Origin of the sequence: Alteromonas sp. Mac1 (assembly GCF_001562125.1) — a bacterium.
GTDB lineage: Bacteria > Pseudomonadota > Gammaproteobacteria > Enterobacterales > Alteromonadaceae > Alteromonas > Alteromonas stellipolaris.
On sequence record NZ_CP013932.1, the window covers coordinates 2,170,142 to 2,285,484 of the forward strand.

Sequence of the window (115,343 nt, forward strand, 5' to 3'; positions counted from 1 at the left end):
GTGAAGTAACCAATTAACGCCAACGTACCCACCAATAAGGTAGAAAGCATTAGTGAGCCTGTCGCGTAATTCTTTGACTCACTTAATTCGCCACTGCCCTGCAGTTTGCCAATGATAGCCGACGTGCCAATGCCTAACCCAATATTTAAACTAATAACGGTGAAGGTGACAGGAAAGGTAAAACTAATGGCAGCCAGAGGTTCTGTACCTAACAAACTGACAAAGAAGGTATCGATTAACCCGAAGCTCATCATCATGACCATGCCCAATATCATAGGTATTGTCATGCGTTTTAGGGTAGCAGGGATATCACCGTTTAAAAGATTCGCGGCTCGGCTCGGGGACTCGTCTGTTTTCACAAACCCTCTCAATAGTTGATTGGTAGAAATAACTGGCGCTAATAAATAAGTGGCTATCGTAAATAACTAAACTTGCCTTACAACAAGAAGCTGACGCTAGTCTATGTGAGACTGACTACATTGGCTATGTTAAATCGACCAAGGTAAGTTTGAGCTAGGTCAAGTGTCGGTTGTCACAACTAATCATCTTATAAAATTAATACTAATGACTAATTTACACGTTTTAAGTGTACATTGGCGAAGATGTCGCTGAACACGCTTTTTTAATAGCTAACGCTTGAAGGCTTATCAACTTAGTTTATGAAATAAGCCAATTTAGTGTAATGACAATTTCATTACGGCTAGATTGCGCTTTTAAGACAGTCTATCGGTCGATTAACACTAAGTTGCCGTAGAAGCTACACCACACAAAATGTAAAATTTATGTAAACCTTTCATTTCTTACTGTTATATCGTTGAAAAAGTAACTGATAGTCGACGAATTAACACACAAGATATTTTTTGTCCAACAGATCTATTAAGATCTTAACTAGAGATCTAGCATAAACAAGTAAATCATTGATATAATTCTGTTTTTAGTAAAAACAGGTTAGTGGAGCTTACGATCATGACCACGATGATCTTACCAATTTATCCTCAAGTTAATAACTATCAACATAGTTATCCACAGAATTAGTGGATAAGTAGCTCTACCCCAGCAATTACGCCCTATGCTGGGTAACCCCTTCCTAATTATGTAAGTGAAGACTAACCTTGAGATACTAAGCCGTAGGTTACATATTTATTAAACACTGTACACAATACCAGTATACAAAACATTTTTTATTCTATTTTATTATATAGGTTTCGTATTTTGCTACTCCAAAAAACGAGTCGCTGTTCGTTAATATTCACTCCTTCGATAATACAGTTAAATACGGCGATACGAATACTCGCTCAGTAATTAAGCATCACTTTCTTGGTTTTGGTGCAAATTTGAGCACAAAACCCCTGAAAAGCTATTTTTTGACCACTTAGCATAAAAAATTGATTAAGGTTGTTGACAGAAACCCAGATGCTCTTTAATATTCCGCCCCGTTGAAAAGCAGGTCCCCTTTAGCTCAGTTGGTTAGAGCGACGGACTGTTAATCCGCAGGTCCCCCGTTCGAATCGGGGAAGGGGAGCCAACTTTTCATCGACAACTTTAAGTGCAATTCCCCCTTAGCTCAGTTGGTTAGAGCGACGGACTGTTAATCCGCAGGTCCCCCGTTCGAATCGGGGAGGGGGAGCCACTTGGTTGGCTCATTACCGCTTTATACTCCTTCTATTATCTCATACGTTTTTTTCTTCCCGAAATAGCTTATATATTCATTAAATAACCCTAATTCAATCAAGTTGTTAATCTGCGCCTAAAAAGCGATAATAGACAAATTATTCCTGTTTCAATTTCGAGTACGGCCATTATGCCGAGACTCAACTAATTCCTCGTAGGAATTGCGATTTTCATGACTGAATTTTTATTACTATTAATTGGTACCGTATTAGTTAATAACTTCGTGCTGGTGAAGTTTCTTGGCTTATGCCCTTTTATGGGTGTGTCGAGCAAACTCGAAACCGCCATGGGCATGTCTATGGCCACCACGTTTGTGTTAACGCTAGCCTCGGCCACAAGCTACTTAGTAGAGACTTATCTACTTGCGCCCTTAGGTATTGGCTACTTACGAACATTGGCGTTTATTTTAGTGATTGCTGTTGTGGTTCAGTTCACCGAGATGGTGGTGCATAAAACCAGCCCTACCCTTTACCGCTTATTAGGTATTTTCCTTCCTCTTATTACCACCAATTGCGCTGTGCTTGGTGTTGCTTTGCTGAACCTTACCGAGCAGCATAACTTCATGGAAAGCCTTATTTATGGCTTTGGGGCGGCTGTGGGGTTTTCCTTAGTGCTTGTTCTATTTGCGGCCATGCGAGAACGTTTAGCTGCTGCCGATGTGCCTGTTTCATTTAAAGGGGCATCGATTGCAATGATAACGGCGGGTCTTATGTCATTGGCATTTATGGGCTTTAGCGGTTTGGTGAAAGTATAATGACCATGACATACGCCATCATCGCATTAGGCGCGCTTGCGCTTCTCTTCGGTTTAATTTTAGGTTATGCCAGTATTCGATTTAAGGTGGAAGGCGACCCATTGGTTGATCAAATCGATGAAATATTGCCCCAAACTCAATGTGGACAATGTGGCTACCCTGGTTGCAAACCCTATGCAGAAGCCATTGCTAATGGTGATGAAATTAATAAATGCCCCCCAGGTGGTGAGTCGACCATAAAAAAACTTGCCGATTTGATGGGGGTAGAGCCAAAACCTCTCGATGCGGCTCACGGCGAAGAAGATACGAAAAAAGTCGCCTTCATTCGAGAAGACGAATGTATTGGTTGTACCAAGTGTATTCAAGCATGCCCCGTTGACGCCATATTAGGTGCAGCAAAGCATATGCATACAGTGATTGTCGAAGAATGTACGGGCTGCGATTTATGTGTAGATCCCTGCCCAGTAGACTGTATCGATATGGTGCCTGTTACACCAACCACAGCAACATGGAAGTGGGATTTTTCCTCATCACCTAAAGGTGACATTCCAATTAAAATGGTGTCGTAAGCGTTGAACTACCCAGATTTTGATAACATTATTGAACGCCTAAATTCAGGGAAACTCTTTTCGTTCCCAGGCGGCGTGCACCCTGATGATAAAAAGAGACTGTCGAACAAGGCCGCTATTGTGCAGCCAACAATGCCAGATCTGCTTACATTGCCCATACGTCAACATGTAGGTTCAGAAGGTATATGCTGCGTTAATGTAGGTGACTATGTTTATAAAGGCCAAGCGCTATCTAATGCTACAACACCCTATGCTGTGCCAGTGCATGCGCCCACCTCGGGGCATATCGTTGCTATAGCACCTCACGTGGTTGCTCATCCTAGTGGTCTTACGGAAATGTGCGTTAGCATTAAGCCCGATGATAAAGATACGTGGGGCGAGCTATCACCTTTAGCTGATTATACTGCGGTAGATAAAAATACGATTGTAGATGCCATCTGCCAAGCCGGCATTTCTGGCATGGGAGGCGCAGGCTTTCCTACCCATATTAAAACCGCCACCAGTAAGCCCGTTGAGTTTTTAGTGCTAAACGGCGTTGAGTGCGAACCTTACATTACTGCAGATGATCGCCTTATGCGCGAACACGCGTGGCAGATTCGCCAAGGCTTAGACATTTTAGCGCATATCATTGAGCCTAAAGCGATTGTTATTGCTGTTGAAGATAACAAGCCAGAAGCAATTCAAGCACTTAACATTGCCTGCCAAGATAAAGACGCCTATCGGGTAGTGCCCATTGAAACAAAATACCCTGCTGGCGGTGAGAAACAATTAATTCAAGTTATCACAGGCCGCGAAGTACCCCGTAATGGTCTACCGGCAGACATTGGCGTCATGATGTTTAACGTTGGGACCTGCTTTGCCATTGCCGACGCTATTTTACACGGCAAGCCACTTATTGAACGTATTGTCACAGTAACCGGCGATGCCGTTGCTAAGCCTGCCAATTTTCGTACGTTACTTGGCACACCGGTAAAGCACTTGCTCGACGAAGCTAATTACCAAGTTAAAAAGCAAACGTCTCCAAAAGTGATTATGGGTGGCCCCATGATGGGCTTTGCCTTAGCAGATGCCACCATACCCGTGGTAAAAACCACAAACTGCTTGTTAGTACCTAGTAAAAAAGAATTAGTAGACGATAACGCCGAACGCCCGTGTATTCGTTGTAGTGCGTGTGCTGACGCATGCCCTGCCTCGTTGTTACCACAACAAATGTTTTGGCACGCGAAAGCGAAAGAGTACGACAAAGCTGAAGAGTATGACCTTTTCGACTGTATTGAATGCGGCGCGTGCGCTTATGTATGCCCTAGCGAAATACCTTTGGTGCATTATTATCGCCAAGCTAAATCAGAAATTCGATTACAACGAGACGAAAAGAACAAAGCAGAAAAAGCGAAACAACGTTTTGAAGCACGAAATGAGCGCCTAGAACGAGAAAAAGAAGAGCGTGAAGCGAAACACCGCCGCGCTAAAGAAGCACGACTCGCCGCGAAGAGTAATGCTAATAGCGGATCTACATCGACGGCTCCTTCCACAGAGCAAAATAGCTCTAAAGATAAAGTCGCGGCTGCATTAGCCCGAGCCAAAGCGAAAAAAGCCGCCCTCCAGAGCGCTAATTCTGACGAAACAAGCGTGGCTGACGCAAAACCTGCATCCCCAAGTACCACAGCTAGCGCAGGTACTTCCGCAAGCTCACCTGCTGATGATAAAAAAGCCCAGGTAGCCGCCGCCATAGCACGAGCTAAGGCGAAAAAGGCTCAGAAGCTTAGCGAATCAACAGCTGATGCACCTAAAGCTGATGCAGATTTGCCTGAATCTCAAACGACAGCGCATGTAGAACAACACGCCCCTGAACGCCCAATTGACACCAAAAGCGAAAATACAAATACGCCTGCCGACGATAAGAAAGCACAAGTTGCCGCTGCTATAGCGCGAGCAAAAGCGAAAAAAGCAGCTCGTCAACTACAAGGTGAAAGCAGCGCCGAAGTAGTTGCAAACGAATCACCACTAAGTCAGCCAAAAGAAGACGGTTCTGACACAGCTTCATCAACGCAGTCGCAAGATGAGAAAAAAGCCCGGGTAGCCGCAGCAATTGCTAAAGCAAAAGCTAAAAAAGCAGAATTACAAAAACAGCAGAAGCGTGGCGATTTAGAAACACCTAAAATAGCCTCAACAGATGCTGAAGCTACTATTGAGCCCAAGGCTGACCTTATCAATACACAAAGCGAAAAGCCGCTTGATAAGCCAAGCAGTAGCGCTGACAGGGTTGAAAAAGAAGCAAACAGCGAAGCCACTACCAACGCTGATGACAAGAAAGCCCGAATAGCCGCGGCGGTAGCTAAGGCAAAAGCGAAAAAGCGTTTAGCTGAATCTCAGAAAACACAAGCAGACGATGTGGCCACTGCTAATCAAAATGTTGAGGCTGAGCAACAAAAGGTAACAGAGAACGCAGAGCCATCTGCACCTACCCACGAGGCCAAGCAAAGCGCTCCACAGTCAGTAACATCTGAAGAGGCAAACAGTCCTGCCCTTGAGAAAAAGCGCCGTATTGCCGCAGCGGTCGCTAAGGCTAAAGCTAAAAAAGCAGCTGCAGAAAGTGAGAACAATCAATCATGAAGTTAACCTTATCTAGTTCTCCCTATCAAAGAGTGAAGCGCGATACTGGCCAAGTTATGCGCTTAGTCATTTACGCCATGGTGCCAGGAATTATTGCCCAAACCGTATTTTTTGGATGGGGTACACTCATTCAAGCCTTTTTAGCAGTGGCCAGTGCACTGGTTTTTGAAGGGGTTATTTTATGGTTACGTAAACGCCCTATCGAGCGTACGTTAACCGACTACTCTGCCATACTAACCGGCCTGCTAATTGCCATCAGCATTCCCCCAACCCTGCCATGGTGGATGACAATTACAGGCGTATTTTTCGCCATTGCGGTCGCCAAACAAGTGTACGGAGGTTTAGGGTTTAACATTTTCAATCCAGCGATGATTGGTTATGTAGTGCTATTAATCTCATTCCCTGCGGCCATGAGTTTATGGTTGCCACCCCAGCACCTAGCAAGCTTAACACCTAGCTTTTTAGACTCTGCAGCACTTATATTTACCGACTTTTCTACCACCGGCTACGATGTTACCCAGTTGCGTACTGTGGCTGGCGGGGTTGCAGACGGAGTAACAATGGCCACACCGCTCGACACGTTGAAGACTGATTTAACCTTGGGCATTACTTACTCAGAATCATTGCTTAGACCTATTTTTTCCACTGGGCTATTTCAATCTGCCGGTGCAGGCTGGGGATGGGTAAGCTTAAGTTATCTACTTGGCGGCCTGTGGCTTGTGCGATTAAAAGTGATTAGCTGGCACATTCCAGGCAGCATGCTGGCGTCTGTAGCGGCGTTTTCATTATTGCTATATATGGTTGATGCCGATCATTATGCATCGCCGCTTTTTCATTTAATTAATGGCGCAGTGATAGTAGGTGCATTCTTTATTGCCACCGACCCGGTATCAGCTTCTACCACCCCCAAAGGGCGTATTATCTATGGCGCAGCCATTGGCTTTTGGGTGGTTATCATTCGAGTTTTTGGCGGTTACCCAGACGCCATTGCTTTTGCAGTCATTATTATGAACATGGTAGTGCCGCTGATTGATTACTATACCCGCCCCCGCACATACGGGCATCAGGTTACCAAAAAAGCAAGGCGAGTAGAGTAAATGGTAAAAGAGACGCTAATAAAAAATGGTTTGATGTTAAGCGCGTTTGCGATAGTAGGTACTGCGCTCATCGCCCTTACCTACAACGGTACGGCCGATCGCATTGCACAGCAACAAAAGCAAAAATTGCTTAGCATATTAAATGAAGTGGTGCCGCATGAGTTACATGACAATGAGCTCTATGCCGATTGCACTTCAGTAGTAAGTTCGAATTTAGGTACGCAAGAGCCTCATACGGCCTATCGTGCACGGATAAACGGCGAACCGGCAGCCTTAGCCATTGAAGCTACAGCACCAGACGGTTATAGCGGTGATATTGCGCTAGTCATTGGCGTAGATACGCAAATGAATGTGCTAGGTGTTCGCGTGTTGGAACACAAAGAAACCCCAGGGTTGGGTGATAAAATTGAATTGGCAATCAGCGACTGGATAACCTCATTCACCGGAAAACACTTCTCGGTAAGTGCCCTACCAGTATGGCAAGTGAAGAAAGACGGCGGCGAGTTCGATCAATTCACTGGCGCTACAATAACGCCACGAGCAGTAGTGAGTGCTGTGAAAAATGCACTCCTGTATGTGCAAGACAATCAACAAACCTTATTTTCTGCCCCTAACTTGTGCGGTATTGAAAATGACCTATTACCAACTAATGAGGTGTTAAGCGAATGACAGATTATCGCGACCTTACCCTCCAAGGTATTTGGAAGAACAACCCTGCGCTAGTTCAACTTCTCGGCCTATGCCCGTTGCTAGCGGTTACTGCCACCTTCATCAATGGATTAGGATTAGGCTTAGCCACTACCCTTGTATTAATTGGCAGCAACGTCACCGTTTCATTGGTGCGAAATATCGTTCGTAACGAAATTCGAATTCCCGTATTTGTTATGATTATTGCCGCCTTCGTGACGATAGTACAGCTGCTCATGAACGCCTTTACCTACGAGTTATACCTTGCGTTGGGTATCTTCATCCCGTTAATTGTTACCAACTGCGCCATCATCGGTAGAGCGGAAGCCTTTGCCTCTAAAAACAGTGCTGGCGCATCAGCCTACGATGGCCTAGTGATGGGCTTAGGATTCACCTTCGTACTTGTAGTGCTTGGTGGTATGCGCGAAATTTTAGGGAATGGAACTTTGTTCGTGGGTGCCGACAGACTATTTGGAAGCATTGCGAGTAATTGGACACTCACCTTATTTGAAACCGACTCCCCTTTCTTATTGGCCATATTGCCACCCGGTGCGTTTTTAGGCATGGGACTTCTAATTGCCTTTAAGAACATGATTGATGCTCGAATTGCTGCCCGGGAGACCACAGTAAAAGAAAAGGCCACTCGCGCACGGGTTACCGCTGAAGCATAACGAAATCTAAGTGGCTAGTAGCTAGCGGCTAGTGAAAAAGAAAATCACCAAGCCCGAGTGGAAAAAGAATAAGCGAAGTAAACATGAATAATACAAAAAGACGTGAAATCTTAACCCGACTTCGGGATGCTAACCCTCACCCTACCACTGAGCTTAACTTCTCCACGCCCTTTGAGTTGTTGGTCGCGGTCACCTTGTCAGCGCAATCAACCGATGTAGGCGTAAACAAAGCCACAGATAAATTATTTCCAATTGCGAATACCGCACAGGCTATATCTGCGCTTGGTGAAGATGGGCTAAAAGAATATATAAAAACCATTGGCTTGTTCAACTCCAAAGCCAAAAACGTGCATCGATTAAGCGAAATCTTAGTTGAAAAGTACGATGGCGAAGTACCCGAAAGCCGCGAAGCCTTAGAAGCCCTCCCTGGCGTTGGCCGTAAAACAGCTAACGTAGTACTTAATACCGCATTTGGCTGGCCTACGATTGCTGTAGACACCCATATTTACCGCGTAAGCAACCGCACTAAACTTGCTATGGGTAAAGATGTGGTTGCGGTTGAGCAAAAACTCGAAAAAGTGATCCCAAAAGAATTTAAAGTCGATGTACATCACTGGCTCATTTTACATGGTCGCTATACCTGTGTTGCCCGAAAACCTAAATGTGGTAGCTGTATCATTGAAGACTTGTGTGAGTTTAAGGATAAAACTGATTAGCTACACCACTGATTGATTATTTATATTACTTACGCTCTAGTACACTTCTCCTCTAGCTCAGAAAATTTGGAAATTTTGGACGAAATTGACGTGATTATACTTACAAACTTTCCATACTGGAAAGCTATGCTTTGCCAATATTGAAAGTGTGTATTATATTACTTTCCACATTGGAAAGTTAATAAGAGAACATCGCGATATGAAAGATAATGAAAAAAACGTTTCGATAAACGAAATTAAGTCATCGTTAAAGGCTATCGAAAAAACAGAACAAGACACAATCAAGACGCTAAGAATGCCAATTTGGCTAAACATTTTTATATCCGGTTCATATGGTATGGGAGTGTTTTCCTGGGCTTCTACCCGACACGACAATCTGTGGATGTTGGGTGTTATTATTTCTTCTGTAGTTTTCTTTTTTGCTGTTGCAATTTACATGTACAGCAAGCGGCTTGTCGGTATAAAGCCGAAAGTATTACCGACTCACAAGTCAGAACTCAAATTTGGTTTCACTATAGCTATCTTTTTTGGCTTGGTTGTGGTGCTCTCCAGAGAGCTCTCTATACGTGAATTATGGTGGGTAGCTTATCTTGGCGGAGCTATTGGCTCGATTTCTCTCGGCTATTTGCTTTATTTTTTCCCTACAGGTAATTATCGAGCAGGTAAAAGCAACCATGTATAAGGCAGAGTTTGATCATGTTATCCATGCGCCAAATCGATTGCAGATTTGTTCGATTCTCAGTATCACGGCAGAGATAGAGTTTAAGGTTTTGAGGGAAGAATTAGATCTCAGCGAATCTGCACTTTCTAAACATTTAAAAACGTTAGTCCAAGCAAATTATGTCTGCTTGAGTAAACGAACTGATTTCGGAAGACAACGCACATGGTTATCTCTCACAAAAGAAGGGCAACGAGCCTATTTAAATCATGTAAGTGCCCTGAAGGCCATCGTTAAAGGCCTATAACGTTGCATGGCGCAGTATTAATAAGGGTATTTAAACCAATGGCATCGCTTAAACTACATTGTTTTCATCACAAACACTCATGGGTTTTGTGGTTTGATATTTCGCTTTTTATTGGAACTATGTTTCTGGTGAGAAATATTTATTTTTCACAATTCAATTTTATAGCGAACGGCCTTTTGTGGTCTTTCTCGACACTGATAGTTGCCATGCTTTTAATGAAACTTAGAGGAATTACCTGGCGAGATATTGGTCTGCACAAAACCGAAAGTTTCAAAAAATCCTTGATAGCAACGATCTTTATTTTTGTGTTTACGGTTATTTCTATTCTGACATTTCAGTTACTTAAAGACAGCTTGGGTTTAAACCTATCACCTGATCACTCTCACCAACAGGCAAGCTCAAAATTTGGTGATCTGTCTGGTAACTGGGGCTTGTTTATTATGATTCTTCCATTCATCTGGCTTCAGTCGATGTTAGAAGAGTTATTAGACCGCGGTTTTTTAATCAACTGGTTCGAAAAAGCATTATCAAGTACCTGGTTTGCAACCGCAACTGCCGTCTTACTTCAAGCACTTATTTTTGGATTTAGACACTCATATGATCTATCAGAGCGCTCCATCACTGTTGGTTTGATTGGTATTGCCATGGGAGTAGGCTATGTATGTTTTGGTAGAAACTTATGGCCTTTAATAGTTGCACATTGCATGTTAAATACCATGTCGATGTTAGATCGGGTTTAAAGGTATTAGATTAAATACGCTCTCGAAGCCAAGAGTCTTGTAGTGTCTATTTCGGTAGAGGCTGACCTTCATGCCTTAACATAGAAACATGATCTGTTTTCACTATCATTTGGCTGGCCTACCATCGCTGTAGACACCCATATTTACCGCGTAAGCAACCGCACTAAACTTGCTATGGGTAAAACCGTTGAGAAAGTGGAAGAGAAGCTACTAAAAGTAGTGCCAGCAGAATTTAAAGTGGATGTGCATCACTGGCTAATCCTGCACGGACGTTACACCTGCATTGCCCGCAAACCTCGTTGTGGAAGCTGCATTATTGAAGACTTGTGTGAATTTAAAGATAAAACTGAATATGCTGAGTAACTTAAACAAGGGGCTTAACCTGCTAGCGGCAGCTAACTAAGAGCTAGCTGCCGCCCTGCGAAGCGTTACTTGCCAAAAGCGTCTATCGCAATACTACCCGCCTGTTAGAAAATTCTCCGTCCGAATAGTGTTACTAGTCAACGCATTAGATTCCAATTAAACTCCTATCTAAAAGCAAAAGTCTGCACATCGTTGTAAGCCAATATAGAAATCATTAGGAATTATTTATCATCGTTTTATTGATTACTGCTGTTATTGTAGGATTGATGATTATTTTATCGACTAAGCGGCGTCGTATGCTATTGAGTCGATTAATCTTTGATTTTGTTAATCGTACAGAAGCTAAGTTAGCAAGATTGTATTGTGGCAGTCGCTCAATTGATGGGCTTGAGGTGTTCTATCATAGCAATACAAAACATTTCTCTAATGATAAGCCTGTACTGGTGCTCTTACACGGTTTCAGTGCTGATAAGTATGTGTGGAATCGTTTTGCCAAAAGATTCTCTTCTCAATATCACCTAGTTATTCCTGACCTTAAAGGCCATGGCCAAACTGCTTACCACCCCGATGATGATTATTCTGTTCCCAGCCAATGCCAGATGTTATTGGCACTATTAGATCAATTAAACATTAAGAACTTCAGCATAGTGGGTAATTCTATGGGCGGAATGATGGCGGCTAAACTATTTGATGAAATGCCTAAGCGAATTGAAAAAGCAGTATTGATCGACCCAGCAGGCGCTAAGTCACCATTTGCTCAGAATATGATAGACAATAAATTTAACCCTTTTGAACATGAAGTTGAACAGGATTTTTTTGAATTCTATGATTTAATCATGGCTAAACCACCATTTATCCCAAAGTTTATTTTGCGCGCACTCGCATGGGAATATATTAATAAGCGAGCGCAATATACCCACATGTTCCATCAATTTTTCAACTTGCGGGATTTTTACTCTCGTGATTACCAATTCGATTATCCTGAGTCGATGCTGATATGGGGGCTTAACGATAAGCTGTTACCGGTAGACGATTTTACCCACTGGAAATTGATGCTCAATTCAAACACACTTATTTATGAAGATCTTGGCCATATGCCTATGGTGGAAGATGTTAAACGTGTATCTAAAGATATTTTAAGCTTTTTAAATAAACATTAAATAAGCAATAAAAAGGTTAGTAAAAGATAGCTTATTTGCAACGAATGCCTAGCCAAGTTAACGGCATTTAAAAAGTAAAAAGCCCTAATACTAAAACAGTATGTAGGGCTTTGATTTTTAGGTTTTACTTCTAAAGAAAACTAATCTCTAGTCTTCTTTCTTTTCACTGTTCGTGTCGTCTTTGTACTTATCAAACCACGCTAAAATATATCCAACTTTACGTGCTAAGTTAGAAGGTTTAGCTGCGATACCATGATAAGCCCCTTGAATACGCACCAGCGCGCTATCTACACCTTGTAAGCGTAATGCACCATAATATTGTTCGCTTTCAGACATAGGAGTACGTACATCTAATTCACCGGTGAGCACCATGGTAGGCGTTGTTACATTGCCCACTAATGATAACGGCGAACGGTTCCAATATTGCTCGTAATCGTTCCAAGGTAAGTCTGTAAACCAATACTTGCTCATATACGCATAGATATCAGATGTACCAATCATACTTGTCCAGTTTATAACGGGTTTCGCCACTACAGAGGCTTTGAAACGGTCGGTCTTTCCGATGATCCAAGAGGTCAGCGTCCCCCCGCCAGAACCGCCAGTAACAAATAAGTTAGACTCATCCACATAACCTTTGGCAATAGCGGCATCCACCATATCCATAAGGTCGTCATAATCTTGTGATGGATAATTTTTATCAATTAAATTAGCGAACTCTTCACCTTGAGAAGTAGACCCACGAGGGTTGCCATATAAAACAACATAACCAGCAGCAGCCATTAATTGTATTTCTGTTGAGTAACTGGGGCCATACGCAGTGTGAGGCCCGCCATGTATTTCTAAAATTAGCGGGTATTTTTTCTTAGGGTCAAAGTTAGGAGGGGTAACCAACCAAGCTTGTAAGTCTCTATTATCTACACTGCTTTTTAGTTCCAACAATTCTGGTTTATTCACTGTTATGTGATCAAACACATCACCATTTAAATCAGTCAGTTGTTTAACCTTCCCTTTACTGGTCACTATTGCAAGATCAGCAGGGCGATCGCCCATTGAAGCGGTATAAACAACACTGCCTTTAGGAGTTACATCGTAATCGCCCGATGTGTACGGCCTACCTAAACTAGTGCCACCTAAATCACTTGTTTTCGTTGAAATTTTACCTGACAAACTAACATAGGCGACACTTTTCTTACCCATATCATCATAGCTAAAATATACCCCTTTACCGTTGTCAGCCCACTTAATTGCACCGACAGAGCGGTCTAGCTCACTAGTCAGGTTTTCGATGCCCGTGCCATCTGAATTCATTACATATAAATGGCTTAGCTGATTTGATTTTCCATTATCTTCATTACCAACAAAGGCAATTTTATTACCGTTAGGGCTTAAATGAGGGCTTCGTTCAGGGCCACTCATATCAGTTAATTTAGTCACCTTTGACGTTTTTACATCAATGCTAAACAGATCGCTATTAAGCATATCGAAATCAGCTTCGTCGCTGGTGTTAGCAGAGATAACGATCTGTTGACCATTGTCAGACCATGCAATGGTACCGGCGTGGTCATGTTCCCCAGAAGTAATTTGTCTTGGCGTTCCGCCAATGGTTGGCACAACATATATTTGCATGTTGCCGGGGCGTTTCATTCCCACGCCGTCTCGTTGGAAATTGGTTTGGTCGATATACTGTGGGGTTTCTGCCCACTTAGCGCCTTTAGGCTTAAAATCTAAATTAAATAACGGTTTGGCTTTAGTGGGTGTAAACATAGCAAAAGCTAAATATTTACCGTCTGGTGAAAAACTCATACCGCTCGGGCGCATTGCGACATCGGTTACGCGAGTTGTGCTATTTGATGCTAAATCTTTTAGATAAACTTGAACCTTACCTTCTTTACTTGAAAGGTAAGCCATTTTAGCGCCATCAGGTGAAAACACAGGATTAAAGTGGTTTTTACTGTCAGAAAGAATAGGCAGATGAGCACTTCCATCTAAGGCTATTGTCCACAGATTCCGTCGCATTGAATCTGTCATAATATCCATGCTACGACGCTCGTACACAACATGTTTGCCATCAGGTGTTACCACTGGGTTTGCAGCATACTCAAGATTAAATACGTCTTTTAAAGACAAAGTATTACTTGCTGATTCGTCTGCCAAAACCGAATGGGTAGTTAATAATGTGCTTATGACTAGTGTTAACGCCGACTTGCTTAAACATCTCTTATTCATGGCTCGTTTGCTCTAATTGTTTTAATTCGATAAATAGAATGACTATTGAAGGTCTAACATAGCTTATATAACAGTAGAAATACCTTACCTTTGATGTAAAAAGTAGTATTTATAGGTTGAATTTCATATTCTGGTCGCGCTCAGGGTTTTCTTCTTTTAGCTAAGAGACTGTAGCTGTAAACGGCAACATCTTCTACGCGAGCAAATTCGCATTACTTTACGGCCTAAACCGTTAAAACTAGAAAAGAGCGCTTAAATAATAAAAAACAATTTTGGGGTACGTTGCAGTTACTATAAGAATTCGGCCCAAATAACAGTATTAATGGAGAACACATGCATCAACTTAGACGCCTCACTTTTACCGCTATTGTAGCTTTTTTTAGTTTTCCGCTACTGGCAGCTTCTAATGTGATAACAAACGAACAAAAACAAACTGCGAACGACCTTATAGAAACTGCGCTGAAAAGTGACTTAGGTATGGACATCGTGACATCGCTGACCACAGAAATAGGCCCTCGATTGGGAGGCTCTGAAGCTGAGAAACGCGCGAGAGACTGGGGGGTAAAGTTAGGCGAACGTTTGGGGTTCGACAACGTCAGTATCGAACCATTTACGATGCCTTTTTGGGATAGAGGGCATCTACACATATCGCTAACCTCGCCTTACCAGCAGGACTTATACGGTACTGCTTTAGGTGGTGGCGCTCCATCAAAAGAGAGTATTGATGCCGATGTAGTATATTTTAGAGATATTCACGCATTATCAGATGTTAAGGATGGCAGCCTTAGCGGAAAAATTGCTTTTGTCGATGGCGACAAAATGGTTAAAAGCCAAACCGGCGCAGGTTATGGCCAAGCCAATCAACGTCGAAGAATTGGCTGGCAACATGCGCAGCGTGGTGGCGCTAGCGCATTGGTGGTTCGCTCTGTCGGTTCAGACTCACATCGATTCCCGCACTCAGGGATGATGAGTAAAGACGGTGACAAATGGGCAGATATTCCAGTTATCGCTATCTCAAATCCTGACGCTGATCACCTTCGCCGCTTACATGGTTTAAGCAAGCCTATAAGTCTTTCACTGCATTCAGAATCAAAATGGAAAGGCGAAGTGAAAAGCGGAAATGTTGTTCTCGATTTAGTGGGAAGTGAGAAGCCTGAAGAAATCGTACTTATTGGTGGCCATCTAGACAGCTGGGATTTAGGCACTGGCGCAGTTGACGATGGCGCAGGCGTTGCTATCACTACCGCAGCTGCCGCGTTGATTGCTAATTTACCGACTCGCCCCAAGCGTACTATACGGGTAGTAATGTTTGGAGCAGAAGAAGTGGGACTACTTGGTGCATTCGCCTATGCAAAACAACATGATGCGAACCTACAAAACCATGTTTTGGCAACCGAATCTGACTTTGGTGCGCAAACTATTTGGCAACTAGTATCGAACGTCAACCCAGAAGCTACCTTGCTGATGGATGAAGTAGGAAAAATATTGTCCCCTCTTGGCATAGTGAGAGGAGGATCAGATGTTCCCGGCGGTGGTCCTGACATCATTCCCTTGGCTAAAAAAGGTGTACCGACCATTCGATTAAACCAAAATGGACAGGATTACTTCGATTTACATCATACGCCTGATGATACGCTTGATAAGATTGATCCCGATGAATTAGCGCAAAATATTGCCGCTTATGCAGCAAGTATATATTTAATTGCTGATTCAGATGTGGCATTAAAGCCTTAGGGTGGCATAAGCGGGCTAGGACTGAGTTAGTACAACTGAGCAACTCTCCTACCCGCTTATTATCCTCCTTCATACAAAGAGAATATGAGAAATGATTCTCTCCAATGACTTGAAGCTTCAATCACGGAATCAGGTTAAATTTCGCGCTTTAACGCTCGCCAAGCTTGTTCAATAACCGTTCCCGTCTACCCTCGTAAACGTCATAGCCATCGTAATCCGAAGAAGCTAGCGCTAATGCCTTATTCACCTGCTCCAGTGCTTTTTCAAACTGGCCTGACTGCTCATAGCCATAGGCAAGACCATTGTATGCATCCGGCGCATTGGGATAACGTTCAATACCGTACTGAAATAGCTTTATAGCTTCATCGAAATCTTGTTCTGACACGAAGTGATAACCTAATTCTCTTATTACCCATTCCGCCGCTTCGATTTTCTCGCCTCGTTGCTGTGATACCACTTCGTAATACTTTTCAATCGAGCTCAAATCACCATCATAGTCTTTCGGGCGCATATACTCTGAGTAAAATAAACTGTAATACGCTTTAAAGCTTGCTGCATTGGTCACAAGGTTATGAGGTACGTCATTGAATACATCGTTATGCCACCGTAGTCCCTCCGGCTTGTTTTTACGGATATCTGAAATCATCGCATCGTAATAAGGGCGCATGGGCGCACCTTCGTTGCCAATAGCGGTATAAAGGTAATGATCGAGCTTTTTATTATTCTTTATGAACTCAACCGTAGTCTTTGCCGTTGCACCATGTGCCCACCATACTGCAGCACTGTAAGTTAAGGCAGCATTGAACAATTCAGGCGCTTGCTGCATTGCATACAATGAGAAAGCGCCTGCAGCCGATGCACCTGCAATAACTCGAAAATCATGCACCCGATATTTACTTTCCACCATCGGCATCAATTCTGAAGTGATAAATTGTAAAAACTTAGCACCTCCGCCGCCATAACCCACGGGACCATTGGGGTCTTTATTTACGTTAGGGTATAAATCCCGAAGACGGTCGGTGTTTTCGATTGCCACCACAATAACTTCTGGCGCCGCCCGCTGAGATTGCAAACTTTCAAGAACCGCATTCAACATGACGAGCGTAGTAGCGCCATCAAGACGGTAAATAATAGGGTATTTTTTATCTGGGTTTTCAGCATAGCTTTTAGGGAGTTGAACAACCACAGTGCGCTCTTCTAATAATACCTTCGATGTTAGCTTTTCGGTAATTAGGGTGTAACTGGAGCTTTGTGTTTCATCTTCTACAGAAGCATCTTGCCCATAGGAGATTGGGCTGATTGATAGTAGAAAAAAACATAGTACCTTTATTCGCTGCAGCGCCATGAAAGTTAAGTCCTTTTAATGCGTTATGATAAATTGTGCTATTTAATTACGTTACCACAAAATCAACGGGGTCGGAAAAGGAGGCGAACAAGGATGTGGAAAAAGGTGCCATAGGAAGACAGAAATGAGAGCCGATCCCCCCAGGCGAGCGACTTTTCATTTGAGCGGGCTGGACGCTTGAGCCACTTGCAAATAAGTGATTAATCATTAATCTATCTATTAAGTGAACAAAACAGTGAGTGTTGAGCATGAGACCTGAATTAATCTTTTTACTGCCCTTGGCCTTGATGATAGCCGCTTTTTTTTACGCTCAGCATCACCGTAAAGCTTCAAAGAAACCTTGACAAGGTTCACTGTGATGGTGAAATGCGTAATTTTTACTGAGTTTAACGCCTAATACGATAAAGCTTGGCTCTCCACGCTTGGCGGTTTAAATAGCTGGCACTGAAACTAAAAGCGAAGTCATATTATTTACAGAGGCTAAGCGTTTCCACTGAGCTCTTATTTAGAGCCCTTATTAAGAACTCTTACAAAAAGCCTTTTCACTAAGCGCCTAGCCAGAGCGCGGATGCTTCGATTTAGCTTTGTGTTGATACATACGTTTATCTGCCAACGATATACATTCTGAAGGCACCTTAGTCTCAAGGCTTGTTGCAATCCCAAAGCTAACGCCCGCATCACTCCATTGCTTGCTAAGCTCCATTGAAACATTCGATACTATTGATAAGGCGCTATCAGCCACGTTTCGGGTTTCTCTGGTCGAATCGGCTTGCAATACCCCTACAAACTCATCGCCTCCTGAGCGGAAGATATCTCCCAAAAAGTAAAACGATTGTTGCAATAGGCTCGCAGCCTTAATAATAAGTTTGTCGCCTTCATCATGACCGTGTTTATCGTTAATGGCCTTTAAACCATCTAAATCGATGAAAATAATAACGTAGTAGTCATCTAAGGCTTCAATGCATTCTGTTAGAGAAAATCTGTTACCAAGCTGAGTCATTGAGTCTATGCGCGATAAGTACTGGTTTCGATTGAACTCCTTTTGCTTTAATTTAAACCACTCAGTTAAGCTCAACAAAATACATAAGCAATCTAGCGACAATGCAAATATAACAACAGATTCGGGGTACGCTAGCTCACCGAAATACTGGCTGTGAGCAGCAATGTAGTAGCCAAGTGATGCACTGTAGAGTAGATTGCCTGCCAAAAAATATTTCGCGCGGAAATCTTGCTGTCTAATCATGCTCACACCCACCGCTATGGTCACCACTATCCAGAACATAGCCAATAAGTGAGATAGTAAATATGCGATAGAAAATGGCATAAACCACATGCCAACGCCTAATACAACGCTTACTAGACTCAAAGTCTTAAGAAATTTGAACAATTTTTTGTGGTCGGTTTTGCACTCAAATAAATCTGAGACAAACTGAGCAGCACAGGCAATAGCGAAAGGAAAAAGTAGCATTCCCCAATAACTGGTATTGAATGGGAAATGTACGATATCACCAAGCATTCCAGAAGCTGCCATCCAGCCAATAGCATGAATACCCAAATAACCTGCACAGGTTAATGCTACTCTTTTCCTCGTCCCAGAATAGATGAGCAAGGCCAGCAAGGACAAAATGAACATGGTGGTAATGCCAGCTATGGAAATACCGTTATTAAATTTTTGGAAACGATAAAACTCTGTACTGTCTAACACAGTAATGGAAACTGGCGTAGGAAACTGCTTGGCCTTAATAAACAGCCATAATTCTACTCGCTCATTTGCCATAACGGTTTGCACCGTCACGGCTTGAAAATGAAGCACCGGAGGCGTGCTGTCATCAAGAAGTTGAGAGAAGACTTGAGTGCTAAGTTCAGGCTGAACAGGCGACGAATATGAAGCTAAACCAACATCAATGAAGTTGGCATTAACGACAACAAAGTACTGCCCTTTTTGCGAAATATCTAAGACTACTTTGGTGAAGTAACTTCCCGACTTCCCGCCCAGTGATGGCACAACCGGGGCGTATTCATAAGCCTCTTTTAAAATTGCGAGCTTATTTTTTGATTCGAGATTTGATGTATCAAAAGAGTAATCTAATTCGTGCCACACATTAGCATCAGCGATTATACGCTTATCATCAACGACTGATATAGGTTCCTGACCAAATGCGGGGACTACCACCAGTATGAGGAGAAAATAAAAAACACCCAAATGAAAGTAAGAAAGCAAAATCGAACCTTGTCTGCAGGTAAAAGGGCAACAAAACTGTTACTTGTCCTATATCAAGCATAAACCTGCTTGCTCAGAATACATAATATAAAAGAGGAAATTTACTTTTTATACGCAATATTCTGTAAGGCAATAGCGACACACGAGCTCTTAACGCAGTATTAATTTTGCTTCAGCCTACTTATTAGCTAAGCATAAATACTTTCAACCGTAGTATTAAGCAACCAACGTAAAAATACTTTAGTATCTCTGTTGTTGTGAAATTGAACTGACTTTTGACACTCTTTATCGGTAAAAACAACGTTGAAGTTATTTACTGAGATTGTCGAAATAGGAGGAAGTGTACGGAGCGAAGCGCCGTTAATAGTATGAGACATATAATTTTTCTTTGTATAATAATATTGCTAGTTTTTTATTCGTTTTAAAATTCCTTTCAAAATTCTGTTCTTATCAAACCAAAAATAAATAAAAATATTAGTACTGCACAATTAAAAAAGGCTAAGTAGAAACTTAGCCTTTTGTCGTTGTATTTTAAAGTTCTACTTAAAGAACAACAACGTTTGCAGCTTGAAGGCCTTTTTGACCTTGTTCTACGCTGAAGCTAACTGCTTGGCCTTCAGAAAGAGTTTTGAAGCCGTCAGAAGCGATTGAACGGAAATGTACGAATACGTCTTTACCGCCACCGTCTTGAGTAAGAAAACCAAAACCTTTATCTTCGTTGAACCATTTAACTGTGCCGTTTACTGTATCAGACATGTTTGTAACCTTATATATTTGAAGTAATTGGTGAAATTCACCGGATAGCAATAGATTTAACTTACTAGTAACGCAAATGTATATCTATTAAAACTTCGATAAAACTGAAGAATAAAAGGGTACAACGCAGTAGTAGAAAAAGCTTTTAATTATCTAAAGCGGGCGTAATGTACATCTTTCAGTCAGGTAAGTCTACCGATATCGCTATTTATTTCACTTACCGTGCAACATATTGCTGTACAACTTTCATTACAATTGGCCACATACCGTAACCCTCGTGCCCTCCCCCCGCATATACCTTCAATTCGCGGCGCAAGCTCGGCTTAAAACTTACTTACGTATGTTGATAAGATCGTCAAGTTATTTACTACATCAACCTCGCCGCCTTAAAATAGACAATATTGGAATGTGGGGCTTTTAACTATCCTTTTTTGCTAGCGGTTTAACGATAGGCGCTTGCAGCCATTGTATTTGCGCCATAGTGTCTCATTCCTTTCACATACCCATAGTAAACTGATATATATGATGTCCTTAGAAGGACGGGGAGAATCGAATGAGAATGCTACACACCATGCTTCGTGTTGAGGATCTTGATGCGTCTTTGCACTTCTACACTAATTTGATGGGCATGAAGCTGCTAAGAAAGTCTGAAAACCAAGCTTATGAATACACGCTCGCTTTCGTGGGTTATGGTGAAGAAACTAACACTACCGTACTTGAACTCACTTATAACTGGGGCGACAACACCTATGAAAAAGGCACGGCTTACGGCCACATCGCCATCGAAGTAGACGATATTTATCAGTTCTGCGAAAACCTAGAGCAAAATGGCTGTGATGTATACCGCAAGCCAGGCCCCGTAAAGGGCGGCTCTACTGTCATTGCTTTTGTTCGCGATCCAGATGGCTATGCCATCGAACTTATTCAAACAAAACAATAAGTCTCTATTTTAAAATACAGCGGCCCTATTAATAAGGATATTGCCCTATCATGCTAAAAATTCGTCACGCTCTACTTACTTTCTCGCTTTCTATCTCGATTTTTGCAAGCCCAGTACTATTGGCGAAAGACTTCGATGTTATTGCTCATAGGGGCGCGTCAGGTTATCTGCCTGAGCACACATTAGAAGCCGCCACGCTTGCTTTTGCCATGAACCCTGACTTTATTGAGCAAGATGCGGTTATTACTAAAGATGGGATTGCTGTGGTCTTGCACGACATACACTTAGAAACAGTAACCAATGTAGAGCAAGTATTTCCAGAGCGTGCACGTAAAGATGGTCGCTTTTACGCCTTAGACTTCACGTTAGCTGAGCTTCGCACTCTGCAAGTACACGAACGAGCGAACAGCAAGGGTGAACAAGTTTTTACAAAACGCTATACAGGGAATACGGCAAATTTTACCGTGGCAACCTTAGAAGAACACTACGAGCTTATTACTCAGCTTAATCGAGAGTTCAATACCAATGTAGGGGTTTATACGGAAGTAAAATCACCAGCGTGGCATAACGAACAAGGAGTAGACGCTAGCCAGATTGTGATTGCATCACTAACACGATTTAATCTTGCCAATAAAGACGCCAACAGTTACTTGCAGTGTTTCGACTTCGATGAAATAAAGCGCATTAGAAAAGACCTAAACTATGCGGGAAAAGTGGTCATGCTAATAGGTGAAAACAGTTGGGGAGAATCAACCACAGACTACGATTGGATCAAAAGTGAAGCAGGCATGAAAGAAGTGGCAAACTATGCCGACGGTTTAGGCCCCTGGTTAGGTCAACTACTAGACCCACAAGCGATGGAAGCAGGTAAATTAGTACCCGCATCCTGGGTTGAGTATGCCCATTCAGAAGGTTTCATTATTCATCCCTACACGTTCCGTCAAGATGCCCTTCCGCCAGGCATGACAGCAGAACAGCTTCTTTCTACCCTTAAACACGTGGTGAACGTAGACGGCGTATTTACCGACCATGTGCCGCCGGTAAAAGCCTGGCTTGAAGCACAAGGCGAATAGCAACAACAAATATATTATTCACTTCACGAAAAAGCGGCCATTAAGCCGCTTTTTCAAATTTGTTTATATTTTTTACTTAGATTTTAGATAACCCTAAGATTTAGATAACCGCACTACTACCCTTCTATTTTGCGCTCGCGACTCTCGGGTATCGTTATTTGCTATATGGCGCTTCTCACCGTGCCCCGTCAGTTGAATTCTGTCATCGGGCACGCCTATGGTAGTTAAGTAGCTTTTTACTTCATTGGCTCGGCGTATAGATAATTGTTCGTTGTTCCATCGCCCGCCATAGCTATCGGTATAGCCATCAAGCAATACTAACTCTAAGTCGCTATCTTCTTTTAGGTATTCCCCAATCATTGTTAGGCGCTTTTGAGAATACTTAGTCAGTTCGGTACTGTTTTTCTGATACGACAACACCGTATAGGCAATATCGTCGAAGTTGTAAGGCAATAAGTTAGACACACACTTAACGAAGTCTCGATACACCTTCGAGAAATTACTGGCGTTTAATGCAACACTCACTTTATCGTATTCGTTATACCAGTCTTGATAATAAATGGTAGGCCAGAAGCCTTTTTCGAGTTCACTTAGCATAGTCCATGCAGCGTCTTGCGGAAGGTCACCGTTATATTGCGTGCGCAATGTCATATCGGCGATGGTTTTAGGCGCTACACCCGGCATCCACTTTGGCGGTACAGAATAAACAGCAGCTACATCGAAGCGGTTAGGCAATAAATGCATGTCTAGCTCAAATTCCATATTAAGCCGTTTAGAAGCCACGCTTGTAAACATGGCATCGCCGTAACCGGGTAAAGGATGGTTCAATGTACATTGCAAACGCGATGCATCAACCACTTCCCAGTTAGACGTTTCTACCGTAGCAGAATACTGACGCATAGCACCGCTTGCGACCGTAGTAAAAAACAACGGAATAAGTAAACCGAATTTACGCTTCACAACTATACCCACTCAACTGATAAACCATACCTAACGAAAAGGCGCTTACAGAATATATCGTCCTTAGTGTAGAAAAGTTTAGCCTTCTATACCATTAATACCATCAATTATGCCCTCATTTCAGGTTTCTAACGCCCCACATTGAAATTCAGGCTGGATACCGTGGGTTATCCTTGCCATAATCCCAGCACTTTTTGTAGCATTTCTATGTTGATACAGCTTTGTTACGTAACCAAAGAACCTGCTAAGAGAAACTATGTCTGAGTTGCACCACTCCCTTCCTCATCGTTTTAGGGGCTACTTCCCTGTTGTTATCGACGTTGAAACCGCCGGTTTTAATGCTGGGACCGATGCCTTACTTGAAATTGCTGCCGTAACGGTAAAAATGGAAGAAGATGGTCTGATTTATCCCGACCAAACTTTTCATTACCATGTCGATCCTTTTGAAGGCGCGAACTTAGAGCCTGCAGCGCTAGAGTTTAACGGCATTGACCCTCACTGTGCCCTGCGCGGTGCCATAGAAGAAAGTGAAGCAATGAAGTCGTTGTGCAAAGGTATTCGTAAAGCGCAAAAAGATGCGGATTGCCAGCGCTCGGTGATTGTGGCGCATAACGCCACCTTCGACCAAAGTTTCGTCAACGCGGCTATCGCTCGTTGTAATATCAAACGCACGCCTTTTCACCCCTTTGTGTCTTTTGATACCACCAGCCTTGCTGGTTTAACGTTAGGCCAAACTGTTTTGGTTAAAGCCTGCCGTGCGGCAGGTATTGAGTTTGATCAAAAAGAAGCCCACAGCGCATTATATGATGCGCAAAAAACCACGGAACTGTTTTGCTTTATGGTAAATCGTTACAAAACATTGGGCGGCTGGCCCTTAGCTGGTGAACCTATCAGCCCTGATGAGCCTTGCTGATAAGCAACGTCTGAAATACTGCCTTGGCTGCAATCGCTTCAAATTAAAATTTATTCAGTAGAAATAAAAAACAGCGCCGAATGGCGCTGTTTTAGTATTAGGTAGACGTATTTGCATAAAGCCTGTTTAACAAGCCTGAGTGCTTACTTTTAAGGCTTTTGTAGATACTTTCGGCCTATTATAACTTTTCAGCCTCTGCTGCAAGGTACTTAGCTACGCCCTCTGGTGAAGCGTCCATACCCGCTTTACCTTGTGTCCAACCCGCTGGGCAAACTTCGCCATGATCCTGATGGAATGCAAGTGCATCGACCATACGAAGCATTTCGTCTACATTACGGCCTAGCGGAAGGTCGTTAATTACTTGATGACGTACTAGGCCTTCTTCATCAATCAGGAAAGAACCTCTAAATGCCACGCCATCTTCTGGATGCTCTACATCATACGCCTGACAAATTTCATGTTTCACGTCGGCCACTAACGTATATTGAACTGGACCAATGCCACCTTCGTTTACAGGCGTATTTCGCCATGCGTTATGAGAAAACTGTGAATCGATAGAAACCCCAATCACTTCTACGCCGCGTTTTTTAAATTCTTCAAAACGCTTATCAAAAGCAATAAGTTCAGATGGGCAAACAAAGGTAAAATCTAGCGGGTAGAAAAAAAGTACCGCTTTTTTGCCTTTGATGGTTTCAGATAGTGAAAATGAATCAACTATTTCACCTGAACCTAATACTGCAGCAGCGGTAAAATCCGGCGCTGGACGGCCAACTAATACACTCATGAATATCTCCAATTTATATAAAAACTAAATAATAAGTAAAACGTCTTTTCACTGGGCGTTTTCTAACTCTCTTTATTGGTACTTTATCTTAGATAACAAGCGGTAACGCACTCTACTTCTGCTAATTTTTCAAGATTTATTCACTCATCGTACCAACGGCCACCCTTTTTGATGATTTCTTGAGTGTGAATACGACTAAATCTCACTTGCATTAGAATGAAATAGCAATTATTATCATTTACAGACTTATTTGGAGTGTTTTATGTTTGTATGTATGTGTTACGGCGTTACCGATAAAAGCATACGCGCCGCAGTACAAGGTAATGGCGTAGGTAACATGCGTGAATTGCGTGAACATATGGAACTTGGTTCCCAGTGTGGCAAGTGCATCCAAATGGCACAACAGATTATCGATCAAACCATCATCGATGATTCTATGTTTAAAAACGTAGGCTAGCCCTTTCTTTTTTCCTAGGTATTTTCCTAGTTTCTATTTTTTAGGTCTTATTTTTTAGATTCTATCCAAAATTTATCTGACCTTCTATTTCAATCAACTTTTGTGTCGTTAATCAACACTGTATTCCAATCCTAAATAATAGAATGCGCCATTAATTCCCCCAGGCGATGTTGGCGGATATAAAGCCCCCACTTCCCCACTAAATGGATTGCTATCAGGTTTTGTATCAAATAAGTTTTGCACACCTAGCGTAACTCGCCACGCTGGTGAAAAAAACCATGCTACTTGCGCATCTGCCGTTAGCGTGTCGCTTCCAAAAATATCCATTCCCGCTGAAGCATCTAAATGGTCTTCGTAGTATTTGCCGTAGTAGTTTGCCCGCCACGTAAAATTAAAGTCACCAATGTACTGTTCAAGCGTCAAACTGCCTCTGTGTGCTGGCAAGTTATCTTCTAGCATTCTAATACGCTGTGTTGTCAGGTTTGGCATTAAGGTTATCTCACCATCAACCATGGTGGGATACAAGGTCACCCGCTCTACTTGTGTGTCTGTCCAATTGTAAGCTAACAACAATGTCTGCTTCCAATCTTGTACCATGAAGTCGTAGTGAACCACTAAATCGACCCCTTGGGTTTGGGTATCAAAGTCATTGGTGAAAAATTTTGCGGCATTGTAGTTCGCCGCATCGTCGCGGCCGTTCGCACTAAGCACTTGGATGTCTGCCTCACTAAGCGGTATTGCTGACGTGGTACTGATCCTGTCCATTAAACGGATATTAAAATAGTCGAGGGTTGCGAAAAAGGTATCACTTACGTGCATCACCGCACCTAAACTAAAGTTAACCGACTCTTCTGGAGTGAGCGGTGTTGCACCTAGCTGTTGTGATATCAAATCAGTGGGCGGCAGTGTGGCTTGGTCTTCTAGTCCATTCGCGCTATAAGCCGTGGTGACATTAATCACATTACTTTGACCAACCGTCGGCGCTTTAAAGCCAGTATTGATAGAGCCTCGAAGGGCAAATAAGTCATTAACCTTATATCGCGTACTTAGCTTACCATCAAAGGTAGAGCCAAAATCAGTAAAGTGTTCAACGCGGGTGGCTACACCAAACTGCCATGCTTCACTTAAAAAAAACTCCAAATCTATGTACACCGCCCAATTACTTCTGCTCCAGTGCCCTGCAGATTGAGGCTGGTAACCAGGAAATCCGTTCGAGCCAATGCTGAACCCTTGCGATGCCCCCGTTGTGGAGTCGAAAGCAAGCGAGCCTGCGGCATAAGAGGCATCATCACCGGCTTTTTGAAAGTAAGTTTCTCTGCGCCATTCTGCGCCCATAGCAATACTAATTGGCTCTTCAAATACGGATTGAATTAGCTTTGCGAAATCAAGATTAAACGTACGCTCTACTTGGCTAACTGAGCCTGGAGAAAAAGAAAGTGGCGAGTCTGGCCCGAGGGAAGGATTAACGGTGCCAGACAAACGGTAAGCGATATCTGAGTAGCCAACACTGGCGCTTAAATCCATCGCCCAGCCATTGTCTAATTCCGTTTTGACGCCAGCAAATACAGAGGCATCAGTAATTGTGCCACCAAATTGTGGGGTAAACCCACCAGGAAACCACTCGTTAAAGGCAAAGCAGTTCGCACCAAGTGCCGTGGTGTTATCGGCAATACGCAAATAATCGGGGTTATCCAATACATTAGTATCATCAAGGAAAATGGTGGGGCAGCTAATCCCCTGCCCTATACCGTCTAAATCCCCAACCAATAAGCGACTTTCGCTCGTTTCTTCGTTTGTTTCAGAAAAAACACCTTCTCGGGTTTGTGGGTTACGAAAGTAAAAACCGCCACTTATTTCACGATGGGCATAAGTTGCTAACGCGTAACCTTCGTAGTTAGGCGAAATATCCCACCCAGCATTTACCGACATTTTCATGTCTTCATTAACGTCTAACGCGCCCCATATTTGCGCAGGGCTGCTTATAAACGTATTACCCGCATCAATGAGGCCTTGTGCATCATCACGCTGAACAGAGCGTGATGTGCCTTGTTGCTGTCGATATTCTACCGTGGCGTTCAAGAAGCCGTTTTCACCTAAACGAAAGCCTTTATTAGCCTGTATCTGAAATAACTCACCATCACCTTCAGAATAGGTACCCGTTTTAAGTGCGACGCTGCCCCCTGAATCACTATCATCAAGTACGAAGTTAATCACGCCAGCAATTGCATCTGAACCGTATTGTGCCGCAGCACCATCTCGTAAAACTTCAATTTGTTTTAATGCATAAGCAGGGATAACCGAAATATCCGGCCCCTGTGCGCCATCAGATAAGCCACCGCCAAGAAAAGTAATGACTGCCGAGCGATGTCTGCGTTTACCGTTGACGAGCAGTAATGTGTGATCTGACGCCATACCTCGTAAATTAGCAGGTCGCACTAAACTGGTAGCATCATTAATTGGCTGGTCGTTTACGTTTAAAGAAGGCACCATGGTGCTTAGCATCGACAAGGCATCGCTGTTGCCTTGTGAACGTAACGATTCTGAGCCAATAATATCGAGTGGCACGGGCGATTCGACCACACTACGAGGAGAACTTCTGGTACCCACTACAGCAATACGCTCAAGTGCATTACTCGTGTCTTCTTCTTGAACCTTCTCTTCACCCTCGTCTTTTCTATTTTGAGCAACTACATCACTGCGAGAACGAATACTGACTTGCCCAGCACTGTCGGTCACCACGGCAAGCTCGGTGCCATCAAGCAATTTTGATAAGGCTTCGTTAAGGGTGAAGTTACCCTCTAAAGAATTGGTTTTAACCGTTTGCGCTAAGTCGAAAGGAAATAAGAGTGTGGTATTAGCTTGCTTTGCTAGTTCTGTTAGCGCGTCGTCGGCATCTTGGGCTGGAATTGAAAACTGAAAGGCCGTTTGATTAGACTGCTTTATTGGGCTTGGCGCATTTTCTTGTTTGCTACGTTGACCAGCTTGAGACTCGGGCTCTTGCGCGTATGCGCCCTGAATGGGACCAGCACAAACGGCTAACACAAAGCAAATACTTGCCTTGCGCACACTGTTATAGCTGCGCACTACTGCACGATAAAAATTGGCCGAACGCAAATGATGCAAGATGAGAAATCGTACTTATTATCTGTTTTATTATATTGTCACAATAGTTAAGCTTATGCCAAGAAATGCAAGTGCATTGCTTTTATAAGACAAGCATTAACCTTAAAGCATTGCTTTTGACCATCAATCGTGAGTTATCTACGAGTTAGCACTTTGATGGCTCTATAGTGGTCCTACTCTAGGCTTAAACTAGCCTCGGGAAACCGATAACTGAATACTGGTATCAGATACTTTCTCGTATTCAATATTAAAACTGTTTTTAAGGGCCGCTAGCAAGCCATCGATATCACCCACCTTAAAGTAGCCAGCAACACGGCGGCTTTTAAGTGACTCGTCAGAAATCTGGAAATGTACTTGCGTATATCTGCCAATTTCAGCAAGCACGGCTTCTAAGCGCTCACCTTTAAACACAATCATGCCTTGCTGCCATGCTAAGTCATCATCGATATCATTTTGCGATAAACTTTCACGGGCATCAACATCGCCTTTAACTGTGGCTTTTTCACCCGCAAACATAAGCAGGCCTTCACCTTCAACGGGTGCTTTGGAAAACAATGATTGGTTACTACTGAATGCACTGAATCTGTCTTTAACTAATACCTTTCCGTCGGTTACCACTAACTCAAAGGCATTATCGTCAACATATTGCATGTTAAACGCAGTACCCACCGCTGTAACCGTATTATTTCCCGCGGTTACGGTGAAAGGTCGGGTGGTATCGTGCGCGACTTCAAAATGCGCCTCGCCTTTTAGCAAGACAATGTTTCGCACATCGTTAGAAAAATCGACGGTTACCCGTGAATTTGTGTTTAATAGTAATGTGGAACCATCAGAAAGCACGAGGTTTCTTTGCTCACCAATACCCGTTTCAATTTTTTCAGACATGTGAGCCACTACATTTGGCTCTTCAAGCCAAACACGGTCAACCACAACACCTACCGCAATAGCCATCACTAAAAACGCGGCGGCTACGCTCATGCGAGCTTGAGTGACTATGCCCTCACGGCGGTTATTGCGATTGTGGGCTCTGGTTTCGGTTTTGTTCTGATGACGAGGAAACAAGCCACTTAACTCGTTAAGTACTGACATGTCATCCCACAAGCTTGCGGCCTCCATAAGCGCCTTGCGATGATTTGGGCTTTCGGCAAGCCACGCATCTAGCTGTGTTTTTTCGTCTTCGCTAAGTTCACGATCGAGACGGCTTATCCATAAGCAGGCTTGCTCTTGGATATCTTCTTTGCTGGAAAACTGACGAATATTGTTCATGTTAACTACGGCTTATGTCCTGAGTCGCATTACGAGATGTGCGCACGGGGGCGTCATCTTTAGATAGCTCGGCTAAATATTTCGAGCACAACATTAATCCTTTAGCGACATGCTTTTCTACCGTACTCTCGCTTAAACCAACGAGTTCTGCGATGTCTTTTTGGCGCATGCCATATACTTTTTTAAGTAAAAATACCCGCTTAACATCCGCAGACAACGTATCTGTCGCTCGGCAAAAGTGGATGAAGCGTTCCTTACTTTCTACATTTTTTTCTAGGCTATAACCCACCAGTTCGTGGGGTAAAATGTCCATGTCATCAATAGGCTGATTATTTTTATTTTCGGCTCTGGCAACATGGTTTAATGCTAAGTTACGTGCTGTTTTCAGCATGTATGTGCGTTCAAAGCGAATCTCTTGATTCATCTCAGCTTCATAACTTTTTATGAATGCTTCTTGAACGATGTCTTCTATATCGTCGGCACCCACAATAGTACTCACCGCACGCATTAGCTTTGCGCGATATTTTAAGAAGGATTCGGTGACTGTCGACTTTCTGGTCATATTAAAATTTTGCAGGTGTTTCAAATTGCTTACAGTTATTGAACCATCATGCCAATTAATTGGTCTTCTTGCACGATGAAATCTTATATTTTTAGCATTTAGAGAAATAAAAGGAGGCGAACGCCTCCTTTTACCTGGTTTCCGTTTTTAGAAAGTGTATACACCTCTCAGGTAATAGAAACCGCCATTGATACCGATGGGAGACGTAGTCGGATACAATGAACCTGCAATACCTGCATATTGTGTGTTTTCATCTGGGTACTCATCAAACGCGTTTTTCGCACCCACTGTTACGGTCAGCTCTTCTGTGAAGTTATAAGCCATTTCCAAATCAATCGTGATTTCAGACCCTACTTTATCGATAGGTAGTGCTGAATCTAGATGATCTTCATAGATGCTACCGAAATAGTTTAGGCGAGCTAGGAAGCGCCAGTCACCATTCGTATGGTTAGCTGTTGCACTGTAGCGTACTGCCGGAAGGTTATCTTCCAACATGCGGATGCGTTCAGCTGAAATATTATCAGATGCTCTATCTACTTCGGTGGACGTCCAGTTGTACGCGAGCGAGAACTTAGTTTCGCCTTCAAACATGTCCATACTGTAGTTTGCTACAACATCCAGACCTTCAGTAGTCGTATCGAAGTCATTAGTGAAGAAGCTAATTTCGCTGAAGCTAGATGCATCGCTAATACCTTGATCGAGCAAAATCGCAATATCTTCATCAGTAAGCGCAATACCAGAAGCAGTACTGATTCGGTCAGTCAATTCGATGTTGTAGTAATCAGCTGTAATGAACAAACCGTTATCAAAGTCTGCTACCACACCAAACGTGATACTTTCAGATTCTTCCGGAGTAAGCTGCTCACCACCTTTAAGTTGTGATACAGGATCGGTAGGAGGAAGCGTAGCACGGTCAATAAGCTTGCCATCAGTACCAAACGCAGTTGTTACGTTACGAACGTTACTTTGACCCAGCGTAGGTGCTTTGAAGCCTGTTGAGAAAGCACCACGGAATGCGATGTTTTCAAGTGCTTGCCAGCGGAATGCTACTTTACCTTTAGTAGTATCACCAAAGTCTGAGTAATCTTCGTAACGAATAGCACCGGCTAACATGAAGGTTTCAGTGATGTACGCTTCTGCATCTACGTAGAACGCGATGTTATGACGCGACACTAGACCTTGGCTGTTTGCCGCTAAACCAGGGAAACCATTTGAACCAATGCCAAAGCCTTGTGAGGCTAGTGGACCAATCTCGTAAGATGCGGTATCACCTGCAAAACTCTCGTAGCTTTCATGACGGTATTGGAAACCACTTGCTACAAATAACGGCTCATATAAGCCAATTTCGAAAGGTTTAGTGAAATCTACGTCAAGGGTTTGCTCTGACTGCGTGTAACGACCAGGGCTAAACTCGAAGGGTGTATCGGGACCCAATGAAGGGTTAATAGTGTTGCTGATAACAAAATCAACTTCGTTTTCACCCAAGTTCAAGCTTACATCGTAAGTGATGTCGTTCGCTAACTCGCCACGGGTTCCAAATACCAATGACATATCGGTGACCGTTCCACCGAAACGCGGTGTGAAACCACCTGGTAAAATTTCGTTGAACGCGAAGCAATCAGGGTTATTAGCCACTTCATTGATGTAACGTTCATTAGTTAACACGTTGTCACCAGGCATAATGTCGGTAGGACAGTTGCCTGACAAATCATCAGTTAAATCACCTACCAACAAAGAGCCATCATCAGCCGCGTAAACACCGCCACGAGTGTGCGGGTTACGGTAGTAGAAACCACCTTCTACTTCACGCTCAGCGAAGTTACCGAACATATAGGCTTCTGCGGTATCGCTTAGCTCTAATCCTAAGTTAGCGAATAGTTTGTAGTCGTGCTTAATTTCAGGAGAACCCCAGATTTGCGCAGGGTCGGCAACAAAGGTATTACCACCAGCCACTAGGCCTGCCGCATCATCGCGCTGAACACTGCGAGAAGTATCATCGGCAGTTCGGTATTCTGCAGAAAGGTTAATGAAACCTTTGTCAGATAAAGGCATACCAATATTACCAGACAACTGAATCATGTCGCCGTCACCTTCGTAATACGAGCCGTAGCGTGCTTCAAATGAACCGCCTTCCGACGCATCGTTTAATACGAAGTTAATAACACCGGCAATAGCATCTGAACCATACTGCGCCGCAGCACCGTCACGTAATACTTCAATTTGTTTCAAAGCCGCTGCTGGAATAACCGAGATATCAGGGCCTTGTGCACCATCAGACAAGCCACCACCTAGGAATGTGATTACAGCAGAACGGTGACGTCGCTTACCGTTTACTAGCACTAGGGTGTGATCTGATGCCATACCACGAAGATTAGCAGGGCGAACTAGGGTAGATGCATCATTAATAGGCTGGTCGTTAACGTTAAACGACGGAACTACCGTTTGCATCATAGAGACAACATCGGTGGCACCCTGATTTTTAAATTCTTCATCAGAGATGATATCGATAGGTACTGCAGACTCAGCGACAGAACGTGGTGCTGCGCGTGAACCTACAATAGCGATTTGTTCATAATCTTCTGCGCTCGCTTCTGCAGCATCGGCCGCTTCTTGGGCATGTACTGGCGCGATGGCCATAACAGAAAATGCCGCTGACGCAGCAAGTACGCCTCGAACGTGTTTGGTCAATAAAGACAAAGATGTATTCATAGTGGTTTCCCGGGATTTTCCCCCTGTCACCTCTACGCTTTAATGAACGTAATAAGTGCAGCGAGTGATAGTTATTTTGTACCTTTAACACTGACCATATACTTGTCAGCACCCGTTTTTTATAAGATGTAAACTCCTATAAAACAAACGTTTTTGCACAAAATAATTATTTATTTTCAGACCATAGAGGATTTTGTTTTCTGGTCTGTCTATTAGTATTTACGGGAATTGAAAGTGGTGTAATTTTGCGGGTTTTTAATCAAAAAAGCCGGCTAATTGCCGGCTTTCTAATCTTATTCTTCAGTCTTGTGTTTTTCTGCCGTTTCTTTAATTAACGGCTGCAATTCGTTTTGCTGAAACATTTCCATAATGATATCACAACCACCTACTAACTCGCCGTCTACCCATAATTGTGGGAAAGTTGGCCAGTTCGCATACTTTGGTAATTCAGCGCGAATATCTGGGTTTTGCAAAATGTCTACATATGCGAACGGTTCACCACAGCCCATTAGTGCTTGTGATGCTTGTGAAGAAAAACCACAACTTGGCAGTTTAGGAGAACCCTTCATATATAAAAGAATAGGGTTTTCTTCAATTTGTTGCTTAATTCTGTCTACGGTGGATTGTGTTTCAGTGTTATCCATCAGGTCCTCTCAGCGGAAAAGTTATTCCCTATAAGTGGGAATGAGCGTGTAGAATTCAAGGGTAATATTATCATAGTTTCTTGCGGGGGTTTATACTCACCGCACCTGAAAAAGGTATTTATATGACCTGTGATGCTCACACCAATTGTGGATGACAATAATCTCATATAGCCTAGTCGTATTGGTAAGATGAAAGTGATCTTATATCTTACGCTGATATTACTTACTATCAGTACCCCAGTTTCTATCGTTTGCGAAGTGGCTATACGCATCATCATCTCGCTTTCACGATAAGGGGATTTGAAAGGCAATTATTATAACTAGACAAGAATTTAGAATTTTCATAAATTTGTCATTGAGTTATACAAATTTGCCCCTACATCTACAGCATGCTTTTGCTATTATAAAATAAGCATCTTAGATAAAGTATTTATACAGGCTCGTTGAACAGGCATTGCGAGCTAAAATTAACGTTGTTTAAAAACATTAAACCAACACGGAGACCGATATGGCTTTTGAATTACCAGCATTACCATACGAAAAAAATGCACTTGAACCGCATATTTCTTCTGAAACGCTGGACTATCACTACGGCAAGCATCACGCTACTTACGTTACTAAATTAAATGGTTTAGTTGAAGGTACTGATTTGGAAAGCAAAAGCCTAGAAGAGATCATCAAGTCTTCTGAAGGCGGTGTTTTCAACAATGCAGCACAAGTTTGGAACCACACGTTCTACTGGAACTGCTTAAGCCCAAATGGCGGCGGCGAACCTACTGGTGCACTTGCTGATGCAATTAATGCAAAATGGGGCTCATTCGCTGATTTCCAAGCTGCATTCAATGACAAAGCAGTGAACAACTTTGGCTCTAGCTGGACGTGGTTAGTTAAAGCTGCTGACGGCTCTCTAGACATCGTAAATACAAGTAACGCTGAAACACCAATTTCTGGTGACGAGCTTACGCCTGTATTGACTGTTGACCTTTGGGAACACGCTTACTACATTGATTACCGTAACGTGCGTCCTAAGTACCTAGAAAACTTCTGGGCACTTGCTAACTGGGAATTTGCTAGCGCGAACTTCGCGTAATCATTTTCAGATAAATTTTAAAAACCCGCTGATGCGGGTTTTTTTATGCCTATCATTAAATAATATACAGACTTTTAAGTAATACTAATGGGTGTATTTGACTCTATTTAAACGAAAAAATTCCATTTTTCGTTAGACCAAACATTTCACGTCTATACAAAAGTTTACTATGATTTTTGTTTCCTATTTCTAAATACCGACTAAGCTGAAATTACGGGCAACCGTTTTTTTAAGAGGTATTTATGGGTATTTTCGAACATTACCAAAACCGATACGAAGAACGAAAGCAGGAAGAGTTTACCATTGAGGAGTTTCTTGAGATTTGCAAGGACGATGCAGCAGCTTACGCAAATGCGGCTGAACGATTGCTAAGTGCCATTGGCGAGCCTCAAATGATAGACACCGCGACGGACCCCGCACTAAGTCGCATATTTTCAAACCGCGTTATATCTCGCTACCCCGCGTTTGATGAATTTTATGGTATGGAAGAAGCTATTGAGCAAATAGTCTCTTACCTAAAACATGCCGCACAGGGGTTAGAAGAGAAGAAACAAATTCTCTATTTATTGGGCCCAGTAGGGGGCGGTAAATCGTCGTTAGCTGAACGTTTAAAAGAACTAATGCAACATGTGCCGATTTATACCATTAAAGGCTCTCCGGTAAATGACCATCCTTTCTGCTTATTCGACGCCAAAGAAGATGGCCATCTACTTGAGCAAGAATATGGCATCCCAAAACGCTACCTAAAAACCATTATGTCCCCGTGGGCGCGCAAGCGTTTGCATGAATACAATGGTGACATTACAAAATTCAAAGTAGTGCGTGTTTACCCTTCTGTGCTCGATCAAGTGGGTATTGCGAAAACTGAGCCTGGCGATGAGAATAACCAAGATATTTCAGCCTTGGTAGGTAAGGTAGATATTCGCCGGTTAGAGCAATACGCACAAAACGACCCAGATGCCTACAGCTACTCAGGTTCACTGTGTAAAGCGAATCAGGGCTTAATGGAGTTCGTAGAAATGTTTAAGGCACCTATTAAAGTGCTACATCCGCTGCTTACTGCCACCCAAGAAGGCAATTATAACCCTACCGAAGGTTTTTCAGCGTTGCCTTTTGATGGCCTGATTTTAGCCCACTCAAATGAATCAGAGTGGCAAACCTTTAGAAACAACAAGAATAACGAAGCCTTCTTAGATCGAGTTTATATTGTAAAAGTACCTTACTGCTTACGAGTAAGCGAAGAGATACATATTTACCGCAAACTGCTAGATAGCAGTGAACTTAAAGGGGCACCGTGCGCGCCAGATACCCTTGAATGCTTAGCGCAGTTCACTGTGCTTTCAAGATTGAAAGAACCAGAAAACTCAAGTTTGTTCTCAAAAATGCGGGTGTACGACGGCGAAAGCTTAAAAGATACCGATCCTAAAGCTAAGTCGTACCAAGAATACCGCGACTATGCCGGCGTAGATGAAGGCATGGAAGGGTTATCTACCCGCTTTGCGTTTAAAATACTATCCCGTGTATTTAACTTCGATCATCAAGAAGTTGCGGCCAACCCTGTCCATTTGTTCTATGTGCTTGAAAGACAGATTGAGCGTGAACAATTTCCGCCTGATTTAAGTGAGCAATATTTAGAATTTTTAAAAGGCTACCTCATACCAAAATATGTTGAGTTTATCGGTAAAGAAATTCAAACCGCGTATTTGGAATCTTACTCAGAATACGGGCAGAATCTTTTTGACCGCTATGTGACCTATGCAGATTTTTGGATCCAAGATCAGGAATATCGTGACCCTGAAACCGGTCAACTTTTTGACCGCGCTTCGCTAAATGCTGAACTTGAGAAAACTGAAAAGCCTGCGGGAATTAGCAACCCTAAAGACTTCCGTAACGAGATTGTGAATTTCGTACTTCGCGCACGGGCCAACAATGGTGGCAAAAACCCATCGTGGACGAGTTATGAAAAACTACGCACTGTGATTGAAAAGAAAATGTTTTCCAACACGGAAGATTTGCTGCCAGTTATTTCGTTCAATACCAAAGGGTCGGCCGACGAACAGAAAAAGCATGACGACTTTGTGAATCGAATGACGGAAAAAGGCTATACACAAAAGCAAGTCAGACTATTGTGTGAGTGGTATTTACGAGTTCGTAAAGCCTCATAATGGGCTATTTACTCGTGGTTCACCCTATGACAAGCAGGTGGTTATGGCGCATTTCATCGACCGAAGACTTAACAGTAAAGGCAAAAGCACGGTAAACAGACAGCGCTTTATTAAACGCTACAAACAGCAGATAAAGCGTGCTGTTACTGATGCCGTTGGTAAACGTTCTGTTACCGACCTAGACTCGGGCGAGCAGGTAAGTATTCCTACTCGCGATATTTCCGAACCTGTATTTCACACAGGAAAAGGGGGCAAGCGGGACATCGTCCACCCAGGCAATGACCAGTTTATTGCAGGTGATAAAATTGACCGCCCCCCCGGTGGCGCAGGTCAAGGCTCTGGCGAAGGGGAAGCGGGTAATAGCGGTGAGGGAGAAGATGAATTCGTATTTTCTATCTCAAAAGATGAATATTTAGATATTTTATTCGACGACTTAGCGCTGCCCAATTTAAAGAAAAATCAGTTTGATAAAGTGATTCAACATGAAACCTATCGTGCTGGCTATCAAACTGACGGTGTGCCGAGTAACTTAGACATTGTTCGCTCTCTTAAAGGCTCGGTGGCGAGACGAATTGCGTTAACCGGTTCAACCCGTAAGCGTATTAGAGAGTTAGAAGAACAGTTAGCCTTGTTAATTGCTGCGTCTTCTGACAATGCGCTCGCAATTGAAGAAATTGAAAAAGAACTCGCACTACTTAAAGCTAAAGTCGCTAGAGTCCCCTTTATCGACACCTTCGATTTACGTTTTAAAAATTACGACAAGCGCCCTATCCCGACGAGCAAAGCGGTAATGTTTTGTTTAATGGATGTTTCAGGCTCTATGGATCAAGCGACCAAAGATGTGGCCAAGCGCTTTTACATTTTGCTGTATTTGTTTTTAACCCGTACCTACGAAAATGTAGAGGTGGTGTATATTCGCCATCATACTCAAGCGAAAGAAGTCGACGAGCAAGAGTTTTTCTATTCACAAGAAACCGGCGGCACCATAGTTTCTAGCGCACTGAAGCTAATGGATGAAATTGTGCGAGAACGGTTCAGCGACGGCAATTGGAATATCTACGCGGCCCAAGCATCGGATGGAGACAACTGGGCTGATGATTCACCTTTATGTAGTTCACTTTTAGTCAATAACCTATTACCCGCCACCCGTTACTTTGCCTATATTGAAATAACCGAACGCCAACACCAAACCCTTTGGCGAGAATACGAAAAGGTAAGTCAGTCTTATGACAACTTAGTATGTAAACACATTCAAACACCGGATGATATTTACCCTGTATTCAGAGAAATATTTAAGCGTACTGAGCAGTTAAGTACGCAAGGAGGTTAGCCCATGTCTTTAAGTGAAGCGCGTCAAAAACATAAATTAGATGATGGTCCAGATTGGACGTTTTCGTTACTGACCGAGTATGAAACAGAAATAGACCGCATTGCTAAAGATTTTAAGCTAGACACTTACCCTAACCAAATTGAAGTTATAACTGCTGAACAAATGATGGACGCGTATGCCAGTATAGGTATGCCACTAAACTATACCCATTGGTCGTTTGGTAAAAAGTTTATTCAAACTGAACAACAGTACCGCAGAGGTCAAATGGGATTGGCCTATGAAATTGTGATTAATTCCGATCCTTGCATAGCGTACTTGATGGAAGAAAATACCATTACTATGCAGGCGTTAGTGATGGCGCATGCATGCTATGGCCACAACTCATTTTTTAAAGGTAACTACCTTTTTCAAACCTGGACAGACGCCAGTTCAATTATCGACTACTTAGTGTTTGCCAAGAAATACATAGCAAAATGTGAGCAAAAACACGGGGTAGAGGAAGTTGAGAACATTCTTGATTCTTGTCATGCTTTAATGAATTACGGCGTGGATAGGTACAAAAGGCCACAAAAGATATCGCTTCAGGAGGAGAAAAGCCGCCAGAAAGAACGTGCCCGCTACTTGCAATCACAAGTTAATGAACTGTGGCGAACCTTACCGAGCAACCCTAAAAGCAAAGACACAGATATTCTACGTTTCCCTTCAGAGCCGCAAGAAAACTTGCTGTATTTCATTGAAAAAAATGCGCCTTTATTAGAACCATGGCAGCGCGAAATTGTACGCATTGTGCGCAAGGTGTCCCAGTACTTCTACCCACAAAAACAAACCCAAGTGATGAACGAAGGCTGGGCCTGTTTTTGGCATTACCATATCTTAAATAAAATGTATGATGAGCGATTGGTCAGCGACCGTTTTATGATGGAGTTTTTGCACAGTCATTCCAGTGTGGTGATGCAGCCCGATTACAACAGCCCCTACTATTCTGGTATTAACCCTTATGCGCTAGGGTTTTCGATGTTTATGGATATCAAACGGGTGTGCCAATCTCCCACCAAAGAAGACTATGAATACTTACCGACTATCGCAGGTAAAGATTGGCTTGAAACTGTGCATTTCGCCATGCACAACTTTAAAGATGAAAGCTTCATCAGTCAGTTTTTATCACCCAAGTTAATGCGAGATTTTAAATTATTTGCTTTGGAGGACGACGCGAGCAATTCCTATGTGAGTGTGAGCGCTATTCATGATGAGAACGGCTATCGGACTATTAGAGAAAAACTCTCTGCCCAATATAATTTGAGTAATTTAGAACCTAATATTCAGGTATATAACGTTGATGTAAGAGGTGATAGATCTTTAACCCTTCGCTACGTTCCTCAACATAATATTCCATTAGGAAACTCCAAAGGAGAGGTTATGCGCCATCTTCATAGATTGTGGAAGTTTGATGTAAGACTTGAACAAGAAAATAGTGCGGGGCTTCCTACTCTACTGGCCGAGTGCCGAACCAGTAAGTAATTGCACTTTACGCCTTCTGTTATTTGGGGGCGTCAGCTAAATGCACACTCTTAAATCTTACTTCCAGAGCCTAAAGCGCTAAAGCAATCGTATGAGTATGTTAGCCATTCAGTGTCTTAATCGTTTGATTGGGTTTAGGCTCCTCTAAAAAGCCGTTTTGAGAAGCGTAGAGAAATGCGTCATCGATGCTTTCCACGTGAAAGCTTACGTAATTCTTGGCTCGTTCGGGCAACATTGTAGCCAGCTGGTAGCGCTTGACTGGATTAGTTTGATATACATAAAACGTTGCTTTAACGCCCTTTTCGTAACACCATATTCCGTATTGGGTAAACTTCTCCATTGCATCAAAGGTGGTTAAATCCCACTTATCTAACAGCACGATATGTAGCCAATGCATGTTAAATCTTGAGGCAACCTCTTGCTTAACATCGGTAATGTAACTATTCGATATTTCAGTAGACCACTGGCCATCTAATTCACTAATAAGTGTAGAGCCAACAATCTCGATGCTGTAAGCCGCGTGGGGAAATTTTTTACTACACACCACTTCAGAGCGTGGATTCATGCAAACACCCCTCAATTAATATAATGAGAATGCTAACGTCAACGCGTGTAAATCAATTTAGGTAAAGATACTGCTAGCTATTACAGCATGACGCTTTTTAATTTTCATACTAGTATCACTTCACGTTTGATTCAGTATAGCTGGTTATCTTAACTAAGGTAGGTTTGGACAAAAGCTTTAATGAAACAAGCTTTACAAGGAAGAAACCATCTACATAAGTTGCTTGCGCTTACAGAAAAACAAGGAAATCGCCCCTATCGCAGAGAACACCGCGGCGGTGGCAAAAGTTTCGTAAGCATTGGCGCCTTGGTTCCATTGCTGCCCTGCCATGTAATTACCAAATGCGCCACCAAATCCAAAGGCTACACTAATATAGATAGCTTGACCTCGGCTGTGGAATGCCGGTGGTAAAAACTGGTGGATAAAGTGTACCGATACCGCATGGGTCAATCCGAAGCTTAATGCATGAATCACTTGGCTGAGTAATATCACCGCCATATTATCGGCCGCTGCCGCTAACGCATACCAACGCAGTGCTGTTAATAGCAAACTGGCAAACAGCAAATTCCATACGCCAAAACGTGCAGTTAAACGGCTGGCAATAAGAAAAATAACCACTTCTACCAATACACCAAGAGCGATGAATAAACCCGTTTGCTGACCGCTGTAGCCCAAGTCGCGCATGTACAACGCAAAAAAGCCGTAATAGGCACCGAAACTAATTTGTAAGCATATTGAAGCAAAAATAAAAACCACAAAAGGGCGCTGTTTGGCATACTGCCAAATGCTTCCAGTAGCTGTGTGTTTCTCGGCACTCGCTTTCGGAGCTTGAATATATAACGTGGTCACGAACAAGAGTAATAGTACGCCTACACTCACGATTACAGGCGTTTCAGTAGAAAAACTGTCTAAGGCTTTACCTACGCCGACGGTTAAGCAAATAAAGCCGATACTTCCCCACAACCTAATAAGTCCATAGCTGGCTTTAGTTCCCACTACAGACTTCATAGTAATAACCTCTAACTGAGGTAAAACCGCAGTCCAGAACATCATCATTAAGCCGAAGGAAAGGGTAAGCCCCCAAAAACCTTCAAATAAGAATACCGAACAAAAGGTGGCTACCGTAAGAAAGCTACCTAGCCGCAACACACTTACCGCATTGCCGGTTCTATCGGCAATGCCAGCCCACAATCCAGGCCCTAAAATACGGGCAAGGGTTATCACTGCGAAAAGCTCCCCTATTTCAGCAGAGCTAAAGCCACGACCATCAAGAAATATGCCCAAGTAAGGAACTAACACGCCTAATTGACCAAAGTACAGCCAATAGGTTAAGGCGAGAACAATAAGTGATTTATGGTTAGCAAAAGGCAAATTAGCGAATGGCACTGCACAACTCCGTATGCGATAGCACCACAAGTAATATTACCTGTGGTGTATGAAGGGAATAAATTGGGTTGTTACTATTTTTACTGACGCGCTGTTTACTTAGCGCTTAGTTTGCGTTTTATTAGCGCTTATTCAGCTTTGCCTGCCTGACCCGCGATAGGGGCCGTCGTCGATACCACAGAAGCGTTTTGTGCACGGTGACGTAAGTAATGATCCATCAATACTATTGCCATCATTGCTTCAGCAATTGGCACTGCGCGAATACCCACGCAAGGGTCGTGACGACCTTTGGTGATAATTTCAATTTCTTCGCCTTGCTTATTGATGGTTTTGCCTGGCACCGAAATACTTGAGGTTGGCTTAAGTGCCATATGCACTTCAAGATCTTGCCCTGTTGAAATACCGCCTAAAACGCCACCAGCATGGTTTGATAGGAAACCTTCGGGTGAGAGCGTGTCACGGTGCTCACTGCCTTTTTGGTTGATAACCTCAAAGCCATCGCCAATTTCGACGCCTTTAACTGCATTTATACCCATCATCGCGTGAGCAATGTCGGCATCTAATCTATCGAATACTGGCTCGCCCAAACCCACTGGAACGTTTTTAACGACTACTGAAACCTTAGCACCAATGCTATCGCCAGATTTCTTTAGCTCGCGCATGTATTCATCTAGTGCTTCAAGTTTGCTTTCATCAGGGCAAAAGAAAGGGTTGGTGTTCGTTACTGTATGATCAACGTTCTCAACGCTAATTGGCCCTAATTGAGAAAGGTACCCATGTACTTCAACGCCATGTACTTCTTTTAAATATTTTTTAGCAATACCACCCGCCGCAACACGTACCGCGGTTTCACGGGCAGAAGAACGACCACCACCGCGATAATCACGAGAACCATACTTTTGATCGTAGGTGTAATCAGCATGGCCTGGGCGAAAACGGTCAGCGATATTTGAGTAGTCTTGGCTGCGTTGATCTTTATTTTTAATCAACAAACCAATACTGGTACCCGTGGTTTTTCCTTCAAACACGCCAGACAAAATCTGCACTTCATCATCTTCACGACGGGCGGTGGTATAACGGGATGTACCAGGTTTACGTCTGTCTAAATCGCCCTGTAAATCAGCTTCACTTAACGTGAGGCCTGGAGGGCAACCATCAACAACACCACCAATGGCGATACCGTGGCTTTCTCCAAATGTAGTAACGGTGAAGAGTTTTCCAAAGCTGTTGCCTGACATAATCTAGAATTAATCCTTGCTGTTAAAATAGTTTTTTAATGTTGTGTTGTTCACGGCAAATATCCCCTGCCCGCCATTATCAAAGCTAAGCCAAATGACTTCAAGGCCTGGGAAGCGAGTGTCCATGTGCACTTCGCTGTTACCTACTTCAATGAACAACCAGCCGTTGTCGGTTAAGTATTGTGGTGCTTTACGCAGCATAATATCCACAAGTTCTAACCCGTCATCGCCGGCCGCTAATGCAAGCTCTGGCTCATGATGATATTCATCAGGTAAGTCGGCCATGTCTTCAGCATCAACATAAGGTGGGTTTGATACAATTAAATCGTACTTCTGCCCGGTTAAATTAGTAAATAAATCAGAATGAATGGGGTAAACACGGTGACTGAGTTGATGCTCTTGAATATTAATATCAGCCACTTCAAGAGCATCTTCGCTTATATCTACCGCATCAATCTGTGAGTCGGGGTACGCATGCGCAAGCGCAATCGCAATACAACCACCACCGGTACACATATCTAAAATATGCGACGGCGCTTCTTTAACGAAGGGCTCAAAATTATTTTGAATCAGTTCCGCAAACGGAGAGCGAGGAATAAGCACGCGCTCATCAACGTAAAATGGCATGCCGCAAAACCAAGCTTCGTTGGTAATGTAAGGCAGTGGCATACGAGTTTGCACACGTTTTAAAACAAGCTCAGCAATTTTTTCCCGCTCACTTTTTGTAAGTCGTGATGACAACATACTGTCGCCAACATGCTCAGACAACGAATGCGGCAAGTGCAGCGCTTGCATAGTAAGGCTCAATGCTTCATCCCAAGCGTTATCGGTACCATGACCAAAATAGAGGGCGGCGTCGTTAAATCGACTGGTAGCCCACCGAATCATATCAAGTATGCTGTGTAAATCTTCGATGGCTTCTTCTAAGTAAAACTTGTCGGTCATAAGAGCTTGGGTACATCAGGAATATGAAAGCTGGTATCATACCCAAAGATAACGCCTGCGCCCACGTTAATTTGCATATCGGTTCATAATGAAAGCATTTAAAAAAGAACTAAAAGCCATGAAAAAAGGCACTGAGAAGCCCAAAGTGATTGAAGACACCTTCTCATTTGCTGATGCTATGCAAGGTGTAAAGCCCATTGAGCAGGACAAGATTGTACCGAATAAGAAGGTTGCTCTTGAAAAGAAAAAACAAATGGCAGGGGTTAAACACCTTAAAGGCAGTAAGCAGGTAGCGGCGAGTTTCAGCTTTTCAGATATGTACCAAGCCGTACTTCCACAAGATGGACCCATGCGGTATTGCCGAGAAGGCGTGCCGACGCATGTACTAAAGCAGCTTAGACGAGGAGACTATTCCCCTGAGTTTTTGCTCGATTTACATGGTATGACCCGAGAAATGGCAAAAACCGAAATAGCCTCATTAATTTATGCCGCCCGCAAAGCGTCGGTAGACTGTGTTTCTATTATGCACGGGTTTGGGCAAGGCGTATTAAAAAACGCGCTTCCCCACTACTTAATACAGCATCCCCACGTGAATGCATTCCACCAAGCGCCCCTTGAATACGGCGGACAAGCAGCATTGCTTGTTTTGCTAGATGTGCCCACGCCAGAATATAAGCGATAGCAAACTTAGTCCTGTTTACTGAGGGTTCTTGACCTAAGGGACAATGCTACAGGCTAAAGCCCTGCCTACTTATCAAGCTCTGCGCTGTTGTGCATAAACATGTATGTATAAAACACGCCCATTCCAATAATTATACTGATACCTAAAAGCGAGCCCCATACAACGGGATCTGAAATCATACTTAGTAACATAGTGTTTCTCCTCACAGGGTTAATAAGTTAATGATAGCGATTTCTTGGGGAGGGTTTGTGATCTAGATCAAGTCTGAAATGCGGTAAATAAAAGGGTTCTAGAGAAGTTGATCGAGATCAATATAGAAATAAATCAAAAATAATTCAAAATGACATTGCAAATCATTCTCATTTGCAATACATTGTACATGCCTGTTCGACGTAGGTTAAAAACGGTCTTGGCTTAGCGTCGTAAGGGGAACAGACGCCCGTCTGTTCCCCTCTTTTTTTCTATTACTTTGTTGTTTTATCAATAATAAAACGTACGCATAATCCCTTGTCTTTTCGGTTTTGAATCACTAAATGGCCATTATGCGCATCAGTAATTTCTCGGCATAGCGCCAGCCCCAATCCACTTCCATTCGCCTTAGTGGAATAAAAAGGAACCAGCGCATTTGTCATTACGCTATCCGTCATGCCTTTTCCGCTATCGAGGACTTCTATAATCACTTGAGAGGCCGTTTGCTTGATAACGAGCTCCACATCCTGTGGGTTTCCTCCCGACTCATGGGCATTTTTCAGTAAGTTAATTAATAGCTGTTCTACTTGGACTGCATCGGCTTTCACCTCGACAGCTTCTGGCATGGTTAACGTGAAATCACATTGATTGCTGAGTTGCGCCGTTATTTTATCCCAATCAATTGTTGCCAAAACCGGCGGAGGCAATTTGGCAAACCTTCCATACCCTTGGACAAACTGATTTAAATGGGCAATACGCTCTTCGATGGTATGGAATACACGCACCAGACGAGTATCTCCGTTTTGTTGCCCCACTATTTGACCGCTATGCAATAGGCTAGAAATAGGCCCTAGGGAATTATTCAGCTCGTGACTAATTACCCTTATTACTTTTTTCCAAACCGACACTTCTTGTCGGTTAAGCTCTCGAGTCATTTGCTTAAGAATATACAATCGGTGAGTTTGGTTATTAAGTAAGAAGGTTCCGGTAGCCATATGCCATGTTTGAATACCGCTGGCATCTTGCGGCAAAGTAAATAGGCCTTCTCGATTTTCTAACAAAACATCTTTAAGCGTATCAGGTTTATTTTTAAGTAACGTACCAAGGGTGTAACCCTCTAAGCTTCTGGTACCCATGCTTTTCTCACCCAAGCTGTTCGCACCTACCCTACTGGCATTATTTGCCTGTGAGGCACTATCCTTCACTTTACTTGTTGGGTGGAAAAACTCGCAGGCTTGGCGGTTACTCAGCACTACATGCATCTGATCGTTTACTAGTAATAAAACGTCAGGTGAACTATGCAGCACTTTGTCTAACATTAGCTCTCGTTGATACAACCACTGTTTTTCTCGGCGAAGGGTTTCTGCGGTATCGTTATAAAGCTGGCATAAGGTTTCAAACTCATCATTCGTTTTACAAGCCAGTGTTGATGAAAATTCACCGTCTTTAAAATTGAGCAAGCCTATTTCGAGGGCATCCAATTGATTAGTTATTTGCGCAGTACAGACTTTCACTGCAGTTGCGCACAAGCACAAAGACGTGATGACAAGCAGCGCTTTTTGAACAACCAACAAGTCGCTTACATACAACATAGGCGACATACCGATAGCCGTTGCGCTAAGCGCAGCTACTAGAATCTTATTTTTAATTAACCTCACGATTTATAATCAATTCCGTATTTATCTAATCTGCGGTAAAGGGCCTGCCTTGATAACCCCAAGTACCTTGCGACTTTAGATATTGTGCCGTTAAATTCTGTAAGCGCCGCTTCTATCTCTGATTTGCTGGGCTCGACTCCCCTTTTTTGCTCGGTGTTTGTATCACCATTGTTGAAGGGTAAACCAAAGTCTTCAGCATCAAGTGTACCATCTGGGTGCAAAATACTAACTCGTCGACACACATTCTCAAGCTCACGTACATTTCCTGGCCACGCATAGGCTTGCAGTGCTTGCTGCCCAGTGAGACTAATATCTCGACCAGGCAAAAAATGCTTGGCTAAGGCCAACACATCGTCACCTCGCTCATTGAGAGGCGGCACATTGATTTCAATAACATTTAATCGATAAAACAAGTCCTCGCGAAATGCACCGTTTGCGATGTCTCGAGTTAAATCAGAGTTGGTGGCCGATATAATTCTTACGTCCGTTTTTTGTGTTTTCACCGAGCCTAGTTTTTCAAATTCACCGGTTTGCAATACCCGCAATAATTTAACTTGGCCAGACAAAGGCAAGTTGCCAATTTCATCTAAAAACAAGGTGCCTTGGTTAGCGGCTTCAAAGCGGCCAATTCGCGTTTTATTAGCGCTGGTAAATGCCCCCACTTCTGCCCCAAATAGCTCTGCTTCAATAAGCTCTTGAGGAAGGGCTCCCGCATTCACCTTTACAAATGCCGACTGATTAAGCGGTGATTGAGACTGAATGAGTTCAGCAATTTTTTCCTTACCACTCCCATTGGGCCCAGTAATTAGAACAGGCACATCTGATTTAGCCACCTGCACCGACATATCTACCACCCGCTGCATGGCTGCACTTTCGTACACTAATCCAATATTTACTGCTGCTTGGCGCGTATTGTCAAAATTTGCCGCTTGTTGCTTCAATACTTTATTTTGGCTAACGGCCTGCCCTAACGCCACAAGGTTTTTAATGGTAGTAATAAGCTTGCTATCATCCCAAGGCTTTGGGATGTAGTCTGCCGCTCCCGCTTTTACCAACTCTACTGCTTGTTCTAATTCCGTCCACGCTGTGATGAGAATAATGGGTAATAGCGGGTTTAGCTCACGAAGTGCAAAGAAGAGCTCGCGCCCTTCCTCGCCAGAGGTGGTGTCTGCACTGAAATTCATATCTTGCAGCACTAACCCAATCGCTTGGTAATTAACTATTTGTAGCGCCGCTTTTGGCGTGGTGGCTGTCACCACATCGTAACCATGAATTTCTAGCAATAATGACAACGCCTCTAATACGGCGGCGTTGTCATCAACAATTAACACTTTTGTCATGTCTACACTTCTTAAATACGGCTTATATGCTACGAGTAGCAATACTGGGGGAAATATTAGCGGCCCGCATAGCAGGAAAAATAACGGCGACTATGCTCATTACAAAAATAAACACGGCAGTACCGAGGATGAATTCTGGTTCTAATGATGAAATAGAGTAGGATTTCATCATCACATCACCTAAAACCACTGCTGCTATTCCCCCTATCAGTAAGCCCGCTATACATACCATGGTATTTTCGACTAAAAAATACCTTACGATAGCAGACTTTCTTGCCCCTAAGGCCCGTCGGGTTCCAATTTGCTTTGTGCGTTTACTAATATTGAATTGCGTGAGCCCGAATATGCCAAGTGCAGTCACCAGTAAAAGAATAACAACCAATACAATTAACATACGCATCATGAGCACATCAGTGGCGTCATAGTTTTCTTTGGTTTTATCTAACCCATCGACATTAATGATGACCCGTTTATCGTAAACGTCCAACATATTCTGTTCAATATTTGCCATGATATTAGCTCTTTCAGTTTTATCCGTTCGAACTAGAATATGTTGATAATTTTGCACATCCATAAACGGTACAATAGCCGTGTTTTTATCACGCATACCATTGGGCCAAGGGCTTTTCATTGTTCCTACAATACCGATAATTTCAAGGGGTCTATTTTTAAGATAAACCGTTTCACCTAGTGCACCGCCATCAGAAAATAGTGCATCAGCGAGGGCTTGAGAGACTATAATCGTATTGGGGCCATTACCGCTGAAATCATTGCCAACGATAACTTCTTCAGGCCTAAAGTTACGCCCTTCAAGTAGTTTTATACCAAAAGTATTTAAGCCGTGCTCATCCATATAATAGTAAGGCACGCTAATGGATTTAGATTTCTCTGGAGATGGCTTCAAACGCACTGATGATGAAGAACCACCACCTGACAAGGGTATGGCTTGAATTAAACTGGCGTCAATTACGCCAGGAAGGCTTCTAATCATTGTTTCATCGAGTTCGGCTTGTTGACTGAGAGAGCGGTCTTTTCCAAATGTCATAACCGACAAGCTAAAGATTTCCTTTTCTGGGAACCCTGTATCTTCGCGAAGATATGAAACATGATCGTTAATCATAAATGCCGCGTTGCTAACAATCGCCATAGTAAGCGCAATTTGAAGTAATAAAAGCACAGCACCAATTTTAGAGCGGCGTATTGCGTTGAAGATAGGTTTAATGTCTAACATAGCTTGCTCCCTATTGGCTTTTTAAGTAGATAGCGGGTTGTGTTCTGCACACTAACCATGCTGGATACAGTCCGGCCAAGAAACTGGCCACAAGGGCAATAATTGGCGCAGCGAGCAACATTGAGACATCCATAGTTGCTAAGGCATCATAATAGCTGTTGGTCACGCGAATTCCCCATAAACCAATTTGCGCAATCACAATACCTAACAAGCCGCCAGCTAATCCAATCACTGATACTTCAACAATATGCTGGGCAAATATATGACGCTTGCTGGCACCTAGTGCTCTTCGGACACCCACCTCTGGCGCTCGCTTTAAAAACTTCGCCAGCAGTAACCCTAAAATGTTGGACACACACACTAATAGGAACATAAAACTCAACCCCACCAGAATACGGTTATCTTCAGATACCACTGAGTTGTACTCCAGCCATTCCGTCACGTTTCTAAGCTTGTATTCCAACGCTTCTCGGTTAAATCGCCCTTTTTCTCTTTGATCTTCCATATAGGTCATTAGGAAATTGGCGAACTGTTGCTTCTCTTCTTCCGTGTTCAGTTGAACCCAAAATTGAAGCCATACGTGCTCTGAATGCATTAAGTCTTGATAGTTTTTCATCCCCTCATGCTTCCAGCCGTTTAAGTTTCCCCATGTGGTAATTTCTTCTAGCGCGCCAATGCCAAAAGGAATATAGAGCTGTTCAGAGGAATTAAACGCACCGTTGTTCACGTCGTAGTACTTTACATGGTGATCCCAATTCGCTGTGACACCCACAATTCGGTAACTATTATTGTCAAGATAAATATGTTGACCAACCGAATCTTCACCCGCAAATAAACGGTTGTTTATTTTTTCCGAGATCACTACTACATACTCGTGGGTGTCTTGTGAGTTTAAGGACCATGGGGCGCCATAAATAAAAGGTCGGTCGAAGATAGTGAAGAACTCACTATTCACCAATCGCGCGGGCTCCATAGTAGGTTTCACGTCAGGCGAACTAAGATGCACAGAGAAGCCACTTCTAAAACTCGGCGACTTAGGTACTGGAACATCTGCGTTGTACAGGTTCACGGCATCCTGATAGGTCAGTTGATAAGGTAGATTGTCAGATGAATGCCACTCATTGCCATCGTCCATGATATTCAGCTGCGGATAAAAAATAGCGCCACTTTTGTGGGGAATGGGATCCATCGACATCATGTGGTAAACCGACAGACTTGTCATAGTCAGTCCAATACCAATAGCAATGGCGAACACCATCAAAAAACTAATGACAGGCGTGCGTTTAATACTTCGCCAACTCAAATCGATATAATGGAAGAACATATTATACTCCTGACGCAACAACGGTTTCATCGTTGCGGGTGGCTGCTACTGTCGGTTTACCTTGATACAACGTAAAGTCGGCTAACTGCCCGTCTACCACTTGAATATTTCTAGGCGCTCGGCGGGCCAATTCTGCATCATGAGTTACCATCACAATTGTTGCGCCATTTTTGTTTATTTCTTCCAGTAGCTCCATGACTTGGCGTGCCATAAGGCTGTCCAGATTTCCCGTAGGTTCATCGGCAAGTAAGAAACGAGGCTTGCCCGCAAGAGCGCGTGCTATTGCCACACGCTGCTGCTGCCCGCCAGATAACTGTTGGGGTAAATGTTTCGCTCTGCTGGCTAGTCCAACTTGCTCTAAACATTGTTCAATTCTAATTTTACGTTCTTTAGCGGCAATGCCTCGATAACGCAGGGGCACTTCAACATTTTCATATAAATTCAAATCAGGTATTAAATTGAACCCCTGAAATATATACCCAATCTTCTGATTTCTTAGGTCAGCAGTTTCATTGTCAGAAAGCCCGCCGATATCGACACCGTCTAAGGTATATTGCCCTGTGGTAAACGGCTCGAGCAAACCAGCTATGTTTAAAAACGTTGTTTTCCCAGAGCCAGAAGGCCCAGTAACGGCGATAAACTCCCCCTCATTAACGGTTAAGGAAAAGTCTCTTAGTGCATGGGTTTGTACGCTGTTCGTTTGGTATATTTTGCTTACGTTATTCATGGTCAACATTGCTATTTATCCTTTTTATTAGCGCAGAAGTACTGTAGCCGCTTGATTAAACTGTTCGTAATTTGAAACTATTATTTCATCGCCTTCTTGCAAGCCGCTGAGGATTTCGACTTCTCGAATGCTGGTTGCACCAATCTGAATGTCGATTCGCTCTGCAAGGTCGCCGGTGACTAAATAAGCTGTGGTGCCGCCGGCTTGAAGGAAGCTCCCACGATCTACCTTAAGTACATCCCTTTTGTTCTCTAACAATATTCGTGCTGACACCTGTTGGTTCTGACGAATTGACTGCACACTATTTTCAGGAAAGCGCACTCTTGCAGTAACCTGTCTATCGACTACCTCTGGGGATATTGAAACCAGTTTGCCAATCACTTTCTGGACACCCACTTTTAACTCAACACTCATCCCTAATCCCAGCTCATTTGCGTAACTCTCAGCAACGTTGAGCTCGGCTTCATAAGCAGTTAAATCTACCAATTTCATTAATGGCTCATTTTTCGCAACAAGTGCATTCGGCTGAATTAACACGTTCCCCACGACACCTGACACGCTCGCTCTAATAGTCAAATCGGCAAGTTGGCGGGTAAGGTCATCAACAACCAGAGCTTGCCTGGCAACCTTCTCCTTCGTAGTCTTTAGCTCAAAAGCTAACGTATCTGTTGCTAATTCAATTTCGCTAATGGCGTGCTTATAAGTCACTTCTGCCTTAGCTAGGTTGTCTAGTGCCTCTTCTAAATCTATCTGGCTAATGAGGTGGTCTTTGATAGACAGTTTTGCTCTTTTTTCTTCTCGCTGAGCAGCGACCAATTCAACGTTGGCAATATCAGCTTGTTTATTTAATAAAAGTGCCTGTCTACGTACATCGAGCTCTTGCCTAGCAAGATCACTTTGCAAGCTTGCTAGCGCAGATTGCTCTTGCTTCATAGTATTCTGTAATTCAGGAGAATCGACTATTGCTACAATATCCCCATTTTCTACCGAATCACCTGGCTTAACCTTTAGTAGGACATAGCCTTGCTCAGGGCTGTAGAGCTGCGGGGCATTTGATGCGATTATTCTGCCAGTGGTGACAATATCCCTGATTAAATTACCTTTCGTTACTGCACTGAATTTCAGCGAATCACGACTGCTAGATAATCCAGCGTTAGTGCTAGAAGAAAGGAATAAATATCCAAAGACACACGCGATTAAGATGATGACGGAGACACCCACCCATTTTTTTCGCGATGATTTCGTTTCAACAAGGGTATCTTGGCTACTTGTATCTTGAATCATAAGGCATCCTCATGATTCACTAACTCAAAATTAGCGAGCAAGACTACAATAATAAAGATAAAAATAGGCAGACTGATAAAGTGAAAAAGCAACATGTTCATCTAGTTTTTTTTGTTGAAGGTTTTAACTAGTAATACGAATAGCGTGCCAACAATTAAACAACTGATTTATATAGTTATTTTAAACTTATAAGTAGCAAGAATGTCCGATCGGACACTTTTTATTGTCCGTTTAATCTGAACGGACGCGTTCGTTAAATTAAGGGTTAACTATAAGATAATGAATGAGTGTTACTGAAAAAGCGATAACAACTCGCCTCAATAGTTTCTGATGCAAGATACGATACTTTGGTAGGAAAATAGTCTTCAATTTAGCAGGCTAGTTGATGGCTCACTCCAGTTCTTCGTTTTACCAATCCCAAGCTTATCTTGCTGGAGAAGTTACTCTCAATAGAGCCTACAACGGCAGACCAATCTGTTTGTGATAAACCGGTGCGCGATAAAATAGGCTCACAATTTCGCGGTATTGCTCCCTTTATGTTACTTCTTAGCTGTCTACCGGTTTGATCCACAAGCTGCAAATAATCATCGACTCGAAATGGTAAGCCTTTTAACTTGTTCTGTTGTGAATCACCAATAAATGGAAGTAGCTCTGTGGGTTGTTTGTTCGTTTTCGCCTTTGCTATGCGACGTTTCACACTGGTATACATTGCCTTTTCAGGTGTCTTCGCATTACCAGCTCTAATAGGGTTTAAGTCAACATAGGCCATACAAGCCAGTAACGCTGACTCATCTAACAGAGCTTGAGACTTAAATCTCCCTTCCCAAAAGCGCCCTGTGCATTCGTCCTCCTTGTTTGCTTTCCTTGCAATAAACTCATTAAGAAGCCGCATGAACCAACTTATATCGTACAATCGCTTTCTATAAACTTCCACGCAAGCAAGTACCGATTTTATTTGTGCTTCAGAAAGATTAGGCCTCTGATCTCTATTCATAAATTGACGAGTGAGCAAGGTTCCATTATGAAGCGTATGCCAGCGAGTTAGCACTTCCTCCGGACTCATTGCGAGCGCTAGGGTTTTATCTACTCGGAGGACAGTATGCGTATGATTACTCATGACTGCGTAAGCACAAACATCAATGGCAAATACACTCGCAAGTTTAAGCAAGCGGTTCTCTACCCACTGCCTTCTATGCTCGAAGCTTTTTCCACTGAACCTGTCTTTACCGCATAGAAATGCTCTACGGACACAACGAGAAACACAATGATAGTAAGGAGTCTCATCTAAACATATTAGTGACTTACGAGGACGCGGCATGCTGAAGTTTTGGTGTGGGTATTTGATGTTTATAGTGGATTAATCTGTCATAGGAGAAAACTGAACCTTGGGTTAGTTTTCCCTCTGTTTTGAATCAATTGACTGAGGTTTTCATTTTATCAAACAAACCTTGGACATCCATGTTATGTCCAAGGTTCTAATAACTGTGAGTGTCTTAGTTCTCTCTTTTCACCTGACCTAAATAAACCTGAGCCTATGGGTGTCTAAACTTTTAAAATTTGTGGGTGTCCATGTTTTGAAGGTGAGTGTCCAACAATCTATGCTTCCACAAACCTAGCTAAAAAGCTTCATGAACCAGCCTTTGCTTAGTTCTTCTTCACAGGTTTTAAGTTGGGTGGCGTAGCGTAACGATCTTGCTTTCACCTTAGATGCTACTTTCTTCAGCCAAGGTTTACGGTCGTAACTTCTACGTTTATAGCCACCCCAGCCTTCGTGGTAATTCAAGTATTGAGCGTATGCATCCCACTTTGAAATGCCATTTACCTTCTGCGATTTATAAATAAACCAACCCATAAAATCGATGGCATCTTCGAAATCGTCGCGATCAGCGCCGCTGTTATCAGTTTCGCGCATGTAGTCGGCCCATGTGGGTGTCTTAGCTTGGGAATAACCATAAGCGGAGCTAACTCTGCCCCAGGGGACTAAGCCGAAAAATACATAATCACGGGGTGGCAATGCATCGTGCCTAAAGGAGCTTTCTTGATACATCATCGCCATCGGCACATGAATGGGTACGCCCCATTTATCACGTGCATCGGCTGCAGCATCGTACCAATCATCTTTTTCAAAGAAGATTTCGCACAAATTACTGCTGTCTTTCGGCGGTGTTGTAGCGCACCCAGCGATAAATAGCGGAAAAAGCACGACCAAACTTGATAAAAAAATGCACAACGGTTTGAACTTTTGATGCATAGCTTGTCTTAACTTATGTTCTAGTAAAATGTGTGTTTCCCTGGAACCTTCTACGCCTGATTTATATCAGGCGTTTTTTTTTGCTAGCGGTTCGTTAAAATAATCACGAATGAAGCTGTCGAAGTCTTTAGTATCAGCGGCTTCCACATCAGCTTGCGCTGCTAACGATGTCTCAGCGGCATCTACAAACATAGCTTCCGTCGTTTGCTGATAATCGAACCCTTTCATCTGCTCTTGATAACGTGCAGCTAACTCTAGGCCGTAAACACCATTATCTTTGTCATGTTTAAGCAGTTCATCTAAAAGAACACCTGAAGGGGTTAACGCAGGGTTTGCAACTTTCTTCGCCTCTGCAGCAACTGCGTCACTATATCGAGTGGTATCATTTGCCAAATCGAGTATTTTCGCCACTTCCTCAAACTCTTCAAACAGTGATGAAGCCCACGCTGTTAGTGAAGTTTCCTCATTGTTGTGATTAAGTACCAAATTAGGTTTTCTACCTTCTAACACCACTCGGTTCATATTGTCTTTAGCTTCATTTAGCTGAGCTTCGTCTAATTCAGCACTGGGCTTCAACAAGCACGTCAACAAAAACACATCAAGAAAATCGAATTGGGTTTGGCTAATACCAATAGGCGAAAATGGATTTACATCTAACGCACGCACTTCAATGTAGCTTATCCCGCGCTTAACCAGCGCATCGGTCGGCTTTTCCATAGACTGCGTAGGCTGCTTTGGACGAATTGGCGAATACAGCTCGTTCTCTATCTGTAAAATATTTCTGCTGAGCTGCTGATAATTACCACCTTCACCAGCAGAAAAGCTACTAAAGCGATTTGATGGCGTATCCATAGCACCGCGAAGCAAACGAACATAGTTATCTAACTGGTTGTAACAAATTTTAAGTGAAGACTGCTCTGCACTGGTATATCCCAAGTCACTCATTCTCAATGATGTGGCATACGGCATGTAATACGTACCCTTGCCCACTTTTTCGAATGGTAGTGCATGTTCTTTTCCTTTCAAAAACGAACCACACAACGCAGGTGAAGCACCGTATAGATAAGGAATTATCCAGCAGTAGCGACGATAGTTTCTAATCAATGAGAAGTAATCGGCTGAAGTCTGATCTTGGCTATGCTCAGTACCGTTAAGCGCAGCCCAAAGTTTCCAGAAATCATTAGAGAAAGAAAAGTTAAAATGTACGCCAGCAATCGCCTGCATCATGCTGCCATAGCGGTTTTTTAACCCAATGCGATACACTCGCTTCATTTTGCCAATGTTAGATTCGCCAAAATAAGCAATAGGAATATGCGCTTCATCTTCGATAAAGCACGGCATGCTGAGTGGCCAAATTTGCTCATCGCCAATATTATCAATGGTGTACTTATGAACATCTTGTAACTGCGTAATAGTTTTAGCGGCGCTACTTTCAGGTGGCGTAATAAACTCTAACAACGACTCTGAAAAGTCTGTGGTTATCGTGTCGTGCGTTAGCGCAGAGCCCAACGCCTTTGGATGAGGCTCTTGCGACAGAGCACCGTTCGGCTTAATGCGTAACGCTTCACGCTCAACACCACGTTTAATTTGCGTAAGTGCCGTTAAAAATTCAGGTGATTTAAGCGCAGCCAAACGCTCGTTGAAACACGTTGAGTTTACAGTCAATGTTCATATCCATGGATGAGTTGTTCCCCTCAAAATGGGGAACAACGTATTAAATTCAAGTCAATATTACCAATGACTTGCTATCAGATACTTAGTTTATCTTTTCTCGACTATTGGTATCTACCGATAATTCGATGATCGGCATATTTAACGACTCCAATTGCTCAAGAATCGCATCTTTATCGCCAACAACGATAACTTGCAATGCATCTGTCGACAAATATTGCTTAGCAAGCGCGTTAATTTCGTCTTTACTGATGCTATTAATTATTTCAATTTGCTCGTTTCGGTACCCTTTTTCAAGGCCATAACTTTGCAACTGACGAAGAAAGCGCGCTTTACTATTGGGGGTTTCAAACTCTAAGGCATCGCTCAACGTAAACGCATTACGCATAAATTGAATTTCCTCGTCAGTCGCCCCGTTGTCGATGTACTGATTTATTTCTTTAAAAACTTCAGTAATGCCTTGGGCAGTGTTCGCTGCCGTTAAATCAGTTCCAACTTCAAACCAACCTAGGGTTTTGCCTCCCATAAACGCACTATTCGCGCCATAGGTAATGCCTTTGTCTTCACGCAAGTTCAGATTTATCCGGCTATTAAAGCCGCCACCTAGTGGGAAGTTCACTAAACGAGATTTAAAGTAATCGCCGGTTGCATCAAAAGGTAAGCTACGTTTAACAATATAAACCACCGACTGCACTGCACTGGGGCTATCTACCAAAAACACTTGGTTCTTATCGTAGGTAGGGAAAGCATCATAATCTTCAAAGGTATAAGCCTCACCTTCCCATTTCGACATGAAATCTAATGCATCTACTACCGCATCAGAACTCATATTACCCACGACTACCGCACTCGCTTTACTGGGTGAATAATACTGATTATAAAACTGCTTCACATCGTCAAGTGTGATGGACTGGACCGTTTCAATGGTCCCTTCATCAGGAAGACTTACGCGATTGTCGGCACCAAATAATACTAAATCTCGCGCACGTCGAGCCAAACTAGACGGCGTTTTCGCTTGTTGCTGCAGGCCTTGCAACACCCGCTCTTTCATTCGAATGAAATCACTTTCTTCAAAAGCAGGGTTGAAGAATTTCTCTTTTAGTAGTGCCAAAGTTGGCATTACGTTTTTAGTTAACGTAGACACATATACCTGTGAGTATCGGCCTGCTGCACTAAAGCGAATTGAGCTGCCTAATTTAGCTAGCTCGTTCGCTAATTCTTCATTTGTATAGTTTTGCGTAGATTCATTCATCATTAATGCGGTGAGATACGCTGTACCCGCTTTACCCTCAGCATCTAGCAACATACCACCATCCATACTAATGGTAAGGGCTACCGTTGGTGTTTCACTCATGGTCACACCAAGTACATTCACACCATTTGCTAGTTCACGCTCCCAGTAATCCGGCACCGTCACTACAGGTGCTTCCCCGGCTTTCGGTTGTTCGGTTCTGTCAAAACTAGATGGTGAAGACGTATATTCGTGATTATCGGGCTGCGTTTCAGGTAGTGTTCGAACGGGGCGCTCAAACGTGGGCTGGGCAGCCTGCAGCTGAGGCTGGCCTTTTGGCACAATACTCAACACCACACTATTGGCGTCTTTGATATATTTTTTATAGACACGCATTACATCTTCAGCGGTCACTGAATTATAACGGGCGATATCTTCAGACACTAGATCTGGAGTTTGATAAAAAGTCTCATTGGCCGCAAGCGCAGTCACTTTGCCGGCTACGCTTTGTAAGCCAAATACGGTAGATGCTTCAATACTGCCTTTGGTTCGCGCTAAATCGTCAGGTTTAACACCGCGGGTTTCAAATTCAGCCAGGGTGGCTTCTATTACCTTTTGAAGCTCATCCAGTGACTGCACTTTTGCTGGATTAGCCAAGGCAATTAATTGAAATTCACAGGCAAGCTCCCGGCATGGGTGTGACACTACAGCTTGGACAGCCATGCCTTCTTTCACTAAATTTTTATAAAACAAAGACGTTTTACCGCCACCTAGAATGTCAGACAGCACATCTAATGGTGCTTCATCAGGGTGGCGTGCATATACAGTAGGGAAAGTGATTTGAAGTAAGGGTAAGTGGACCTTATCTTCTAAGGTCATATAGCGTGTTTCAGATAGGGTCACGGGCTGAGGCTCAGGATCTTTAACCTCAGGCCCTTTTGGAATGTCTCCAAAATATTGCGCTATTAGTGCTTTGGTTTTCGCACTGTCTATATCACCACCTATGGTTAACACTGCATTGTTTGGCCCATACCAGCGTTTGAAAAAGGCTTTAAGGTCGTTTACGTTAACTCGATCTAAGTCTTCAACATATCCAATCGTCATCCATGAATAGGGATGCCCCTCAGGATACATAGCCTCGCCATTTAGCTCATGTCTTAGTCCGTAAGGCTGGTTATCTACTCGCTGAGCGCGTTCGTTTTTAACGGTTTCACGCTGGTTTTCAAATTTGGTTTGGTTGACTGCTTCAAGCAAATACCCCATTCGGTCTGCTTCAAGCCACAACACTTTTTCGAGTTGGTTAGCAGGCACAGTTTCGTAATAATTCGTTCTGTCGGTGTTTGTAGTACCGTTCAAACTGCCACCGGCTTCGGTGATCACTTTAAAATGCTGTTCATCTGCTACATGTTTCGAGCCTTGAAACATCATATGCTCAAAAAAGTGCGCGAAACCAGACTTACCGACTTCTTCACGGGCCGAGCCAACGTGGTATGTCACATCTACATGAACGAGTGGATCGGAATGGTCTTCGTGAAGAATAACCGTTAATCCGTTACTGAGCGTGTACTTTTCGTATGGGATAGTAACTGCGGAGCTATCGGCGGGGGTGTCTACGTTTGCTCTTTGACATCCATTAAGTACGCTAATAGCAAAAACTGCAACAATAAGGCGAAACGCCAAACTTCCTGACATGCTGGATCCTTCTAGGTGGCCTCGCTTTTGCAATACATTTAACTCGCATCACACTAGCGTTTATAATAATACAACCGTTGAGACAATGGCCTGGGGCATACGTTTCATCGAAGACTACCAGACTTTTTAACGCTTTACTTGCTCTGACTTGCTATCATTGTATTAATTTATAAAATTCTGAAATACACTGACAGTGAACACAGTACAGAAACATAGTTAAAGGAACTTATATGGATCAGCCCGCAACAGTCTTAGATTTTGAATTTGGCATGTCTCAACTAAGTGGTAATAAAACACTGTTGTTAACCTTATTGAATAAGTTTTCGGATGAATATCGCTCAGCAAACGATGATTTACAGCGATTAGTGAAAGAAGGTAATTTCGACGACGCATATTCTTTAATTCACACGCTAAAAGGTGTGGCAGGTAACCTTGGGTTATTTGCTTTACATCACGCCAGTAAGCCCGTTGAAGCAAGTGTAAGAAACGACAAATGCCTTCCCGATGACTACGCCAGCTTTTCTGCTCTAGTTGATGAAACCATAGCAGCTGTTGATGCATTATCGGCTGCTCCTGAGCCCGCTGCGCCTGAAGTAACTAGCGCAGTAGCGGCACAAGCGCGCGATCAATTTATTACAGCATTAAAAGCCAGTGAATTCATTTCCCAGTCAACACTTGATGAGTGGCTAAGTGTGCTTTCACTGCCTGCTGAAACGAAGCAAGGAATTGAAGACGCGGTAGACGAACTAGACTACGACGAAGCCATTAAATTGCTCGAAAAAGCCTAAGTGAACGAAATACCTATTTTAGTTGACGATAACGATGTGCTTATCGTCAACAAGCCTTCCGGCATAGCCATGCATGACAGTGCTAATACTCAAAATGCTAATAGCACTGGTAAGAATATAAGAACCAGTGAAAGCGCTGATTCTGCCAATACCACTAATATAGACACCCATACATTAGGCATCGTCAGTCGGCTTCGCGAGCAAACCGGTTATAACCAGCTTCACCTTTGTCATCGCTTAGATACCGGCACCTCTGGCTGTTTATGTTTAGCCAAAAATGCCCATACAGCAGCACTTATTGGTGATGCCTTTGCCACCCGTCAGGTTAGTAAATACTACCTAGCCATTAGTGCCGACAAGCCGAAAAAGAAACAAGGTACTATTGTGGGTGATATGAAAAATCGCCGTGGCGGCCAGTTCATGTTACTCAAAAGCAAAGAGAACCCTGCAGTCACCCAGTTTTTTAGTCAATCAGCCAAACCTGGCTACCGCGGATTTATCGTCAAACCGCTTACGGGCAAAACCCATCAAATTCGGGTGGCCCTTAAAAGTGTGGGCGCAGCTATACATGGTGATACGCTCTATAGCGGTAAACCATCCGATAGATTACATCTACATGCAGGTTGGTTAAGCATTCCCCTTCCCTCTCGCACTATTTCAGTGAAAGCGCCAATACTCTCAGGTGATTTATTTGCTGACAGTGAAGTGGCGACCTGGTTAGCTGAATTGCCGGAACCGGATACTTTTAACTGGCCTGACGTTGCGCCTTCCTTACTACGGTTAGTTAGCAAAACCTAAGCAAATTATGAAAAGTAACAAAGCAATTCTAGGCGTGCAGAAAACCGAAAACGTAAAGGCTGAGCAGGTCGCGATAAAAAAAATCCACATTGCAGGCCGCGGCGCTATCGGTTCTTTACTTGCGGGGGCTGCCGAAAAGCAAACCATGCCTTACGCGCTTTATCCAAGAAGCCCTGTATCTCAAGTTGATAAATCTGGTTTTCAGAAACCTAGCCTTGAGCAACATAATGGTGAGCTACCTAAAACTGAGACACCCACACGCTATTCACAACATGAGAATGGGACACCCACTTCTTATTTCCTAGAATGGATTGATGGTACCGCATACCCCGTTACGCAAATAAGCAGAACCAAACCTCATCTTTCTGATAACGATATTCTAGTGCTGCCTTTAAAGGTACATCACCTAAAAGCCGCGCTTACCCAATGGTTGCCATTTTTAGGGAGCAACACACCAGTTGTGCTTTTACATAATGGTATGGGCGGATATGAAATAGCGAAATCGCTATTGCCATCGGGCCAGCCATTGCTGCTTGCTAGCACCAGCCATGGGGCGATGAAGCGCACGGCAACTCAGGTTATTTACACCGGCGTGGGCGCCACTCAAGTGGGTATTGCCCCTCATTTGCTTTCGCACGAACACTCAGCCATACCTGAATGGGCGAAAAGTGTGTGTCACACTTTGCATGCGCTGCTTCCACCAGTGAAATATCAAACTGATATTATGCAGGCATTGTGGGCCAAGCTTGCTATTAATGTGGTGATAAACCCGCTAACTGCGCTGAATAATATAACCAATAGCCATATTGCTGGTGAGCAGTTTACTAATGAACGCAAAACGCTTTGTGAAGAATTTGCTCAAGTGGCTAATGCATGTGGGCAGTGTTTTGATGCGATTGAAGTTGAACAGCAGGTAATTAAAGTCGCAAGTCTTACCGGCAATAACTACTCCAGTATGCATCAAGATGTAAAGAACCAGCGACAAACCGAGATTGAAGCAATTAATGGCTACATTGTTAATATGGCACAAAAAAAGGGTATTGAAGTTCCCCTCAACACCCTTCTTACAAAACAAGTCACTGCGCGTTTAACATAAGCGCTGTAAACTGTTTTTTATATACGCTGCTTTTTTATAACGTATGCATAAGGTCATCTACACAGCTTACTCTTCTTCAGCGCCTTTCGACACTTCAGGCTTCATGTGCGGGAATAAAATCACGTCTTTAATCGTTGGACTGTCAGTAAATAGCATGGCCAATCGGTCAATACCAATACCTTCACCAGCCGTAGGCGGTAAACCATACTCTAATGCACGAATGTAATCTTCGTCGTAGTGCATTGCTTCATCGTCACCAGCATCTTTCTCTTCAACTTGCTTAGAGAAACGCTTAGCTTGATCTTCAGAGTCATTCAACTCGCTGAAGCCGTTTGCTAGCTCACGGCCGCCAACGAAGAATTCAAACCTGTCGGTAATGAACGGGTTGTCATCGTTACGACGTGCAAGAGGCGATACCTCCCACGGGTATTCAGTAATAAACGTAGGCTGTTCAAGCTTCTCTTCTGCTGTAGCTTCGAAGATTTCACATAGGTACTTACCAGCGCCCCAGATACCGTCAACTTCAGGCTCTTTAATATGCAACTGTTTAGCCATGGCTTTAAGTGCATCAAGGTTAGCTTCTGGGTCGCGAATAGCGGCCTCATTGGCTTCTGGCCAGTATTTTAGAATGGCGTTGCCCATACTTAAGCGCTCAAACGGCTTACCAAAGTCGTACTGAACTTCTGAAACCACGTTACCGTCGGTATCTTTAGTGGTGTTAGTAATAACACTAGAACCTAGAATATCTTCGGCAAGGGTACGCAACATATCTTCTGTTAAGTTCATCAGGTCGTTGAAATCAGCATAGGCCTGATAAAATTCCAACATGGTGAACTCAGGGTTATGACGCGTTGAAAGCCCTTCGTTTCTAAAGTTACGGTTAATTTCGAACACACGCTCGAAACCACCTACCACCAAGCGCTTCAAGTAAAGTTCTGGGGCAATACGCAAGTACATATCAATGTCTAACGCATTATGATGAGTAACAAACGGTTTCGCAGTAGCACCACCTGGAATAACCTGCAGCATAGGCGTTTCTACTTCAAGGAAGTCGCGCTGAGTTAGGTAGTTACGAATACCATTTACAATCTTACTTCTGATCATAAAGGTTTTACGGGTTTGTTCGCTGGTAATAAGGTCAACGTAACGCTGACGATATTTAGTTTCTTGGTCACTTAGGCCATGGAACTTCTCTGGTAGAGGGCGCAGTGCTTTGGTTAGCAATGCATACTCTTCCATGTTCACATATAAATCGCCTTTACCCGACTTATGCAATACACCAGCAACACCAATAATGTCACCAATATCTAGCGCGCCGTATTGGGCTTTAAGGGCTTTTTGAGTGTCTTTGTCTGCGTAAGCTTGAATGCGACCTGTCATGTCTTGAAGCAACATGAAAGGACCACGTTTAGCCATAATACGGCCAGCAATGCTTACTTTGTTACCTTGCTCTTGCAAGGTTTCTTTATCTAGTTCACCGAACTTGCCTTGAAGTTCGTCAGCATAGTTTTCACGACGGAAGCTGTTTGGGAAGCCATTTGCACGGCACTGCTCACGAATTGCGCTTAGTTTTGCTCGGCGCTCAGCAATTAATTTATTTTCGTCGGTTTGTTGGTCAGTCATAACCTATTCACTTTCGTTGTTCGGATTACAGCCCTGATTTAAGGCTGGCTTCGATAAATTTATCCAGGCCACCATCTAGCACGGCCTGAGTGTTGCGTGTTTCCACGCCAGTACGCAAATCTTTAATGCGAGAGTCGTCTAGTACGTATGAACGAATTTGACTTCCCCAGCCGATATCTGACTTGCTGTCTTCCATCGCTTGTTTCTCGGCGTTTTGCTTTTGAAGCTCATACTCGTAGAGTTTAGCTTTCAACTGCTTCATCGCCTGATCTTTATTCTTGTGCTGCGAGCGGTCGTTCTGACACTGCACTACAATACCTGTAGGTTCGTGGGTAATACGCACCGCTGAATCTGTTCTGTTTACGTGCTGACCACCCGCGCCAGATGCACGGTAGGTATCAATACGTAAATCTGAAGGGTCGATATCAATATCGATATCGTCATCCACTTCAGGGTAAACAAACGCTGATGAAAACGACGTATGACGGCGGTTGCCTGAGTCAAATGGCGACTTACGCACTAAGCGATGCACGCCCGTTTCAGTACGTAACCAACCAAAAGCGTACTCACCTGCAATACGCAAGGTAGCACTTTTGATACCCGCTACGTCACCATCAGATACTTCAATAAGTTCGGTTTTGAAGCCGTGAGCCTCACCCCAACGAAGGTACATACGAAGGAGCATATTAGCCCAGTCTTGCGCTTCTGTGCCGCCAGAGCCAGATTGAATATCAATATAACAATCGTTGGCATCGTTAGGCTGTGAGAACATCCGGCGAAACTCAAGCTTTTCAAGTTGCTCAAGTAGGCCTTCTAATTCTTTATTGGCCTCATCGAAGGTTTCTTCATCTTCTGCTTCAACGGCGAGTTCAAGCAAACCTTCAACGTCTTCGGTGCCCTGCTCAAGGTTGTGAATGGTTTCTACAACCAGTTCTAAGGCCACCTTTTCTTTGCCTAACGCTTGTGCGCGTTCTGGCTCGTTCCATACCTCAGAGCTTTCAAGCTCTCGGTTAACTTCTTCTAAGCGCTCTGACTTTGCATCAAAGTCAAAGGTACCCCCTAAGCGCGTCGGTGCGCTCGCGGATATCTTTTATCGCATTGGTAACGGGGTTTACTTCAAACATAGTCCGCTTATCAACTGTAAAATAAGACCGCGGATAGTACCGAATTTGCACGAAATTTGATAGGGGGTAACGAAATAAAAGGCAGCATTTCAGGGGATTGGTTTTACTGCCTTATTTACCTAAAGAGCCAGCCTAAAAAACCAGCTTAAAGAGCCGACTAAAAATCGGCCAGAGCGTTTATTTCTCTTCACTATTTCGCACCTGTTGAAAGCCCGTCCAGCCCGCCATTGCGCTTACACTGGTTAAGAAAGTGCCCCAGGCCCAATCAATCACCGTGATAAACAGCGTAAAACCTTCAACAATACTGTAGTTAGTTAGGTTATAAGCACCGTAGCTTGCAAGCCCCAGCAGTGCTCCATCAATACCTGCGTAGTAAAGTGGTTTGTCTCTGTTTGCCACTACGGCTAATACAAAGACGACAAACCCATACATTAAATAGAACACAACCCAAGGCCAAGTAATATAGTTTTCTCGCAATAAGCTCGCCATTTCGGTGGTATACCAGTCGCGGGCTATCCAGCCTAGCCATAGGGCATCTAATACACCAAAGCACACTAAAATGGCCAATATCGAAAGAGCAATACTGGAAGAAAACATAATGATTTTTTGGAGCATGAACTCGCGTTCCATTCATAAACATGCGTAGGTTTTCAGTTTGTCATGCCTATGAAGAAAATAGCAATATGAAAAATTTGTATCCTGGCAACACTAGTTCAGTCTAACCGCTAAATAGCTTACTTTTCCTTCAGTTGATTGAGGCAGAAAATATAAACCACCGTACAAAAAGTACTGTGTGTCATGTATTTTTACTGGCTGCGCACCTTCAGGAAGTACATCGTAGTGCTTGCCTGCTTCATACTCACCGCTGTCTGCTCGCGACCATTCGACCGGGGCATTTACTACGATATACTCACCATCCATTCGTTTGTAATACACCCCTTCTACAACATAGTAGGTTTGCCCATCGACAAAAATGGTATCGGGATGATCAGGTAAGGTATGAATGATGATCCCTGCAGGTGGAAGCACTACAGTAAAATCGCCTCCTATTTTGCGATAATACACACCATTTCTATACCGATAGTCTATGCCATGGTGATGAATGAAGGCAGCGTCTTTAGGTAAGTGCTTTACTCTATGTCCTGGCTCATATCGCGGGGACGCTAGCACGGCAACAGCAACACCAGCCGCAATGCCCGCACCTATACTTAACGCTGCATTCCCACCATGAAAGCCGCCACGTGCACCGCCACCATGTAGCGGCACTGCACATGCGCTTAGCAAGGTGATAGAGCAAACAATGGGTATTAAGCGTAAGTTCGTAAGTAAATTCATAAAGTATTACTCCCAACAAATTAAGAGTACGGCGACAATGCCGTGTACTTAGTTATATGGGGGTATAGACCAATACAAGAATAGATCTTCTTATGCCTTTACCTAACCTTTACCAGACTTACAATTTTTACTCGCTCGTTCCCGACATGGCGATATCAACTGCACTTTTACCCATGGTTTGTTCACCTACATATTTGGGGTCGAATGCCGTTCTAGAGAATATCTTTCTAACCAATGGCTCGAAGTGTGATAGTGGCTTGGTAGGATAGTCAGGGTCGAATGACGATTGATCCCACTTTTCACAAAAATCTACACAGGCTTGATACCAAGGATGGCCTTTTAAGTATTCGCGCTCATTCGGGTCGCCCCCTAAAAAGTGAGCGTAATACACGTTTTGAAATAACCCATGCTGATTAATTATCCAAGTCACTTCAGGTCGCACATAGGGGCGTAAAATCGATGCCGCGTATTGCGAGTGATTGTGCGGCGCTAAGTCATCACCAAGATCGTGAATAAGTGCCGCTACTATCATTTCCTCATCGGCGCCATCGGCTTCTGCCCTGGTTGCTGATTGCAATGAGTGTCCAAGTCGTGAAACCTGATAGCCTGATAAGGTATTCTCTAAATTTTTCAGCGCTTGTAATATTCTATCGGGCAAGCCTTTCGCGTATTCATCTTCGTGTTTGGTAAGAAACAAATACTCTTCTTTTGTTCCGTCTTTCATCTGGCGAAATTGAACAGTTTCCATCACTTAACCTCTCATTTCTTCTGTGGCCTTGGTATCCGCTATTTCAAACTCACCGTTAGTACTTGCTAATTCAATCGCAGCGTTGGTATACATAGAGCCTTGCTTTCTTTTAAGCGCATTGTAACGGCCTTTCGGTGCATCAATATCTATGTAAGCACCTTGTAGGTGACGACGCCCCTCGCTAGGGTCAAATCCTGTTCGCCCATGTAACACCCGGGTGTTGTGAAACATCTGCAATTGACCGGGCTCTAATCTGAAACGCCACTCATATTCAGGCGAACACAACAACTGCCCCAGACGTTTACGGGCTCGATGAAATATAACCATTTCTTCATCTTGTAATAGCGGCAAGTAGTCGAGTCTTGGGCTATAAGCGATCCCCGTAATTCTGCCACTGGGATCAGATTCAATCATGGTACGCCTTTCTATCAAGTCAACATCGTTGTCATAATAGCGGTAACGAACAGGTACCTTGCAAAGCAATGCGAAACCATCGGGATCTTCCTTTTTCAACTGCTCTAGCACCGACAAACTATCTACCAGGGTCGACAAGCCATCTGTCGTTTGGTTTTCTAAACAATGTAGAAGTTGAATACCCGGCATGGGGTTTCGGTAAGGGTTATCGGTATGTGGCCCTAACGGTACTGAACGATATGCTAGATCGTTCGAGTTTGGACGGGTGAAAACCTCGAAGTATTTACCAAAGTTCGTTTCTCTAACATGGCCAAATAGGTTTGCTACTTCTAATACCGCGTCTGATTCAGTAGGCACGTTATCAACAATTAGCACACCGTAGGTTAAGAATATTTCTATTCCTTTAATTAACCCCGCTTCCGATTTCAACGTGGCTAAATCGATATGAAATAATGACTTGTCCACATTGCTTTTCCACGGAATATCATTAGGCGCGCCATCCCAAACATCGAAGTCGGCAGCGAACTCGTTCAAATCGTACTCACCAGAATACCCGTCACTGAACGTAAGGTTAGCAAGCGTATTGTGCTTCTTTTCTACCTTAACCAGCGACACATTTTCATCTAATTGATGTGGGTCGAAAAAGCGCTGTTTAGTGGTTTTATCCAGGTTTTCTGAGTCTTGGCAACGCTCACGAAGCCACAATGCGGGTAAAGGATAGTGTTGCCCATTTACAGTCGCTGACACGGAAGCATTCGCTTCGTTGATAATATAGTCTATTTGCTGCACGAGAATCTCCCTTAAAAATTAATAGGAGAAGTATCAAGTAATCGTGGTTTATATTACAGTAGCAAAGCCTTATAGCTAACATGCAAATTAGTAATGATGAAAGAATCTGAGTTACCTACACTTAACGGCCTATTATGTTTTGAAGCAACGGTCAGGCATGGCTCTATGACATTAGCAGCTGAAGATCTTGGTATTACACAGCCATTGGTGTCTCAAAGAATTCGCGCACTGGAAGATGTGGTAGGTGGTATTTTAATTGATCGTAGTAAGAAACCCGTCACACCTACGATTGAAGGGCTCAAGTATTACAATGAGTTAAGAGGCTCTACATCATCTATTCTGCGTGCTACCAATAACGCACGAGAAGATTTTCGTGAAACAAAAACTAAAATTTCTATTAGCGCCTATTTTGGTTTTGCCTTTCATTGGATAATGCCTAGGCTGCAGCGATTACAACAAGCTTTTCCTGATTATCTTTTCGAAATCCAACCAACCAATAGCTTAAGTGACCTAACCACTGCACATGCAGATATATTATTTCACTTCTCATCAAAAATTGGTAAATATCAGTTTGAAAAGATGTTAATTCCTGAGATGGTTTTTCCCGTTTGTTCACCTGAATTCGCAGCTAAATACGACTTAAAAAGTGGTCAACTACTCAGTGACTTGAGAAACCTTCCCCTATTACACAAGGATGTAGATGATTCCCGTTGGCTAAATTGGCAACGCTGGGCACAAGCATTAAGTGTTAAGCCCTCCGCAAGCCCTATTTCTTTTCGATATAACAATTACCCCCTTATTGTTGAAGCCGCTATTGGCGGCCACGGCCTCTGCTTAGGATGGGAAGGGTTAATAAACCCTTTTATTGAAGAAGGTAAACTTATTCAATTAGGGCCGCGATTAAAATCTGAAACTCGGGGATATCAGATTTGTTCAGATCAATACGCAAACTTTGCCATCGGTAATGTAATAAAGTGGTTTATTAAAGAAGTAGAGCAAGATTAGCTTATAAAAAGCAAAGGCGAGGATTACTCGCCTCCTCGCCTGAGCACTAGCACTAACTTATAAAACCTGAGCTGTCATCTTCATTGTTAATTCAGCGGTTTGTTTACCTAAACTTTTAAGTTGTTTGATGGTTTTCTCATCGGTAACTACCCCACTGTCGTCCATTAAGGTATTTACTTTTGCCACAGCAAGTTGTGCAGGTAACACCGTTACACCAATGTTTGCGAGTAGCATGCGTAGAACCACTAGCACTCTCATCCCCCCCAAACCGCCGGCAGATGCAGCCATAATACCTGCCGTTTTACCTTTGAAAGCCTGCATAGGTTTATCACCTTCTTCCATGCGAGTGGCCCAATCTATGGCGTTTTTAAGTAATGCGGGATAACTTGAATTGTATTCAGGAGAGGCAATTAAGAAACCGTCATGCTCACTTAACAACTGCTTAAAAGCGCTCGCATTTTCTGGTACGCCAGTCGCGCTCTCTTCATCTTCATTAAAGATAGGCATTGGATAATCGACAAGATTGATGACAGTTACTTTAACGCCTGACTCTCGTGCTCCTTCAGCCGCAACTTCTAGTATTGCTTGGTTGAATGACCCGGTCCGTGTGCTGCCAGAAAAAGCGAGTAGCTTCGTCATAATTAAAATTCCTTTGTTAGTGCAATGCAAAATCGATGCATTGTAGCGGATCACACTACTGCATTTTTGTAGTAAAAAATGCGAAGAATAAAGTGGTTAGTTAAGCATTACTGTTAAATAATTTCCTAATCTATCGATAAATAGACGGGGCTATGTAATAAAATTTTGTTAAAGCAATAATTTAACCATATTTAACGCTTTTATAGTATTTTTACTATACTTATCCGAATAAGCAGTGCATTTTAAAGGCTACCCACTGTTCGATATGGTTATACACTACGATAAATCTTAACTTCTTCGTAGTCACCTTCGTTAAATGGATTTAGAAAAATTACATGGCGTACCTTTTTCAGTCACTGCAGTCGAGAATAATTCTCCTCATCGTTATGGTTGCATTACCCGGGTGGGTTGGCGTTTTTTACGACTCATACGTTGAAAGAGAACACGCTATAGAAGCTGCCATAATTCAATCTGTAAATACCGCCAAGGCCACCTCAAAATTTCAGTCTACGCTGATTGATAAAACACGTATTTTTCTGCAAAACCTTGCCAGTTTCGACGCGGTTCAAAAGCCTAACTCCCAGGCATGCAGTACTTTTCTTGCCGACGTACTCAAGGTAAATAGCAACTATATTAATTTAGGTGCCCCAAGGGCAGATGGCGAGCTACTGTGTAATGCCCACCCTATAACAACATCAGTGAACGTCTACGACCGTCCTTATATACAAGAGGCGCTAGCTACGCGAGGGTTTTCTATCGGCGAGTTTCAAATAGATCGAGCGACTAATCTTACTAGTATGAATTTTGCTTATCCGGTAATGAACGCCACAAGCGATACTGTAGTGGCGCTAGTGGTCGCGGTTATCTCACTAGAATGGTGGAGTGAAGCGCTTTCAGAGTCTCATTTACCAAATAATACCGTTGCTTATATTACCGATAGCAAGAATAAAATTGTTGCTACATATCCAACCAACAACAACCTGCTAGGAACCCCATTAAACACCTCTAGCAATGCAATAGATAACTTAAATACTGAATCTGATAATAGCGCCGTTATTTCCAATGACCCTTATCAACGGGTATATGTAAAACGCCCTTTATTTGAAGATGGTCAGCAAATCAATATTACGGTGGGAATTCCTCTCAAGGAGCCCCTTGAAGTTATTAATAAGCGATTGATTAAAACGGCCGGAATACTGACCGCGATAGTAATACTTTTTGTAGGTGTCTCAGTATGGGGCGTGCGAAGAAACGTACTAAAGCCAATAAGCACATTACTTCAATCTACTAAAGCCCTTGCTGAAGGTAAAGACGTAAGCGATGCACCTTTACATGGTAGCGTTGAGCTAGTGAAGCTACAGCAACGCTTCACCTCGATGGCAAAAACACGGCTAGAGGCAGAAAAACGGCTTATCGATAGCCAGGCTTCTTTGCTAGAAAGTAAAAATATCTTAGCAAGTCATATCGAAAATACGCCTTTAGGGTGTATTACTTGGGATACTCAGCTTATCTGTACCGATTGGAATAAATCGGCAGAATTTATTTTTGGCTATAAAAAAGAAGAAGCGATTGGCAAACATGCTTCTGATCTCATTATACCTTTAGAACGTCGGACTGAAATAAACGACGCATTCGCTCAGCTACTTAAGAAAAAGGCGCCAAAGCGAAAAATAAATAAAAACGTGACTAAATTACGTCTCCCAATAATTTGCGAATGGTATAGCACCCCAATTCTTGACCTAGCTGGCAACGTAATAAGCGTAACCTCATTAGTTCAAGACATAACCAAAAACAAGCATTTAGAAGAAAAACTAAAACTATCAGCAAGTGTATTTTCTCACGCAAGAGAAGGCATATTCATCACAGATAGCAGCGCAAACATTATAGATGTGAACAAAACCTTCGTTGATATAACAGGCTATAAGCGAAACGAAGTGTTAGGCAAAAAGCCTAATATGTTTAAGTCGGGAAAGCAGTCTCCTGAATTCTACCGTCACCTATGGGCATCTATTATAAGCAACGGTTATTGGGCCGGAGAGATTTGGAACAAACGTAAAAATCATGAAGTTTACGCCCAACTATTAACCGTTAGTGCAGTCAATGATGATGAAGGCAATGTTAAAAATTACATCGCTATATTTAGCGACATTTCTGAAGCCAAAGAGCAGCAATACAAATTAGAGCATATGGCACATTATGACGTATTAACTAATTTGCCCAACCGCTCGTTGCTTGCCAAGCGGCTAGATAGAGCCTTGTCTCAATGTAAATCCGATAGAGGATTCGTGGCAGTGGCGCTGCTCGATTTAGATGGTTTTAAAGAAATAAATGATAACTTTGGTCATAGTGTGGGCGACGAACTCCTTGTTATCTTGGCTCATCGTTTAAAAGGAACATTGCGAGAGAGTGACACTATTTCACGCTTTGGAGGTGACGAGTTTGTTGCGGTATTAGCAAACCTAAAACAACCCCAAGATTTTGCTGCCATTATTAAGAATATGCTGAGAGTAGCATCTGAACCGGTAAAAATTGGTGAGCACCAACTTAAAGTATCTGCCAGTATTGGCGTTACGCTTTACCCTGCAGATGACACCGATGCTGACCAGCTTATCCGCCACGCCGACCAAGCCATGTATGTGGCAAAACAGAAAGGCAAAAATTGCTATCACCTTTTTGATATAGAGTCTGAAGACGCTATAAAAGCACGCCATGAAATACTCCAGAGCATAACCACAGCCCTTCATAACAGAGAGTTTGTGCTTTACTACCAGCCGAAAGTGAATATGCGCACCGGAGAAATTATTGGTGCAGAGGCCCTTATTCGCTGGAAACACCCTGTTAAAGGCATACTTTCCCCTGCAGCTTTTTTACCCTTTATTGAAAATCATCAACTCAGTATAGATATTGGTGAATGGGTTATCGAAGAGTCATTGCAGCAATTTAGTCGCTGGAAGCAATTAGGCGCTCATATTCCCATTAGTGTGAATATTTCTGCGTTGCAGATACAGCAAAGAAACTTTCCTATTCGCTTATCACGTTTGTTATCAAAAGTACCCAATGTTCCCCCTGAAGCGTTTCAGTTAGAAGTCTTAGAAACCAGCAAGCTAGGTGATATTAAAAAAGTTGCGGAAATTATGGATGATTGCGTAAAGTTAGGGGTGACTTTTGCCATTGATGACTTTGGAACGGGTTATTCCTCTCTCACTTATTTAAGGCGATTGCCGGCTAAAGTCATTAAGATAGATCAAACCTTTGTGCGAGATATGTTAATCGACCCTGAGGACAGAGCCATTGTTGTGGGGGTGATCGCGCTTGCTAAATCGTTTAATCGCAATGTTATTGCCGAAGGGGTAGAAACCATTGCTCATGGCACATCATTGTTGGATTTGGGATGCGAACTGGCGCAAGGGTACGGTATTGCTCGGCCAATGCCCGCCACAGATATACCTGGTTGGATCACGCATTGGTCCACTAAGACCGAGTGGCGATCCCCTGCCCCAGAGCTTGTCGATAACGAGGCATAAAAAAGGCCGACACGAATGTCAGCCTCTTAAAATAGCAACATAGACATAGCATACTGAATACTTATATTCGTGAATCAGATGCTAAAAACGTTTACGTTATCAACTTTACATTTTTTCCAATGTTTCGATACCCAACAAGTTCAAGCCTTGGCTTAACGTGCTGGCTACAAGCGCTGACAAGGCCAAACGGCTGTCTCGCACTTTCAACTCAATACCGTCTTTTAGCATTGGACAAGCTTCATAGAAGCTCATGAAGGCGCTGGCCAGTTCGTACAAGTAAGTACACAACACGTGAGGCGTTGCATCACGTGATACCAGGCCTACCACCTCTTCAAACTGCAATAACAGTACCGACAATGCGTGTTCTTGTTTTTCAACAATATTGATATCTACTGGCATGGCCTCAATGGCAACACCGGCTTTTCTAAATAAGCTTTTAACCCGCGTGTAAGCGTATTGCAAATACGGGGCGGTATTACCTTCAAAGCTCAACATGGTGTCCCAGTTAAACATATAGTCAGTAGTACGGTTTTTACTTAAATCGGCATATTTTACTGCGCCAATACCTACTTTACGGGCAACTTCCGCTAATTCTTCTTCAGATAAATCGTTGTCGCGCTCGGCAATCAATTTACCTGCACGTTCTACCGCTTCATCTAATAGCTCAACCAATTTAACGGTACCGCCAGTGCGAGTTTTAAATGGCTTCCCGTCACTGCCTAGCATCATACCGAATGGGCAATGCTCGTAGGTTTGAGTGGTTTCCATAAAGCCTGCTTTACGGCCCACAATTTCGGTTTGCTTGAAATGTAGCGCTTGGCGAGCATCGGTAAGGATCAGGGTTCTATCGGCGTTCAACGTGCCGCTGCGATAGCGCATAGCCGCTAAATCTGTGGTGGCATATAGATAACCTCCACCAGATTTTTGCACAATATAAACCGCTGGATTACCTTCTTTATCGGCCAATTCAGGAATGAAAACCACTTGAGCGCCTTGGTCTTCTACCGCAATCTCTTTTGCTTTCAATTCGCTAATTACGTTAGCTAAATCGTGGTTATAGGCCGACTCACCCATGATATCTTCGCGGGTTAAGCTTACGTTTAGTTTTTTATAAACATCTTCAGAGTGTGCAATAGACACATCAATGAACTTTTCCCATAAGCTTAGGCATTTTTCATCACCGCCTTGAAGCTTAACTACGTATTCACGTGCACGATCGGCAAAGCCTTCTTCGTCGTCGAAACGCACTTTTGCTTCACGGTAAAAGTCTTCTAAGTCAGACAATGCCGTTTCAGCGACCTCTTGTTCTAACTTATCTGACAAATGCGCAAGCAACATACCAAACTGCGTACCCCAATCACCCATGTGATTTTGGCGAATGACTTTATGACCTAAAAACTCCAACACTTTCACCACAGCGTCACCAATAATGGTGGTACGTAGATGTCCTACGTGCATTTCTTTCGCTAGGTTTGGTGAAGAGTAATCTACCACTACGGTTTGTGCTGGCGATTTTGCTACGCCAATGCGTGGGTCGTGTAGCGCTAACTCACACTGATTTGCCAACCACTCGTTATTCAAGTGAACATTGATAAAGCCCGGGCCTGCCACTTCTAATTTACTGGCTACATCGTCAAGTTTTACAATCTCAACAATCTTTTCTGCAATATCGCGAGGCTTTTGTCTAAGCTGTTTCGCCAACGCCATTGCGCCATTGAATTGATATTCACCAAATTCAGGACGAGCACTGCGCGATACAGGAATAGGTGCGTTTTCAACACCCATTGATTCTAAAGCTTCACTAAATCGATTAATTAATAATGCATGTATATTCATAGTTGTTCTTTATCTTAATTTTCGCGCGTGTTTTTAAATTCGATGTCTGGGTAACGTTCTTGCGACAACTGTAAGTTCACTCTAGTAGGGGCGATATACGTAAGGTTATCCCCACCATCTAGTGCAAGGTTTTGCTCACCCTTGCGGCGGAACTCATCCAGCTTTTTCTCGTCTTTACAGTACACCCATCGGGCAGTGTTTACGTTAATGTGCTCGTACAATGCATCAACATTGTATTCTGCCTTCAAACGGGCAACGACCACGTCAAACTGAAGTACACCTACCGCTCCGACAATTAGGTCGTTATTGGCAAGCGGCCTAAATACCTGAACCGCACCTTCTTCTGAAAGCTGGATAAGGCCTTTTAGCAATTGCTTCTGTTTTAGCGGATCGCGTAATCGAATGCGCTTAAATAGTTCTGGTGCGAAGTTAGGGATACCACTGAAGCGATAGTTATCGCCCGAGGTAAAAGTATCACCAATTCGAATGGTACCGTGGTTATGCAGGCCAATAATATCTCCCGCATACGCCTCTTCTAGCAAGGCTCTATCGCCGGCTAAAAAGGTTAATGCATCAGAAATACGCACGTCTTTGCCAAGTCGCGAGTGACGCATTTTCATGCCCTTCTCGTACTTGCCCGACACAATACGGCAAAACGCGATACGGTCACGGTGCTTAGGATCCATGTTCGCCTGAATTTTAAATACAAAACCGCTGAACTTGGTATCTGTCGATTCAACAGGGCTTTCATCAGTCTCACGGCCTTGTGGCGCGGGAGCCCATTCAACCATGCCATCAAGCATATGGTCGACACCAAAGTTACCCAATGCAGTACCGAAAAATACTGGGGTAAGCTGGCCGTCTAAAAAGAGTTCTTTATCAAAGTCATTTGATGCACCGCGAACAAGTTCTAGCTCATCACGCAAGGTTTCAGCTAGGTCGCTACCAATGGCATCTTCAAGCTCAGGGTTATCTAACCCTTTTAAAATACGAACATCTTGAATAGTGTGCCCATGGCCACTTTGGTACAAAATGGTTTCGTCACGATAAAGGTGATAAACCCCTTTGAAGCTTTTACCGCAGCCGATTGGCCAGGTAATTGGCGCGCAAAGAATATCGAGTTCGCTCTCAACTTCATCCATCACTTCTAGTGGATCGCGAATATCGCGGTCGAGCTTGTTCATAAAGGTTAGGATAGGTGTGTCACGTAAACGGGTAACTTCCATCAGTTTACGCGTTCTGTCCTCTACCCCTTTCGCGGCATCGATGACCATTAAACAAGAATCTACTGCGGTAAGCGTACGGTAGGTATCTTCCGAGAAGTCTTCGTGCCCAGGCGTATCAAGTAAGTTAACTAGATGGTCTTTGTAAGGAAATTGCATCACAGAGGTGGTTACAGATATACCACGCTCTTTTTCCATCTCCATCCAATCTGACTTAGCATGTTGGCCAGACTTTTTACCTTTTACCGTACCTGCGGTTTGCAGTGCGTTTCCGAACAACAGTACTTTTTCAGTAATGGTGGTTTTACCCGCATCTGGATGCGAGATAATAGCGAACGTTCTTCGCTTATTGATTTCGTTAAGAAAATTGGCATTTGCCATGAAAAATCGGTCCCGTTTCGTACCCGTAATGGTACTTCAGTCTTGAGTATTTACTCGCTTTGCTTAATGGCGTTCTTACAGTTGTGCTTGCATGTGCAAAGTGCTTTTGCTAGCTGCTTTTGCACACAAGACAACGAAGGACGCCAAGCATCACGCCTTCCCTTTTGAAACCTTAATCGGCATATAAAAAGTGGAAAGCATTGAGGGAGTATAAAAATGCCGCTTATTATACATTTGTGGCAGCTAAAAACACGCTCTGCTGACGTTTTTCTGATAACTCGTAAATAAATACTGATTGACGGGTAAATTCGTCATTTCAGTAGTGAAAATAGTGCAGGCAAAAGAGCTGATGAAAGAGATAATTAAAGACGTAGTAGCGGGATTAGTGACCGCGTAGAAAAGAGCGTTGTTAGAGCTGTAGTAAAGTTCCTTTTTAGACGGATATAACTACCGTGGTGAGAGCGCTAACGAAAAGTTTCATGATCTATTAATATCATGAGCTATTAATCTCAGAGTCTGGCGGTATCTCGTAACTCCATGCCCTCAACAACCGCACCACGTAATACTGAACCAAGTGCAATGCCAATATTAAACGCCGCAATATTTAATCCTAATGCCACATCTACCGCGTTTGGGGTATATCGCTTGGCCAATTTCACCACATATACTTGCAAGCCAGGTACATTACCAAAGGCAAATGCGCCTCACACCAATACGGTTAATACAGCATCTACCAGGATGTTCATAGTAAATGTTAGAGTAAATAGTATGAGCGCGAGGGCAGTAAAAATAATGGCAATAGCACTGGCTACCTTGTCTTTACTTACCAAACCTGTGGCAATGGTAGAACCGATAAAGAAGCACACGCCATGGGCATTTTCTTCCTCAAAAAGTAAGTTTCAGTGCGTGCACTGTGCAGATTGTTTTTGTTGCAAATAAAAGCAACAATGACAAAATATTTTTGTGATTATTGATAAAGTAAAAGCTGAATGAGCGTAAGTGCTAAAACCGAAGACATAGAAGCGTTTGTTGCCGTGGTAGATGCAGGCAGCTTTTCTCGCGCCGCTGAATTGCTGGGCCAGCAGGTGGCAAAAGTGTCTCGCGCTGTTGGCCGTTTAGAGGATGTCCTTAATGTTACCCTCCTTAACCGTACCACCCGCCGATTGGAGCTAACCGAAGAAGGTGTAGTCTACCTACAGTACGCCCGCGACAGTTTGAACTTACTAGAAAAAGGCGAAGAAGCGTTACGGCTGCTAAGCCAAAAGCCTTCTGGGCTATTAAGAGTAGATGCTGCAAGCCCTTTTGTGCTGCATCAGTTAACCCCACTAGTAGGTGAATTTCGTAAAGCGTACCCAGAGATAAAACTCGATATTACCAGTCACGACAACATAATTGATTTGCTTGAACATAAAACTGATATCGCCATTCGAATTGGTACCCTAAGCGATTCTAATTTGCACGCAAAGACCTTGGGACGAAGTGCACTTCATTTGGTGGCTAGCCCAGCCTATTTAGCAAATTCTAATATTGATGTGACAATAACGTCATTAGGCGAACATCAGCTCATTGGTTTTTCTAGTGGTGCTAGCTTGAACCGCTGGCCTTTATCAGAAGAGGTAAAACTTAATTTCGATTTAAAGGCATCTAGTGGAGAAACCATCAGGCAACTGTGTTTGGCAGGTCAAGGCATTGCCCTACTGTCGCACTTTATGGTGGCGGACGATTTAAAAAACGGAAAACTTGTCAGCGTATTAGGCGAGCACTTACTTACACCAAACAATCGAGAGCCCGTGCAAGCCGTTTACTACCGAAACAGTGCAGTGTCGTCTCGTATATCGGCTTTTTTAGATTTTATACAGCCACGCCTCAAGCTGTAGCGACTTATTTAATTGCCCAGTTTATTTATTAGGTTTGTCCAGGCACCTTGGAGATCAATTTCTTTAGTGCCGACTTTGGCAACGCGTTGAGGGTAAGTGCACAAAGCATTACAGTGGCGCCAACAATCACCATGGGCAACAAGGTCTCACCTAGTAACAGCACCGAGCTTACGTAACCAATGATTGGCGTTAGCGTGCTAATAAGTACTATTCGCTCAGGCGGAAGCTTAGGCCCTGCAGACACCATAAGACCAAAACCCAACCCAGTAGCGATTGGTCCAATGTAAGATAGTGACAACCAACCTCGCACCCCGTATTCAGCAAAATTGGGGACCCCCTCAATAGCACACGCAATCGCTAGCATTACTAATCCAGCCAACGCGAATTGCCAAAACACCGCATCAATAACACTCCCATGCCATTTGTGAAATGAAACACGCCTTATAGAGACTGCCCACAACCCCGAAGCTAATAGCATGCCAAACAAAGGTAACCAAGCACCAGGCTGGCCCGACGCGAACAATATTAAGCCAACGCCAACTGTAGAGATACTCGTCAATACAAAGCGTTTGGCTGCAGGGCGCTGTCGATACCACACGGTATCAATCACCAGCATCCACAGTGGCGTGGTGTAAATCAAAATACTCGCGGTACCGGCGGGAATGTACTGCAAGCAAACCGTGATTAACCCCATAGAGCCAATGAACTGCACCAAGGCTACCGTAAAGATAACCGCGCGGTCGGGGCGTGAAAACGTTGGTAATCGTTTTTTAGTGATAAACACAAATAAGGCGATAACAGGCAAGGCAAATAATAGCCTGAGCGCCACCATCCAATAAGCACTTACGGAATCTAAACCTAGCTTCATTGCTGGCCAACTTAAGCCTAAGCACAACACTGAAACAAACAGCATTTTAATGCCTTTTGCTTGAACTGACGGAGGAGGCAACGCAGAAGACATATTCAATACCTATAAAATGAAAAAGCATGCGCTATTTCACAAAAATGAGAGCGATAAGTGACGTTTCACCAAGCCGCGCAATATACGCGAATTACCCGGCACCGGATAGAGACCTTAACGACGTAATTAGGTGCCTTATCGCGCGTGAAGGCTTAGGTAACTAAAGGTTAGGCTAAGGTAATAATATTGCCACAGACAATAGTTTGCGATGGCCTTGTTGAATGGGCGTAACACTATGACTGTACAAATCAGGTCGAAAGAAATAAACACGGTTAAATAAGTTAAAAATAACCTTGTCGGCACAAAACACCCCACCCACTTTTGGCTGCTTTAATACCACATTAAACTTATAGTATTTTCCTTCGCTAACAGGGTCGTTATGTCTCATTACCCGATGCCCTTCAGGATAAGTCACGAAATTAATTGCAAACCGTTTAAATCGCACAATCTCCCGATTGATAACCTTTGGCATTTATCCTCTTTAGTTAGTTTTTAACAAATTATACGTTGAACGGTATTGTCTCAAAGAAAAGGAGTAGACCGATAGTGCGCGGGTAGATCGAGAAGGTATAACTTGTGCGATTGCGTGTTCAATATAGTGTGTTTAATTTAGCCTGATTAGTTTAGCTTCTTGGGTTTAGCTTCTTGGGTTTAGCTTCTCGGGTTTAAAGTGAGGCCTTCATTATTTGAGCGTCTTCTTTGCCATTAGCGGTTTGATAATAGCCTTTTCTTACTTCGATATGCTCAAAACCGGTATGTTCGTAAAGGTTGATAGCCCCAATATTACTGGCTCGAACCTCTAACCACATTGAGGTCATTTTGTTGTGCTGAGCGTGTTGTTTTACATACTCCACTAACGCCCGCCCTATCCCTTCTTGGCGACAACGTTTGTCTACCGCAATATCCATTAATGTAGCTTCATCAACCACTTCAAGTACCAATGCGTATCCCACTACTTGATCATCTTTTATGGCAAGGGCCCCGAAATAAGGAGCAGTAGTGCAATCAGCAAACGTTGCAAAAGACCAAGGTTTAAATTGGGACGCTTCGTGAATACCGTGGGCTTGCGCTAATGCGCGTTTACAACTTGTATCTGAAACTAATTGGATATGCAAAATAGGACAACCGAGTTAGGAAATTTAACGCGCTTCAGGCTTAACTTACATTGTTGGATAAAGCACAAAGCATTTTCCACAGCTGCCTTTGCATTGCCGCCGTCAGTAAGTGAGGCGCCGACGGTAAAACAATGCCACCGTTAGTTACTGCTACATCTTGCCCTATCTTCACCTGAGTGCTGGTGAAGGATAATTGAAGATACGCGAGCGCAACATCTAAATCTTGTAACCACTGCTTGCCCTGTAAACGCTGTGCTTGGGTTAATTCAACCAGAGCAGGTGTATTGTTTGAAGCAGGATTGGATAACACGTTTGACGAATGGCTGGATAATTGGCTTGAAGCATTAACAGACTCCACTTGTGATGCACTCTTGCTTGCAGTGCTATCAACATTGCTATCTTCAGCGCTATCTACCGAGCGCGGTGTCGCTGACGACGAATCACTAGCTTTCGGGCTGGTAGCTTTTGTTTGGCCAGAGGCTTTGGTCGAATCTGATGATACTTGAGCACGAAGTTGTGCCAACCGGCTTTGCTTTTCTTCATTAGAAGGCATGGCTGGTGAATAATTACTGGCCATTGCAAAAGAATCATTTGCAGAGCGCTTATTAGCAACATCAGTCGCAACTGAGTTCGTGTTTTCATCTTGCAGCGATGACTGGCTCACCCACACAGGTATTCCCATTTCTTGCAATACAGCACGCTGAAAAGTAGAAAGCGACATAAAAATCCAACTTCGATAAATTACTTAACATTGTATAGCAACGCGATTAAAAATGGCAACGCGAATAAAAATGGCAGATACAGAATGACTAACTTGCTGAGTTTAACTTAGCTTAAGAAAAGTAAATAATGATAAAAATTGAATTTAGAAAACAAGAAGGGAAAGTGGCAGGGGTGGAGGGACTCGAACCCCCAACCATCGGTTTTGGAGACCGCTGTTCTACCAATTCGAACTACACCCCTAGCGCGCTGTGCATTATACGGATGACATTTAAAAGGTAAAGCATTTTTCTACTACCTTATGCACTACCGCTTACTAAACAAACAAAGCGCTGTGAAAACAAACAAAAAGCGTACTTTATCCAGCGTTTTGCTTAGTAGCCTCAAGTGCAGCTAGCCATAAATCGTTAGTTACGTTAACGATTTCCATATGAAGTTGAACTTGCGATAAGACCTCATCTTCATCTTTACCTACTTCTTTGGCATAGGCGATGGCTAATGCCCGTGTTTGCGCTTCACTCATTGCGTTTATCTTTGCACACCCAGCCACATCGAAATAACGATTACCCATGGCCGAGTATTCCCAATCAACAATGAACGGCGTTGAGTCACGTACCACATGATGAGCAAGCAAGTCGTTGTGACACAGCACATAGTCTTCTGTGTTGCCTTCACTTTTAACTAAACTTGCTCGAAGTTGAATAGCGCGGTCGAAAAGCGCATCGCCTTCTTTCAATCCAGCGGAGTGCATATAATGCAACCAACGAGAAAATAAGTTGAGAGGTCTAGCTGTGATAGGCAGGGCGTGGACACGGGCAAGTACTGATGCTAACGCTTCGGGAGAACGAATACTGGGATGAGGATCGGTTTCCTCTTCCCATTGTTCTACCCAAATTAATTCATCATCGCTTAACCAAATAGGCTTTGGTGCAATGCCTCGCTCAGCAAGTTGCTGTTGCAATACAAATTGATGGAATCTGTCGATACCGCTAAATGTATCTTCCCCCACCCATTTGACAGCATACCCACGATTATCATCTTTGAGATAGTACACCTGATTCACTATGCCAGCGGGGTGACGTTCCACTGTGGCCGAATCAGATAAATTAAGTGCTTCTTTCAAAAGCGGAATGATAGTTTCCGGTTTCATCTTGCTTATTCCACTGCGCTAACCATTGTAGGTACCCAAAAATCGAGAATCCTACGTATCCAAGGAATAAGCATGCTGATAATGCCATCCCCACTTGAAAGTATAAAAAGGCGGAGGCCAAATTAATAAAGAACCAGTAAATCCAATTTTGTAAAACTTTATGCGCCACCATAAAAGTGGTAACTACACTCAGCAGATGGATACTCGCATCTAGCAGTAAATGATCACTATTAAATTGTGAAGTGACTAATTTAGATAATCCCCATGCACAGCATAAAAGCACAGGGACTATTGTAAGATGTATCCATAACGGCCATGAACGCACTGGCTTCTCCGTGCCTCCATCACCACCTTTTGACCACTGATAATAACCATAGCCTGCCATTATCATATAGAAAAAGTTCAGCATGGACTGAAACGGCAATGTCACCTGCCAAAACAGCCAGGTATAAATAGCCGTACTGGCGAAGGCACAAAGCCAACACCAGCTGTTCTGTTTAGCCGCAAGCAACACATAGGCAATGGCAAGCACTACCGCCAACCATTCCAGTTTTGATGTGGCCGCTATCTGCGACAAAAACTCAGTGAAAAATGTACTCATGCTTAAGTTTTTCTGGCTTGCTTGTTAGCCTGCATGGCATCGTAGTTTAGAAACTTCGCCACGAAAATAGCCTGTCCAACTTCTTCGTGAGTGCGCTGCATTTCCTTACCAAGAATAGACATCACATGTCCGTAATCACCGGATACTTGCGTGCTGGTAGAAGTAGTTAATACGCCAATATTACCGTAGCTATTCATGCGATCGATAAATTGCTGAATAGGCTCAATGTATTCACCCACGAGCGGGTATAGCGATAGCTCAACCATGACTTGCATAGTGTACTCCTAGAATTCGTATTTAACGGTAACGCCAAACTGTCGGCCATTACCTAGTTGATAGTAAGGTTCTGCAAACGCATACTCATCACGAGGGTCGTTACTGAAGCCACCAAAACCTCTGGTGTAATACTCATTATCGAAGGCATTTTTAACCCACACGCTGGTTTGCCAATTATCAGAAAACCACACGATTTCACTGTTAACCAACGTTGTCGAAGGTGCCTCTACATCATGGCCATCAGAAAAACGGTAGCTGTCTTTAAAGTCGATATCGATGCGCCAAAGCACATCATCAGTAATAGATAGCTCACTAAATAAGTTAGCCGTGTATTCAGGTGCTTGTGCTTGGCGCTGTTTTTCAATCACAGTGCCATCAGTCAGCGTATAATCTTCGAAGGTAGCATCTAGGTAGCCCAAACTCATGTTCATGGTCCAGTTTTCATCTACCAGCCAACTCAACTCTAGCTCAGCCCCCTTGTTAGTGCCTATATCAGCGTTGTCTATAATGTCGATAAAATCAGGTGTTCCATCTTCGCGAATTTGAACATCAAAATTACTTACTTGCGTATCGTCCCTGTCCATATAGAAGAGTGCTGCTCGCATGGTTAGTTCAGGCACTAATAAAGGCCCTTTTACACCAAGCTCGTAATTCCAGTTATATTCTTCATCAAAGAATCGCTGCTCATCTGATACGCGCTCGTCAGGGTTATACCCTGCCCCTTTATAGCCGCGAGAAATACTGGCGTAGTAAAAGTGTTTTTCACCCGTATATTGCAATGCCACTTTACCGCCAGTCATCGTAGTATCATGACTGCTTTCAAGGCCATTGTTATCAGAGTAGTCAAAGCCGTAGTTTTCTACACGTAACCCTGCAACTAGCGTTAGGCTAGTGGTGATTGTAGATTCAGTCTGTAAATATACCGCTTTGGTGGTGGGTTCATACACACTGGTAAAGTCACCTGATGCATAGGTGTATTCACGCAACAAATCTTCTTCACTGGTTTTATAAAAAGCGCCAAGCGTCCAAGCCGTCGCGCCATTAAATAACGCGGCACTGTCTGAAGATACAAAGCGTACTTCTGCTGTTTGTGTGTCTACATCACGGAAATAAGCGTCGAATGAAGTATACCCGAAAGGGTGAAATCCTTCGTAAGTCCAATCTTCGTCATATCCATAACCGATGTTATGGGAGGCGTGAGTGGCGACTAGAATAATATCACCGCCATTAGTCGAGGTAGTGGCTCTAGCACTCACAGCATGAGTTTGATGGGTGTCAAAACCTGGCTCATCAGATAAGGTCTGATTATTATTATCTAAAGAAAACGCATCATACCCATTGTCGATGTCATACCAACGATAAGTTAGTGCCAAAGTGCTTCTTTCGTCAATATTTCCCGCTACACTTATGCGCGCAGCAGTTTCATCAAGATTATTCGTATCATCACGTTTTTGCTCGGTGCCGTCACTGTTAACGACGGTATTTTCTACAAAACCATCACTACGGTTATGCATAAGTGCAACGCGATAACCCCAATCTTGATTGATATCGTTACCTGTAGCAGCTTCTACGCGATAACTATCTTTATTACCTGCTCTTACTTCAACATAGTCAGCACTCTCTGAGCCAACAGGGGTGCTAGAAAGCTTAACCGCTCCTGCTAAAGCGCCGGAACCAAATAAGGTGGCCTGAGGCCCTCGGTAAACTTCTAGTTGCTGCGTATCAAAAATAAGTCCTGCTGCTGCAAGACCAGAGAAATCAAATTCGTCAACGATGAAACTAACAGACGGATTAATAGGCTCTACAAACTGGCTACGTTCACCGATACCGCGAATTTGAACAAAGCGTCCGCGAGAAGCGCCTGCGGCGAAGTTCACGTTCGGCACACTATTTAGCACACTATCAATATGGGTAGGCTGGCGACTGCTTAAGCGCTTAGCACTCATAACGGTAGCACTTGCACTTAGCTGGTCTAACACGGTTTCGCGAAAGTCTCCGCTCACGACAACACGTTCTACGTCATCAAGTTGTGTTTCTTGCTGAGTAGTTTGTGCGCTAACTGAAAGCGATGCGGCAAGTAAAGAAAGACAAAATATAGGTTTTTGCATGGGATCTCTTATTCTTTTTTAAGAAAAAAGATCCGGGTGTACGGCAGGTGATACGACTATGTGGTCAACCATCCCTACGCCGGCATTATCCGGATCAGGTGTAAGGGTTCTCACAATGATAATGTGAATCTCAGTCCGCGGTACGGACACCCCTTGGTATATGCGTTCGTTATGAATAACGAATACAGCGGGAAGTCTACCAGTTACGCCAAAACCGTCAAGATATTAAACGGTTAACTTGGCGTAACAGTAGGCTCGCTATTCGTGTGATGTGGCTTATTTTTGCTCTTCTAATTCGAGATTGAGCTTTCGCACTTCTTCGTTAGTTTGAGATACTAACGCCTCAAGGGTTTTACCATGCGCTGCTGGTTGACGTGATTCTGGGTCTACTTTAACGAAGACGATATCATCGGCGAAACAAATAGTTTTTTTGGTGGCTTTATTGCGCACTAAACAACTGACCGTAATCGACGTTCTACCAACCGCTTTCGTCTCAAGACCAAACTCAACAATATCACCTTGCAGTGCAGGAGACTCAAAACTAATTTCCCCTATATGTTTGGTTACCAAACAATTGGTTTCTAATTGGCAAATTGCCCAAATAGCAGCCTCTTCATCAATCCATTCAAGCGCGCGGCCGCCAAATAAAGAGTTGGCATAATTTAAGTCGTTTGGCATCACTAGACGCCGAGAAAGAAAGCGCATTCGAATTCCTTTAGATAAGTAGTTACTATAAGCAGAGAAAGTCTTAATTATACCGAAAAAACACACCTATGGCGCCACCGGAATTGACTCAATGGTTATTTAGCCCTATTTATTCGCAAGCACGACATACTGAGCATCGCCGTCTACTCGTGCTTTCTGGTGAGTATGACTGGGTGAATAAGAGTTTAACGTCTATTTTGAGCGATATTTCCCCCTCACTTACCGTCAAAGAAATAGGCGCTGAGAACTCACTGCTCCGTAAACATTTGTTGGGTAAAGAATGCGATATCGGGGTGGTACATTCACATCAAGGGTTTAACCCTGGAAACCTCATGGCCATTGCAGGCACCATTCGATGGGGTGGCTGTCTCATTTTATGCTGCCCTACGCTCGACTCTTGGCATTTGCACACCCGCCCTAGTCACCTCTCACATGGTTTTACTGCATCACGAAGTCCGTATATAAAACGGCTTGTAGCAATACTAAAAAACGATGCAGATGTAGCCATTTGGAATTCCAACAACTGCCATATTCCTGATTCAGTAGCGAGTGATACCTTTGATTCGATAAACCGGCTAACCCCGATTACCTCTGAAAGCCCTATTAATCGGATAGTTTCAGAAAACGCACGCGCAACACAGCCAGTAGATGATGAACAAACCCGTCGGCCACAGTTCAAATCACTTGAACAGCAGGCGGCATTTGATTGCCTGACAAATAAGTGGTCGCAAGATAATCGAAAAGCTGTCATCACAGCGCCTAGAGGCAGAGGGAAGTCTGCGCTTGTAGGGCTGTTTGTTGCATCAAGGCTGAAAAAGGGCGAGAAAGTAGTGATCACAAGCGCCATTCGTGAAAACACGAGCACCCTTTTCAAGCACATTCGTATAGGCATAAATTCACCAAATTCAGAAGAAAATAAACTAGAAAGTAAGACTACTGATAATGAGTTAAGCACTGCTGGAACTGTCACTGAAGCGGCTTTTGCTGTTGAGGATTTTGTTAGTGAAGCAGTCTCTAATCAAGCTTCAGAGAGTGAGAAAAGTGGATCTGCACAGTGGCTTGCGCCAGATAACCCAACGCTTATCGATGGTGACTTTGACTTGCTTATTATTGATGAAGCAGCGTCCTTCGCGTTACCTGTGCTTAAGATGTTAATCAGCGCTCATGATAACTACGTGATTAGCACAACATTGCAGGGATACGAAGGAAGTGGGCAAGGTTTTATGCAGCGTATGCTACCGGCTTTTAACGCTGAAGGCGCTTTGCACCTTTCATTGAGCACACCGCTACGATGGACAAAGAACGATAAGTTAGAAAACCTCATACATAATATTTGCTTATTTGAAGGAACAGAGTCATTTAATACCTTCAATGAAGTTCCGCGAGAAGCACGCCGGGGAGTAAGGCAAGAAATACTGCGAGAATTACAACGAAAAGCACCGACAGATAAATCTAGCAATGACTACAGGATAGGTTTGGTGTCTGCATTGTCGGAACACGAATTACACTGTGTCATGCAACTGTTAGCCGCTGCACACTATCAAACCACCCCCGATGACTTCATGCGGCTTTATGACAGCCCAGACATCGTATTGTGTACCCAATGGGACGACCTTCGTTTAATCGCAGCTGCAATAATAAATTGTGAAGGTGGCGACCCTTTAGCAGATGTAAGTGAAGGAATTGCAGATGGTTCCCGGCGCCCTAAAGGACATTTAGGGGCACAGAGGCTTACGCTACTCACGGCGAACCCCGCTACTGCATCATATCGGTATTGGAGAATAAACCGTATAGCAGTTGCTCCTCATCTACAAGGCCAAGGGCTAGGTACGCGCCTTGTAAGCTATATTAACGGACAAGCCCTTGCACAACATATTGATGCACTGACTAGCTCTTATGGCGCTTCTGACAAGCTTAATCACTTTTGGCAGCAATGCGGTTTTACGCTTGTGGATATGGGTGAAAAACCTAATAAAGCGAGCGGTGAGACCAGCGCATTGGTTGTGAAATGTATCTCTGAACGCTTTGGGCCACAACAAGAAGTATTGTCATGCTTGTTTACCCATAGTCAAGCAACCGACATTGTCCCTATAAGTAAGCTTCCGACTATCACACGAAATATACTAATAAAAAAACTAAATCAGTTCGTTAATGCGACTAGACCATTAAACCAAGTTAGCTTAGCAATAAACGCGTTGGCCGCTGAGGTCTCTGTGTCCACACAGTGTGTTAAACATACTGAAAGACCTACTAAAGCGTGCACGAGTGGAACGGATGAAGTTACGTCTGAACTTCTTTTACTACTTAGTCGTTCCCCGCTACCCACGAATAAGCTTACAAAACTCTTGGACGTGAATGGTCGTAAAGCGTTGACTGAATCATTAAGAAAAAAGATAGGCTATATGTTGGCTTCAATAACTATATAAAACTTGGTTTATTTCTAACAAAAAAAAAGGCCTCCAAATGGAGGCCTTTTTATTTATCGATATAACTACTAAATGTTAATACCGCGGTTTTTAGCCTTCTCTTTAATGTAAGGCTCCCAAGCCGCTGCATTACGACGTAGTGAGCGATCTTTCTTCGCTTCTTGTACGTGCTTAAACGCTGCTCTGAAATCACCTGCGTAGAAGTTCGCTTCCATTAGCGTAAAGTGAACTTTTTCAGGGTTTTCAACACCGCGCTCTAAAGCGTTATTTAACGCTTTAATCGCACCTTTATAATCTTCAGCAACTAACAACAAGGTACCTTGCTTTCTGTAATGCTCAGGATCTGAACTCTTCGCGGCAGCTTTAGCGTAAAGCGTAGCTGCTTTGTCGTAGTTTTTAGCCTGGTGATATGCGTTAGCAATACTAGCTAGCATATCGGCATCATCTTCAAGCAAACCAGATTTAACGTGTTTTTCCAAAATTTGAGCAGCTTTAAAAGGCATGCCGTTTGTTTGGAATAACTGAGATAACGTTTTAATCTCGTTTACTTTCTTAAGGTAACCTTGGATGTAAGCCATCTCGAACGTAGACAAACCTTTCTCGAAGTCTTCTACTGAAAGGTAGAAGAAACCAAGCTGAGTCCACCAACGTGGCTCCTCTGGGAAGTTGCGAACAAGTTCTTCAGCAACTGCCACTGTTTGAGGAAACATTTTACGTTCGTAGTAAGATGTTAGCTTTAACACATAAGGGTTTTTGTTCGGCTCATCATACAGAGCTATTGCTCTGTCAGCTGGCTCAATCATCTTATCTAATTGGCCTGCTTCATAATAAGCTTGCGCTAAACGGGTATAAACGTCTGCATCTTCTTTACACGTAAAGTCCATCCACGCGTTATACCATTTAATCGCATCAGTATATTTGTTCTCTTGCATGTTCAAATCACCTAATAACTTAAGTGTTTGAGAATGCTCGAGATCATTCAATACTTTAGGTTCTACAGACTGGTTCAAATAACCAAGTGCTTTAGAGCCTTTACCTTCTTGTGCAGCTAATAAGTTACCAATAAAGCGATTTACATACGCTGCATCAAAATCTTCAGAAGGGTCAATTTCATATAGAATATTTAACGCTTCATCAACTTGATCTTCGTTGTAAAATTCAAATGCTTTTTGAACTTTTTTACCTGTACGCTCACCGACTAAGGTTGTTTTGGCTTTTTCATAACCAGGGCACATAACAGGTGAAGACTGTGCTAGTGCCGCTGGTGCAGAAAACACTGCACCGGCACCAAGCACTAAAGCAAATGCAGACATTTTGAATTTATTTTTCATCATGATCATTGCTCCAGTTTAAAGTCTAGCTGTACGAACATGCCAGTCTGCTTAACAGCTTTGCCGTCAACAATCTTAGGCTTGTATTTCCACTTACGTAATGCACGTCGTGCCTCACGGTCGAATACACGCTTAGGTTCAGCTTCAATTACTTCGATGTCGTCTACACCACCAATTTCATTGATAGTGAAAGACAATCTTACCCATCCTTCACGGCCATCACGGGCTGCATCAGGTGGATATTTCGGATCGATACGAACGATTGGAGTAGCGTCGCCATCGCGCTGCATAGCGCCAACACCACCAATGTTTACACCAACACCACCAGTGTCAATAGCTGGGATTGCTAGGCTAAAGCCATCTGCATCCGGTTCAGCTGCTTCTGGCTCAACAAGCTCCATTTTAGGAGGCTGCTGAGGCGGAGGTGGAGGTGGAGGCGGAACACGTTGACGCGTTTGCGTCTGATCGTCTGGTTCCTGCATCACAATATCGATTACCGGTGCTTCAGGTACTTCGTCCGCCGGTCTGGCTGAGTTTTCAATCAACTTAGCCATAAGTACGAACAGGGCAAATGCAACACCAGCACCTAAGAATATAGATACAATTATACGTAACATCTTAACCCCTTGCCGCTACCGAGACACGGTTAACGCCAGCGGCTTTAACCTGATCCATAATTTCCACTACCAAACCATGCTTAGCTTTAACATCAGCCTGAATGATTACATAGTCAGTTGGCTGCTCGGTAAGCAGTCGTTCAATATTCGCTCTAACGCTGTCCGGCGCTACTTCACGTTTATCTAACCAAACGCTTCCATCTTCTGTTACAGCTATGAAAATGTTTGCGTTCTTGTGAAGAACCGCCTGGCTCGCGTCGGGCTTATTAACTTCAATCCCTGCTTCTTTAACGAAAACAGTGGTAACGATAAAGAAGATCAGCATGATAAACACGATATCCAACATGGGTGTCATGTCAATCTGTGCGTCTTCTTCCTCGATTCTGACTTTTCGAGCCATAATATCTCTCTCTAATGATGTGGCAGGCTATCAACTAACCCTTCGCGTGCCAGCTTCACTTTCGCTTCAAGACGAGAACTGATGAACAGTCCAGAAAGCGCGGCTACCATTCCGGCCATAGTCGGAACTGTTGCCATGGAGATACCAGCAGCCATTAAACGTGCATTGCTGGTGCCTTGTGTCGCCATCGTCTCGAAAACACCGATCATACCGGTTACTGTTCCCAGTAGCCCGATTAACGGACACATTGCAATAATGGTGCGAATAATCAGCATTCTTGCGTTCAGGTCATCTGACGCTTGAGAAATCCACGCGTCACGGATTCTATGCGCATACCAAGATGTGGTATCTGCTCGGGCATCCCAATTTTTGATGATGTTTTTCTTCACCGTTGGAAAGACCGAGGTTAAATACCAATAACGCTCAATCATTAAAACCCACATGAGAAAGAGCGCGGCAGCAACGAAATAAAGTACGTCACCACCGGTAGCGATAAAATCCCTGACCGATTCTATTAATCCAATCAGGTAATTCATTCTACACTCTCTCCGACTCTGAATGAGCTGCTACGATACCTGCAGTTTGCTCATCAAGAATGTGGATGATTGATTTGCTACGTGAAGCTACGATGCTGTGAGTAAGAATCAGTGGCAATGCCGCGATAATACCTTGAGCCGTAGTTACAAGCGCCATAGAGATACTGCCAGCCATCATACGAGGGTCGCCTGTACCGAACAATGTGATTGTTTGGAACGTCGCGATCATACCTAGTACCGTACCTAGTAGACCTAGTAGAGGTGCGATTGCTGCGAAGATCTTGATTACGTTAATGCCGCTTTCGATACGTGGAAGTTCACGTAAAATAGCTTCATCAAGTTTAAGTTCTAAGTTTTCTGCATCAGCTGCTTTGTTCTCTTGGTAAACTTTCAAGATACGACCTAAAGGGTTGCCATCTGAAGGGTTACCTGGGTTTTTAAGCTGTGAACGCATTTTACCAGCAACTACTGTAAGCGTAATTAGCTTGTAAAGACCGATAAGTAGACCAATCGCTAGCATTACAGTGATTGTGTAACCTACTACACCACCTGCATGATAACGCTCAGACATAGTCGCTTTTTGCTTTAACAGACCAAGGATTGCACCTTGAGAAGGGTCAGCGTAGAAAGGAACCATACCTGAAGTTGCTGCGATTAAATCGTCAGCTGAACCTACAAAGCGGCTATCTGGTTGGCGACCTAGAGGCTGAACAATTTCGTTTTCAGCATCATAAGTTAGGTAACCGTCTTCACCTACAAGGTTGAAAGTACCGATACGAACAACTTCTTGCTGTGAAGAACCGCCGTCAAGGTTAACAACTTCTGTAGTGAAACGAACTGTTTCGCCACCTTCAGTCATTTCTTTCTGTAGAGCAAACCAAAGGTCTTCTAGTTCTTGAATGTTAGGAAGACCTTTAGAGTCTTCTGCCATTCCAGCTAGGAACTCACCACGGCCTGGGAATTGAGCACTAACGATTGATGTAGCAACACGGCCATAAGCTTCTGAAGACGCTTGACGAACCACACCGAACATCTCACCAAGTGTACCAGTTGCCTGGTCAAGCTCAGCGGCTTTTTCGTTAAGCGTTACTTCGTTGTCAGAGAATTGTTGTTGAAGACGGTCACCACGACCCTGTTCAGCTTTCAATTCAGATTCTGCTTTACGAAGAAGCGCTTGCTTGTCTGCACGAGCAGATTGAAACTCTGCTTCACGCTGCTTGTTGATACGTGTTTCAGAAACACGGTTATCCTGAACTTGGTCTAAAAGTTCCTTAAGGCTCTTTGCTTCCTGAGCCTGAGCTCCGGTTGCTACAACCGCAAGAGTGGCAGCGGTTAAAAGAGATTTGAATACTGGTTTCATTAACAATTACTCCGCTGCACTAATTGGTAGTTTGATCAGGTCCGCAGGAATGACGTTATTAGCCATTTTAACTGCGTCAACAACTGAAGACAGATATTCGTCGCCAAGTTGCTCCCATGCGCGGCTTTCATTGTTCCATGCCCAAGCGTGTTCTTGATCAAGAGACAATGCAACTAGTGCAGTACGACCTAGGTTAAAGAAGTCAACAGTCACTTCAGTGCCGTTGCTATCGATAGTACCTTGGTAAGAGTTGATCTTAGTGCCGTACTCAACTTCAACCAAGTATGCTTCGATTACTTGGCGGAACTGTTCTGAAACAGTTACGTTAGAGTTAGACATAACATCACGTAAACGCTGAACACGCTCTAGACGCTCGTCTAAGTGAATAGGACGGTCAAGTTTGATGAATTTCTCAAGACTATCGATCATGCGGAACATAAGAGGAACGATGCCCTGCTTAGTTTGCTCGATGCTGTCAATCTGACGTTGCAAAGAGTCAATTCCACGTTGTTGATCTGCTACAAGACTCGCAATGTAGTCATTGTATATTTTGAGGTTTTCTGTCTCATCTACTGTTTGACGATACTCAACCAGTAATTCTTGAGACTGTTCAAACAACGTGTTGATTTTTTCCTGAGATTTCGCTGCAGCCGCGTGGATTTTCGCTTCTTCTTTATGAAGGTCATCAAGCGTATCTGCAGAGACTGCACTACCTGTTAGTGCGAAAGCACCGATAACAGTAGAAGCAATAAGAGTTCTCTTGCTCATTTTGGACATAGTTCCCAACCAAATTTCTTATTTGAATCCTCGCCGATAAAGGAAAACAGTTCGGGCAAGGGGCGTATTAAACTTTCACAATTATGTTTTAGGAATGTAGTACGGACCTTAGCTTCCAGTACTACGAACGTATTATACTCACACGGATTACAGCACTGAGTCAAGTAACACCCTGTTTACACCAAGTAGATTTTTCATCATCTGTTTAATATACGTTCGAATTCTCCTGCAGAATTCATTCCAACGTACAAATAACTGGCAGATACGGGGTGTTTTTTTTGTCTATGAGCAAAAATAAACCCTTTTTTTACTTAGCGTTATATCAAAATTTTGAGGTGAAACGCCGCAATTTCATTCAAAGTCTGATACAAGGTTCAACTTCGTTACTTAAGATTCAAAGTAATCACTTTTTGTTAACTTCTCATGGCCATAATTTGCTGGGCAAACCATAAAACGAAAGCACATGCAGTATTCCTACAGATGAAAGGTTTCATTTTGGTGCAGCAATTCACTAAATGTTATCGCCATGCCACATTTAAGATGTAAGCGCTCTTTTTCTTAATTGGATTTTTGCCGTCTATAGGTGTTAGGTATAATTGCTAAACGCTATAGGATAAACTAAATAAAAAAATGAATTATCGGGATTAATTTATGACGTATGAAGCTACACATTCCGTATCAATAGACAATAAACCACTTTGGATTTTTGACGGCTTATGCTCTTCGCAAGAAGCACAGGGGATTTTTAATGGTTTGGAAGCTAGTGCTTTCAAACGCAATGAAATTGCACGTCCCGATACGAAAGAGTTTCGCCATTGGGCAGTTAATCTATCAGGCGCTCAAATACAAAGCCTACCCGTCTACAACCGCGCCATAAGTGCGGTGCAAGCCCTTACTGGCAAAACATATAAAGCGTATAGAGGCTACGTAAATCACGCTTCTTTCGGTGACATGCTTTTTACTCACACTGATTGCATGCCTGGCGCTGACGAATTAACTGTACTCGTTTATATTTCGCCTACGTGGGATATAGAATGGGGTGGAGAAACCATGTTTTTCAATGAACATGATGATTGCTTATTCGCGTGTACACCAAAACCCGGTCGAGTCAGTATCTTCCATGGTGCCATTAAACATGTAGGCAGACCGCCTAACCGTATCTGTTACACACCAAGGTATACATTGGCGTTTAAACTTGAATTGGCCAGCTAATCATTAGTGCTATTTATTCACTGTGAAGACAGGCACCTGAACGTTAAAGGCGTTTACCCAAAGTAGCATAGGCATCGCTCTGTTTAATCAAACATCCCAAGCTAATGACTTGGGATGATATCAAATGCAACCGTGAGTCTAGCGGTACTGCTCGTAAATGCATTGGTTCCATGCCACATGTATGAAGGAAACAAGACAAGATTACCCGACTTCGGCTTCACTGCAAAGTCTCCTTCAAAATTTTGATTTGCTATGTCAGCTCTACCGAAAGTTAGCCAACCTTCGCCATTGTTGTGAACCGCGTTAGGAACATCTACATAATACACGCCACTCAACCACCCCTCAGGATGATAATGGGAACGATGATATCCATCGGTACGTAACTTTACAGACCAAGAACCCTTAAATGTTAGATCCTTACTTAAACGAGATAAGAAAGGATGTTTTCTATCTTTGCTTTGCAACTCTATGAACTCTTGAGCTCTTTCTAAAATGAGACTCGACAGCGTGTTTATTACTTCGTTCTTTCCATCAAAGAGATTTTCATAGGTCTGAGTACCATTTCTTAATGATTGCCCGATTGGATGGCGTTCATTTTGGTGCAAAGCTTCTAGCACGTCACGTAATTCATCATTTAAGTTCTGTCTCTTCTCTTTGCTCGGAAGCACTGGCATTACGGCCAATAATTGCTGATAGTTACACAGCCAATGATATTTATTTTCTTCATTTAACAGGCAATAGCAGGTAGAAAGCATGGTCCACCACCCCTGATTACGCGGCTCTTGTTTCACTAATTTTGAAAATTTTGTGAGGGCTTCTTTTGCTCTACCTAAACTTAGTAAGGTATATCCCGCCTCACTCTCAAGTCCTATGGTATTGTTTATTTTTAGCTTTTCGCCTTTCTCAACATAGTCTAGCGATGCGTCATAGTCCCCTAACTCTCGATGTACGCGTGCTTTATATATATACAAATCGAGATTAGAACGTAATAGGTGTTCTTGACTATTAAGTACATCAAGCGCTTTTTGAAATTGGTCTGCCCGAACTAATAGCTTTATGTAGGCTAAGACAAATGCCGCATTAGCATCTTCATGATTGATATGAGGCTCGATATACTCAAAAGGAGATTCAACACCTTCTTCCCATAAAAAAGCAGCGAGCTCTTCTTGTGCTGTCCAATCTAAGGGGGTTAATGATACTGCGTCGATAAAACACTGTTTGGCTTCTTCGCGGCGATTTAGTAACACCAAAGTTGCAGCTAAATTTCGTCGTAAAGTACTGTTAGTCGGTTGTAGCTTTATTGCGGCTTCAAAACGCTCAGCTGACGCTTTAAAGTTATTATCCCGTCTTAGCACGTTACCTAAATTATTTAATGCAACAACGTTTGCTGGGTCTCGTTCTAATACAGACGTTAAACACTTTTGTGCTTTTTCTAAAGCGCCCAAGTTAGTGTGTATATCTGCAAGATGAATGCTTGCCTGGCTATACGTCGGCTTTTTACGAATCACATCGACAAAGATGCTTTCAGCTTCATTATATAAGCCAACTTCTTTATACGCTCTGGCAAGATTATATTTAACTTCTATATCAAGAGGGTTTGCTGACAGAGCTTTTTTAAATGATTGCACCGCATTTTTTGCCTTCCCCAGTTCCAGCTGTGTGGTCCCCAAGCTGTTGAGCAATTGAGGGCTTCCTTTGAATGTTTTTAGCCCTTTTATGACTACTGATTCTGCGCGCGTTCCATTTCCCACCTTTCGAAGGGCGCTTGAATATACCTGAATAGCAACAGGATCAAGCTTTAAGATGGTATTGTTGGCTTCTATAAATTGTATAACGTAGTTGAACTTTCCTTGTTGAAAAGCATTAACAACTTGCCGTAATAAAACCATTTTATCAACCGCCATAACTACCCTAAGCCACGATCTAAATTCATAAGCTTACCAGCCCCTTCGTTCCATTTAGATAATATGGACATAAACTGGGTTATTGCTTGCCTTTCATTGAGTGACAATGACGGATTCCAAACATCAAGTATTAATACTGCCCGCTCTTTGTCAGATAAATTAGACGCGGAATGTACGAAGCTATCGTCAAAAACCAAATGTTTATTAGACTCACACCAATGAAAAGTTTCCCCCCCGACCGTTAAGCTAGCTTTTTCACTAACCTGCAAGGGAATGTGGACAGTTAGCTTACAATTTGAAATCCCGTAATGCGGCGGTATGTAAGCACCAGCTTTAAGCACCGAAAGAAACATCTCTGGGGCATGCGGAGGACAAAAGGCTAAAGGTGCGTTATCAAGCACACTACTTAACGGCACAGATAAATCCTGCATTGCTTTGCAGCGTTTACCTTCCTTTAATAGATGAGTAGATAGCCATTCATCACGTAGTTTATTCCATGTCTCAGTGGCAGGCACATTATCAAACTCACCGACATATTTAACTTCTGCACGTTTCCCAATGTTGAGTAGTTCATCTTCATGACTTTGAAGTTTATCTATCCAATCGGTTAACCCATCAATTTCACTTGCATCGTAAAAGGGTTTACTCGGTAAATCAGGAATGTAAAAGAAACTCGGTTGCTGAAGTTTATTTTGAAAAGGGTGGAATTCGAGGCCAAAAAAGAGCGCGAGGGATTTTTTCAATCTCGGTGACACTGACTCCATGAATTGAAGCCGAGTATAGCCATCTCTTCGAGCTAAGTTAGCTGCATTTTTAATATGAGAAAAACGTGGCCGCGTCATTTCTCCTGATTTGGGGTCAAGATAATCTGAATTTTGACTATTTAACGTAACATATAAGGAAAGTGCTTGGTCAAAATGTCCTTTCGATAACATTTTCTCAATTTCATCGAGGGTCGATTTATATAAAGGTGTCATTGAAAACCTGAGGTAAAAGGAGCTGCGTAAAAACGTCAGCTCCGTTTATTATTCTAATTGTCTGAACCTGATGTTTCGGTACCACGTTGCATACGTATCCAACCTTCTCGAGACGCTTCTTCCATACGTTCTCTTTCTTCTACTGTATAACAAACACGACGCATCATGTTAGAACCAATTCGCTTTTCCATTTTACAAATTTGATCATCACGCTCTTGATTGCTAGCTATCTCTTCAGTTTTATTGGTAGCTACTGCTGCAGTTTTATTACTTGTAGAGCCGCAACCCACCAAAGTGGCAGAAATAGCAAGACTGACTAAAATCGTTTTAAACATTTATAAATCCTTATTCAAAGTTTATTGGGTTAAAGTTCCGTAGGTTAAAGTACCGTAGGTTTAATTTCCGTGGGTTAAAATACCATACTGTGTCTGGTGAATTCTTATCCATTTTGTAAGCGTCCATTTCTCACCGTTAGCCACTGGCGCGCCAAGGTGCAGACTCAATTTTAGTATCTCATTATTTTCATCAATATTTTTAAAAGAAACAATGGTTCCCTGTTCAGGCTTTATTTTAACGTCTATTTTCGGGAAATGTGTTTCGCCGTCACTACTCATAGAATTCAAATACGCAAGGACGGTGTGAGCCCGTTGCCCCCCTTCCTCAATTAGCTCAGTTTGTTGGCACTGTTTATGAGAAAAAGCATCATAATGCGCTTTGTATTCTTGGCCTTTTTGGTAGCGCAATAAATTCAAAGGCTCACCATGGGATGTTTTAGTTTTTGAGATATTTGCCATTCGTGTATCTATATCTCTCACAATCCAATCTGCCATTTCAGACAAAATAACGCCAACGTCACTTGTGCGGATAGAATCTACCAAAGGACTTCCATCTGCAGGGTTAGCTACCATGGAGCGGGTTAACAGTGGTATAAAACGTTGCTGTAAATAACGACACTCAAATGCTGACAATGCATTTTTAACACGAACTAATGATATATCTTCGTTAAGCATTTCATGTTCAAGTGAGCGTAATTTTGCTTCTCGAGCTCGAATAGCACGTTCAATACTACTTTCATCCAAAGGCTCAAGAGACGTACTTACCAACACTCTGTCATCGTTAACAAGTTGCCGGTAAATATTCGGAGACAACTTCGCCATAACACTGACAATTTGAAGATATACTTTTTCCTCTTCAGAGCACCAACAAGATAGCACTAGCAAAGATTCTGCATGTCCACTCTGCGCTAAAGCTACAAGTTCACTTATGACGCTGCGACTAAAGTTTTCTTCAACATAGAATCGAGTGATTAGCGCCGTGTGATATCGCACCGTGGGATGCTGAGCATTTGGGATAGACTGAAGATAAATAAGTGCAAATTTTGCGTCACTACGCACCTTATAATAGGCAAAATCTAAGGCAGCATAAATGTTGCCTAGTTTACCGGCTTCACCAAGCAATGCCATAGACTTATCAATGGCGCCTTGCTGTTGATGATACTGAGCCTGGTCAAGCAACTGCTGTACTGAATTCACAATTTACCCTCATAAAAAAGGCCTCATAAGAGGCCTTTGTAAAATGCAATTAAATGCCTGTGCTTAGAAGTCTACGTTAATACGACCGTAGAAGAAACGTCCAGGAATTTCATACATTGAAGGATCGAAGCTGTTTGCAAATGTAGTGTAAGAAATTTCAGGATCTGCATCCCACAAGTTGTTAACACCAAATGTCAAACGAAGGTTCTCTGTTACTGAGTAACCTACTGAAGCGTCATGGTAAGCCATCGCATCAAGTTCGTTGAAGCTGTCTTTAGACTCAAGACTTCCATCTTCAGCAAACACGCTTACGCCTGGATCACTACACAATGTATCTTCTAGGTAGTTACCTGCATCATCTGTATCGTCATCGAATGAACATGCTTCGGTAGTTCCGCCAATGAAGCGAACTAGGTAGTTAGCAGTCCAATCTTCGTATGCCCAAGTAACAGATAGGTTAGTACGGATACGAGGAATAACGTCACGGTCAAATGCTTTACCAGCATCGTTCTCTGAGATTGACTCACCTGTTACAGGGTCAACAAAGATACTAGTACGCTCGTCTACATAAGTACCGTCCCAGTTTACTCGGAAGTCACCGTATTCAGTGTCGAAGTTATACGCTACGTTATAATCGAAACCAGATGTCGTTTGACCACCAAGGTTAACAAGGCCGTTGAACAACTCAGTTACAACACCGCCGCTATTACGTTCGATTAGAGAACAGAAAGTAGTACCAGTAGTTGCACAAGCATCTAGGATACGTTGAGCACCAACGGTTGATACTGCGTTGTCCACTTCAATGTCGAATACGTCAAATGTGATTGACAGACCTTCAACTTGAGCTGGTGAGTATACGAAACCATATGTAAAGCTTTCTGCTTCTTCAGGTGCTAAATCTGCATTACCACCAACCGTAGTTCTGATCTGAGGGTTAGGTTGCTCGTAAGCAGCAGGAATACCAGCACAGCCAGGGCTGTTGGCATTTGCAGCTTCACCGCCATTACATGGATCGATTAGCGTTGCGAAACTGTCGCTGTTACCTAGGAACAATTCAGATAGCGAAGGTGCACGGAATGCTTCAGACCATGTACCACGAACTAATACGTCTTCATTGATGCGCCATTTCAAACCAACTTTTGAGTTTGTAGTGTCGCCGAAGTTGCTGTAGTCAGAGTAACGAGTAGCAAGTTCTAAATCTAATTGCTCAATAAACTCAACATCTGAGATAAGAGGGATAGCAACTTCTAAGTAAACTTCTTCAACACTGAATGAACCAGAAGTAGGTTGACGAGAGTTACCAGAAGTAATACCAGCTGCAATTAATGCATCAGGTTGGTCGTAACCTGACTGCCAGCGTTTTTCGTAACCAGCAGCAAATGCAAGATAACCAGCAGGTAGTTCAAAAACTTCACCTGAGATATTTGCTGAGTAACTTTCTAACGTAGAGTTAGCTGCATCTTGTGCAGTAAACTGAATGTAATCAAGCATTTCTTGCGTGATTGTACCTTCGCCGATAGCAGTCGCACCACCGAAGAAGTTTAATGGCACACAACCATCAGTAGCAGCACAGGTATCAACGTCACCCAAGGCTAGTGCTACGCGGTCCATGTTAAGAAGACCGTCAGTTAGCGTATTCTGAGTAATGTCTGCATACGTGTAAGTTGCATCCCAGTAGTACTCTTGGTCGCCCAGTTCAATAACACCGTCAAAGCCACCATTGAATTGGAACTGATCAACGTTTTGAGCAAATTCACGGTAACCCGCTTCCATCATACGACGGCCAGCGAAGAACAAGCTGTTCGCTTCACCGAAACCAGCAGTGTCGGTTAAATCAAGACCTGTTGGGTTATAAGGGTTATTTGCAGCAATTGTTACACCAGATGTACCTGCAGCGTTACCGATAAATAAAGGTGTTGGAGCAAGAAGCTGTGAAGAACGTCTGTTGCCGTAGAAACCAGTTACGTTAACAGAAACGTTATCTGTTAATTCGTAACGACCTTGTGAGTAAAGGTTAATACGCTCTTGAGGAGTAGAAAGGTAGTTAAGAGGTGCAAAGTTAAATGCACTGCTACCAGTCCAAGGAATCAATCCGCCTTGACCATCGTTTTGAACGTTGAATGAAGTAGCTTCATCATCGAAATACCAAAAACGACCATTAGGAGTACCTGATGAACCGCCGTAGCCAGTAGGAGCACCAAATACTGGTACTGCAGAAATCTCACGATCTCCTGCGAATGTTGGCTCTTCTTCTACGTAACTTACGTTGAAGTATACGTTACCTCTGTCATTAGCAACACCGAAACCGATATCCCACGATTCTTTGTTACCGTCGCCTTCATCGTATTGACCAAGGTAGCCAGAAGCGTGAACGCCTTCAAAATCTTGACGAGTGATAATGTTCACAACACCTGCAACAGCATCTGAACCATATACCGCTGATGCACCGTCTTTAAGTACTTCGATACGCTCGATGATAGAAGAAGGAATGTTGTTAAGGTCAACAGAACCGGTAAGGCCTGGAGCCCAACGTTTACCGTTTACAAGAACAAGAGTACGGTTAGAACCGATACCACGAATGTTAATAGTAGTTGTACCATTACCACCGTTGTTGTTATTGGTGTTGATTGCTGAACCAGCAGATGGGATAGCTTGAAGTACGTCACCGATTGAAGTGATACCGAATTTTTCGATATCTACACGAGTCATAACCGTTACTGGGTTAGCACCTTCGATGTCTGTACGACGGATACGAGAACCAGTTACTTCGATTTTTTCAACAGAATCGGCTGCTTCTTCGGCTTCTTGTGCAGCAACTGCACCAGAAAAACCTATCGTCGACACCGCGCCGAACGCGCAGGCCAACCTAACTGACTTAGCCAGCTTAGAATTTGTAAACATGTGTTGTCTCCCTGGACCACTAAAGCTTGTTTAGTGTGTATTTCTAAAATCGTTTATAACGAATTATTATTAGTAAGGTCAAAGCCTCACTAAGATAATAAACACAACAAGCGTAAACGGTCAACTGAGATCGGGAGTGGAATAATTAAAAGTTCAATTTTTTTCGTTTATTTTTCCTTTTTCTGTAAATGTTTACTTACAATTTACATAAGAACTACATTTCGCTGTGCATTTTTCAAGCAACACTGACGAAACGTCATATTTACACGATAAGATACACAAATTTGATTAAAAGACTTTTTACAGATTCCTATAAAGTTCTTGAAATGGTTCTGGAATAGTAAAGGTATGAGTATTTATCTTGTTAAGCGGCTGCCTAATTTGAGACATACTTGCAGTTTTTACAACTGTCGGCGTTTTATGGAAATATGTGTGATTGTTTTCGTAATTTAGACCAATTGAATTAAATACTCTGTGGAGCACTAATTCAGGTTCTGCCTTCAACGCTTCGAGTTCAACCAGCTCTATTTTGATAATCGTTTGTAGTTTCTCTATTGCTTTATTGTCCATTTGAATCGCTCGCTTAACTGAGGGAACGTCAAAAGACCAATGCAAATTGCTGCTAAAAAAGGTTTTGTAGATTGACCATGCATTCTCAAGCTCGTTTCGCCTAGTCGCGATAAATTTAGCGTTAGGAAAGACTCGCTGTATCATCAAAACAATATGACTGTTGTTTAAACTTTTATTGACGCATACGTTTTCTGTACACCCTAACTCTCTCGCAATCCGCTCGTACTCTTTTGCAATTGCTTTTAGTTCAACTTTTTGACAATTGAGTATGGTGTCTAAATCGTAAGCTGAATTTTTCTTTTTAAGTACTGTGTCACAGGCAATAGTAAATGCATCCGTTTCACCAACTGAGCTAACACCTTTATCTGAGCACAAAATATTGTTCAACAAGGTGGTACCAGAACGGGGTAGTCCCATTATAAATACTGGCGTGAAAGCATTCGATGTTAATGCATTCGATGTAAAGCTACTCTGCTCAGTATCGCTTTCAGTATCTTTTAATACCTTGGTAATTTTTGTGTAGTTCGCATCTATGTTGAAAGTCGTTGTGGGGGCATTTGAGTTTGTGATTTGCCTCATAGCATTTGCTGATTTCTCATAAAAAACGAACGCGCTTTTCTCATCACCATTTAACCAATTTACATTTCCCATAGCGTTTAGAAAGCAAGCTTTAGATACATTGTTAGGCAACTGATTAAATTTTACCGTTTGCGCACTAATAAAATTTTGAAAATCAGGTTGAGCGATCACATTTTGCAGAGTTGATAGCATGTGCCACGCTTCGCCCGCTAAAGGTGCCTTTTCAACCACCTTTTTAAGCAATGTTTCTGCTTCTTCAAGTTCGCCTTTTTGATAAGCAAATACACCTGTGATATGAAGTGCTGCAACTGATGTCGGAGCCTTGTTCGCCCACTGTTTTGCGCTCTGGTATGCATCATCATCTTTACCACAATCGGCTAGCATGCCAAGTTGCTTTGCTATTGTCGTATCTTCACACTTTGATTGATCTAGCATATGTAAACACTTAACAGCTAAATCATAGCATCCAACTGTCATCGCCAAACGCGCTACTCCTAACCAGTTTTCTTTGAGTTCTAACTCAGTATTCAAAAAACCGGTAATTAAAGAAACAACCAATGTTTGGTCCATTGCTCGCGTTGCGTGCACTAATTTCTGTAGTTCTAGTTTCATATGCCTAAATAAAAGCCCAGCATGAGCTGGGCTTTTTCATTACTCAATTATTAAAATGTAACTTCAACACTGAAACGCACGTAACGTGGCGTTTGGAAAGAAGTTGGTAGGCCATAACTAGGGTTAGATTCACCGCGAGCAATATAGCCAAATGGAGCAAATTGTTCTCCGTCCTCATATCCTGATAGTCGTTCATTAACTTCATTCAATTGTGTTGCTTCATCATTATTGAACACATTGAAGATATCAGCACGAAGAGCAATATCAGCTTCTTCAAGTTCTATCAAATATTTAGCGCTTAAATCAAGGTTCCAAACATTTGGTGTTCTACCTTGAGAGCCACGAGGAGCAATCTCACCTTCATAAACGAATGATTCTGCATCATATAGAGACGCAAATACATCAGTTGGGTGGTAACCAAATGAGCTTAGTGGGCGGCCCGATGTCCAACGGAAATTAGCGCCTAACGAGAAATTTTCTGTTAATTGATACGCACCATTTAATTTAAATGATTGGCGACGATCATTAGGAAGATTACCAGAAGCTCCGTTCGTTAACCCTGGTTGGTCAAAGTTAGTCGTTAATCCAGAATCGTCCTGATCATTGTCTGAACGAACGAAACCTTCATTGTTGCCCCAACTATGGCTCCACGTATAGGTAAAGCTCATCATCCACACGTCATCCCATGCACGGTCGACAGTGAAATCAACAGAAGCATATTGGCGCTCCGCTTCAGGATAACCTAGCATATCTGCAGGAATAGTATATGTTCCAAAAGGAACTGGGCCGTCACCATCTGGATCAGTAGTGATTGTTACATCGTTGCCCGGGTTGGTTAGCACGTAGTAGTGGAAGCCAGAGTCACACATAGTACAAGAGGAACCAAACTCTTGCTCAATAAACTCGTTAAAGCCTGCATCAATTGCAATGTCTTCTAGTGAACTACCAAGGTCACGGTAAGTGGCTTTAACACCAAAGCTCCATGATTCATTAAGTACTTGCTCGTAACCAAGTATGAATTCATCTTGATACATTGGGTCTAAATCGGCATTAACCGTTTCTGTTGTGCTCTTGAGTGTGCCATCAGAGTATACCGTCATGCCACCAACCTCATCACCTAGTACTGGTGTGAAATCAGCGTTAATTGACTCTACTTCATAGTACTGTCGAGTATAAAGTTCATCACCCGCTAAACGGATGTTTGTATTTGTCGCAACTGGAAGGTAGTAACGACCATAGTTAGCAAAAATTTTGCTTTCGCCATCACCTTTAACGTCCCAACTAAGCCCTAGACGAGGAGCCCACTGGTCAGTAACGTCAACAAATTTATCACCTGCTTTGTTGTAGTTTTCAAAGCTCTCATTACGCAAGCCGATACGTGCTGTAATATTATCAGTTACGGTCCAAGTATCTTCGATATAGTACGCGAAGCTTTTCGTTTCAAAATCGCCTTGGTTTATGTAGTACTCTTGACGAACTAAGCAATCTTCGTTTCCTGCTTCATCAAGATTAGCACCACAGTTTTCATAGCGATAGGCTACACCACCGGCTCTTTGAGTATTTTCAGACGCTTCTAGATCTTCGTTATCCACACCAAATTTCAACACGTGGTCAGCATTGACATACCATTCAACATCAAAACGAATAGCTGTACGCTTATCTTCTTGAATAGAAGGTGTAGCTAAACCGTATGCGCCGTATTCGACATTTGTAAATCTGTCGAAAATAACAGGAGCATCACCAAGCGGATTACTTCCATCATTTAAATTACTGTAGCTTGTTTCGTTAATTGAGTATTGGGTGCTAATAGTAATATCATCGGTAATAATACCTGTGTACTGAATACCCCAAGTTTTACCACCTCGCTCTAAGGTATAATTACCTAAAGAGTTTCCTACTTCATCTGAATCAGGGCTGTATAAGAACTTTTCAGATTCAAGCTCTTCGGTATTGTCCCATGCTGTAATTTCTAGGATGTGCTCTGGCGTAATGTACCAGTCGAGCTTTGCACTTAGTAATGTATCGTTACCTTCGCGATCATAAATTACTGCAGTATCACCATAATCTCTTTGACGAAGTTTTTGGTTAATTAAACCGAAAAAGAAAAGCTTATCTTCAACAAGTGCGCCGCTAGCCCACAAGTTTACATTTGTTTCACTGCGCTCATCTTCTTTGAATACTTCATAATAAGCTGTTCCTGCTTCGTCAGCATCAGCCTGGGTTCTATAAAAGACGTCAGGGCTATGTGCTCTTAACGCAGCTGGCTCGTAGTAAGCGCTCGCGCCCCACTTAAATTCGTTGCTACCACTCTTCGTTCTTGCGTTAATAACACCGCCCGTAGAACGGCCATATTCAGCAGAGTAGCCACCTGTCTTCACTTCAAACGATTCATACATTTCAAATGGAAGTTCAGAACCACCAAGACCGTTTCTGAAGTTAGTTACGTTAATACCATTTACGTAATAAACGTTTTCACCTACAGATGAACCACCAAAGGAAGCATAGTTCCCGAAGTCGGAGTCACCAGATACCGTACCTGGCGCTAAAAGCGCGACAGAAGCGATATCACGTGGCACAGGAACTTTTGCAATGAAATCTTGGTCTACATAAAGCTGTGATTCGCTTGAAGTAACATCAATATTCGAAATTGACGTTCCGCTTACTGAAATTCGCTCAATATCCCCAGATTCTAATGCCACATCTAAGTTAGTTCTTCCTGATGGACGCACTGTAAATTGCTTTTCCTGAGCAACTGTAAACCCAGCTTTTTGAGCTGAAAGGCTGTATTGGCCTGGTGGTAACAATGGAAAAGTGAATCGTCCATCTGAATCTGTCACAACACTACGTGTTAGACCTGTTTCAAGGTTGATAATTGTGACTTCAACATCACCAAGTAATTGGTTAGTACTTGCAGAAACAGAGGTACCAACAATAGTACCTTTTGACTCTTGTGCGAATGAAGGTGCAGCAACACCTAAAGACGCTGCTACAGCTAATGCTGTGAGCGTTTTATTATTTATCATGTATTTCCCCGGCTTTATATTCGCCCTTCATCGGTAACCGTAAATTATTGATGAGAGCAGACTTTTAAATTTTATTAAACTAACCATTAAACTATTCTAAACGATTGTTTTTTATACGGATTTTAATAAATATCCGAAAGTATAATTGACATATTCAGAGGGGGTAAATCAAGTGTGAAGTGGATTTTTGTCGACGAGCGACAGTGCAGTGAAGTAGGGAAATTACACGTGAGCTATTGTGTTAATTGGCTTTGCAGGATATTTAAGAAGTTCCTCATTTGCGACGAATTACATTCGTCGCAAATGCAGAAATGTCGCATTTTTCGTCTATTGTAAATAAAACCCTAACCTGCGTTTTACCGATTCAGGCAATTCTGGAAGTGAACTTTTTGGTAAAAGGAACGTAGCCATGTTGAAAAAGTCTAAAAATATCCTGTTTGATTCAGTGGTTTTCTTCAAATAATGATGGCCAGATGACCCTCCAGTTCCTATTTTAGTACCCAGCATTCGTTGCACCATCATGGCATGGCGATAACGCCACAACGTTAATTGCTCATCTATTTCTGTTAGCGCAGTAATAAGTTGGAACGGCAGATTAAAAACAGGCTCTTCTGAATACTGCTTTATAAATAAAGCCGACAACAATGCTTCATGAGACAAGCGGAATTTCCCCTGATTAAGAAGATCTTCATACGTTTCATGGTTAAATAGCCCATCAAAGTTTTCTCTGGTCGATTGCCAGTCTTTAAGCTCCTGTCGACGCTCTACCTCAGACAGAAACGCATTTCTTTCTATGGTTTCTTTGTCATCGTTTAGCATTTCATCTGTTGCTTTTCGGTAGTAATCCCAAAAGTGGAAATCCTCGGTTTTAAGTAATGGCATACGTGCCAACCACTTATCCACTAACTCGAACAAGCTTGGCTTTTCTTCTAAGGCTTCCAGTAGACTGCGATCATCATCACTTAAACGGTTATAAAAGCTTTGTTTATCGAAATCGATACGATATTCCCTTTTAAGGCCCAACGAAATTTCAAGCTGCTTGAATTGAATACTTTGAAAGCCTGAAGCGGGAACCAAATAGTCTCTAAAGGAAAGAAACTGTTGAGGGGTCATGGTTTCCATGATGCCAATTTGGTCGTTCATCAGCTTTTGAATTTGAATAACGCGATGCAGCCTATGTACCACCGAAGTGAGTTGCTGATCTTTTACTGCAGCTTGGTTAAATGTATCGATAACCGCATTGAGTTCGTGCAAGAGTTGCTTAAACCATAGTTCATACACTTGGTGCACTACGATAAATAGCATTTCTTCATGGGCAGGTTCGCCGTACTTAGTACTTTGAAGCTTTTGTGCGCCAAGTATTTTATCTAATGCTAGGTAATCACCGTAATAGCAGGGTTCTATATTTTTTTTCATGCCGATTGTTCTTATCGTCGTTATGCACAGAAGGAAATTCTAACACCGCTAACTCGACATCGACAAAATACAGGCTATAAATTATCTAGGGGCGTTATTAAAAATATACACACCCATAAAAAATAACATCGCGTTAAAATTTAAATTAGGGCACAAATATGAAGCTTGATGATGACATTCATAATTATTACGAACATCTTGTACTGCAACGTGTAACAGAGCTTGGACTCGACAATACTAAGAGTCCTGATTATTTAGCTGACTTATGCTGCTTGGCACTTAACCAAGTCCCTCCACGCTACATTCGCTACGAAGTCGATATGGCTTTTTACCTTCCCCAAAGTGAACGAAACCAAATGGAAATGAATGTTACTTACGCTATCGATAATGCGATGAAGTATTTAAACGACACAGATAAAACATCGGTAAGCGAGAAAGCAGAGTAATGCCAAACACAGTTTTATAAGTTAAAAACACAGATGTGAAAGTAAAATATGGGGGAGTAAATTGGGTGGCGGGCTCCCAGCCACATCCCGGCACATGAGTCGTCTGCTGCGGCTGCTCCCTTCCAGGCCTGACCGAGTTCACAGAGTATCATTGCGGGAGGACCAAAAGCCCACCATAGAAAGCGAATAAAATACTAACAGGCGTCAGCAGTCTTAAGCGCGGGGCGCATTATGACTACTTGCCCGATAAGTTTCAACCCTTTAACGAAAATCTCTCTTCTGCAATGATGTTTGCCACACGATTTGTGGCTGATTTTTCAGCATCAGCACGGGTATAAATCTCTTTTAGCGTAGTGCCAATAGCTTCGATATGCTTGCGCATCGCCGCGTTAGAGCTTTGTTCCATACGCTGATGAAAGATATCGATAATACCGCCTGCGTTAATCACATAGTCAGGTGCATACAAAATGCCACGCTCAACTAACATATCGCCAATTTCTTCACGTGCGAGTTGATTGTTTGCCGCACCAGCAATGACCTTAGCTTTAATCATAGGTAATGTTTGGTCATTAATGGCCGCGCCTAACGCACAAGGTGCTAGCACATCAACGTCTAGACCTAGAATTTCTTCAGGCGCTACTGCTGTAGCACCAAGTTCCGCTACCGCCTTTTCTACACCTTCGGGGAAAATATCTGCCACATAAAGTTTTGCACCCGCTGCGTGAAGGTGTGACGCTAGTCGATAACCGACATGCCCCATACCTTGAATTGCTACGCTTACGCCCTCTAAGCTGCGATTCAACCCGTGCTCTACGCTGGCCTTTAAGCCAACAAACACACCATAAGCGGTAGATGGTGCTGGATTACCGTCTGGCTGCTCGTCAGCGTAGTGATATTGCGCATTTACCCCAGCAATGTAGTCAGACTGAGTCGCCATGGTTTGTAAATCGGTAACTGAAATGCCCGAGTCTTCTGCGGTAAAATATTTGCCGCCTAATGAATCGACAAATCTCCCCATAGCTTCCATCATTGCCGGCGTTTTTTGTTTGCGAGGATCGCCAATAATCACCGACTTACCACCACCTAATGCAATATTGGCCATGGCGGCTTTGTAAGTCATTCCCTTAGAAAGGCGGAGTACGTCGGTTAATGCTTCTGCACTACTTACATAGGGCCACATTCTACAACCACCCAATGCAGGGCCTAGGTTTGTATTGTGAATGGCAATAATGGCACTTAAGCCTGCTTCTTTATCGTGATAAAAAGCGACATGCTCGTGATTATCAAACTCTATGTGATCGAAAACCGACATACTTTCCCTATTAATAATGTGATGGATTTTGCCCAAGTTTAGCCCAACCATCAGAGGACACGCCTTGCTAAGTTATTGACCGACTCTCGTAAAGTGAAATACACAAAGTATGAATACTATTTTTCTAGGATATCTATCCTAGAATTTATTTTTCTATATAATAAACATCATAAAAACGACGGAAGCTGCGTTCAATGAAATTAGATAAATTCGATCGTGAGATTTTGCGAGTACTTCAACAAGATGCCACTGTCTCTATGGCTGAGTTAAGTCAGAAGGTGGGGCTTTCCCATACCCCATGTTGGAGACGGGTAAAACGGATGGAAGCCGATGGCATTATCATCGGTAAAGTTACCTTATTAAACAGTAAAAAGTTGAACCTTGGGGTGTCGGTTTTTATTTATGTCACCCTTAAAAATCATGATGGTGACTCCCTTACCGATTTTGAAAATGCAGTACAAAGCATTGATGAAATTGTAGAGTGCCACACCACCAGCGGTGAGAAAGACTATTTGCTTAAAGTGATTGTGGAAAGTATTGAAGAATATGAGTTTTTACTAAAAACGAAACTGACTCATCTTCCTTTGGTAGATCATGTCAGCTCCACCTTCGCGTTAAAACAAGTGAAGAACACCACAGAACTGCCAATCAAACGACAGTAGGTTTCATTGAAACCTACGCCCTGCTGATTATCAACTGCCCTTCTTTCTCGCTTTATTAAAGCACGCTATCAATTTGGTTCTCAGGCAGGGCTTTTTCAAAAGCCGGTAGTGCATTGCAGTTATCTGTTATTTTTTGAATAAGTGGATATCGTGTCATATCCACATCAAAGCGATGCGCGTTATACACTTGTGGAACCAAACACAAATCAGCCATGGTCACATCAAAGTCAAAGCAATACTTACCTGCTTGGGTTTGTAATCGCTTTTCAATAGCATCGAAACTCAGCGTTATCCAATGTGCTGCCCATCTATTCACACTATCTTGTTCGGCACTATATTCACTTTTAAGTTGATTGAGTACCCGTAAGTTACTTAAAGGTTGGGTGTCACAGGCAATATCTTGAGCCAGCGCCCTTACTCTTGCCCGCTCTGTCTTGTGTGATGGTATTAACTGATATGGAGAGGGAAAACGTTCATCTAAGTATTCGATAATGGCTAAAGATTGATTAAGAATAATATCTTCATCGTCGTCAACCAAAGTGGGCACTAGCTGAGCGGGGTTTAGCTGCTTATAGGGTGCACTGTGCTGCTGGCCACCTTCATTAACTAGGTGCACTGGCACATATTGGTACTCTACACCTTTTAAATTAAGTGCAATTCTTACTCTGTAAGACGCCGTTGAGCGCCAATAACCATATAAAGTTAAACTCATAACTAACCGCCGCCTAACGTGTGTGTTGTGATACTTATTATAATCATAGCGTAATTTGTAAAGGGCAAGTGCATGCCCCTACTCATTAGCTTAGCTTTCATGGGTTCAGCTTAAGGGCTTAACCTGCTGGTCAATGGCACCGAAAATACTTTGTCCGTTACTATCAAACATTTCTATTCTAATTCGATCGCCAAATTGCATAAAAGGTGTAGAAGGCTTACCGTCTCTGATGGTTTCAATCATGCGCACTTCAGCAATACACGAGTAGCCAAGACCACCTTCAGCGATGGCTGAGCCATGGTCGGTACCTTGTTTATTCGATACGGTACCGGAACCAATAATGGTGCCAGCGCCTAAATTACGGCTCTTAGCAGCATGTGACACCAGCTTTGCAAAGCTAAATGTCATGTCTTCGCCTGCTTGTGGTTTACCAAACAACTCACCGTTGTAGGTGGAACGAAGGGGTAAATGCACTTTTTCTTGGTCCCACGCATCACCGAGTTCATCAGGCGTTACCGCCACCGGCGAAAAGCTAGAGGCCGGTTTCGACTGGAAGAACCCAAACCCTTTCGCCAACTCGCCTGGAATTAATCCTCTTAGCGATACATCATTTACAAGCATCACTAATCTAATTCGCTCTGCCGCTTGTGCATCAGTACAAGCCATAGGAACATCGTCGGTGACAACCGCGACCTCACCTTCAAAATCAATACCCCACTCATCGCTAGGCAAAATAATGTCGTCTCGGGGGCCTATAAAGTCGTCAGATCCCCCTTGATACATGAGTGGGTCATTCCAGAAACTTTCAGGAATTTCAGCACCTCGCGCTTTTCTTACTAGCTCAACGTGGTTCACATACGCACTGCCATCAGCCCACTGGTAAGCTCGCGGCAAAGGCGATTCGCAGCGGGTTGCATCAAACTCGATACTCTCTACTACACCCTTGTTGAGCTGTTCGTAGCGCATCTGCAACTGCGGAGCAGTAACCTGCCAGCTATCCAGTGCTTGTTGCATAGTGTGAGCAATATCTTCTACTGAACAGGTACGCGTTAAATCTTTAGATACCAACATTAAACGGCCGTCTCGGCTATCGTTCTTATAAGTAGCTAGTTTCATAAATTGGATCCTTACTGTGATCAGCGCTTTTGCGTATGTAACATTTATTATTCTTTATGCATCACCCGCATCAAGATGAAAAGTCGGGAGCACACGACAATAATTTTCACTGTAAGCTTGGTTGTACAAAAAAAGGCGGCACTTCCTATTGAAGTACCGCCCTCATTGGTTAAGCAAGGCAACGTAAATTTAACGAAACAGTGAAACCTACATTTTTATTGATGCTTTATTTATACCGTACTCACGTAATTTATTCGCAATCGCGGTATGACTTAATCCCAGCTTTCTCGCTAATTGACGCGTACTGGGGTAGAAAGGATAAAGCCGCTTCAGTAAGTCTTTTTCAAATTTTTTCACTTCATCGTCTAACGTACCTTCGAAGTTTTCATCGATAAAGGTCACACTAGGGGCACAACTCGGAAGCTGAATATCTTCCTTGGTTATTTCCTTGCCATCTAGCAAAGACAAAGCTCTGAACAGTGCATTTTGAAGCTGACGGACATTGCCAGGCCATGGGTATTGCTGCAAGAAATCAACGCAGGACTTACTCAATTTAGCCGGTCTACGGCCAAGCTTTGTACTATGCTGGGCAATAAAGGATTCTGCTAGAGGAACAATATCGTGACGGCGTTCTTTTAACGATGGCATTACCAAGCTCAATACATTTAAGCGGTAGTATAATTCTTTACGAAAACGCCCTTCTTCTACTAGTTGCCCTAGGTCGCGACAAGTAGTGCAAATAAATCGAACATCTACCGTAACAGGTTCCGCATCGCCTACTCGTCTAAACTCACCATCTTCCAATACCCGTAGCAGTTTAGCTTGTAGCTGAGAACTCATGTCTGCAATTTCATCAAGTAGCAGCGTGCCGCCTCTCGCTTGTTCTAGCAGCCCTTCTTTAGCATTAGGTTGATTGAAAGCACCTTGTGCGTACCCAAATAATTCGGTTTCCGCCACGCTGTCAGGTAGTGATGCACAATTTAGCGCTAAAAAAGCCCCCTCACTGCGGCGACTAGATTGATGACAAGCGCGGGCAATCATTTCTTTACCCGTGCCTGTTTCACCGAAAATAAGAACCGGAGCATCAAGATCAGCAATACGTTTTGCTTCACTCACTACGCGTTTCATGGCCTGAGATTCCACTACGAATCTATCAAAACTGTCAGTGGGCGATTGATGAAACACACTAAACTGTTGGCCTAAGCGCATTTCAGATTTTAAAATGACCACCGCGCCGGCCATAATAATGTTGTTGTCACCGTCAGGTACTGTGATGGGTAACATGTCAGCTACATAATCTTGTTGGATAAACTTTACTTTAGAAGACTGAGCTCGAGGCAGCTTGCCATCCATCCAGCGAGTGAAGTTAAAGCCTTTAACTACTTCCCCTATTTCTACGCCTTCAACGTCGTGGGCACTTTGTTCTAACCCAGAGGTTACTGCTTCGTTGCACAATAAGATTTGTCCACGTGCATCAATGGAAAACACCGGATCAGGAAGCGTGCGCAGTATGGCAGAAAGCTGGGTTTTCTCTCTTTCACTTGGCATAAAATGCGTAGTTTTTACGTCAGAAATGCCGTCGATGCGACGAATTTTCGGCATTAAATGCTGGAAGTCTGCAAATTCAATATTGGGAAAATTAAGAAAAATCTTACCTGTCTCATCAATCTCAATACCTCTTAGATCGATTTCATGGGTAACGAGGATATCCAACACATCTTGAGTAATCCCCAATCTGTCCTGACAACTGATTTCTAATCGCATGGGTGTGACTTCACATCTCTTGTAAACTTATATGTACACAATATCACACTTTTACAAAAAGATAACAAGTTAATTTTGCCAAATTATCACCTTGAAAGACTGGTTTTTAAAGCGGTTCCACGCAGCGCAAGGTGTGAATACGTTTCCCCCGACCATGCAGCGCTGTAACAAAATGTTAACTTAAGCCTGCTTTTTGGCGTCGAATAAGGCCGGATATAGCCCGAGCCCTTTCGCTTTATTCACTAGGCTCATGATATCCATATCAGCCAACTCGAACAGATAATCGAAGTCTGGAAGTACATAATACAAGGGCTGCATGATATCAATTCTGTATGGAGTTCGTAGCGCATCTGTCGCTGTAAGCGGTTTTCTAATTGCCTCGTGGCTGTCTAATGCATAAAGCGTTTCACCCGGGGAAGACAATATACCACCGCCATAAATTTCCAGCTTTTCTGGATTCGCTTGACTTCGAACTAGCCCAAACTCAACCGTGAACCAATAAAGTCGTGCTAGATAGATTCGGTCTTCTTTGCTCGCCGCTAAACCGAGTTTTCCGTAGGTATGAGTGAAGTGCGCAAAGGCTGGGTTCGTAAGCAAAGGACAATGACCGAAAACCTCATGAAAAATATCCGGCTCTTGAAGATAATCAAATTCATCTTTCGAGCGAATGAAGGTTGCAACAGGGAATTGCTTGTTGGCTAGTAATCTAAAAAATTCACCAAAGTTGATGAGTGCGGGAACCTCGGCGGTTTTCCAGCCGGTTTGCGCTAACAATACTTTATCGATATCTGGTAGCTGAGGAATGCGATCATCAGGCAGTGCCAGTAACGACAACCCATCCATATATTGTGCGCAGGCCCGGGTTTTCAATAACGGAAGTTGCCTCGCGTATAACGCTGCCCAAATTTGATTTTCTTCTTCTGACCAGTTTATCACGCCTTTACTGTCCGAGGCTTTTGATTGGTAAACGCTAGATTTTGCCATAACTACTTTCGACATATTCAGTGACTGACTTCTGCCAAATAGTCTAATGAAAAGCGCGCTAACAGGAAGTGTTCACCCGTTCTTGCAGAATAGGCATGCCGT

Annotated in this window: 96 protein-coding genes, 3 tRNA genes, 1 other RNA gene, 2 pseudogenes and 1 riboswitch (1 of these 103 cut by a window edge); of the genes and pseudogenes, 34 read left to right on the forward strand and 68 right to left on the reverse strand. The window is 43.0% G+C overall.

Annotated elements, in window-relative coordinates:
- Positions 1-275: the start of an MATE family efflux transporter gene (locus AV939_RS09215; protein WP_082604948.1), read on the reverse strand. 1,015 nt of this gene lie to the left of the window's left edge; 275 of the gene's 1,290 nt are visible here — the first part of the coding sequence; its start codon is at positions 273-275; its stop codon lies off the left edge, out of view.
- 1,173 nt (positions 276-1,448) lie between these two features.
- Between AV939_RS09215 and AV939_RS09220 the strand changes: the two genes are divergently transcribed.
- The 14 genes and pseudogenes from AV939_RS09220 (at position 1,449) to AV939_RS09285 (ending at position 12,006) form a co-directional block, all read left to right on the forward strand.
- Positions 1,449-1,525: transfer RNA gene (locus AV939_RS09220), tRNA-Asn, on the forward strand.
- Positions 1,526-1,553: 28 nt separating this feature from the next.
- Positions 1,554-1,630 (forward strand) — tRNA-Asn (locus AV939_RS09225).
- 213 nt (positions 1,631-1,843) lie between these two features.
- On the forward strand, positions 1,844-2,425 hold the full coding sequence (gene rsxA, locus AV939_RS09230) for an electron transport complex subunit RsxA (RefSeq protein WP_013784953.1): 582 nt from the start codon (positions 1,844-1,846) through the stop codon (positions 2,423-2,425).
- Positions 2,425-2,994: an electron transport complex subunit RsxB gene (rsxB, locus tag AV939_RS09235; protein ID WP_013784954.1), complete on the forward strand. Its 570-nt coding sequence runs from the start codon at positions 2,425-2,427 to the stop codon at positions 2,992-2,994. The genes rsxA and rsxB overlap by 1 nt, the downstream gene beginning before the upstream one ends.
- A 3-nt stretch (positions 2,995-2,997) precedes the next feature.
- Positions 2,998-5,607, forward strand: coding sequence for an electron transport complex subunit RsxC (gene rsxC, locus AV939_RS09240; protein WP_057793083.1), 2,610 nt, complete (start codon positions 2,998-3,000; stop codon positions 5,605-5,607).
- A complete protein-coding gene (gene rsxD, locus AV939_RS09245) occupies positions 5,604-6,704 on the forward strand; it encodes an electron transport complex subunit RsxD (RefSeq protein WP_057793085.1) in 1,101 nt (366 codons plus the stop codon). Before rsxC ends, rsxD begins: the two co-directional genes overlap by 4 nt.
- Positions 6,705-7,373, forward strand: coding sequence for an electron transport complex subunit RsxG (gene rsxG, locus AV939_RS09250; protein ID WP_057793087.1), 669 nt, complete (start codon positions 6,705-6,707; stop codon positions 7,371-7,373). It abuts the gene before it with no gap.
- Complete coding sequence (locus AV939_RS09255) at positions 7,370-8,062, forward strand: electron transport complex subunit E (RefSeq protein ID WP_057793088.1); 693 nt, start codon at positions 7,370-7,372, stop codon at positions 8,060-8,062. The genes rsxG and AV939_RS09255 overlap by 4 nt, the downstream gene beginning before the upstream one ends.
- A gap of 83 nt (positions 8,063-8,145) precedes the next feature.
- Entirely contained in the window at positions 8,146-8,778 is a 633-nt protein-coding gene (gene nth, locus AV939_RS09260) for an endonuclease III (protein WP_057793091.1), read from the forward strand.
- 199 nt (positions 8,779-8,977) lie between these two features.
- Entirely contained in the window at positions 8,978-9,460 is a 483-nt protein-coding gene (locus AV939_RS09265; protein WP_061093582.1) for a hypothetical protein, read from the forward strand.
- Positions 9,453-9,743 (forward strand): transcriptional regulator, encoded by a 291-nt coding sequence (locus AV939_RS09270; protein ID WP_057793095.1) that lies wholly within the window; start codon positions 9,453-9,455, stop codon positions 9,741-9,743. Before AV939_RS09265 ends, AV939_RS09270 begins: the two co-directional genes overlap by 8 nt.
- A 38-nt stretch (positions 9,744-9,781) precedes the next feature.
- Entirely contained in the window at positions 9,782-10,483 is a 702-nt protein-coding gene (locus tag AV939_RS09275; RefSeq protein WP_057793097.1) for a CPBP family intramembrane glutamic endopeptidase, read from the forward strand.
- A gap of 105 nt (positions 10,484-10,588) precedes the next feature.
- Positions 10,589-10,846 (forward strand): annotated as a pseudogene (locus tag AV939_RS09280) (endonuclease III); the annotation flags it as partial.
- Between the two features lie 266 nt (positions 10,847-11,112).
- Complete coding sequence (locus AV939_RS09285; protein WP_057793099.1) at positions 11,113-12,006, forward strand: alpha/beta fold hydrolase; 894 nt, start codon at positions 11,113-11,115, stop codon at positions 12,004-12,006.
- 147 nt (positions 12,007-12,153) lie between these two features.
- On the opposite strand, the gene AV939_RS09290 is transcribed toward AV939_RS09285, so the two are convergent.
- Positions 12,154-14,232 (reverse strand): S9 family peptidase, encoded by a 2,079-nt coding sequence (locus tag AV939_RS09290; RefSeq protein ID WP_057793101.1) that lies wholly within the window; start codon positions 14,230-14,232, stop codon positions 12,154-12,156.
- 333 nt (positions 14,233-14,565) lie between these two features.
- On the opposite strand from AV939_RS09290, the gene AV939_RS09295 reads away from it, so the two are divergent.
- Positions 14,566-15,966 carry a M20/M25/M40 family metallo-hydrolase gene (locus AV939_RS09295; protein WP_057793103.1) on the forward strand — a complete coding sequence of 467 codons (1,401 nt, stop codon included), beginning with the start codon at positions 14,566-14,568 and terminating at the stop codon, positions 15,964-15,966.
- Positions 15,967-16,114: 148 nt separating this feature from the next.
- Here the strand turns inward: AV939_RS09295 and AV939_RS09300 are convergent, their stop codons facing one another.
- The 4 genes from AV939_RS09300 to cspE form a co-directional block, all read right to left on the reverse strand.
- Positions 16,115-17,311 carry an alpha/beta hydrolase-fold protein gene (locus tag AV939_RS09300; RefSeq protein ID WP_057793105.1) on the reverse strand — a complete coding sequence of 399 codons (1,197 nt, stop codon included), beginning with the start codon at positions 17,309-17,311 and terminating at the stop codon, positions 16,115-16,117.
- A gap of 553 nt (positions 17,312-17,864) precedes the next feature.
- The gene (locus tag AV939_RS09305; protein ID WP_057793107.1) at positions 17,865-19,532 is read right to left on the reverse strand and encodes a GGDEF domain-containing protein; all 1,668 of its coding nucleotides are present in this window, start codon (positions 19,530-19,532) and stop codon (positions 17,865-17,867) included.
- A gap of 188 nt (positions 19,533-19,720) precedes the next feature.
- Complete coding sequence (locus tag AV939_RS09310; protein WP_013784965.1) at positions 19,721-19,909, reverse strand: hypothetical protein; 189 nt, start codon at positions 19,907-19,909, stop codon at positions 19,721-19,723.
- A 166-nt stretch (positions 19,910-20,075) separates the two neighbouring features.
- On the reverse strand, positions 20,076-20,288 hold the full coding sequence (gene cspE / locus AV939_RS09315) for a transcription antiterminator/RNA stability regulator CspE (protein ID WP_013784966.1): 213 nt from the start codon (positions 20,286-20,288) through the stop codon (positions 20,076-20,078).
- Positions 20,289-20,841: 553 nt separating this feature from the next.
- Here cspE and gloA point away from each other — a divergent pair.
- Positions 20,842-21,228, forward strand: coding sequence for a lactoylglutathione lyase (gloA, locus tag AV939_RS09320; RefSeq protein WP_057793110.1), 387 nt, complete (start codon positions 20,842-20,844; stop codon positions 21,226-21,228).
- Positions 21,229-21,278: 50 nt separating this feature from the next.
- On the forward strand, positions 21,279-22,301 hold the full coding sequence (glpQ, locus tag AV939_RS09325; RefSeq protein ID WP_082604949.1) for a glycerophosphodiester phosphodiesterase: 1,023 nt from the start codon (positions 21,279-21,281) through the stop codon (positions 22,299-22,301).
- A gap of 93 nt (positions 22,302-22,394) precedes the next feature.
- Here the strand turns inward: glpQ and AV939_RS09330 are convergent, their stop codons facing one another.
- Positions 22,395-23,201, reverse strand: a complete 807-nt coding sequence (locus AV939_RS09330) for a flagellar protein MotY (protein WP_057796280.1) — start codon at positions 23,199-23,201, stop codon at positions 22,395-22,397.
- Positions 23,202-23,517: 316 nt separating this feature from the next.
- Here AV939_RS09330 and rnt point away from each other — a divergent pair, with 316 nt between their 5' ends.
- Complete coding sequence (rnt, locus tag AV939_RS09335) at positions 23,518-24,174, forward strand: ribonuclease T (RefSeq protein ID WP_057793112.1); 657 nt, start codon at positions 23,518-23,520, stop codon at positions 24,172-24,174.
- 178 nt (positions 24,175-24,352) lie between these two features.
- On the opposite strand, the gene AV939_RS09340 is transcribed toward rnt, so the two are convergent.
- On the reverse strand, positions 24,353-24,958 hold the full coding sequence (locus AV939_RS09340) for a peroxiredoxin (protein WP_057793114.1): 606 nt from the start codon (positions 24,956-24,958) through the stop codon (positions 24,353-24,355).
- A gap of 262 nt (positions 24,959-25,220) precedes the next feature.
- Between AV939_RS09340 and AV939_RS09345 the strand changes: the two genes are divergently transcribed.
- On the forward strand, positions 25,221-25,415 hold the full coding sequence (locus tag AV939_RS09345; RefSeq protein ID WP_013784972.1) for a bacterioferritin-associated ferredoxin: 195 nt from the start codon (positions 25,221-25,223) through the stop codon (positions 25,413-25,415).
- A gap of 108 nt (positions 25,416-25,523) precedes the next feature.
- Here AV939_RS09345 and AV939_RS09350 read toward each other — a convergent pair whose 3' ends face one another.
- The 5 genes from AV939_RS09350 to AV939_RS09370 all read right to left on the reverse strand — a co-directional run bounded on the left by AV939_RS09350 (position 25,524) and on the right by AV939_RS09370 (position 33,719).
- Positions 25,524-28,358, reverse strand: a complete 2,835-nt coding sequence (locus tag AV939_RS09350; protein ID WP_057796282.1) for a TonB-dependent receptor — start codon at positions 28,356-28,358, stop codon at positions 25,524-25,526.
- A gap of 369 nt (positions 28,359-28,727) precedes the next feature.
- On the reverse strand, positions 28,728-29,804 hold the full coding sequence (locus AV939_RS09355) for a FecR family protein (protein WP_061997591.1): 1,077 nt from the start codon (positions 29,802-29,804) through the stop codon (positions 28,728-28,730).
- A gap of 1 nt (position 29,805) precedes the next feature.
- Positions 29,806-30,366, reverse strand: coding sequence for an RNA polymerase sigma factor (locus AV939_RS09360; RefSeq protein ID WP_013784975.1), 561 nt, complete (start codon positions 30,364-30,366; stop codon positions 29,806-29,808).
- A gap of 147 nt (positions 30,367-30,513) precedes the next feature.
- Positions 30,514-33,075 carry a TonB-dependent receptor plug domain-containing protein gene (locus AV939_RS09365; RefSeq protein ID WP_057793120.1) on the reverse strand — a complete coding sequence of 854 codons (2,562 nt, stop codon included), beginning with the start codon at positions 33,073-33,075 and terminating at the stop codon, positions 30,514-30,516.
- 293 nt (positions 33,076-33,368) lie between these two features.
- A complete protein-coding gene (locus tag AV939_RS09370) occupies positions 33,369-33,719 on the reverse strand; it encodes a Grx4 family monothiol glutaredoxin (protein WP_013784977.1) in 351 nt (116 codons plus the stop codon).
- Between the two features lie 508 nt (positions 33,720-34,227).
- Between AV939_RS09370 and sodB the strand changes: the two genes are divergently transcribed.
- From sodB to AV939_RS09390, 4 genes are all read left to right on the forward strand, one after another.
- Entirely contained in the window at positions 34,228-34,809 is a 582-nt protein-coding gene (gene sodB / locus AV939_RS09375) for a superoxide dismutase [Fe] (protein ID WP_013784978.1), read from the forward strand.
- A 242-nt stretch (positions 34,810-35,051) separates the two neighbouring features.
- The gene (locus tag AV939_RS09380; protein WP_057793122.1) at positions 35,052-36,974 is read left to right on the forward strand and encodes a PrkA family serine protein kinase; all 1,923 of its coding nucleotides are present in this window, start codon (positions 35,052-35,054) and stop codon (positions 36,972-36,974) included.
- Positions 36,975-37,017: 43 nt separating this feature from the next.
- Complete coding sequence (locus AV939_RS09385; RefSeq protein ID WP_061998188.1) at positions 37,018-38,304, forward strand: YeaH/YhbH family protein; 1,287 nt, start codon at positions 37,018-37,020, stop codon at positions 38,302-38,304.
- A 3-nt stretch (positions 38,305-38,307) separates the two neighbouring features.
- Positions 38,308-39,822, forward strand: a complete 1,515-nt coding sequence (locus AV939_RS09390) for a SpoVR family protein (protein ID WP_057793124.1) — start codon at positions 38,308-38,310, stop codon at positions 39,820-39,822.
- Between the two features lie 100 nt (positions 39,823-39,922).
- Here AV939_RS09390 and AV939_RS09395 read toward each other — a convergent pair whose 3' ends face one another.
- The 4 genes from AV939_RS09395 to prmB all read right to left on the reverse strand — a co-directional run bounded on the left by AV939_RS09395 (position 39,923) and on the right by prmB (position 43,956).
- Positions 39,923-40,387, reverse strand: coding sequence for a hypothetical protein (locus tag AV939_RS09395; RefSeq protein WP_061997592.1), 465 nt, complete (start codon positions 40,385-40,387; stop codon positions 39,923-39,925).
- Between the two features lie 210 nt (positions 40,388-40,597).
- A complete protein-coding gene (locus AV939_RS09400) occupies positions 40,598-41,773 on the reverse strand; it encodes an MFS transporter (RefSeq protein WP_057793129.1) in 1,176 nt (391 codons plus the stop codon).
- 128 nt (positions 41,774-41,901) lie between these two features.
- Positions 41,902-43,011 carry a chorismate synthase gene (gene aroC / locus AV939_RS09405; protein ID WP_057793131.1) on the reverse strand — a complete coding sequence of 370 codons (1,110 nt, stop codon included), beginning with the start codon at positions 43,009-43,011 and terminating at the stop codon, positions 41,902-41,904.
- A 9-nt stretch (positions 43,012-43,020) separates the two neighbouring features.
- Complete coding sequence (gene prmB / locus AV939_RS09410; RefSeq protein WP_057793133.1) at positions 43,021-43,956, reverse strand: 50S ribosomal protein L3 N(5)-glutamine methyltransferase; 936 nt, start codon at positions 43,954-43,956, stop codon at positions 43,021-43,023.
- An 88-nt stretch (positions 43,957-44,044) separates the two neighbouring features.
- Between prmB and smrB the strand changes: the two genes are divergently transcribed.
- On the forward strand, positions 44,045-44,638 hold the full coding sequence (smrB, locus tag AV939_RS09415) for an endonuclease SmrB (protein ID WP_061093583.1): 594 nt from the start codon (positions 44,045-44,047) through the stop codon (positions 44,636-44,638).
- 65 nt (positions 44,639-44,703) lie between these two features.
- Here smrB and AV939_RS20015 read toward each other — a convergent pair whose 3' ends face one another.
- The 11 genes from AV939_RS20015 to AV939_RS09465 form a co-directional block, all read right to left on the reverse strand.
- Positions 44,704-44,829, reverse strand: coding sequence for a DUF3149 domain-containing protein (locus tag AV939_RS20015; RefSeq protein WP_082604951.1), 126 nt, complete (start codon positions 44,827-44,829; stop codon positions 44,704-44,706).
- 273 nt (positions 44,830-45,102) lie between these two features.
- On the reverse strand, positions 45,103-46,485 hold the full coding sequence (locus AV939_RS09420) for a sensor histidine kinase (RefSeq protein ID WP_061997593.1): 1,383 nt from the start codon (positions 46,483-46,485) through the stop codon (positions 45,103-45,105).
- Positions 46,482-47,825: a sigma-54-dependent transcriptional regulator gene (locus tag AV939_RS09425; RefSeq protein WP_061997594.1), complete on the reverse strand. Its 1,344-nt coding sequence runs from the start codon at positions 47,823-47,825 to the stop codon at positions 46,482-46,484. Before AV939_RS09425 ends, AV939_RS09420 begins: the two co-directional genes overlap by 4 nt.
- A 22-nt stretch (positions 47,826-47,847) precedes the next feature.
- Positions 47,848-49,056 carry an ABC transporter permease gene (locus tag AV939_RS09430; RefSeq protein WP_061997595.1) on the reverse strand — a complete coding sequence of 403 codons (1,209 nt, stop codon included), beginning with the start codon at positions 49,054-49,056 and terminating at the stop codon, positions 47,848-47,850.
- Positions 49,057-49,066: 10 nt separating this feature from the next.
- A complete protein-coding gene (locus AV939_RS09435; RefSeq protein ID WP_061997596.1) occupies positions 49,067-50,380 on the reverse strand; it encodes an ABC transporter permease in 1,314 nt (437 codons plus the stop codon).
- A gap of 1 nt (position 50,381) precedes the next feature.
- Positions 50,382-51,116, reverse strand: coding sequence for an ABC transporter ATP-binding protein (locus tag AV939_RS09440; protein ID WP_057793142.1), 735 nt, complete (start codon positions 51,114-51,116; stop codon positions 50,382-50,384).
- Positions 51,117-51,134: 18 nt separating this feature from the next.
- On the reverse strand, positions 51,135-52,391 hold the full coding sequence (locus AV939_RS09445) for an efflux RND transporter periplasmic adaptor subunit (RefSeq protein WP_057793144.1): 1,257 nt from the start codon (positions 52,389-52,391) through the stop codon (positions 51,135-51,137).
- 370 nt (positions 52,392-52,761) lie between these two features.
- Positions 52,762-53,709, reverse strand: a complete 948-nt coding sequence (locus AV939_RS09450) for a transposase (RefSeq protein WP_057793146.1) — start codon at positions 53,707-53,709, stop codon at positions 52,762-52,764.
- A 294-nt stretch (positions 53,710-54,003) separates the two neighbouring features.
- Entirely contained in the window at positions 54,004-54,642 is a 639-nt protein-coding gene (locus tag AV939_RS09455) for a transglycosylase SLT domain-containing protein (RefSeq protein ID WP_013784996.1), read from the reverse strand.
- 66 nt (positions 54,643-54,708) lie between these two features.
- Positions 54,709-56,307: a glutamate--cysteine ligase gene (gene gshA, locus AV939_RS09460; RefSeq protein ID WP_057793148.1), complete on the reverse strand. Its 1,599-nt coding sequence runs from the start codon at positions 56,305-56,307 to the stop codon at positions 54,709-54,711.
- A gap of 91 nt (positions 56,308-56,398) precedes the next feature.
- Positions 56,399-59,236, reverse strand: a complete 2,838-nt coding sequence (locus tag AV939_RS09465; RefSeq protein WP_156454635.1) for a M16 family metallopeptidase — start codon at positions 59,234-59,236, stop codon at positions 56,399-56,401.
- 230 nt (positions 59,237-59,466) lie between these two features.
- Here AV939_RS09465 and AV939_RS09470 point away from each other — a divergent pair, with 230 nt between their 5' ends.
- From AV939_RS09470 to AV939_RS09480, 3 genes are read left to right on the forward strand one after another with little or no spacing between them, the layout of a single operon-like run.
- Complete coding sequence (locus AV939_RS09470) at positions 59,467-60,024, forward strand: Hpt domain-containing protein (protein WP_057793151.1); 558 nt, start codon at positions 59,467-59,469, stop codon at positions 60,022-60,024.
- Positions 60,025-60,822, forward strand: a complete 798-nt coding sequence (locus tag AV939_RS09475) for a pseudouridine synthase (RefSeq protein ID WP_061997597.1) — start codon at positions 60,025-60,027, stop codon at positions 60,820-60,822.
- Positions 60,823-60,829: 7 nt separating this feature from the next.
- Positions 60,830-61,918 (forward strand): ketopantoate reductase family protein, encoded by a 1,089-nt coding sequence (locus AV939_RS09480; protein ID WP_057793156.1) that lies wholly within the window; start codon positions 60,830-60,832, stop codon positions 61,916-61,918.
- A 66-nt stretch (positions 61,919-61,984) separates the two neighbouring features.
- Here the strand turns inward: AV939_RS09480 and lysS are convergent, their stop codons facing one another.
- The 6 genes from lysS to AV939_RS09510 form a co-directional block, all read right to left on the reverse strand.
- Positions 61,985-63,541 (reverse strand): lysine--tRNA ligase, encoded by a 1,557-nt coding sequence (lysS, locus tag AV939_RS09485; RefSeq protein WP_057793158.1) that lies wholly within the window; start codon positions 63,539-63,541, stop codon positions 61,985-61,987.
- A 25-nt stretch (positions 63,542-63,566) separates the two neighbouring features.
- Positions 63,567-64,665 (reverse strand): peptide chain release factor 2 gene (prfB, locus tag AV939_RS09490; protein ID WP_126871927.1). Its coding sequence is split into 2 segments (ribosomal slippage): positions 63,567-64,589 and positions 64,591-64,665, totalling 1,098 coding nucleotides; the frame shifts between segments, so codons are not numbered across the junction.
- Between the two features lie 177 nt (positions 64,666-64,842).
- Positions 64,843-65,280, reverse strand: a complete 438-nt coding sequence (locus AV939_RS09495) for a DUF2177 family protein (protein WP_061998190.1) — start codon at positions 65,278-65,280, stop codon at positions 64,843-64,845.
- 93 nt (positions 65,281-65,373) lie between these two features.
- Positions 65,374-66,000, reverse strand: a complete 627-nt coding sequence (locus AV939_RS09500; RefSeq protein ID WP_061997598.1) for a DUF6515 family protein — start codon at positions 65,998-66,000, stop codon at positions 65,374-65,376.
- Between the two features lie 127 nt (positions 66,001-66,127).
- Positions 66,128-66,748: an HD domain-containing protein gene (locus AV939_RS09505; RefSeq protein WP_063457192.1), complete on the reverse strand. Its 621-nt coding sequence runs from the start codon at positions 66,746-66,748 to the stop codon at positions 66,128-66,130.
- 3 nt (positions 66,749-66,751) lie between these two features.
- On the reverse strand, positions 66,752-67,951 hold the full coding sequence (locus AV939_RS09510; protein WP_061997600.1) for a TauD/TfdA family dioxygenase: 1,200 nt from the start codon (positions 67,949-67,951) through the stop codon (positions 66,752-66,754).
- A 93-nt stretch (positions 67,952-68,044) separates the two neighbouring features.
- On the opposite strand from AV939_RS09510, the gene AV939_RS09515 reads away from it, so the two are divergent.
- Positions 68,045-68,956, forward strand: coding sequence for a LysR family transcriptional regulator (locus tag AV939_RS09515; protein ID WP_231751184.1), 912 nt, complete (start codon positions 68,045-68,047; stop codon positions 68,954-68,956).
- 57 nt (positions 68,957-69,013) lie between these two features.
- On the opposite strand, the gene AV939_RS09520 is transcribed toward AV939_RS09515, so the two are convergent.
- Positions 69,014-69,595: an NADPH-dependent FMN reductase gene (locus AV939_RS09520; RefSeq protein WP_061997601.1), complete on the reverse strand. Its 582-nt coding sequence runs from the start codon at positions 69,593-69,595 to the stop codon at positions 69,014-69,016.
- A gap of 335 nt (positions 69,596-69,930) precedes the next feature.
- Here AV939_RS09520 and AV939_RS09525 point away from each other — a divergent pair, with 335 nt between their 5' ends.
- Complete coding sequence (locus AV939_RS09525; RefSeq protein ID WP_082746046.1) at positions 69,931-73,119, forward strand: bifunctional diguanylate cyclase/phosphodiesterase; 3,189 nt, start codon at positions 69,931-69,933, stop codon at positions 73,117-73,119.
- A 105-nt stretch (positions 73,120-73,224) separates the two neighbouring features.
- Here the strand turns inward: AV939_RS09525 and argS are convergent, their stop codons facing one another.
- From argS to AV939_RS20270, 3 genes and pseudogenes are all read right to left on the reverse strand, one after another.
- Positions 73,225-74,955 (reverse strand): arginine--tRNA ligase, encoded by a 1,731-nt coding sequence (gene argS / locus AV939_RS09530; RefSeq protein ID WP_061997603.1) that lies wholly within the window; start codon positions 74,953-74,955, stop codon positions 73,225-73,227.
- 14 nt (positions 74,956-74,969) lie between these two features.
- Positions 74,970-76,559: a peptide chain release factor 3 gene (prfC, locus tag AV939_RS09535; RefSeq protein ID WP_061997604.1), complete on the reverse strand. Its 1,590-nt coding sequence runs from the start codon at positions 76,557-76,559 to the stop codon at positions 74,970-74,972.
- Positions 76,560-77,077: 518 nt separating this feature from the next.
- Positions 77,078-77,362, reverse strand: a pseudogene (locus AV939_RS20270) (MFS transporter); the annotation flags it as partial.
- A gap of 186 nt (positions 77,363-77,548) precedes the next feature.
- Between AV939_RS20270 and AV939_RS09540 the strand changes: the two are divergent.
- On the forward strand, positions 77,549-78,436 hold the full coding sequence (locus AV939_RS09540) for a LysR substrate-binding domain-containing protein (RefSeq protein WP_057793177.1): 888 nt from the start codon (positions 77,549-77,551) through the stop codon (positions 78,434-78,436).
- A 28-nt stretch (positions 78,437-78,464) separates the two neighbouring features.
- Here AV939_RS09540 and AV939_RS09545 read toward each other — a convergent pair whose 3' ends face one another.
- The 10 genes from AV939_RS09545 to AV939_RS09590 all read right to left on the reverse strand — a co-directional run bounded on the left by AV939_RS09545 (position 78,465) and on the right by AV939_RS09590 (position 86,072).
- Complete coding sequence (locus tag AV939_RS09545; protein WP_057793179.1) at positions 78,465-79,397, reverse strand: DMT family transporter; 933 nt, start codon at positions 79,395-79,397, stop codon at positions 78,465-78,467.
- A 172-nt stretch (positions 79,398-79,569) separates the two neighbouring features.
- Positions 79,570-79,869, reverse strand: a complete 300-nt coding sequence (locus tag AV939_RS09550) for a hypothetical protein (RefSeq protein ID WP_057793181.1) — start codon at positions 79,867-79,869, stop codon at positions 79,570-79,572.
- Between the two features lie 193 nt (positions 79,870-80,062).
- Positions 80,063-80,512 carry a ribosomal protein S18-alanine N-acetyltransferase gene (rimI, locus tag AV939_RS09555; protein ID WP_057793183.1) on the reverse strand — a complete coding sequence of 150 codons (450 nt, stop codon included), beginning with the start codon at positions 80,510-80,512 and terminating at the stop codon, positions 80,063-80,065.
- A gap of 40 nt (positions 80,513-80,552) precedes the next feature.
- The gene (locus AV939_RS09560; RefSeq protein WP_057793185.1) at positions 80,553-81,233 is read right to left on the reverse strand and encodes a hypothetical protein; all 681 of its coding nucleotides are present in this window, start codon (positions 81,231-81,233) and stop codon (positions 80,553-80,555) included.
- A 165-nt stretch (positions 81,234-81,398) separates the two neighbouring features.
- Positions 81,399-81,475, reverse strand: a tRNA-Trp gene (locus AV939_RS09565).
- A 115-nt stretch (positions 81,476-81,590) separates the two neighbouring features.
- On the reverse strand, positions 81,591-82,382 hold the full coding sequence (locus AV939_RS09570; protein ID WP_057793187.1) for a phosphotransferase: 792 nt from the start codon (positions 82,380-82,382) through the stop codon (positions 81,591-81,593).
- Positions 82,339-82,983, reverse strand: a complete 645-nt coding sequence (gene pnuC, locus AV939_RS09575; RefSeq protein WP_057793189.1) for a nicotinamide riboside transporter PnuC — start codon at positions 82,981-82,983, stop codon at positions 82,339-82,341. Before pnuC ends, AV939_RS09570 begins: the two co-directional genes overlap by 44 nt.
- A gap of 2 nt (positions 82,984-82,985) precedes the next feature.
- Entirely contained in the window at positions 82,986-83,258 is a 273-nt protein-coding gene (locus AV939_RS09580; RefSeq protein ID WP_057793191.1) for a YkoF family thiamine/hydroxymethylpyrimidine-binding protein, read from the reverse strand.
- Positions 83,259-83,267: 9 nt separating this feature from the next.
- Entirely contained in the window at positions 83,268-85,367 is a 2,100-nt protein-coding gene (locus AV939_RS09585; protein ID WP_057793193.1) for a TonB-dependent receptor, read from the reverse strand.
- Between the two features lie 54 nt (positions 85,368-85,421).
- Positions 85,422-85,531, reverse strand: a riboswitch (TPP riboswitch).
- Positions 85,532-85,643: 112 nt separating this feature from the next.
- Positions 85,644-86,072 (reverse strand): acyl-CoA thioesterase, encoded by a 429-nt coding sequence (locus AV939_RS09590; protein ID WP_013785028.1) that lies wholly within the window; start codon positions 86,070-86,072, stop codon positions 85,644-85,646.
- Between the two features lie 83 nt (positions 86,073-86,155).
- Between AV939_RS09590 and AV939_RS09595 the strand changes: the two genes are divergently transcribed.
- Positions 86,156-88,498, forward strand: a complete 2,343-nt coding sequence (locus tag AV939_RS09595; protein ID WP_158443231.1) for a GNAT family N-acetyltransferase — start codon at positions 86,156-86,158, stop codon at positions 88,496-88,498.
- 68 nt (positions 88,499-88,566) lie between these two features.
- Here AV939_RS09595 and AV939_RS09600 read toward each other — a convergent pair whose 3' ends face one another.
- Genes AV939_RS09600 through AV939_RS09625 form a run of 6 tightly spaced genes read right to left on the reverse strand, consistent with a single transcriptional unit; the run spans position 88,567 to position 93,510 of the window.
- Positions 88,567-89,832, reverse strand: a complete 1,266-nt coding sequence (locus AV939_RS09600; RefSeq protein WP_082604953.1) for a tetratricopeptide repeat protein — start codon at positions 89,830-89,832, stop codon at positions 88,567-88,569.
- A gap of 2 nt (positions 89,833-89,834) precedes the next feature.
- The gene (locus AV939_RS09605) at positions 89,835-90,446 is read right to left on the reverse strand and encodes an energy transducer TonB (RefSeq protein ID WP_013785031.1); all 612 of its coding nucleotides are present in this window, start codon (positions 90,444-90,446) and stop codon (positions 89,835-89,837) included.
- A gap of 1 nt (position 90,447) precedes the next feature.
- Complete coding sequence (locus tag AV939_RS09610) at positions 90,448-90,846, reverse strand: ExbD/TolR family protein (protein WP_013785032.1); 399 nt, start codon at positions 90,844-90,846, stop codon at positions 90,448-90,450.
- An 11-nt stretch (positions 90,847-90,857) separates the two neighbouring features.
- Positions 90,858-91,382, reverse strand: coding sequence for a MotA/TolQ/ExbB proton channel family protein (locus AV939_RS09615; protein ID WP_057793197.1), 525 nt, complete (start codon positions 91,380-91,382; stop codon positions 90,858-90,860).
- A 1-nt stretch (position 91,383) separates the two neighbouring features.
- Positions 91,384-92,742 (reverse strand): MotA/TolQ/ExbB proton channel family protein, encoded by a 1,359-nt coding sequence (locus tag AV939_RS09620; RefSeq protein ID WP_057793199.1) that lies wholly within the window; start codon positions 92,740-92,742, stop codon positions 91,384-91,386.
- Positions 92,743-92,748: 6 nt separating this feature from the next.
- On the reverse strand, positions 92,749-93,510 hold the full coding sequence (locus AV939_RS09625) for a DUF3450 domain-containing protein (protein WP_057793201.1): 762 nt from the start codon (positions 93,508-93,510) through the stop codon (positions 92,749-92,751).
- A 660-nt stretch (positions 93,511-94,170) separates the two neighbouring features.
- Between AV939_RS09625 and AV939_RS09630 the strand changes: the two genes are divergently transcribed.
- Positions 94,171-94,731 (forward strand): 2OG-Fe(II) oxygenase, encoded by a 561-nt coding sequence (locus AV939_RS09630; protein WP_057793203.1) that lies wholly within the window; start codon positions 94,171-94,173, stop codon positions 94,729-94,731.
- Positions 94,732-94,832: 101 nt separating this feature from the next.
- Here the strand turns inward: AV939_RS09630 and AV939_RS09635 are convergent, their stop codons facing one another.
- The 8 genes from AV939_RS09635 to AV939_RS09670 all read right to left on the reverse strand — a co-directional run bounded on the left by AV939_RS09635 (position 94,833) and on the right by AV939_RS09670 (position 108,245).
- Positions 94,833-96,635: a tetratricopeptide repeat protein gene (locus AV939_RS09635; RefSeq protein ID WP_061997605.1), complete on the reverse strand. Its 1,803-nt coding sequence runs from the start codon at positions 96,633-96,635 to the stop codon at positions 94,833-94,835.
- Positions 96,636-96,637: 2 nt separating this feature from the next.
- Positions 96,638-97,612, reverse strand: coding sequence for an aspartyl/asparaginyl beta-hydroxylase domain-containing protein (locus AV939_RS09640; RefSeq protein WP_061997606.1), 975 nt, complete (start codon positions 97,610-97,612; stop codon positions 96,638-96,640).
- A gap of 53 nt (positions 97,613-97,665) precedes the next feature.
- On the reverse strand, positions 97,666-97,947 hold the full coding sequence (locus AV939_RS09645) for a hypothetical protein (RefSeq protein WP_057793209.1): 282 nt from the start codon (positions 97,945-97,947) through the stop codon (positions 97,666-97,668).
- Positions 97,948-98,007: 60 nt separating this feature from the next.
- Positions 98,008-99,144: a 2OG-Fe(II) oxygenase gene (locus AV939_RS09650; protein ID WP_057793211.1), complete on the reverse strand. Its 1,137-nt coding sequence runs from the start codon at positions 99,142-99,144 to the stop codon at positions 98,008-98,010.
- A gap of 63 nt (positions 99,145-99,207) precedes the next feature.
- Positions 99,208-102,045 carry a TonB-dependent receptor domain-containing protein gene (locus tag AV939_RS09655; RefSeq protein WP_057793213.1) on the reverse strand — a complete coding sequence of 946 codons (2,838 nt, stop codon included), beginning with the start codon at positions 102,043-102,045 and terminating at the stop codon, positions 99,208-99,210.
- Between the two features lie 300 nt (positions 102,046-102,345).
- The gene (locus AV939_RS09660; RefSeq protein ID WP_158443232.1) at positions 102,346-103,764 is read right to left on the reverse strand and encodes a tetratricopeptide repeat-containing sulfotransferase family protein; all 1,419 of its coding nucleotides are present in this window, start codon (positions 103,762-103,764) and stop codon (positions 102,346-102,348) included.
- A gap of 92 nt (positions 103,765-103,856) precedes the next feature.
- Positions 103,857-106,829 (reverse strand): TonB-dependent receptor, encoded by a 2,973-nt coding sequence (locus AV939_RS09665; RefSeq protein WP_061997607.1) that lies wholly within the window; start codon positions 106,827-106,829, stop codon positions 103,857-103,859.
- A gap of 327 nt (positions 106,830-107,156) precedes the next feature.
- A complete protein-coding gene (locus tag AV939_RS09670) occupies positions 107,157-108,245 on the reverse strand; it encodes a tryptophan 2,3-dioxygenase family protein (RefSeq protein WP_057793219.1) in 1,089 nt (362 codons plus the stop codon).
- A gap of 158 nt (positions 108,246-108,403) precedes the next feature.
- Between AV939_RS09670 and AV939_RS09675 the strand changes: the two genes are divergently transcribed.
- Positions 108,404-108,691, forward strand: coding sequence for a late competence development ComFB family protein (locus tag AV939_RS09675; protein ID WP_057793221.1), 288 nt, complete (start codon positions 108,404-108,406; stop codon positions 108,689-108,691).
- Positions 108,692-108,762: 71 nt separating this feature from the next.
- On the opposite strand, the gene ffs is transcribed toward AV939_RS09675, so the two are convergent.
- Positions 108,763-108,859, reverse strand: an RNA gene (gene ffs, locus AV939_RS09680) — signal recognition particle sRNA small type.
- Positions 108,860-108,944: 85 nt separating this feature from the next.
- Positions 108,945-110,003, reverse strand: coding sequence for a Glu/Leu/Phe/Val dehydrogenase dimerization domain-containing protein (locus AV939_RS09685; protein WP_057796294.1), 1,059 nt, complete (start codon positions 110,001-110,003; stop codon positions 108,945-108,947).
- Between the two features lie 194 nt (positions 110,004-110,197).
- On the opposite strand from AV939_RS09685, the gene AV939_RS09690 reads away from it, so the two are divergent.
- A complete protein-coding gene (locus tag AV939_RS09690; RefSeq protein WP_013785046.1) occupies positions 110,198-110,665 on the forward strand; it encodes an Lrp/AsnC family transcriptional regulator in 468 nt (155 codons plus the stop codon).
- A 55-nt stretch (positions 110,666-110,720) separates the two neighbouring features.
- Here the strand turns inward: AV939_RS09690 and maiA are convergent, their stop codons facing one another.
- The 4 genes from maiA to phhA form a co-directional block, all read right to left on the reverse strand.
- Positions 110,721-111,377 carry a maleylacetoacetate isomerase gene (maiA, locus tag AV939_RS09695; RefSeq protein WP_057793223.1) on the reverse strand — a complete coding sequence of 219 codons (657 nt, stop codon included), beginning with the start codon at positions 111,375-111,377 and terminating at the stop codon, positions 110,721-110,723.
- Between the two features lie 105 nt (positions 111,378-111,482).
- Positions 111,483-112,493: a fumarylacetoacetate hydrolase family protein gene (locus AV939_RS09700; RefSeq protein ID WP_057793225.1), complete on the reverse strand. Its 1,011-nt coding sequence runs from the start codon at positions 112,491-112,493 to the stop codon at positions 111,483-111,485.
- 207 nt (positions 112,494-112,700) lie between these two features.
- Complete coding sequence (gene tyrR / locus AV939_RS09705) at positions 112,701-114,257, reverse strand: transcriptional regulator TyrR (protein WP_057793227.1); 1,557 nt, start codon at positions 114,255-114,257, stop codon at positions 112,701-112,703.
- A 180-nt stretch (positions 114,258-114,437) separates the two neighbouring features.
- Positions 114,438-115,241: a phenylalanine 4-monooxygenase gene (gene phhA, locus AV939_RS09710; protein WP_057796296.1), complete on the reverse strand. Its 804-nt coding sequence runs from the start codon at positions 115,239-115,241 to the stop codon at positions 114,438-114,440.
- Positions 115,242-115,343: the final 102 nt, after the last annotated feature.

Excerpts from the sequence above, each read along its gene's own strand:
- AV939_RS09655 (WP_057793213.1), bottom strand. The coding sequence starts at position 102,045 with ATGTTTACAAATTCTAAGCTGGCTAAGTCAGTTAGGTTGGCCTGCGCG.
- rnt (WP_057793112.1), top strand. The coding sequence starts at position 23,518 with ATGTCTGAGTTGCACCACTCCCTTCCTCATCGTTTTAGGGGCTACTTC.
- AV939_RS09670 (WP_057793219.1), bottom strand. The coding sequence starts at position 108,245 with ATGAAAAAAAATATAGAACCCTGCTATTACGGTGATTACCTAGCATTA.
- AV939_RS09445 (WP_057793144.1), bottom strand. The coding sequence starts at position 52,391 with ATGATTCAAGATACAAGTAGCCAAGATACCCTTGTTGAAACGAAATCA.
- AV939_RS09300 (WP_057793105.1), bottom strand. The coding sequence starts at position 17,311 with ATGGCGCTGCAGCGAATAAAGGTACTATGTTTTTTTCTACTATCAATC.
- tyrR (WP_057793227.1), bottom strand. The coding sequence starts at position 114,257 with ATGCGATTAGAAATCAGTTGTCAGGACAGATTGGGGATTACTCAAGAT.
- AV939_RS20015 (WP_082604951.1), bottom strand. The coding sequence starts at position 44,829 with ATGTTACTAAGTATGATTTCAGATCCCGTTGTATGGGGCTCGCTTTTA.
- AV939_RS09345 (WP_013784972.1), top strand. The coding sequence starts at position 25,221 with ATGTTTGTATGTATGTGTTACGGCGTTACCGATAAAAGCATACGCGCC.
- sodB (WP_013784978.1), top strand. The coding sequence starts at position 34,228 with ATGGCTTTTGAATTACCAGCATTACCATACGAAAAAAATGCACTTGAA.
- prmB (WP_057793133.1), bottom strand. The coding sequence starts at position 43,956 with ATGACCGACAAGTTTTACTTAGAAGAAGCCATCGAAGATTTACACAGC.
- AV939_RS09640 (WP_061997606.1), bottom strand. The coding sequence starts at position 97,612 with ATGACACCTTTATATAAATCGACCCTCGATGAAATTGAGAAAATGTTA.
- maiA (WP_057793223.1), bottom strand. The coding sequence starts at position 111,377 with ATGAGTTTAACTTTATATGGTTATTGGCGCTCAACGGCGTCTTACAGA.
- AV939_RS09390 (WP_057793124.1), top strand. The coding sequence starts at position 38,308 with ATGTCTTTAAGTGAAGCGCGTCAAAAACATAAATTAGATGATGGTCCA.
- AV939_RS09600 (WP_082604953.1), bottom strand. The coding sequence starts at position 89,832 with ATGATGAAAAATAAATTCAAAATGTCTGCATTTGCTTTAGTGCTTGGT.
- AV939_RS09570 (WP_057793187.1), bottom strand. The coding sequence starts at position 82,382 with ATGAAACCGGAAACTATCATTCCGCTTTTGAAAGAAGCACTTAATTTA.
- AV939_RS09435 (WP_061997596.1), bottom strand. The coding sequence starts at position 50,380 with ATGTTCTTCCATTATATCGATTTGAGTTGGCGAAGTATTAAACGCACG.
- rsxD (WP_057793085.1), top strand. The coding sequence starts at position 5,604 with ATGAAGTTAACCTTATCTAGTTCTCCCTATCAAAGAGTGAAGCGCGAT.
- AV939_RS09465 (WP_156454635.1), bottom strand. The coding sequence starts at position 59,236 with ATGTCAGGAAGTTTGGCGTTTCGCCTTATTGTTGCAGTTTTTGCTATT.
- rsxG (WP_057793087.1), top strand. The coding sequence starts at position 6,705 with ATGGTAAAAGAGACGCTAATAAAAAATGGTTTGATGTTAAGCGCGTTT.
- AV939_RS09540 (WP_057793177.1), top strand. The coding sequence starts at position 77,549 with ATGAGCGTAAGTGCTAAAACCGAAGACATAGAAGCGTTTGTTGCCGTG.
- AV939_RS09265 (WP_061093582.1), top strand. The coding sequence starts at position 8,978 with ATGAAAGATAATGAAAAAAACGTTTCGATAAACGAAATTAAGTCATCG.
- AV939_RS09690 (WP_013785046.1), top strand. The coding sequence starts at position 110,198 with ATGAAATTAGATAAATTCGATCGTGAGATTTTGCGAGTACTTCAACAA.
- phhA (WP_057796296.1), bottom strand. The coding sequence starts at position 115,241 with ATGGCAAAATCTAGCGTTTACCAATCAAAAGCCTCGGACAGTAAAGGC.
- AV939_RS09365 (WP_057793120.1), bottom strand. The coding sequence starts at position 33,075 with ATGAATACATCTTTGTCTTTATTGACCAAACACGTTCGAGGCGTACTT.
- AV939_RS09660 (WP_158443232.1), bottom strand. The coding sequence starts at position 103,764 with ATGGACCAAACATTGGTTGTTTCTTTAATTACCGGTTTTTTGAATACT.
- pnuC (WP_057793189.1), bottom strand. The coding sequence starts at position 82,983 with ATGAGTACATTTTTCACTGAGTTTTTGTCGCAGATAGCGGCCACATCA.
- AV939_RS09645 (WP_057793209.1), bottom strand. The coding sequence starts at position 97,947 with ATGTTTAAAACGATTTTAGTCAGTCTTGCTATTTCTGCCACTTTGGTG.
- AV939_RS09525 (WP_082746046.1), top strand. The coding sequence starts at position 69,931 with ATGGCGTACCTTTTTCAGTCACTGCAGTCGAGAATAATTCTCCTCATC.
- AV939_RS09355 (WP_061997591.1), bottom strand. The coding sequence starts at position 29,804 with ATGAACAATATTCGTCAGTTTTCCAGCAAAGAAGATATCCAAGAGCAA.
- AV939_RS09685 (WP_057796294.1), bottom strand. The coding sequence starts at position 110,003 with ATGTCGGTTTTCGATCACATAGAGTTTGATAATCACGAGCATGTCGCT.
- AV939_RS09450 (WP_057793146.1), bottom strand. The coding sequence starts at position 53,709 with ATGCCGCGTCCTCGTAAGTCACTAATATGTTTAGATGAGACTCCTTAC.
- glpQ (WP_082604949.1), top strand. The coding sequence starts at position 21,279 with ATGCTAAAAATTCGTCACGCTCTACTTACTTTCTCGCTTTCTATCTCG.
- AV939_RS09430 (WP_061997595.1), bottom strand. The coding sequence starts at position 49,056 with ATGTTAGACATTAAACCTATCTTCAACGCAATACGCCGCTCTAAAATT.
- AV939_RS09290 (WP_057793101.1), bottom strand. The coding sequence starts at position 14,232 with ATGAATAAGAGATGTTTAAGCAAGTCGGCGTTAACACTAGTCATAAGC.
- lysS (WP_057793158.1), bottom strand. The coding sequence starts at position 63,541 with ATGACTGACCAACAAACCGACGAAAATAAATTAATTGCTGAGCGCCGA.
- argS (WP_061997603.1), bottom strand. The coding sequence starts at position 74,955 with ATGAATATACATGCATTATTAATTAATCGATTTAGTGAAGCTTTAGAA.
- cspE (WP_013784966.1), bottom strand. The coding sequence starts at position 20,288 with ATGTCTGATACAGTAAACGGCACAGTTAAATGGTTCAACGAAGATAAA.
- AV939_RS09605 (WP_013785031.1), bottom strand. The coding sequence starts at position 90,446 with ATGTTACGTATAATTGTATCTATATTCTTAGGTGCTGGTGTTGCATTT.
- AV939_RS09580 (WP_057793191.1), bottom strand. The coding sequence starts at position 83,258 with ATGCAAGTCATGGTTGAGCTATCGCTATACCCGCTCGTGGGTGAATAC.
- rsxA (WP_013784953.1), top strand. The coding sequence starts at position 1,844 with ATGACTGAATTTTTATTACTATTAATTGGTACCGTATTAGTTAATAAC.
- prfC (WP_061997604.1), bottom strand. The coding sequence starts at position 76,559 with ATGGCAAATGCCAATTTTCTTAACGAAATCAATAAGCGAAGAACGTTC.
- smrB (WP_061093583.1), top strand. The coding sequence starts at position 44,045 with ATGAAAGCATTTAAAAAAGAACTAAAAGCCATGAAAAAAGGCACTGAG.
- AV939_RS09425 (WP_061997594.1), bottom strand. The coding sequence starts at position 47,825 with ATGACAAAAGTGTTAATTGTTGATGACAACGCCGCCGTATTAGAGGCG.
- AV939_RS09385 (WP_061998188.1), top strand. The coding sequence starts at position 37,018 with ATGGCGCATTTCATCGACCGAAGACTTAACAGTAAAGGCAAAAGCACG.
- AV939_RS09610 (WP_013785032.1), bottom strand. The coding sequence starts at position 90,846 with ATGGCTCGAAAAGTCAGAATCGAGGAAGAAGACGCACAGATTGACATG.
- AV939_RS09340 (WP_057793114.1), bottom strand. The coding sequence starts at position 24,958 with ATGAGTGTATTAGTTGGCCGTCCAGCGCCGGATTTTACCGCTGCTGCA.
- AV939_RS09635 (WP_061997605.1), bottom strand. The coding sequence starts at position 96,635 with ATGGCGGTTGATAAAATGGTTTTATTACGGCAAGTTGTTAATGCTTTT.
- AV939_RS09665 (WP_061997607.1), bottom strand. The coding sequence starts at position 106,829 with ATGATAAATAATAAAACGCTCACAGCATTAGCTGTAGCAGCGTCTTTA.
- AV939_RS09630 (WP_057793203.1), top strand. The coding sequence starts at position 94,171 with ATGACGTATGAAGCTACACATTCCGTATCAATAGACAATAAACCACTT.
- AV939_RS09470 (WP_057793151.1), top strand. The coding sequence starts at position 59,467 with ATGGATCAGCCCGCAACAGTCTTAGATTTTGAATTTGGCATGTCTCAA.
- AV939_RS09550 (WP_057793181.1), bottom strand. The coding sequence starts at position 79,869 with ATGCCAAAGGTTATCAATCGGGAGATTGTGCGATTTAAACGGTTTGCA.
- AV939_RS09360 (WP_013784975.1), bottom strand. The coding sequence starts at position 30,366 with ATGACCAGAAAGTCGACAGTCACCGAATCCTTCTTAAAATATCGCGCA.
- AV939_RS09330 (WP_057796280.1), bottom strand. The coding sequence starts at position 23,201 with ATGCGTCAGTATTCTGCTACGGTAGAAACGTCTAACTGGGAAGTGGTT.
- AV939_RS09285 (WP_057793099.1), top strand. The coding sequence starts at position 11,113 with ATGATTATTTTATCGACTAAGCGGCGTCGTATGCTATTGAGTCGATTA.
- AV939_RS09455 (WP_013784996.1), bottom strand. The coding sequence starts at position 54,642 with ATGCATCAAAAGTTCAAACCGTTGTGCATTTTTTTATCAAGTTTGGTC.
- rsxB (WP_013784954.1), top strand. The coding sequence starts at position 2,425 with ATGACCATGACATACGCCATCATCGCATTAGGCGCGCTTGCGCTTCTC.
- AV939_RS09480 (WP_057793156.1), top strand. The coding sequence starts at position 60,830 with ATGAAAAGTAACAAAGCAATTCTAGGCGTGCAGAAAACCGAAAACGTA.
- aroC (WP_057793131.1), bottom strand. The coding sequence starts at position 43,011 with ATGTCAGGCAACAGCTTTGGAAAACTCTTCACCGTTACTACATTTGGA.
- AV939_RS09255 (WP_057793088.1), top strand. The coding sequence starts at position 7,370 with ATGACAGATTATCGCGACCTTACCCTCCAAGGTATTTGGAAGAACAAC.
- AV939_RS09495 (WP_061998190.1), bottom strand. The coding sequence starts at position 65,280 with ATGCTCCAAAAAATCATTATGTTTTCTTCCAGTATTGCTCTTTCGATA.
- AV939_RS09500 (WP_061997598.1), bottom strand. The coding sequence starts at position 66,000 with ATGAATTTACTTACGAACTTACGCTTAATACCCATTGTTTGCTCTATC.
- AV939_RS09675 (WP_057793221.1), top strand. The coding sequence starts at position 108,404 with ATGAAGCTTGATGATGACATTCATAATTATTACGAACATCTTGTACTG.
- AV939_RS09560 (WP_057793185.1), bottom strand. The coding sequence starts at position 81,233 with ATGTCGCTTTCTACTTTTCAGCGTGCTGTATTGCAAGAAATGGGAATA.
- AV939_RS09380 (WP_057793122.1), top strand. The coding sequence starts at position 35,052 with ATGGGTATTTTCGAACATTACCAAAACCGATACGAAGAACGAAAGCAG.
- AV939_RS09520 (WP_061997601.1), bottom strand. The coding sequence starts at position 69,595 with ATGACGAAGCTACTCGCTTTTTCTGGCAGCACACGGACCGGGTCATTC.
- AV939_RS09275 (WP_057793097.1), top strand. The coding sequence starts at position 9,782 with ATGGCATCGCTTAAACTACATTGTTTTCATCACAAACACTCATGGGTT.
- AV939_RS09545 (WP_057793179.1), bottom strand. The coding sequence starts at position 79,397 with ATGTCTTCTGCGTTGCCTCCTCCGTCAGTTCAAGCAAAAGGCATTAAA.
- AV939_RS09310 (WP_013784965.1), bottom strand. The coding sequence starts at position 19,909 with ATGTCTCATACTATTAACGGCGCTTCGCTCCGTACACTTCCTCCTATT.
- AV939_RS09615 (WP_057793197.1), bottom strand. The coding sequence starts at position 91,382 with ATGAATTACCTGATTGGATTAATAGAATCGGTCAGGGATTTTATCGCT.
- AV939_RS09590 (WP_013785028.1), bottom strand. The coding sequence starts at position 86,072 with ATGCGCTTTCTTTCTCGGCGTCTAGTGATGCCAAACGACTTAAATTAT.
- AV939_RS09625 (WP_057793201.1), bottom strand. The coding sequence starts at position 93,510 with ATGAGCAAGAGAACTCTTATTGCTTCTACTGTTATCGGTGCTTTCGCA.
- AV939_RS09515 (WP_231751184.1), top strand. The coding sequence starts at position 68,045 with ATGATGAAAGAATCTGAGTTACCTACACTTAACGGCCTATTATGTTTT.
- AV939_RS09620 (WP_057793199.1), bottom strand. The coding sequence starts at position 92,742 with ATGAAACCAGTATTCAAATCTCTTTTAACCGCTGCCACTCTTGCGGTT.
- AV939_RS09395 (WP_061997592.1), bottom strand. The coding sequence starts at position 40,387 with ATGAATCCACGCTCTGAAGTGGTGTGTAGTAAAAAATTTCCCCACGCG.
- AV939_RS09585 (WP_057793193.1), bottom strand. The coding sequence starts at position 85,367 with ATGCAAAAACCTATATTTTGTCTTTCTTTACTTGCCGCATCGCTTTCA.
- nth (WP_057793091.1), top strand. The coding sequence starts at position 8,146 with ATGAATAATACAAAAAGACGTGAAATCTTAACCCGACTTCGGGATGCT.
- AV939_RS09370 (WP_013784977.1), bottom strand. The coding sequence starts at position 33,719 with ATGGATAACACTGAAACACAATCCACCGTAGACAGAATTAAGCAACAA.
- AV939_RS09295 (WP_057793103.1), top strand. The coding sequence starts at position 14,566 with ATGCATCAACTTAGACGCCTCACTTTTACCGCTATTGTAGCTTTTTTT.
- gloA (WP_057793110.1), top strand. The coding sequence starts at position 20,842 with ATGAGAATGCTACACACCATGCTTCGTGTTGAGGATCTTGATGCGTCT.
- AV939_RS09270 (WP_057793095.1), top strand. The coding sequence starts at position 9,453 with ATGTATAAGGCAGAGTTTGATCATGTTATCCATGCGCCAAATCGATTG.
- AV939_RS09505 (WP_063457192.1), bottom strand. The coding sequence starts at position 66,748 with ATGGAAACTGTTCAATTTCGCCAGATGAAAGACGGAACAAAAGAAGAG.
- AV939_RS09440 (WP_057793142.1), bottom strand. The coding sequence starts at position 51,116 with ATGTTGACCATGAATAACGTAAGCAAAATATACCAAACGAACAGCGTA.
- AV939_RS09700 (WP_057793225.1), bottom strand. The coding sequence starts at position 112,493 with ATGAAACTAGCTACTTATAAGAACGATAGCCGAGACGGCCGTTTAATG.